Origin of the sequence: Streptomyces sp. NPDC127106, assembly GCF_042677605.1 — a bacterium.
Lineage (GTDB): Bacteria > Actinomycetota > Actinomycetes > Streptomycetales > Streptomycetaceae > Streptomyces.
On record NZ_JBHXTC010000007.1, the window covers coordinates 131,389 to 218,775 of the forward strand.

The 87,387-nt window shown below is 72.8% G+C and carries 80 protein-coding genes; 29 read left to right on the forward strand and 51 right to left on the reverse strand.

The features are described from left to right. Positions 1-124: 124 nt before the first annotated feature. Positions 125-1,705 (reverse strand): DUF3152 domain-containing protein, encoded by a 1,581-nt coding sequence (locus tag ACFVGY_RS09970; RefSeq protein ID WP_385673720.1) that lies wholly within the window; start codon positions 1,703-1,705, stop codon positions 125-127. Between the two features lie 5 nt (positions 1,706-1,710). Then, entirely contained in the window at positions 1,711-2,691 is a 981-nt protein-coding gene (locus ACFVGY_RS09975) for an alpha/beta fold hydrolase (protein ID WP_385673722.1), read from the reverse strand. A gap of 156 nt (positions 2,692-2,847) precedes the next feature. Between ACFVGY_RS09975 and ACFVGY_RS09980 the strand changes: the two genes are divergently transcribed. The 4 genes from ACFVGY_RS09980 to ACFVGY_RS09995 all read left to right on the forward strand — a co-directional run bounded on the left by ACFVGY_RS09980 (position 2,848) and on the right by ACFVGY_RS09995 (position 4,722). Next, on the forward strand, positions 2,848-3,066 hold the full coding sequence (locus tag ACFVGY_RS09980) for a hypothetical protein (RefSeq protein ID WP_385673725.1): 219 nt from the start codon (positions 2,848-2,850) through the stop codon (positions 3,064-3,066). Between the two features lie 202 nt (positions 3,067-3,268). Next, positions 3,269-3,916 (forward strand): TetR/AcrR family transcriptional regulator, encoded by a 648-nt coding sequence (locus tag ACFVGY_RS09985; protein ID WP_385673728.1) that lies wholly within the window; start codon positions 3,269-3,271, stop codon positions 3,914-3,916. Between the two features lie 117 nt (positions 3,917-4,033). Next, a complete protein-coding gene (locus ACFVGY_RS09990) occupies positions 4,034-4,261 on the forward strand; it encodes a DUF3107 domain-containing protein (protein WP_385673731.1) in 228 nt (75 codons plus the stop codon). Between the two features lie 158 nt (positions 4,262-4,419). Then, positions 4,420-4,722 carry a hypothetical protein gene (locus ACFVGY_RS09995; RefSeq protein WP_385673734.1) on the forward strand — a complete coding sequence of 101 codons (303 nt, stop codon included), beginning with the start codon at positions 4,420-4,422 and terminating at the stop codon, positions 4,720-4,722. Between the two features lie 147 nt (positions 4,723-4,869). On the opposite strand, the gene ACFVGY_RS10000 is transcribed toward ACFVGY_RS09995, so the two are convergent. Next, positions 4,870-5,628, reverse strand: coding sequence for a ferritin-like fold-containing protein (locus tag ACFVGY_RS10000; protein ID WP_385673737.1), 759 nt, complete (start codon positions 5,626-5,628; stop codon positions 4,870-4,872). A 448-nt stretch (positions 5,629-6,076) separates the two neighbouring features. On the opposite strand from ACFVGY_RS10000, the gene ACFVGY_RS10005 reads away from it, so the two are divergent. The 3 genes from ACFVGY_RS10005 (at position 6,077) to ACFVGY_RS10015 (ending at position 9,404) form a co-directional block, all read left to right on the forward strand. Next, positions 6,077-8,176 (forward strand): DEAD/DEAH box helicase, encoded by a 2,100-nt coding sequence (locus ACFVGY_RS10005; protein ID WP_385673740.1) that lies wholly within the window; start codon positions 6,077-6,079, stop codon positions 8,174-8,176. Positions 8,177-8,297: 121 nt separating this feature from the next. Then, positions 8,298-9,155: an alpha/beta fold hydrolase gene (locus ACFVGY_RS10010; protein WP_385673743.1), complete on the forward strand. Its 858-nt coding sequence runs from the start codon at positions 8,298-8,300 to the stop codon at positions 9,153-9,155. Between the two features lie 96 nt (positions 9,156-9,251). Further along, positions 9,252-9,404 carry a hypothetical protein gene (locus ACFVGY_RS10015; protein WP_007266367.1) on the forward strand — a complete coding sequence of 51 codons (153 nt, stop codon included), beginning with the start codon at positions 9,252-9,254 and terminating at the stop codon, positions 9,402-9,404. A gap of 89 nt (positions 9,405-9,493) precedes the next feature. Here the strand turns inward: ACFVGY_RS10015 and ACFVGY_RS10020 are convergent, their stop codons facing one another. From ACFVGY_RS10020 to ACFVGY_RS10035, 4 genes are all read right to left on the reverse strand, one after another. Next, complete coding sequence (locus tag ACFVGY_RS10020; protein ID WP_385673746.1) at positions 9,494-10,099, reverse strand: MarC family protein; 606 nt, start codon at positions 10,097-10,099, stop codon at positions 9,494-9,496. Between the two features lie 92 nt (positions 10,100-10,191). Continuing rightward, positions 10,192-11,058 (reverse strand): PHP domain-containing protein, encoded by an 867-nt coding sequence (locus ACFVGY_RS10025; RefSeq protein ID WP_385673999.1) that lies wholly within the window; start codon positions 11,056-11,058, stop codon positions 10,192-10,194. Positions 11,059-11,243: 185 nt separating this feature from the next. Continuing rightward, positions 11,244-11,885, reverse strand: a complete 642-nt coding sequence (locus ACFVGY_RS10030; RefSeq protein WP_385673749.1) for a DUF6758 family protein — start codon at positions 11,883-11,885, stop codon at positions 11,244-11,246. A 61-nt stretch (positions 11,886-11,946) separates the two neighbouring features. Further along, positions 11,947-12,531 carry a suppressor of fused domain protein gene (locus ACFVGY_RS10035; protein ID WP_385673752.1) on the reverse strand — a complete coding sequence of 195 codons (585 nt, stop codon included), beginning with the start codon at positions 12,529-12,531 and terminating at the stop codon, positions 11,947-11,949. A gap of 421 nt (positions 12,532-12,952) precedes the next feature. Here ACFVGY_RS10035 and ACFVGY_RS10040 point away from each other — a divergent pair, with 421 nt between their 5' ends. Beyond that, positions 12,953-14,068 (forward strand): magnesium and cobalt transport protein CorA, encoded by a 1,116-nt coding sequence (locus ACFVGY_RS10040; protein ID WP_385673755.1) that lies wholly within the window; start codon positions 12,953-12,955, stop codon positions 14,066-14,068. A gap of 51 nt (positions 14,069-14,119) precedes the next feature. Continuing rightward, a complete protein-coding gene (locus tag ACFVGY_RS10045; RefSeq protein ID WP_385673758.1) occupies positions 14,120-14,632 on the forward strand; it encodes a hypothetical protein in 513 nt (170 codons plus the stop codon). Between the two features lie 33 nt (positions 14,633-14,665). On the opposite strand, the gene ACFVGY_RS10050 is transcribed toward ACFVGY_RS10045, so the two are convergent. After that, positions 14,666-15,469 carry a hypothetical protein gene (locus ACFVGY_RS10050; protein ID WP_385673761.1) on the reverse strand — a complete coding sequence of 268 codons (804 nt, stop codon included), beginning with the start codon at positions 15,467-15,469 and terminating at the stop codon, positions 14,666-14,668. 181 nt (positions 15,470-15,650) lie between these two features. On the opposite strand from ACFVGY_RS10050, the gene ACFVGY_RS10055 reads away from it, so the two are divergent. From ACFVGY_RS10055 to ACFVGY_RS10065, 3 genes are all read left to right on the forward strand, one after another. After that, positions 15,651-16,922: a magnesium transporter MgtE N-terminal domain-containing protein gene (locus tag ACFVGY_RS10055; protein ID WP_385673764.1), complete on the forward strand. Its 1,272-nt coding sequence runs from the start codon at positions 15,651-15,653 to the stop codon at positions 16,920-16,922. Positions 16,923-17,016: 94 nt separating this feature from the next. Next, on the forward strand, positions 17,017-17,610 hold the full coding sequence (locus ACFVGY_RS10060) for a DUF1003 domain-containing protein (protein WP_385674002.1): 594 nt from the start codon (positions 17,017-17,019) through the stop codon (positions 17,608-17,610). 43 nt (positions 17,611-17,653) lie between these two features. After that, positions 17,654-18,814, forward strand: coding sequence for an Mrp/NBP35 family ATP-binding protein (locus ACFVGY_RS10065; RefSeq protein WP_385673766.1), 1,161 nt, complete (start codon positions 17,654-17,656; stop codon positions 18,812-18,814). 78 nt (positions 18,815-18,892) lie between these two features. Here ACFVGY_RS10065 and ACFVGY_RS10070 read toward each other — a convergent pair whose 3' ends face one another. The 5 genes from ACFVGY_RS10070 to sigE all read right to left on the reverse strand — a co-directional run bounded on the left by ACFVGY_RS10070 (position 18,893) and on the right by sigE (position 23,312). Then, positions 18,893-19,708 (reverse strand): hypothetical protein, encoded by an 816-nt coding sequence (locus ACFVGY_RS10070; protein ID WP_385673769.1) that lies wholly within the window; start codon positions 19,706-19,708, stop codon positions 18,893-18,895. A 137-nt stretch (positions 19,709-19,845) separates the two neighbouring features. Further along, on the reverse strand, positions 19,846-20,250 hold the full coding sequence (locus tag ACFVGY_RS10075) for a sec-independent translocase (protein WP_385673772.1): 405 nt from the start codon (positions 20,248-20,250) through the stop codon (positions 19,846-19,848). 105 nt (positions 20,251-20,355) lie between these two features. Next, positions 20,356-21,804, reverse strand: a complete 1,449-nt coding sequence (locus tag ACFVGY_RS10080) for a S1C family serine protease (RefSeq protein ID WP_385673775.1) — start codon at positions 21,802-21,804, stop codon at positions 20,356-20,358. 54 nt (positions 21,805-21,858) lie between these two features. Then, entirely contained in the window at positions 21,859-22,536 is a 678-nt protein-coding gene (locus tag ACFVGY_RS10085; protein WP_385673778.1) for a zf-HC2 domain-containing protein, read from the reverse strand. Further along, positions 22,533-23,312 carry an RNA polymerase sigma factor SigE gene (gene sigE, locus ACFVGY_RS10090; RefSeq protein ID WP_385673781.1) on the reverse strand — a complete coding sequence of 260 codons (780 nt, stop codon included), beginning with the start codon at positions 23,310-23,312 and terminating at the stop codon, positions 22,533-22,535. The genes ACFVGY_RS10085 and sigE overlap by 4 nt, the downstream gene beginning before the upstream one ends. A 218-nt stretch (positions 23,313-23,530) precedes the next feature. On the opposite strand from sigE, the gene ACFVGY_RS10095 reads away from it, so the two are divergent. Then, positions 23,531-24,193 carry an O-methyltransferase gene (locus tag ACFVGY_RS10095; RefSeq protein WP_385673784.1) on the forward strand — a complete coding sequence of 221 codons (663 nt, stop codon included), beginning with the start codon at positions 23,531-23,533 and terminating at the stop codon, positions 24,191-24,193. 45 nt (positions 24,194-24,238) lie between these two features. Here ACFVGY_RS10095 and ACFVGY_RS10100 read toward each other — a convergent pair whose 3' ends face one another. Together ACFVGY_RS10100 and ACFVGY_RS10105 are read right to left on the reverse strand one after the other, a co-directional pair. Continuing rightward, entirely contained in the window at positions 24,239-24,856 is a 618-nt protein-coding gene (locus ACFVGY_RS10100) for a hypothetical protein (protein WP_385673787.1), read from the reverse strand. 287 nt (positions 24,857-25,143) lie between these two features. Then, positions 25,144-25,311 (reverse strand): DUF3117 domain-containing protein, encoded by a 168-nt coding sequence (locus tag ACFVGY_RS10105; RefSeq protein ID WP_003966491.1) that lies wholly within the window; start codon positions 25,309-25,311, stop codon positions 25,144-25,146. A 345-nt stretch (positions 25,312-25,656) separates the two neighbouring features. Between ACFVGY_RS10105 and ACFVGY_RS10110 the strand changes: the two genes are divergently transcribed. Next, positions 25,657-26,457: an enoyl-CoA hydratase/isomerase family protein gene (locus tag ACFVGY_RS10110; protein WP_385673790.1), complete on the forward strand. Its 801-nt coding sequence runs from the start codon at positions 25,657-25,659 to the stop codon at positions 26,455-26,457. Between the two features lie 75 nt (positions 26,458-26,532). Here ACFVGY_RS10110 and ACFVGY_RS10115 read toward each other — a convergent pair whose 3' ends face one another. Both ACFVGY_RS10115 and ACFVGY_RS10120 read right to left on the reverse strand, forming a co-directional pair. Further along, positions 26,533-27,111 carry a DNA-3-methyladenine glycosylase I gene (locus ACFVGY_RS10115; protein ID WP_385673792.1) on the reverse strand — a complete coding sequence of 193 codons (579 nt, stop codon included), beginning with the start codon at positions 27,109-27,111 and terminating at the stop codon, positions 26,533-26,535. Then, on the reverse strand, positions 27,108-27,551 hold the full coding sequence (locus ACFVGY_RS10120) for a DivIVA domain-containing protein (protein ID WP_385673795.1): 444 nt from the start codon (positions 27,549-27,551) through the stop codon (positions 27,108-27,110). The genes ACFVGY_RS10115 and ACFVGY_RS10120 overlap by 4 nt, the downstream gene beginning before the upstream one ends. Positions 27,552-27,667: 116 nt before the next feature. Here ACFVGY_RS10120 and folP point away from each other — a divergent pair, with 116 nt between their 5' ends. Beyond that, positions 27,668-28,528 (forward strand): dihydropteroate synthase, encoded by an 861-nt coding sequence (folP, locus tag ACFVGY_RS10125; protein WP_385673798.1) that lies wholly within the window; start codon positions 27,668-27,670, stop codon positions 28,526-28,528. Positions 28,529-28,630: 102 nt separating this feature from the next. On the opposite strand, the gene ACFVGY_RS10130 is transcribed toward folP, so the two are convergent. Both ACFVGY_RS10130 and dapE read right to left on the reverse strand, forming a co-directional pair. After that, entirely contained in the window at positions 28,631-29,398 is a 768-nt protein-coding gene (locus tag ACFVGY_RS10130) for a TIGR00730 family Rossman fold protein (protein ID WP_385673801.1), read from the reverse strand. A gap of 64 nt (positions 29,399-29,462) precedes the next feature. Continuing rightward, positions 29,463-30,542 (reverse strand): succinyl-diaminopimelate desuccinylase, encoded by a 1,080-nt coding sequence (gene dapE / locus ACFVGY_RS10135; RefSeq protein ID WP_385673804.1) that lies wholly within the window; start codon positions 30,540-30,542, stop codon positions 29,463-29,465. A gap of 85 nt (positions 30,543-30,627) precedes the next feature. Here dapE and ACFVGY_RS10140 point away from each other — a divergent pair, with 85 nt between their 5' ends. Beyond that, complete coding sequence (locus ACFVGY_RS10140; RefSeq protein WP_385673806.1) at positions 30,628-31,593, forward strand: hypothetical protein; 966 nt, start codon at positions 30,628-30,630, stop codon at positions 31,591-31,593. Between the two features lie 239 nt (positions 31,594-31,832). Then, entirely contained in the window at positions 31,833-32,231 is a 399-nt protein-coding gene (locus ACFVGY_RS10145; protein WP_385673809.1) for an ATP-binding protein, read from the forward strand. A gap of 112 nt (positions 32,232-32,343) precedes the next feature. Here the strand turns inward: ACFVGY_RS10145 and dapC are convergent, their stop codons facing one another. Together dapC and fdxA are read right to left on the reverse strand one after the other, a co-directional pair. Further along, on the reverse strand, positions 32,344-33,438 hold the full coding sequence (gene dapC, locus ACFVGY_RS10150; protein ID WP_385673812.1) for a succinyldiaminopimelate transaminase: 1,095 nt from the start codon (positions 33,436-33,438) through the stop codon (positions 32,344-32,346). A gap of 144 nt (positions 33,439-33,582) precedes the next feature. Further along, a complete protein-coding gene (gene fdxA, locus ACFVGY_RS10155; protein WP_114054017.1) occupies positions 33,583-33,909 on the reverse strand; it encodes a ferredoxin in 327 nt (108 codons plus the stop codon). A 117-nt stretch (positions 33,910-34,026) separates the two neighbouring features. Between fdxA and ACFVGY_RS10160 the strand changes: the two genes are divergently transcribed. Further along, positions 34,027-35,007, forward strand: coding sequence for a GNAT family N-acetyltransferase (locus tag ACFVGY_RS10160; RefSeq protein ID WP_385673815.1), 981 nt, complete (start codon positions 34,027-34,029; stop codon positions 35,005-35,007). Beyond that, on the forward strand, positions 35,004-35,795 hold the full coding sequence (locus ACFVGY_RS10165) for a transglutaminase-like domain-containing protein (protein ID WP_385673818.1): 792 nt from the start codon (positions 35,004-35,006) through the stop codon (positions 35,793-35,795). Before ACFVGY_RS10160 ends, ACFVGY_RS10165 begins: the two co-directional genes overlap by 4 nt. Before the next feature lie 138 nt (positions 35,796-35,933). Here the strand turns inward: ACFVGY_RS10165 and ACFVGY_RS10170 are convergent, their stop codons facing one another. The 17 genes from ACFVGY_RS10170 to ACFVGY_RS10250 all read right to left on the reverse strand — a co-directional run bounded on the left by ACFVGY_RS10170 (position 35,934) and on the right by ACFVGY_RS10250 (position 57,730). Next, positions 35,934-37,832, reverse strand: a complete 1,899-nt coding sequence (locus ACFVGY_RS10170; protein ID WP_385673821.1) for a hypothetical protein — start codon at positions 37,830-37,832, stop codon at positions 35,934-35,936. A gap of 345 nt (positions 37,833-38,177) precedes the next feature. After that, positions 38,178-38,561, reverse strand: a complete 384-nt coding sequence (locus ACFVGY_RS10175) for a DUF6113 family protein (protein WP_385673824.1) — start codon at positions 38,559-38,561, stop codon at positions 38,178-38,180. Beyond that, the gene (gene mshB, locus ACFVGY_RS10180) at positions 38,558-39,454 is read right to left on the reverse strand and encodes an N-acetyl-1-D-myo-inositol-2-amino-2-deoxy-alpha-D-glucopyranoside deacetylase (protein ID WP_385673827.1); all 897 of its coding nucleotides are present in this window, start codon (positions 39,452-39,454) and stop codon (positions 38,558-38,560) included. The genes ACFVGY_RS10175 and mshB overlap by 4 nt, the downstream gene beginning before the upstream one ends. Positions 39,455-39,478: 24 nt before the next feature. Next, complete coding sequence (locus tag ACFVGY_RS10185; protein WP_114054011.1) at positions 39,479-39,673, reverse strand: hypothetical protein; 195 nt, start codon at positions 39,671-39,673, stop codon at positions 39,479-39,481. A 569-nt stretch (positions 39,674-40,242) separates the two neighbouring features. After that, the gene (locus ACFVGY_RS10190; protein ID WP_385673830.1) at positions 40,243-41,328 is read right to left on the reverse strand and encodes an ABC transporter ATP-binding protein; all 1,086 of its coding nucleotides are present in this window, start codon (positions 41,326-41,328) and stop codon (positions 40,243-40,245) included. Then, a complete protein-coding gene (locus tag ACFVGY_RS10195; RefSeq protein WP_385673833.1) occupies positions 41,321-42,304 on the reverse strand; it encodes an ABC transporter ATP-binding protein in 984 nt (327 codons plus the stop codon). The genes ACFVGY_RS10190 and ACFVGY_RS10195 overlap by 8 nt, the downstream gene beginning before the upstream one ends. 11 nt (positions 42,305-42,315) lie before the next feature. Beyond that, on the reverse strand, positions 42,316-43,314 hold the full coding sequence (locus tag ACFVGY_RS10200; RefSeq protein WP_385673836.1) for an ABC transporter permease: 999 nt from the start codon (positions 43,312-43,314) through the stop codon (positions 42,316-42,318). After that, complete coding sequence (locus ACFVGY_RS10205) at positions 43,307-44,230, reverse strand: ABC transporter permease (protein WP_385673839.1); 924 nt, start codon at positions 44,228-44,230, stop codon at positions 43,307-43,309. Before ACFVGY_RS10205 ends, ACFVGY_RS10200 begins: the two co-directional genes overlap by 8 nt. 40 nt (positions 44,231-44,270) lie before the next feature. Continuing rightward, entirely contained in the window at positions 44,271-45,899 is a 1,629-nt protein-coding gene (locus ACFVGY_RS10210) for an ABC transporter substrate-binding protein (RefSeq protein WP_385673842.1), read from the reverse strand. A 161-nt stretch (positions 45,900-46,060) separates the two neighbouring features. After that, entirely contained in the window at positions 46,061-46,744 is a 684-nt protein-coding gene (locus ACFVGY_RS10215; RefSeq protein WP_385673845.1) for a hypothetical protein, read from the reverse strand. Between the two features lie 194 nt (positions 46,745-46,938). Next, complete coding sequence (locus tag ACFVGY_RS10220) at positions 46,939-47,985, reverse strand: ABC transporter ATP-binding protein (RefSeq protein WP_385673848.1); 1,047 nt, start codon at positions 47,983-47,985, stop codon at positions 46,939-46,941. Next, positions 47,978-49,033, reverse strand: a complete 1,056-nt coding sequence (locus ACFVGY_RS10225; protein ID WP_385673851.1) for an ABC transporter ATP-binding protein — start codon at positions 49,031-49,033, stop codon at positions 47,978-47,980. Before ACFVGY_RS10225 ends, ACFVGY_RS10220 begins: the two co-directional genes overlap by 8 nt. 13 nt (positions 49,034-49,046) lie before the next feature. After that, positions 49,047-50,009, reverse strand: a complete 963-nt coding sequence (locus ACFVGY_RS10230) for an ABC transporter permease (protein ID WP_385673854.1) — start codon at positions 50,007-50,009, stop codon at positions 49,047-49,049. After that, complete coding sequence (locus ACFVGY_RS10235) at positions 50,002-50,949, reverse strand: ABC transporter permease (protein ID WP_385673857.1); 948 nt, start codon at positions 50,947-50,949, stop codon at positions 50,002-50,004. Before ACFVGY_RS10235 ends, ACFVGY_RS10230 begins: the two co-directional genes overlap by 8 nt. A 94-nt stretch (positions 50,950-51,043) precedes the next feature. Then, complete coding sequence (locus ACFVGY_RS10240; protein WP_385673860.1) at positions 51,044-52,666, reverse strand: ABC transporter substrate-binding protein; 1,623 nt, start codon at positions 52,664-52,666, stop codon at positions 51,044-51,046. Between the two features lie 435 nt (positions 52,667-53,101). Further along, on the reverse strand, positions 53,102-55,006 hold the full coding sequence (gene typA, locus ACFVGY_RS10245) for a translational GTPase TypA (RefSeq protein ID WP_385673862.1): 1,905 nt from the start codon (positions 55,004-55,006) through the stop codon (positions 53,102-53,104). Positions 55,007-55,384: 378 nt separating this feature from the next. Next, positions 55,385-57,730 (reverse strand): ABC transporter family substrate-binding protein, encoded by a 2,346-nt coding sequence (locus tag ACFVGY_RS10250; RefSeq protein WP_385673865.1) that lies wholly within the window; start codon positions 57,728-57,730, stop codon positions 55,385-55,387. Between the two features lie 381 nt (positions 57,731-58,111). Here ACFVGY_RS10250 and ACFVGY_RS10255 point away from each other — a divergent pair, with 381 nt between their 5' ends. From ACFVGY_RS10255 to ACFVGY_RS10275, 5 genes are all read left to right on the forward strand, one after another. Continuing rightward, positions 58,112-58,339: a hypothetical protein gene (locus ACFVGY_RS10255; RefSeq protein WP_385673867.1), complete on the forward strand. Its 228-nt coding sequence runs from the start codon at positions 58,112-58,114 to the stop codon at positions 58,337-58,339. Positions 58,340-58,444: 105 nt separating this feature from the next. Then, positions 58,445-59,266: a hypothetical protein gene (locus tag ACFVGY_RS10260; RefSeq protein ID WP_385673870.1), complete on the forward strand. Its 822-nt coding sequence runs from the start codon at positions 58,445-58,447 to the stop codon at positions 59,264-59,266. A 1-nt stretch (position 59,267) separates the two neighbouring features. Next, entirely contained in the window at positions 59,268-61,169 is a 1,902-nt protein-coding gene (locus tag ACFVGY_RS10265) for a fumarate reductase/succinate dehydrogenase flavoprotein subunit (protein ID WP_385673873.1), read from the forward strand. Further along, on the forward strand, positions 61,166-61,942 hold the full coding sequence (locus ACFVGY_RS10270; RefSeq protein WP_385673876.1) for a succinate dehydrogenase/fumarate reductase iron-sulfur subunit: 777 nt from the start codon (positions 61,166-61,168) through the stop codon (positions 61,940-61,942). The genes ACFVGY_RS10265 and ACFVGY_RS10270 overlap by 4 nt, the downstream gene beginning before the upstream one ends. A 555-nt stretch (positions 61,943-62,497) precedes the next feature. After that, positions 62,498-66,124, forward strand: a complete 3,627-nt coding sequence (locus ACFVGY_RS10275; RefSeq protein WP_385673879.1) for a protein kinase — start codon at positions 62,498-62,500, stop codon at positions 66,122-66,124. 132 nt (positions 66,125-66,256) lie between these two features. Here the strand turns inward: ACFVGY_RS10275 and ACFVGY_RS10280 are convergent, their stop codons facing one another. Beyond that, positions 66,257-67,255, reverse strand: a complete 999-nt coding sequence (locus ACFVGY_RS10280) for an endonuclease/exonuclease/phosphatase family protein (RefSeq protein WP_385673882.1) — start codon at positions 67,253-67,255, stop codon at positions 66,257-66,259. 282 nt (positions 67,256-67,537) lie between these two features. Here ACFVGY_RS10280 and ACFVGY_RS10285 point away from each other — a divergent pair, with 282 nt between their 5' ends. Next, positions 67,538-69,763, forward strand: a complete 2,226-nt coding sequence (locus tag ACFVGY_RS10285; protein ID WP_385674005.1) for a TPM domain-containing protein — start codon at positions 67,538-67,540, stop codon at positions 69,761-69,763. Between the two features lie 43 nt (positions 69,764-69,806). Further along, on the forward strand, positions 69,807-70,580 hold the full coding sequence (locus tag ACFVGY_RS10290) for a PspA/IM30 family protein (protein WP_385673884.1): 774 nt from the start codon (positions 69,807-69,809) through the stop codon (positions 70,578-70,580). Between the two features lie 18 nt (positions 70,581-70,598). On the opposite strand, the gene ACFVGY_RS10295 is transcribed toward ACFVGY_RS10290, so the two are convergent. The 8 genes from ACFVGY_RS10295 to ACFVGY_RS10330 form a co-directional block, all read right to left on the reverse strand. Next, complete coding sequence (locus ACFVGY_RS10295) at positions 70,599-71,957, reverse strand: hypothetical protein (protein WP_385673887.1); 1,359 nt, start codon at positions 71,955-71,957, stop codon at positions 70,599-70,601. Positions 71,958-72,020: 63 nt separating this feature from the next. Further along, positions 72,021-74,642 (reverse strand): SpoIIE family protein phosphatase, encoded by a 2,622-nt coding sequence (locus ACFVGY_RS10300; RefSeq protein ID WP_385673890.1) that lies wholly within the window; start codon positions 74,640-74,642, stop codon positions 72,021-72,023. A 149-nt stretch (positions 74,643-74,791) separates the two neighbouring features. After that, positions 74,792-75,232, reverse strand: coding sequence for an ATP-binding protein (locus ACFVGY_RS10305; RefSeq protein ID WP_385673893.1), 441 nt, complete (start codon positions 75,230-75,232; stop codon positions 74,792-74,794). A 163-nt stretch (positions 75,233-75,395) separates the two neighbouring features. Then, on the reverse strand, positions 75,396-75,815 hold the full coding sequence (locus ACFVGY_RS10310; protein WP_385673896.1) for a (deoxy)nucleoside triphosphate pyrophosphohydrolase: 420 nt from the start codon (positions 75,813-75,815) through the stop codon (positions 75,396-75,398). A 30-nt stretch (positions 75,816-75,845) separates the two neighbouring features. Beyond that, positions 75,846-76,031 carry an SPOR domain-containing protein gene (locus ACFVGY_RS10315; RefSeq protein ID WP_361099462.1) on the reverse strand — a complete coding sequence of 62 codons (186 nt, stop codon included), beginning with the start codon at positions 76,029-76,031 and terminating at the stop codon, positions 75,846-75,848. A 434-nt stretch (positions 76,032-76,465) separates the two neighbouring features. Further along, positions 76,466-77,218, reverse strand: a complete 753-nt coding sequence (locus tag ACFVGY_RS10320; protein ID WP_385673899.1) for a GntR family transcriptional regulator — start codon at positions 77,216-77,218, stop codon at positions 76,466-76,468. Between the two features lie 139 nt (positions 77,219-77,357). After that, complete coding sequence (locus tag ACFVGY_RS10325; protein ID WP_385673902.1) at positions 77,358-78,506, reverse strand: DUF4190 domain-containing protein; 1,149 nt, start codon at positions 78,504-78,506, stop codon at positions 77,358-77,360. 169 nt (positions 78,507-78,675) lie between these two features. Beyond that, positions 78,676-80,253 carry a S8 family peptidase gene (locus ACFVGY_RS10330; protein WP_385674008.1) on the reverse strand — a complete coding sequence of 526 codons (1,578 nt, stop codon included), beginning with the start codon at positions 80,251-80,253 and terminating at the stop codon, positions 78,676-78,678. A gap of 253 nt (positions 80,254-80,506) precedes the next feature. Between ACFVGY_RS10330 and ACFVGY_RS10335 the strand changes: the two genes are divergently transcribed. Both ACFVGY_RS10335 and ACFVGY_RS10340 read left to right on the forward strand, forming a co-directional pair. Continuing rightward, positions 80,507-81,619: a pyridoxal-phosphate dependent enzyme gene (locus tag ACFVGY_RS10335; protein WP_385673905.1), complete on the forward strand. Its 1,113-nt coding sequence runs from the start codon at positions 80,507-80,509 to the stop codon at positions 81,617-81,619. Positions 81,620-81,725: 106 nt separating this feature from the next. Continuing rightward, positions 81,726-82,535, forward strand: a complete 810-nt coding sequence (locus ACFVGY_RS10340; protein ID WP_385673908.1) for an isocitrate lyase/phosphoenolpyruvate mutase family protein — start codon at positions 81,726-81,728, stop codon at positions 82,533-82,535. 129 nt (positions 82,536-82,664) lie between these two features. Here ACFVGY_RS10340 and ACFVGY_RS10345 read toward each other — a convergent pair whose 3' ends face one another. The 4 genes from ACFVGY_RS10345 to ACFVGY_RS10360 form a co-directional block, all read right to left on the reverse strand. Continuing rightward, positions 82,665-83,447 carry a trypsin-like serine peptidase gene (locus tag ACFVGY_RS10345; RefSeq protein ID WP_385673911.1) on the reverse strand — a complete coding sequence of 261 codons (783 nt, stop codon included), beginning with the start codon at positions 83,445-83,447 and terminating at the stop codon, positions 82,665-82,667. Positions 83,448-83,455: 8 nt separating this feature from the next. Next, on the reverse strand, positions 83,456-84,559 hold the full coding sequence (locus ACFVGY_RS10350) for an alpha/beta hydrolase (protein ID WP_385673915.1): 1,104 nt from the start codon (positions 84,557-84,559) through the stop codon (positions 83,456-83,458). A 174-nt stretch (positions 84,560-84,733) separates the two neighbouring features. Beyond that, positions 84,734-86,092, reverse strand: coding sequence for an alpha/beta hydrolase (locus tag ACFVGY_RS10355; RefSeq protein ID WP_385673918.1), 1,359 nt, complete (start codon positions 86,090-86,092; stop codon positions 84,734-84,736). 165 nt (positions 86,093-86,257) lie between these two features. Then, positions 86,258-86,545: a hypothetical protein gene (locus tag ACFVGY_RS10360; protein ID WP_385673921.1), complete on the reverse strand. Its 288-nt coding sequence runs from the start codon at positions 86,543-86,545 to the stop codon at positions 86,258-86,260. A 108-nt stretch (positions 86,546-86,653) separates the two neighbouring features. Between ACFVGY_RS10360 and ACFVGY_RS10365 the strand changes: the two genes are divergently transcribed. Next, on the forward strand, positions 86,654-87,235 hold the full coding sequence (locus ACFVGY_RS10365; RefSeq protein WP_385673923.1) for a Uma2 family endonuclease: 582 nt from the start codon (positions 86,654-86,656) through the stop codon (positions 87,233-87,235). Positions 87,236-87,387 lie beyond the last annotated feature (152 nt).

Sequence of the window (87,387 nt, forward strand, 5' to 3'; positions counted from 1 at the left end):
GCGCCGCCGCCCGCCCCCCCCCCCCCCCCCCACCGGAAGGGGTGAAGAGTCGTAACTTTCCCGTACGGTTCGCGTTCGAGGCCGCTACCGAAGGGCCTCGCCGCGGGGCGCCGCCCGCCGCGCGTCAGTTGCCGGGGAACACCCAGGGGTTGGGCTTGCAGGCGATCCCGCCGATGTCGAGGGACTTCGTCTGCTGCTGCATGATCGGCGCGAGGGCGCCCGGGGTCTGGCAGTTCACGTGCCCGTGGCCGAGCCGGTGGCCCACCTCGTGGTTGATGAGCATCTGCCGGTAGGCGAGCATCTGGTCCGGGCCGTACGTCTGCGAGCCCTGGGCCCAGCGGAACGCGTTGATCATCACGCGCTCGGTGTTGGCGGAGTCGCAGCTGACGTTCTCGATCGTCGTGTCCAGGTCGGACTTCGCGCACCACACGCCGGTGGTTCCGGGGCTGGCCAGGGTGATCACGAACTCGGCCCCGCCGCCCGGGACGCGCTCGAAGGTCTTGGTGCCGCCGTGGCCCCAGCTGCGGTCGTCGTTGAGGGTGCGGTGGACGGCCTCGGCGAACAGCTGCGCGTCCAGGCCGAGCCCCTGTTCGACGTCGACGCGGTAGCGGACCACCTTGCCCTTGCCGGGGGCGGCCGCGACGCCGGGGACGGTGTCGAAGGCGCCCGAGCCCTTCAGCTTCGCGTCGAGCGGCAGCTGCTGGGCCATCTTCTGCTCGTACGACAGCTCGGGCGCGGCCGGCGCCGGTGCCGCGGCCGGGGCCTCGGGGGCGCCGCGACCGTCGGAGCGGGAGGCCGCGGACTGGCCGGGCTGGGCGCGGTCGGAGGCGCTGCCGGCGGCCTGCGGGGTGGAGGTCTTGGTGTCGCCGCCGGTGAGCATCTGGGTGGCCACGACGACGGCGATCGCGGTGGTGACGGCCACGCCCGCCACGGCGCCGTAGGTGCGGGCCTTGGAGCTGCGGCCGGAGGACCGTTCCTCCTCGCTCTCGGCGGGCGCGGCCTCCTCGCGGGGCGAGGGCACCACGCGGCGCTGCGCGCCGGTGGCGGTGAAGGGGTCGGCGGGGCCGGCCGCGGGGGTGCTGAAGGCCGGGGTGCCGGTGTCCAGCACGGCCGCGGACGCGCCGGAGGCGCGCGCCGTGCCGCGCCGGTCGCCGTGGACGGAGCCGGCGTCGGTGCCCCAGGCGCCGCCGGGCTCGCGCTGCTCGGGGCGGCCGCCGGGCCGCGCGCCGGGCTCGGGGGCGCCGACGGGGGCGTAGCCCTGGTGGGCGACGGTGGGTTCGGTGCGGCGGCGGCGCCCGCGCGGCTCCTCGTACGTCGGGACCTGGCCGTGCGGGGAGTGCTGGTCGAACGGAGCGTGCTGGTCGAACGGGGGGTGCTGGTCGAACGGGGCGTGCTGATCAAATGGAGCGTGCTGGTCGTACGGGTCGTACCGGTCGTACGGCAGGTACTGGTCGGGCAGCGGGTACCGGTCGTAACCGGGCTGCTGCGCCTGGCCGGGGGGCTGCTCGTACCCGGGCTGCCCACCGTACCCGGGCTGCTGCCCGTACCCGGCCTGCTCCCCGTACGGCGGGTGGTCCCCGTACGAGAGGTGCGGCTCGTAGGGGTACGGGTCACGGCTCTCGTACGGGGGGTGCGCGGCGGGCGCGGGCGCCGGGCGCGCCGGAGCGGGAGCGGGGGCCGGGCCCTTGCGACTATGTCGTCCCACGGTGGTCAGCCCCTGCCGTCTTCGGTATCTCGGTCGGTGTCGTGCAGCAGCTCCCGGAAGGCGTTCGCCACCGCCTCGGGGTATTCCATCATCGCCACGTGCCCGGCCGCGGGGAGGCTCAGCAGTCTTGAGCCCCGGAAGGACGCAGCCGCTCTCCGGGCCGTACGGTAGGCGACCAGCTGGTCGCGTCCGCCGTAGACCAGCAGGGTCGGGGCGAGCACCCGCTGCGCCTGCCGCCAGAGCCCGTGCTCCCCGCCGAGGGTGTAGGCGTCGACGATGCCGCGGGTGGAGCGGGTCATCGCCTCCCAGAAGTACGGCAGGGCCATCCGCCGCTCCATCTCGTCGACGGCGGTGCGGAAGTCCTCGGGGCGCACCCGGGCGGGGTCGCCGTAACAGAGCCGCATCACGCCGCGGGTGCGCTGCTCGGCGGTGAGACCGCCGGTCAGGCGGTTCAGCACACCGGTCATCCCGGGCACGGCGAGGAGTACGGTCGGCAGGACCGACTTCTGCATGCGCAGGTCGGGCAGTGCGGGCGAGACCAGCGTCAGCGTGCGCACGAGGTCGGGGCGGACGGCCGCGACGCGGGTGCTGACGGCGCCGCCGAGGGAGTTGCCGAACAGGTGGACGGGGCCGCGGCCGGCGGCGTCGAGGTGGCGGATGACCGCGCGGGCCATCGCCGTGACCGAGTAGTCCTTGTCGACCGGTGGTGGGGACCAGCCGAAACCCGGCAGGTCGACGGCCTCGCAGTCGACGCTGTCCTCCAGCAGGGCCATGAGGGCGGACCAGTTGGTGGAGGAGCCGCCGAGGCCGTGCACGAACAGGGCGGGCGGCAGTCCGGTACGGGTCGCGGGCCGGGACCGCACGGTCAGTTCGAGGCCGGGCAGCAGGGCCGTGCGCAGCTGCTCCCCCTCGGCCACCCGGGCGGCTCCCGCCCGGAAGGACGGCTCGGTGGCCGATCGCACACCCGGCAGCTCGGTCGAAGACATGGGGGCAATGTTACGAGACGATCACGTCCGGACTCTTGTGTTCGGCATCACAGACCCGCGCAGGATGCCCGGGGTCCACGTAGCGGCGCACCCGCGATCCTCCTAGGCTCATAGGTGAGGCAGGACCACGAGGGGTGAGGGAAGAAGGGGAGCCAGATGAGTGTCGACCCGGCGGAGCCGGAGACCTTCCGGGGAAGGATCCGGGATGCGCTCGACGCGGAGGCGCCCGAGGCCGACGCCGCGGAGCAGCAGGCCGAGCTGCGGCCCGAGGACGATGACGAGCGGGTCACGGGGGTGGAACGGGGCGAGGCCGCCGACGGGGACGCCGTCGATCAGTCCCGGGTGGTGCCCTTGGACGAGGATGACTACCGCTGAGGGGCCCGGGCCCCTTCGGCCGACCGCGCCCGGCCGCCCCGGACTACCGTTCGGTAACCGCTCCCGGCGCCGCTGACCAGCGCGTCCGGGCGGTCCGTACAGCGAGAAAACTCGGCTTCGACCCTACAGATTCGGTTACCGAAAAGTACGATGGCGGGCGCGGCGCAGAGGCACTGCGGCAACAGAGAAAGTGGGAGGCGGCGTGACAGCCATCGAGCAGACGGATGCAGCGCGTCCCCGGGGCACGCGCCTGCCGCGCCGAGCCCGACGCAACCAGCTCCTGGGCGCGGCCCAGGAGGTCTTCGTCGCGCAGGGGTACCACGCGGCGGCGATGGACGACATCGCCGAGCGGGCCGGGGTGAGCAAGCCGGTGCTGTACCAGCACTTCCCGGGCAAGCTCGACCTCTACCTGGCGCTGCTGGACCAGCACTGCGAGAACCTGCTCCAGGCGGTGCGCGGGGCGCTGGAGTCGACGACGGACAACAAGCAGCGCGTGGCCGCGACGATGGACGCCTACTTCGCGTACGTGGAGGACGAGGGCGGCGCGTTCCGCCTGGTCTTCGAGTCCGACCTGACCAACGAGCCGGCGGTGCGCGAGCGCGTCGACCGCGTGTCGCTGGAGTGCGCCGAGGCGATCTCGGACGTGATCGCCGAGGACACCGGCCTGTCGAAGGACGAGTCGATGCTCCTGGCCGTGGGCCTGGGCGGCGTCTCGCAGGTCGTGGCCCGGTACTGGCTCTCCAGCGAGAGCCCGGTCGCCCGCGACAAGGCGGTGGGGCTGCTGACCTCGCTGGCCTGGCGCGGCATCGCGGGCTTCCCGCTGCACGGTGCGGACGGCGCCCCGGCGTGATCCGCTGTTCGCTGCCAGCGTGTCCGCCGAGCCGCTTGCGTGTCGCCTCTGCGGGCTAATGTGGACCGGGTACGGCGCGGCTGATCGCGCACAACCGAGCGTCGGAGGGACAAAGCCGTGGAGGTCAAGATCGGTGTGCAGCACGCACCCCGGGAGATCGTGCTGGAGAGCGACCTGAGCGCCGAGGAGCTCGAGCGCATCGTCTCCGAGGCGCTGACCGGTTCGGCACCGCTGCTGAGCCTCACCGACACCAAGGGCCGCCGGGTCCTGGTGCCCTCCGAGCGCCTGTCGTACGTCGACCTGGGCGAGCCGAGCGCGCGCAAGGTCGGTTTCGGCACGGCCTGATGCCTTTCGGCACGGCCTGACGCGTTCCGGCACGGTCCGGCACGGTCCGAGAACTGGACTGAACGGCCCGGTGGTTGAATCCACCGGGCCGTTTCCGTGTCTTCCGCTTCGGGTAGGACCGGTGTGACCGGTTAGCCCCTGACCTGCGGGAGGCCCCCATGCTGCTGATCGAGGCGCTCGGCTCCGTCCTGCTGGGCCTGGCACTGGCGGCAGCGGCCCTGCGGCTGCTCGCCCCGCGACTGCCGTCGCCGCGCGTCGTGTTCGTCAGCGGGGCGCTGGGCGCCCTGTTCGGGGCGTACCTGACGCAGTACGCGCTCGGCCCGGGGCACGGCACGGTGACCGCGACCCTGGTCGGCTCGGTGCTGGTCGCCGCCGTGGTGCTGTCGCTGCTGCTGCGCCCGGTCCGGCAGTCCGGCTCCCGCCCCGCCCACCGGCCCTTTTCGCTTCCGTCGCGGGGCTGACCGCCGCAGGCGCCGGCGCGGCTAGGCCCTCCGGTCCAAGGCCGTCCGACTCCCCAGGAGCGCGGTACGCCACGGCCCCGGCGCGCACACGGCGCGCCGGGGCCGGCGCATGCGGGGGCGGCGGCGGATTCCGTGCCGCCGCGGGCGCTAGGCGGCGAGGCCCAGGGCCGCCATCCGCTTGGTGTGGGCCTTGGTGATCCGGGCGAACATCTCGCCGACGGCCGCCAGGTCGAAGCCGGCCGCCATCCCGTCGACGCCGCCGACCAGCATGGTGGACAGGGCGTCGCGCTCGGCGACCACCCGCTGGGCCTGCGAGAGCGCCTCGCCCATCAGGCGGCGCGCCCACAGGGCGAGCCGGCCGCCGCAGCGCGGGTCGGCCTCGATGGCGGCGCGCACCTTCTCGACGGCGAAGCCGCCGTGGCCCGTGTCGTCGAGGACGGCGAGCACGAGGGCGCGGGTGTCGGCGTCCAGGTGGCTGGCGACCTCGCGGTAGAAGTCACTGGCGATCGAGTCGCCGACGTACGCCTTGACCAGGCCCTCCAGCCAGTCCGACGGCGCGGTCTGGCGGTGGAAGTCGTCGACGCCCTTGGCGAAGGGCTCCATGGCGGCGGTGGGCTCGACGTCGATCGCCGCGAGCCGGTCACGCAGCCGCTCGAAGTGGTGGAACTCCGCGGAGGCCATCTTCGCGAGCTCGGCCTTGTCGTCGAGGGTGGGCGCGAGCTTCGCGTCCTCCGCGAGTCGTTCGAAGGCCGCGAGCTCGCCGTACGCGAGTGCGCCCAGCAGGTCCACGACGGCGGCCCGGTACTGCGGCGAGGCGGAGGCGGTCGCCCAGTCCTGGGCGGCGATACCGGTCGCCTCGGCGGGGGCGCCGTCGTCGGCGGGCGATGCGTTTTCTACGGTCGACATGCTCCGCACAATAGCCCGCCCTCGCACCTCCGACGCCATCACGTCGCACTGCCTTCCGTCCACCCGAACGCGACGACCAGGTGAATTCACCCGACACGCCTGCGCGATTCCGGGGTACAGTGGTAAAGCGCCTGCCGAATACTCGGCGGGCCATCGCATGAGGATGCCCGGTCGGTGGCCCGATCGGCTCCAACCCGACCGCCCTCGGATGATGCGTACGTCCATGCGTACCGCGTCCACGAGGGGCCCCCTCAGCGGCACTGGCGGCTTGAGCGAAGGCAGTGGTCCCGCGCAGCTTCGTACGTACATGCAGTACTGCAAGCCCGGCACGGTACGACCCCCCTCGCCGCCTCGCGCCGCGTCTCACAGAAGAGGCAGCACCCTGACTACGTTCCGAGAACTCGGGATCCTTCCCGAAATCGCCGAGGCCCTCGAAGCCGTCGGCATCGTGACCCCCTTCCCCATCCAGGAGATGACCCTCCCCGTCGCCCTCTCCGGCACGGACGTCATCGGCCAGGCGAAGACCGGAACCGGCAAGACGCTCGGTTTCGGCCTTCCACTGCTGGAGCGGGTCGTCGTCCCCGCGGACGTCGAGGCCGGCCGGGCCACGCCCGACCAGCTGACCGACTCCCCCCAGGCCCTCGTCGTCGTCCCGACGCGCGAGCTGTGCACGCAGGTCACCAACGACCTGCTGACCGCGGGCAAGGTCCGCAACGTCCGCGTCCTGGCCATATACGGCGGCCGCGCGTACGAACCCCAGGTCGAGGCGCTCCAGAAGGGCGTCGACGTGATCGTCGGCACCCCGGGCCGCCTGCTCGACCTGGCCGGTCAGCGCAAGCTCGACCTGTCGCGCGTCAAGGCGCTGGTCCTCGACGAGGCCGACGAGATGCTCGACCTGGGCTTCCTGCCCGACGTCGAGAAGATCATCAACCACCTGCCGGCCAAGCGGCAGACCATGCTGTTCTCGGCGACCATGCCGGGCGCGGTCATCGGTCTGGCCCGCCGCTACATGACGCAGCCGACGCACATCCGCGCCACCTCGCCCGACGACGAGGGCGCGACCGTCGCCAACATCACCCAGCACGTCTACCGCGCGCACAACATGGACAAGCCGGAGCTCGTGGCCCGCGTCCTGCAGGCCGAGGGCCGCGGACTGGCCATGATCTTCTGCCGTACCAAGCGCACCGCGGCCGACATCGCCGAGCAGCTGGAGCGCCGCGGCTTCGCGTCCGGCGCCGTCCACGGCGACCTGGGCCAGGGCGCGCGCGAGCAGGCGCTGCGCGCGTTCCGCAACGGCAAGGTCGACGTGCTGGTGTGCACCGACGTCGCCGCCCGCGGCATCGACGTCGAGGGTGTGACCCACGTCATCAACTACCAGACGCCCGAGGACGAGAAGACGTTCCTGCACCGGGTGGGCCGCACCGGCCGCGCCGGCGCCAAGGGCACGGCGATCACCCTGGTCGACTGGGACGACATCCCGCGCTGGCAGCTGATCAACAAGGCGCTGGAGCTGGACTTCCACGACCCCGTGGAGACGTACTCCACCTCCGCGCACCTGTTCGAGGACCTGGGGATCCCGGCCGGCACCAAGGGCATCCTGCCGCGCTCCGAGCGCGTGCGGGCCGGCCTGAAGGCCGAGGAGATCGAGGACCTGGGCGAGACCGGCGGCCGCGGCGGCCGGGGCGGCCGCGGTGCGGCCTCCGCCCCCGCCGCGGAGCGTCCGGCCCGGACGCGGACCCCGCGCGAGCGCCGTCGTACCCGCGGCGGTGCCGAGATCGCCGCCGACTCCGTCGACGCCGCTCCGGTGGCCGAGGCTCCGGCGACCGTCACGGCTCCGGCTGCTCCGGCGGTCGAGGAGGCCCCGGACGCGGACCAGCCGCGCCGGCCGCGCCGCCGCCGTACCCGGGTCTCGGCCTCGGCCTCGGCCGCTGCGGCCGCTGCCCCGGCCGCTGCGGTCGTCGCCGAGGCTGCCGCGGCCGCGGCGCCCGTCGTCGAGGCCCCGGTCTTCGAGGCACCCGTCGTCGAGGCACCCGCGGCCCGGGCGGCCGCGCCGGCGAAGGCTCCGGCCGCGCCGCGGCAGGCCCGTACCCGCAAGCCCACCCAGACCTCGATCCTGGCGGCGGCCGCGGCCGCGCCCGTCCAGGCGCCGGTCCTGGTGCCGGCCGGCCCCGAGCCGGACTTCCAGATCGCCCCGCCGTCCGAGCCGGTCCAGGCCCGCCGTGCGCGGGCCCCGCGCAAGGCCGCCCCGGCCGCCGCGGTGACCCCGGTCGCGCAGGCTCCCGTCGCCGAGGCGCCGGTGGCCGAGGAGGTCGCGGCGAAGCCGAAGCGCACCCGGACCCGCAAGGCCGTGGCACCCGCGGCGGAGGTCCCGGCGGTCGAGGCGCCGGTGGCCGAGGAGGCTCCGGCGAAGCCGAAGCGCACCCGGACCCGCAAGACCGCCGTGGCCGAGGAGGCGCCGGTGGCCGAGGCCGCCGTGGCCGAGGAGGCTCCGGCCAAGCCGAAGCGCACCCGGACCCGCAAGGCCGTGGCGCCGACCGCGGAGGCCTGAGCCCCCGCAACATCGTGATCCGGGCCCCGGTTCCCCCTTCCCAGGGGGGGCCGGGGCCCGCGGCGTACGGGGGCGGCCTCCCGGGCTGGGACGGGATGCTACGGACCGGTAACCTCGGGCCATGAGCAAGCCGCCGCGCCTTACCCTGCCGTCCGACGCCCGTGCGTACCGCCTCCCGACCGCCCGCGGCGAGTTCGCCGTCCACGAGGCGGGCGAGCCGGTCCGCGGGACGGCCCTGCTGGTCCCCGGTTTCACGGGCAGCAAGGAGGACTTCATCGGTCTCCTGGAGCCGCTGGCCGCGCACGGCTACCGGGCCGTGGCCGTCGACGGGCGCGGCCAGCACGAGTCCCCCGGGCCGCGCGAGGAGTCGGCGTACGCCCTGGACGAGCTGGCGCAGGACGTGCTGGCGCAGGCGGCCGCCGTCGACGGGGGCCCGGTGCACCTGGTCGGGCACTCGCTCGGCGGGCTGATCGCGCGCGCCGCCGTGCTGCGCGACGCGGCGCCGTTCGCCTCCCTGACCCTGATGAGCAGCGGGCCGGCCGCAATCGCCGAGGAACAGCGGGAGCGGACGAAGCTGCTGGTCGCGGCGCTGGAGGCGATGCGGGAGGACATGGCGGGCGTCTGGACGGCCATGCGCGCGTACGACCCGCAGGACGCGGTGGCCGACGCTCCGGAGCTGGCGGAGTTCCTGCGGGACCGGTGGCTGGCGACCGTACCGGAGCAGCTGATCGCCACCGGGCGGGTGTTGGTCTCCGAGCCGGACCGGGTGGGGGAGCTGAGCGGGGTCGACCTGCCGAAGCTGGTCCTGTCGGGCGAAGTGGACTACGCCTGGCCGGTCCCGCTGATGGACGACATGACACAACGTCTGGGAGCTCGGCGCGTGGTGGTGCCGGGTGCGGAACACTCGCCGAATGCGGAGAACCCGCAGGTCACGGCGGATGCGCTGGCCGCGTTCTGGGGTGCAGTCGACGCCCGGTAGTTAGCCTGGGAAAAAATTTCCTTAGCGTAGGGAATGTTTGAGCTTTACACTTCGTTGGGAACCGATGCAAGGAGAACACTGACGAAGGGAGAAGCCGTGCGCTTCGAGATTCTGCGCCTGGACGACGTCGACGGAACCGCCGTGGACAGCACCGTCGTGGACGCGGCCTCCGTCAACCGGATCGTGCAGCAGGCGGCCGCCATCGGCCAGCGCATCCTGATCCGACCGGCCGAGAGTGCGTCCTCCTGACACTTCTGGGCGCGCAGTCCAGCACGCGAACGCCCCCGCGCCGATTCGGTGCGGGGGCGTTCGCGTGCGCGCTGGCGCTTCGGGGCCGGTCAGGCGCCCCGGACGACCTGGAGCACGCCGTTGATGATCTGCTGGACGGCGATGGCGGAGAGCATCATGCCCGCGAGGCGCGTCACGAGGACGACGCCGCCGTCCTTGATGACCCGGATGATCACCAGCGAGTAGCGCATGGTGAGCCACAGGACCGCGTGCATCGCGATGATCGCGCACCAGACCGAGACCTGGGCGCTGACGTCGTCGGCCTTCTGGACGGCCAGGATGACGGACACGATCGCACCGGGACCGGCGAGCAGCGGCATGCCCAGCGGCACGAGGGCGACGTTCACGTCCTTGGTCTGCTTGGGCTCGTCGGTCTTGCCGGTGAGCAGGTCGAGCGCGATGAGCAGGAGCAGCAGACCGCCGGCGATCATCAGGGCCGGGACGGACACGTGCAGGTAGTCGAGGATCTGCTGGCCGCAGATGCCGAAGACCGCGATGACGCCGAAGGCCACGCAGACGGCCTGCCAGGCCATCCGGCGCTGCACCTTGACGGGCCGGCCGGAGGTCAGGGCGAGGAAGATCGGCGTGATGCCCGGCGGGTCCATAATCACAAAAAGCGTGAGAAATAGGGATCCGAAGACGGCGAAGTCGAACACAGTGATGCCTTGCAGAGAGTGGGGTGTTTCGAAGGAAGAGGAGGGGCGGGGCAGCGCGGGAGCACCTTCCGGTAGCGGACCGGAAAGGGGCGTCACGCGCCGGCGGCTCCGCCGGTGCCCGGCACGGGGAAGGCCCCGGTCGCGCGGCGCGTGATCTCGCCGTAGACCTCGGGGTCGGTGGTGTAGTCGCCGAGGCGGCAGGTCTTGCGGCTGCCGTGGTAGTCGCTGGAGCCCGTCACGAGGAGGTCCAGCTCGCCGGCGAGGGCCCGGAGCCGGCTGCGGGTGTCGGCGTCGTGGTCCATGTGGTCGACCTCGATGCCGTCCAGGCCGGCGGCCGCGAGGTCGGCTATCGCGGCCTCGGGGACGCAGCGGCCGCGCTTGACGGCGGCCGGGTGCGCGAGGACGGTGACGCCGCCGGCGGCCTTGACCAGGCGGATGGCGTCGAAGGGGTCGAGCTCGTGCTTCTCCGCGTAGGCGCGGCCGCCGTCGGCGAGCCAGTCCGGGGTGAACGCGTCCGACACGGTCGGGACGACGCCCAGCTCGACGAGGGCGGTCGCGATGTGCGGGCGGCCGACGGAGCCGCCGGCGGCGATCCGGGAGACCTGCTCCCACGTGACGTCCACGCCGAGCGCCCGGAGCTTGTCGATCATGGCCTGGGCGCGGGGGGTGCGGTCGTCGCGGACGAGCTCCCGCTCACGGGCGAGCGCGGGCTCCTCGGGGTCGAAGAGGTACGCGAGCAGGTGCATCCCGATGCCGTCGAGGCGGCAGGAGAGTTCCATCCCCGGGACGACGGTGAGCCCGCGCGGGGCCGCGGCGATGGCCTCGGCGTATCCCCCCACGGTGTCGTGGTCGGTCAGCGCGACCACGTCGAGCCCGGCGGCGGCCGCTCCCAGGACCAGCTCGGCGGGGGTTTCGGTCCCGTCGGAGGCCGTGGAGTGGGCGTGCAGGTCGATGCGCACGGCCATGGCTCCAGGGGTCGCGGGTACGGGGGACACCTCAGGATAACGTCCGGCCGCGCGCCCGCTCCCCCCGCCCCCTCCGGCGGCCGCGGCCGCCGGTGCCGGCCGCGCCACGGGTGTCGCCGCCACGGGTGCCGCCGCCACGGGTGCCGCCGCCACGGGTGCCGCCGCCACGGGTGTCGCCGCTACGGGTCGAGGATCCGCGGGCTCACGGCGCCGCACGGCAGGAGTTCGAGCTCGGCGCCCGCGTCCCGCAGGTCCGTCAGCACCAGCTCGTCGTACAACAGCACGCCCGACTGCTCCGGCCAGGCGATCGCCCACAGCCACAGCCCGCGCGCCTCGCCCGCGAAGACGGCCCGGTTGTCGGGAGCGTCCTTCACGTGCCACAGCGGGGTGGGGCGGCCCGCCGCGACGACCTTGGTGTGCGGAGGGGCGGACACGTCGAGGCAGGTGCCCGGGTCGGGGCCGTCGATCCCGGCGAACCGCGCGCCCAGCCCGACGCCCAGTTCCTCGGCGATCAGCAACAACTCCCCCATCCCGCCCAGCGGTCCGGGTCCCGAGCAGGCCACGGCGGTCGCCCTGCCCCCGCTGCGGTCGTCACCGGCCGAGGCCACCCCCGTGAACAGCCACCCGACCGGCAGCGGCCACGGCATCCACACTGGCACCCGGGCCCGGTGCACCACCACGCCGAGGCCCTCGACGCTGGGCGGGATGACGGGCTGCAACGGGTGCACCGCGCCGTGCACCGCGCACTGCCAGGAGTCGGAGAAGAGTCCGGGCGCCCTGACCCGGCCACCGCACTTCGGGCAACTCGGTTCGCCCCTCATAAGATGCAACGCTCCTCCCCGCCCGGCGCGCCGTCAAGACGCGATCACCCGTCCGGATGCCTCAGTCCAGCGGCACGGCGGAGCGCAGCGGGTCGCGCAGGTCCGCGCCCCGTGCGAGCCACCGCTCCTGGAGGGCGGCCGCGCCGTGCACCCGCTTCCACGCCGCTTCGTTGGGCGTCATCGGCAGGAGGGGCAGGAACTGCACCGGGTCCATCGGCTCGTCCAGTGCGAGGTCCTCCACCAGCCCGCCCGGCTCCGCGACGAGCACGGAGGTGAACGGCGCCCCCTCCCACAGCGGCTCCCCCACGTCGAGGGAGGCGCCGGGCGCCACGACCAGTCCCTCGACCTGCGGGGAGGCGGCCAGCACGGCGAGGGGCCGCAGCACCTTGTCGGTGGCCGCGCGGCCCTCCCGCACGGTCAGCACCAGCTCGGCGCGGGGGCCGCGCAGCGGGTCGGCGACCATCGCGGTCGGGTCGGTCATCGGGGTCGCGGACATGCCGAGGGTCGCGTACCGGACGAGGCCGCCGCCGGTGAAGCGGAGGACTTCGATGCGGTCGGTGCCGAGGAAGGTGACGGCGGCGCGGGCGTCGGGTTCACCGAGTGCACTGCGCAGCCGGGCCTCGACGAGAGCCAGAATTTCTGCCATGGGGCGAGCATAGAACTCGTATGAGGTGGGTAAAGGGCGGGTCTTGACCATCCGTCGGCTGATAGTGTTGTCCGCTGGCCGATGCCGCATGCATGGGGGTACCCCCAGCGGTAGCTGGGGGAATGTCTCCGGGCATCAGGCGACAGGAAGTCCTCCACGGAGGACCGGCCGGAGGAGGTGGGGACTGCGATGAAGCGAAGTCGATCGTGCAGTACCAACCGCTCTTCCGCGTCCCGTACGGGCGCCTTTCGCCCGTTTTGATCATCTGATCAGCAGAAGAGCGACGGCAGAACGTTGTCCTCCCGTCCTGTTTGTTCCTTCCGGTCGCTTCGGCATGCCCGCCCGCCGACGGTTGCCGTGCCGCCCGGAAGGGGCCTCCACACCCCGTGCGGTTGCCGCCGCACGCGCGAAGGAGCCTGCCATGTCGATGCTGCCCTACCTGCGTGCCGCCGTACGCCCGGCCCTGCGCCGGTCCACCCCCATCCAGCCCGGCTACGACACCACGCGCGACCCCTCGGCGAGCAGCGCCGTGGTCGACTGCGCCGTGTACCGCGACGGACGGCGCGTCACCGGACCTGCCTGCCTGACGCCGCGTGAGGCGATCCGGCGGGTCCGCGAGGACGGCGGGTTCGCCTGGATCGGCCTGCACGAGCCGACCGAGGAGGAGTTCGCGGGGATCGCCGCCGTCTTCGGCCTGCACCCGCTCGCCGTGGAGGACGCCGTCCACGCGCACCAGCGGCCGAAGCTGGAGCGCTACGACGACACCCTCTTCACCGTCTTCAAGACCATCCACTACGTCGAGCACGCCGAACTCACCGCGACCAGCGAAGTCGTGGAGACCGGCGAGGTGATGTGCTTCACCGGGACCGACTTCGTCATCACGGTCCGGCACGGCGGCCAGGGCTCCCTGCGGGGGCTGCGCCACCGCCTCCAGGACGACCCCGAGCTGCTCGCCAAGGGCCCCTCGGCCGTGCTGCACTCCATCGCCGACCACGTCGTCGACGGGTACATCGCGGTCGCGGCGGCCGTGCAGGACGACATCGACGAGGTGGAGAGCGCGGTGTTCGCCGCGCCTGCCAAGGGCAGTGCGCGCGGCGGCGACGCGGGCCGCATCTACCAGCTCAAGCGCGAGGTCCTGGAGTTCAAGCGGGCCGTCGCCCCGCTGCTGCGGCCGATGGAGCTGCTCAGCGAGCGACCGATGCGGCTGGTCGACCCGGACATCCAGAAATACTTCCGCGACGTCGCCGACCACCTGGCGCGGGTGCACGAGCAGGTCGTCGGCTTCGACGAGCTCCTGAACTCGATCCTCCAGGCGAACCTGGCGCAGGCGACGGTCGCCCAGAACGAGGACATGCGCAAGATCACCTCCTGGGCGGCGATCATCGCCGTGCCGACGATGATCTGCGGCGTCTACGGGATGAACTTCGACTACATGCCCGAACTCCGGTGGGAGTACGGCTACCCGATGGTGATGACGGCCATCATCGCCAGCTGCTTCACCATCCACCGCGCACTGCGCCGCAACGGCTGGCTGTAGGCCCTCGGGGCGGCCCCGGGGCCGCCCCGCCCGACCCCCTACGCTGTGCGCATGACTCTCAGCACGCTCGACCTGGCCCTCGTCGAGGAGGCCACCAAGAAGTCCGGCCTCATCTGGGTCCGCGGCTCCGGGGCCGACCGGCCCCTGTGGCACGCCTGGGTGGACGGCGCGGCCCACGTGCTGGGCGACGGGCCCGGGGAGCAGCCGCTGCCGGGCCTCGCGGACGGGGCGGCCGCCGAGGTGACCGTACGCAGCAAGGACAAGGGCGGCCGGCTGGTGGCGTGGACCGCGGCCGTACGGGAACTCGCGCCCGGCAGCGAGCCGTGGGAGGCCGCCGTCACCGAGCTCAAGGGCAAGCGGCTGAACGCCTCCGACTCGGAGGAGATGACCGCGCGGTGGGCCCGCGAGTGCCGGCTGCTGCGCCTGGAGCCGGTCGCGGCGACCACCGACCTGCCGGACGGTTCCCTGGCCGCGGTCCCGCAGGGCGCGCCGGCGGTCACGCGCCGGCCGATCCCGGCCGGGCTGCCGAAACTGCTGCTGAAGCGCCGCAGGTCCGCCCGGTAGCCGGAGCCGGCCCGCGGGCGGGTGGGCCCGTGCCTACTGGCCCGGGTTCGAGCCCTGGCCCGTTCCCTTGCCGCCGCCGGGGGCCGGGGAGGGCGTCCCGCCCGGCTCCGTCCCCTTCGTCGTGGGCAGCTGGGAGCCGTAGTCGAGGGTCTGGTCCGCCGGGGGCGCCTCCAGCGGGACCGGCTTGCCCCAGTCGCTGAGGTCGACCGCCCCGGCACCGCCGGCCCGCTCCATGCGCAGCGGGTACGGGGTGCCCTCCAGGGAGACCGACAGCTTGCCGCCCTTGCCCTGGTTGGCGGTCACCTGGACCGCGCGGGTAGGCCCGACCTTGGTGTACTCCTCGACCTTGGCGAGCTTTCCGTCGAGCCCGAGCAGGCCGTCGAGCAGCACGTGCATGTCGGTGAAGCCGCGGAACTGCTTGTAGGTGGAGTCGCTCTCGGGCACCTTCACGTACTTGTCGCCGAGCTTCCCGGCCGCCTCGGACGTCCCCCAGAAGGCCGCGCTCGCCTTCAGGTAGAGCTGCTCGCCGACGCGCAGCAGCTGGAAGGTGTCCTCCTTGGACTTCACCTCGCCGGAGCCGCCGTCCTTGCCCAGGCGCACGTCGAGCGTGAAGGTTTTTCCGCCGCTGACCAGCGTGCCCGACAGGTGCACCGAGGTGGCCGCGCCGGCCGCGGCCTTCGCCTTGCCCTCGATCTGGCTCGCGGAGAGCTTACCGACCCCGTTCGTGCCCTTGTCGGGATCCGCCCCGCAGCCCGTGCCGGTGACGGCCAGGCCCGCGCACAGGACACCGGCGAAGGCGACCCGGCGCAGGCGCACGGCGGGGAAGTAGGCGGTCACGGGCAGGTGCCTCTCGTCGTACGTCTTCGGGCAGCAGGCAGCGTACCCGCCCGTACGGCGGGGGCCGTGCCCGCGGGGTCTCCCCGGGCGGACGGCCCCACCAGGACGTCTGTGCGCGGCACGGGCTAGCCTGAGGGGCGGCAGGACCGTCGGTGGACACGAGGCAACAGGAGGCGCCGGTATGGCTGGAGGCGCCCCACGGATCTTCGTGTCGCATCTGTCGGGTGTGCCCGTCTTCGACCCCAACGGCGACCAGGTCGGTCGCGTCCGCGACCTCGTCGCGATGCTGCGCGTCGGCGGGCGCCCGCCGCGGCTGCTGGGCCTGGTGGTCGAGGTGGTCAGCCGGCGGCGGATCTTCCTGCCGATGACCCGGGTGACGGGCGTGGAGTCCGGGCAGGTGATCACCACCGGGGTGGTGAACATGCGGCGCTTCGAGCAGCGGCCCACCGAGCGGCTGGTCCTCGGCGAGCTCCTCGACCGGCGGGTGCGACTGACCGCGACCGGCGAGGAGGCCACCGTCCTCGACGTGGCCATCCAGCAGCTGCCGGCCCGCCGCGACTGGGAGATCGACAAGATCTTCGTCCGCAAGGGCAAGGGCGGGGCGCTGCGCCGCCGCGGCGAGACCCTGACCGTGGAGTGGTCGGCGGTGACCGGCTTCTCCCTGGAGGAGGAGGGCCAGGGCGCCGAGAACCTGGTCGCCACCTTCGAGCAGATGCGCCCGGCCGACGTGGCGAACGTCCTGCACCACCTGACCCCGAAGCGGCGCGCCGAGGTGGCGAGCGCCCTCGACGACGACCGGCTCGCGGACGTCCTGGAGGAGCTGCCCGAGGACGAGCAGGTGGAGATCATCGGCAAGCTGAAGGAGGAGCGCGCCGCCGACGTCCTGGAGGCGATGGACCCGGACGACGCGGCCGACCTGCTGTCGGAGCTGCCCGAGGACGACAAGGAGCGGCTGCTGACGCTGATGCAGCCGGACGACGCCGCCGACATGCGCCGCCTGCTGTCGTACGAGGAGAACACCGCGGGCGGTCTGATGACCACCGAGCCGATCGTGCTGCGGCCGGACGCGACCGTCGCGGACGCGCTGGCCCGGGTGCGGCAGGCGGACCTGTCGCCGGCGCTGGCCGCGCAGGTGTACGTGTGCCGGCCGCCCGACGAGACGCCGACCGGCAAGTACCTGGGCACGGTGCACTTCCAGCGGCTGCTGCGGGACCCGCCGTTCACCCTGGTCAGCTCGATCGTGGACACGGACCTGCCGCCGCTGCGGCCGGACGCCTCGCTGGCCGCGGTGACCAGCTTCCTCGCCGCGTACAACATGGTCGCCGTGCCGGTCGTCGACGAGAGCGGCGCGCTGCTGGGCGCGGTGACCGTGGACGACGTGCTGGACCACCTGCTGCCGGACGACTGGCGGGAGACGGACTTCCACGCAGAGGAGGTCGTACGTGGCTACTGACCGGGGGCGGGACCGCGAGCAGGCCCGCGAGCGGCGCCGGGAGCAGATCCGCGAGCGGCGCGAGCAGGCCCGGGCCCACGCGCGCGAGAGCGGGCTGCTCGACGGGTCCGAGCGGACCGAGCAGCGGGCGGCCGAACGGGCCGAGCGCGCCCGGTCCGGGCAGTCGACCGGGTCGAGCGCGCTGACGCGCTCGCGGGTGCGGCTGGACCAGCCGCGGGCGTCGCGCCGCTCGCTGCTGCCGGAGTACGACCCGGAGGCGTTCGGGCGGCTGTCGGAGCGGGTGGCCCGGTTCCTCGGCACGGGCCGGTTCATCGTCTGGATGACCCTGGTCATCGTCATGTGGGTGCTGTGGAACGTGTTCGCGCCGTCGCACCTGCGCTGGGACGAGTACCCGTTCATCTTCCTGACGCTGATGCTGTCGCTGCAGGCCTCGTACGCGGCCCCGCTGATCCTGCTCGCGCAGAACCGGCAGGACGACCGCGACCGCGTCAACCTGGAACAGGACCGCAAGCAGAACGAGCGGTCCATCGCCGACACGGAATACCTGACCCGGGAGATCGCGGCACTGCGGATGGGCCTGGGCGAGGTGGCCACGCGCGACTGGATCCGGTCGGAGTTCCAGGACCTGATCAAGGAGATGGACGAGCGTCGTCTATTCCCGGCGGAGAGTGACGAAGGCGACCGCTAGCGGCCTTACCGGTGGCAGGCTACCGAGCCGTACCATCGGGGGCATGGCTACCGACACAAGCTCCGCCGCCGTGCCCGAGCAGGACGCGATCCTCGACGCGCTGGCGACGGTGAACGACCCCGAGATCCACCGGCCGATCACCGAGCTCGGCATGGTCAAATCGGTGGAGGTCGGCGACGGCGGCGCGGTGGCCGTCACGGTCTACCTGACGGTGTCGGGCTGCCCCATGCGCGAGACGATCACGAAGAACGTCTCCGAGGCGGTCGCGAAGGTCCCCGGGGTCACCTCGGTCGCCGTGTCGCTGGACGTGATGAGCGACGCGCAGCGCAAGGAGCTGGCGGCCAGCCTGCGCGGCGGCACCGCCGAGCGCGAGGTCCCGTTCGCCAAGCCGGGCTCGCTGACCCGCGTCTACGCGGTCGCCTCCGGCAAGGGCGGCGTCGGCAAGTCCTCGGTGACGGTGAACCTGGCCGCGGCGATGGCTGCCGACGGCCTGAAGGTCGGCGTCGTGGACGCGGACATCTACGGCCACAGCGTGCCGCGCATGCTGGGCGTGGACGGCCGGCCCACCCAGGTCGAGAACATGATCATGCCGCCGTCGGCCAACGGCGTGAAGGTCATCTCCATCGGCATGTTCACCCCGGGCAACGCGCCCGTCGTGTGGCGCGGGCCGATGCTGCACCGGGCCCTCCAGCAGTTCCTGGCCGACGTGTTCTGGGGCGACCTGGACGTGCTGCTGCTCGACCTGCCGCCGGGCACCGGCGACATCGCGATCTCGGTGGCCCAGCTCGTGCCGAACGCGGAGATCCTCGTCGTCACCACCCCGCAGCAGGCCGCGGCCGAGGTCGCCGAGCGGGCCGGCGCGATCGCCGTCCAGACCCACCAGAAGATCGTCGGCGTGGTCGAGAACATGTCCGGCCTGCCCTGCCCGCACTGCGACGAGATGGTCGACGTGTTCGGCACGGGCGGCGGCCAGAAGGTCGCCGACGGCCTCACCAAGACGGTCGGCGCGACCGTCCCGGTGCTCGGCTCCATCCCGATCGACGTCCGCCTGCGCGAGGGCGGCGACGCGGGCGAGCCGGTCGTCCTGGCCGCCCCGGACTCCCCCGCCGGCGCGGCGCTGCGCGCCATCGCGGGCAAGCTGGGCGGACGCTCCCGGGGCCTGGCCGGCATGTCGCTGGGCATCACCCCGCGCAACAAGTTCTGAACCGCGCGGCCCGGGCCCCGGGCCGCGCCAGTGGAGGGCACCGCCGCCGGCGGTGCCCTTTCGCGTACGCGCTGCGGGCTACTGCTGGTACGCGGTGAGGTCGCCGATGACGGAGAAGCCGAGCCCGTAGGCGCTCATGCCCCGTCCGTACGCGCCCAGGTGCACGCCGGCCGCGGTGGACCCGGCCAGCACCCAGCCGAACTCGGACTCGCGGTAGCGGAAGGGCGTCGGCTCGCCGTCCACGGGCAGCGACAGCACCGACCAGTCGGGCCCGTCGAGGTCGTCGGCGAGCTCCCAGGCGGCCTCGGTCTGCTGCTCCAGCCAGTCGTCGCGCAGGCTGTGGTCCATCTGCCCGGGCCAGCTGTAGGCCAGCAGCCCGGAGCCGGCCAGCCAGGCCGCCGAGGAGACCGACGTGGCCTCCAGGACGCCGGTGCCGTCACCGCTGCGGCGCAGCGGGTTGCTGGCGACCGTGATGACCACCGCGAAGCGCTCCTTCTCCCCGGTGGCGATCTCCCCGCGGACGGAGGGCTCGTCGCCGTGGCCGGTGGAGCCGTGCTCGACGGTGCCGTCGGCGCCGGTACCGACCTGCATCAGCCAGCGCGGGCCGCTGTAGGCCTCGTCCAGCCCGTACCAGGGGAAGTCGGCCCGCAGGAAGCCCTCGGCCCTGCGCCGGGCCGCGGGGACGGGCCGGGCGGCCTCCTGGGGCGGCGCGGGCGCCGTCGCGGGGGCACCGGCGGGTACCGCCGGTGCCGCGGGCACGGTCGGCGCTGCCGGTGCTGCCGGTGCTGCGGCAGGTTCGGCCGGTGCTGCGGCGGCGGCTAGGTCGGGTAGCTCGGGCAGCTCGGGTGCTTCTGCGGGCTGTGTGCCGACCCGGCTGCTGCTCGTCGTCTCCATCGATGCGGCCTCTCGTTCCGTTGGGTCCGGAACGGCCCTCCCCCACAGGTCGTTGGGGGGACCCCCCACCTCGGGCGCCCTGGTCCGGACTCATGGAGGATAGCCACCGGACCCCGGATCGCCGGGCAGGACGAGGCTCAGGTGGCGTCGGCGTCGGACCAGCTCCGCCGTTCCGCGGCCGGGGCGGCGGGCTTCTTCAGCAGGTCGGGGGCGGCCTCGGTCTCCTGGCTGTTGACGGCGTCGGTTACCTCGTTCAGCTCCTTGCGCAGGTCGAAGCTGCTGCGGATGTCCTGGAGGTCCTCGTTCTCGGCGAGCTGCTTGCGGATGAACGTCTTCGGGTTCAGGTCCTCGAACTCGAAGTCCTTGAACTCCGGGCCGAGTTCGGAGCGGATGTCCTGCTTGGCGCTGTCGGAGAAGGCGCGGATCTTCCGGATGACGCCCGAGACGTCCTGGACCACCTTCGGGAGCTTGTCCGGGCCGAAGATGAGGATGCCGAGAACCACGATGGTGACCAGCTCGAGTGCGCCTATGTCGTTGAACACCTTGCCGCTCCTCGGCTCTCTTCACGTCGGGCCACGACAACGGTACCCGGCCGGGCCGGTCAGCCCCTACTTCGGTACTACATCAGCCGTGCTTTCCCCTGGTCGTCATGATCCGTTCGCCGAGCCGAGGACGAGGGCCAGGGTGAGCTCGCGGCCGTCGCGGAGCACGGTGAGGCGGAGCGGGTCGCCCGGCCGGTGGGCGCGGATCTTGATGATGAGCTCGTCGCCGCCGTGCACCCGCCGGTCGTCCACCTTCGTGATCACGTCGCCCGCCTTGACCCCGGCGCGGGCCGCGGGGCCGTCGGGGGTGACGGCCGGCTTGCCGCCCTCGCCCCGGCTGCCGACGCGGGCGCCGTCGCCGGTGTACTCCATGTCGAGGGTGACGCCGATGACGGGGTGGGTGGCCCGGCCGGTGCGGATGAGCTCCTCGGCGACGCGCTTGCCCTGGTTGACGGGGATGGCGAAGCCGAGGCCGATGCTGCCGCCCTGCTTCTCGGAGCCGGCCTTGTCGGCTCCGCGGATGGCGCTGTTGATGCCGATCACGCGGGCCCGGGCGTCGAGGAGCGGGCCGCCGGAGTTGCCGGGGTTGATGGGGGCGTCGGTCTGGAGGGCGTCGACATAGCTGATGTCGCTGCCGTCGCCCTTGTCGCCGCCCGCGGTGATGGGCCGGCCGGTGGCGCTGATGATGCCGGCGGTGACGGTGTTGGAGAGGTCGAAGGGAGCGCCGATGGCCACGACCGGATCGCCCACCTGCACGTCCTCGGAGTTGCCGAGGGCCAGCGGCTGCAGGCCGCGCACCCCGTCGACCCGGACCACCGCCAGGTCGTACCCGCTGTCCTGGCCGACCAGCTCGGCGCCGACGCTCTCGCCGGTGCTGAAGGTGACCGTGATGTTCTTGGCGCCCGCGACGACGTGGTGGTTGGTGAGGATGTGGCCCTGCGGATCGAGGACGAAGCCGGTGCCGGTGCCACCGCCCGTGGCGCCGCGGACGTGCAGGGTGACGACGCCGGGCAGCGCGGTGGCGGCGATCCCCGCCACGCTCTGGGGGGCGCGGCCCTTGCCGTCGACGGCGGCCTGCGGGAGTTCGAGGCGGGTGCTGCTGCGGCGCTCGGCGAGCACCCCGAGCCAGCCGCCGGTGCCGCCGGCGAGGAGGGCGATGCCGAGGCCGAGGGCCAGGACGTGGCGCAGCCGCACCACGCGGCCGCCGGCCTCCCGTCCCCGGTCGGTGACCTGGAGCGGGGCGACGTTCCACGGGTCGTACGCCGGCCCGGTCGCGGGGCCGGGGGCGTCCGGCGCGTCCGGGGGGTTCGGGGTGTTCGGGCTGGCCGGGGCCTTCGCGGCGGTCCCGGCCGTGGGCGGCGCTCCCGCGCCGTGGGCCGCGCCCTGCCCCGACCCGACCGCAGGGTCGGGGACGGGCTCCGGAGCCGGACCGGGGGACGGCCCGGCGGGGCGGCTCCACCACGACGGAGCCGGGTCCGGCTGCTGCTGCTCGGTCATGGGCGCTCCCCGGATTCCTGCGGCACCGCCGGGCGGCGCGCCTGCCCGCAGATTCAACCAGGTGGGTGTGCGGCCCGGGGCGGCTACCGCCCACCCCGCCCCCGCAGGGGCTCAGCGGAGCAGCGAGACCGGGCGGGGGGAAGCGGACGCCGAGGGGTGGACCGGCGGCAGCGGATCCGTGGGGCGCGGGCCGGCGGTGATCCCGGAGCGCGGCTCCCGGTCGCGGACCACCGCGTCGGCCACGGACACGGCCGGTCCCGAGCCGAGGCCCGGCCCCGGACCCGTCCCGGACGCCGGGGCCGCCGGCACGGCGGAGCCGGGCCTGGAGGCCGGGGCCTCGCCCCGCGCGTTCGGCTCGACCATGTCCAGCGGCAGCGTCCCGCCCAGCGCGATCGCCGCCAGCGATACCGCCCCGGCCGCCACGAACGCGAAGCGGCGCCGCGGCCGCCCCACCTCGTGGATCCGGAAGCCCTGTTGCGCCGGCGCGGGGGGCGTGTACCCGAAGGCGTCGGGGCCGGGCGGTCCGGACGGGCCGGACGGGCCGTCAGGGCCTTCGCCGGGCAGCCCCTGAAGCCGTGCCAGCAGACCGGCGGACAGTGGTGGTGGCGCACTCTCGACGAACAGGGTCTTCAGGCGGCGCTGGGCGTCGGCCTCGGCCTTGCACTTGGCGCAGGTGGCCAGGTGCGCCAGGACCCGCTCGCGCGCGTCGTGGTTCAGCTCCCCGTCGACCAGGGCGGCAAGTCGGTCGCCCAGGTGCTGTTCGGCGGGGGACGGACTGACTCCGCTCACTCGGCCCCGCCCTCTCCCCCGGTACCCGGGACACCCACCGCGGCCCCCGTCAGCGCGCGCTGCTCCGCACGCGCCTCGGGAGAGCGGTGCCGGAGCGCCTTGCGCAGGTGCGAACGGCCCCGGTGGATACGGCTGCGCACGGTACCGAGCTTCACGCCCAGCGTGGCGGCGATCTCCTCGTACGACAGGCCCTCGATGTCGCAGAGCACCACGGCCGCACGGAACTCGGGCGCGAGGGTGTCCAGCGCCTGCTGCACGTCGGCGTCGAAGTGGGTGTCGTGGAGCACCTGCTGCGGGGAGGGCTCGCGGCTCGGCAACCGCTCGGCCGCGTCCTCGGCGAGCGCGTCGAAACGGATCCGCTGCTTGCGGCGGACCATGTCGAGGAAGAGGTTGGTGGTGATCCGGTGCAGCCAGCCCTCGAACGTGCCGGGCGTGTACGTGGACAGCGAGCGGAAAACGCGGACGAAGACCTCCTGCGTCAGGTCCTCGGCGTCGTGCTGATTGCCCGTCAGGCGGTAGGCGAGACGGTAGACCCGCGCACTGTGCGTGCTGACGATCTCCTCCCACGTGGGAGGGGTCCACGCCTGCGAGCCCGCATCGGCGGCGAAGATCGCGGTGGGTGCGGTGTCGGCGGTGTGGATGCGGTCAGCAATGTCGGTCACGGATTTCGGCTCACCCGCTGACCAGAAGAGACGCCTCAGTACGCCTCGACGATCCACGGGCGCAGCCGCACCTCCCCTATCGGCTCTGGTGGTGTCCAGTGGAGCCCCTACCATAACCACCCCTCCCGTCAGCTCCGGATAAGCCTTTTTGCCTTATCTTTGCCCGCGGTGCGGACGGGCCGGGGCGCCGATCTGACCGGTGCCGTCCCCATCCGTCCCGTCCCCGTCCCGCCCGTACGCCCCTTTTGCCTCGCTCGTCGGCACCTCACCGCCGACAGGTCCAACGCACGGTCCCATCTGCGGGTTCCCGACGTCAGCGGATACAGTCACCGTTGCGCCAACTATGGGGACAGGAGAGGGTCATTACCGGCAACCGGCAGACGAGCTGGGCGTTCGCCGACGCGTTTGTCGCCGAGGACGACGCTCTGCGGTGGGCCCGCGACCGGGCCAGGGAAGTGGGCCTGCGCTCCGTCTCCCCCGGCACCGGGGCCGCGCTGCGCCTGCTCGCCGCCAGCGCGGACGCCAAGGCGGTCGCCGAGATCGGCACCGGCACCGGCGTCTCCGGCATCCACCTCCTGCACGGCATGCGCCCCGACGGGGTGCTGACCACCGTCGACCCCGAGGCGGACCGGCAGGCCTTCGCCCGCCAGGCCTTCCGTGCCGCCGGCTTCGCGGGCAACCGCGCCCGTTTCATCCCCGGCCGCGCCCTGGACGTACTGCCCCGGCTCGCCGACGGCGGGTACGACCTCGTGTTCTGCGACGGGGACCCCACCGAGTCCCTCGACTACCTCGCCGAATCGTTGCGCCTGCTCCGCCCCGGTGGGCTGGTGTGCTTCGAGGGGGTCTTCTGCGACGGGCGCACGGTCGACTCCTCCGCCCAGGAGACCGAGGTGCTCCGGGTCCGGGAACTGCTGCGCAGCGTCCGGGAGAGCCCCGCCCTGGAGGGCGCCCTGCTGCCGGTGGGCGACGGCCTGCTCTGCGCGGTCCGGCGCTGATCCCCGCCCCACGGGGGCGGCGGGCGGCCCGGACGGCGCCGGCGGTCAGCGCAGCAGCGCGAACGTGAGCGCGGTCGTGGCGCCCAGCGCGGTGCCGGCCAGGACCTGGGCGGGCGTGTGCGCCTTGAGGACCAACCGGGACCAGCCCACGGCCGCGGCCACGGGCGCCGCGACGATCAGCGGGGCCCCGAAGGCCAGCACCAGGACCATGACGGTCCCGCCTGCCACCGACATGTGCAGGGATATCTGCCAGCCGAGGGTGACCAACAGGGACGAGACCAGTCCGACGAGCATGGCGACGACGAGCGCGAACACCTCGCGCGGTGCGCCGAGGGCATGACCGAGGCCCATCGCAGCGGCGACGGAGAACAGGCTCAGCACCATCGGCGCGACCCGCTGGCGGCGCACCCGGATGTGCTGGTCGGTCAGCGCGCCCCGCTTCACGCCGAGCCGGATGATCCCGATCGGCACCACTCCGCAGAACAGGGCGGCGAGCAGCCCCCAGCCGAGCCCGGACCAGGAGCCGGTGCTGTGCCAGCCGACGGCCAGCAGCAGGGCGACGACGAGATGGGCCGGGGCCAGGACGTCGGTGAGGACGCGGGCCGCCTTCTGGCGGGGAGTGCAGTCGGCGAAGGCGGGCGGGGCGGGGGCGGTGAAGGTCACGGCGCGGCTCTCGGCAGGCGGCAGCCCCCGCACCGCGCTGCGGACGGCGGGAGCGCGGACGGAAGAGAAGGAAAAGGAAGCGCAGGAAGACGGCGCAAGAAGAAGGCGCAGGAGGAAGCCGCAGGAAGCGCGGACAGCGCCGGGTCGACGGGAACGGCGGGGCAGCGGGGCAGCGGGGCAGCGGGGCGGCGGCGGGGCCGCTCACGCAGGTCGCCCGGCACAGCGCTGCCCCGGCCGCGGATCGCGGCGGCCGGGGCAGCGCAGAGTGTGCAGGTGGTGCCGACGGGTCAGCCGACGACCTTCTTCAGGGCGTCACCCAGGGCGTCCGCCTCGTCCGGCGTCAGCTCGACGACCAGCCGACCGCCGCCCTCGAGCGGTACGCGCATGACGATGCCCCGCCCCTCCTTGGTGACCTCGAGCGGGCCGTCGCCCGTTCGCGGCTTCATGGCCGCCATGCTCGTTCCCCTTCCTGAAACCAGCTCATCGTCAGCCGACGGCCCCATTCAGGCGCCTGGAAGCCGGCATCGAACACATTGCTTCCCGGCCATTATCCCGCATGTCAGGACCCGATGACCAACATCAGCAGGGAACGCTTGCGCAACGCGCTCCGCCAAAACCACTCATTTCGGGGATCCAACTGCGATACTTCGCCGCCGCTCCTGTACGCGGCTCCGGCGGACGCCACGCGATTCTTTGACGCACATCACATGCCCCGATTCGGCGATCTCCGCCATGCTGACCCTGTACCGGCCAGTACCGATCCACTGGCCGGGCCCGCGACGGAGGGGACACCACCTGCCATGGCCGACACCGTGCTGTACGACGTGACCGACGGGCTCGCGACGATCACGCTGAACCGCCCGGACGCGATGAACTCGCTGAACACGGAGCTGAAGGTCGCCCTGCGGGACGCCCTGCAAGCGGCGGGCGCCGACCCGGGCGTGCGGGCGGTCCTGCTGACGGCCACCGGGCGGGCCTTCTGCGTGGGACAGGACCTGAAGGAGCACGTCGGGAACCTGGAGGCCGCCCGGCAGTCCGGCTCGGGCAACGCGCTGAGCACGGTGAGCGAGCACTACAACCCCATCGTTCGGGCGATCACGGAGATGCCGAAGCCGGTGGTCGCCGGGGTCAACGGCGTCGCCGCCGGGGCGGGCTTCGGCTTCGCGCTGGCCGCGGACTACCGGGTGGTGGCCGACACCGCGAGCTTCACCACCGCCTTCGCCGGGGTCGGACTGTCCGCCGACTCCGGGCTCTCGTGGACCCTGCCGCGGCTGGTCGGCCCCGGCCGGGCCGCGGACCTGCTGCTGTTCCCGCGGTCGATCACCGCGCAGGAGGCGGCGGAGCTCGGCCTCGTGAACCGGCTCGTGCCGGCGGCGGAGCTCGCGGACACCGCCGCCGAGGTCGCGCGGCGGCTGGCGGGCGGCCCGACCGTCGCCTACGCCGGGCTGAAGGAGGCGCTGGCGTTCGGGGCGGGGCGGTCGCTCGCCGAAGCCCTGGAGAAGGAGGACGAGCTGCAGACGCGGGCGGGGGCCTCCGAGGACCACGCGATCGCGGTCGCGGCCTTCCTGGCCAAGGAGAAGCCGAAGTACACCGGGCGCTAGCGGGTACGGGTACGGGTACGGGTACGGCCCGACCGCCCGCGCAGCCGCGGCCGGGCGGGCCGTACCCGTCGGGCGTCAGGCCGCGGGCCTGCGGGCCGTGCAGGCGGCCAGGTGGTCGTTGACCAGGCCGCAGGCCTGCATCAGCGCGTAGGCGGTGGTGGGTCCGACGAAGCGGATGCCGGCCTTCTTCAGCGCCTTGGCCAGGGCGGTGGACTCGGGCGTCACGGCCGGGATCTCGGAGATGTCCTGCGGGGCCGGGCGGCCCGGCTCCGGGGCGTGGGACCAGATCAGCTCGTCGAGTTCGCCGGGCTCCCACTGTGCGAGGACCTTGGCGTTGGCGAGGGTCGCCTCGATCTTGGCCCGGTTGCGGATGATCCGCTCGTCGGCGAGCAGGCGGGCGGCGTCCTGTTCGCCGTACCGGGCGACGGCCGCGATCTCGAAGTGGGCGAAGGCCTTCCGGAAGCCCTCGCGCCGCCGCAGGATGGTCAGCCAGGACAGCCCCGACTGGAATGCCTCCAGGCACAGCCGCTCGAACAGGGCGTCGTCCCCGTGCACCGGGCGGCCCCACTCGGTGTCGTGGTAGGCGATGTAGTCCTCGGTGGACAGCGCCCATGGGCAACGCAGGCCGCCGTCGGGCCCGGCGAGGGCGGTCACCGGGCGTCCTTGGACAGGTCGACGGCCTTCGGCGCCGCCGCCTCGTCGTCCTCGTCGTCCTCGTCGGGGCGCGCGGGGGCCGTGGCGGCCGGGGCGGTCACGGTGGCGGTGGCCGTCGCGGTGGCGGTGGTCGCGGCGGCCGGGGTGGCGTGGTGCACGGCCGCCGCCGTCAGTTCGGCGATCCGCGCGTCGCGCTCGGCGAGCTCGGCCGCGAGCCGCTCCAGCACGTCGTCCACCTCGGCCATCCGGTAGCCGCGGGGCGCCACCGGCAGCCGCAGCGCGTCGATGTCGGCGGGCACCACCGGGCGGCTGTCGGGCAGCGCGTCGGCGACGCGGTCCGGCTCTGCCTCGGGCAGTACGGGCTCCGAGCCGCCGCCCACCACCGCCAGGGTGACCGCGGCGACGACCACGACCAGCGCGATCAGCAAGAACCAGAACACGATCGACTCCCTGAGAGACTCTGGGGGCACCTCCCAGCGGTAGCTGGGGACCACTCCGATCACCAGGTTAAGGTCACAGGCGCGGCGCACGGGCCGCCTGAGGAGGAAAGAACGGGATGCTGCGACTGGGCAGGCGCGAGTTCGACACCCACGAGCCGGTGATCATGGCGATCGTGAACCGCACGCCGGACTCCTTCTACGACCAGGGCGCGACGTTCCGCGACGAGCCCGCCCTGGAGCGGGTGGAACGGGCGGTGGCCGAAGGCGCGGCGATCATCGACATCGGCGGGGTCAAGGCCGGTCCGGGCGAGCACGTGGGCGCCGCCGAGGAGGCCCGGCGCACGGTCGGCTTCGTAGCCGAGGTCCGGCGCCGCCACCCGGACGTGGTGATCAGCGTGGACACCTGGCGGCACGAGGTCGGCGAGGCCGTCTGCGAGGCGGGCGCGGACCTGCTCAACGACGCCTGGGGCGGGGTGGATCCGCAGCTCGCGGAGGTCGCCGCCCGGTACGGCGCGGGCCTGGTCTGTACGCACGCCGGCGGCGTCGAGCCGCGCACCCGGCCGCACCGGACCGGGTACGAGGACGTGATGGCGGACATCCTGCGGGTCACGGTGGGCCTGGCCGAGCGGGCCGCGGCCCTCGGCGTCCGACGGGACGCGATCATGATCGACCCGGGCCACGACTTCGGGAAGAACACCCGGCACTCGCTGGAGGCCACCCGGCGCCTGGCGGAGATGACGGAGACGGGCTGGCCGGTGCTGGTCTCGCTGTCGAACAAGGACTTCGTCGGCGAGACCCTCGACCGGCCGGTCAAGGAGCGCCTGCTCGGCACGCTGGCCACGACGGCGGTCTCGGCCTGGCTGGGCGCCCAGGTCTACCGCGTCCACGAGGTCGCCGAGACCCGGCAGGTCCTGGAGATGGTCCGCTCGATCCAGGGCCTGCGGGAACCGGCGGTGGCCCGCCGGGGACTGGCCTGAGGCGGGGACCGGCCTGAGCCGGCCCCCGGCCGCGGCGCCCGACCACGCGCCCGACCACGCGGCCGACCGCGCGGCCGACCGCGCCTGCGTCAACGGGTCCGGCTACTTGCCGACTTCCTTCGTCACGAGGGTGATCGCCTCGTCCACGTCGTCCGTGACGTGGAAGAGGTAGAGGTCCCGCTCTGAGGCCTTGCCCTGCGCGACCACGGTGTTGCGCAGCCAGTCGACCAGGCCGCTCCAGTACTCCGTGCCGAACAGCACGATCGGGAACCGGGTGATCTTCTGGGTCTGGACCAGGGTCAGGGCCTCGAACAGCTCGTCCAGGGTGCCGAGTCCGCCCGGCAGGACCACGAACCCCTGGCTGTACTTCACGAACATCGTCTTGCGGACGAAGAAGTACCGGAAGTTCAGCCCGAGATCGACGTGCGGGTTGAGCCCCTGCTCGAAGGGCAGCTCGATGCCCAGGCCCACCGAGATGCCGTTGGCCTCCCGCGCGCCCTTGTTCGCCGCCTCCATCGCGCCCGGGCCACCGCCCGTGATCACCGCGAAGCCGGCGTCGACGAGCGCACTGCCGATGCGGGCCGCGGCCTCGTACTCCGGCGAGCCGGCCGGCGTGCGCGCCGAGCCGAACACGCTGATCGCGGGCGGCAGCTCCGCCAGCGTGCCGAAGCCCTCGATGAACTCCGACTGGATGCGCAGGACCCGCCAGGGGTCGGTGTGCACCCACTCGGTGGGGCCGGCCGAGTCCAGCAGCCGCTGGTCCGTCGTGCTGCCCGCCTGCACCTGGCCCCGCCTGCGCAGTACCGGCCCGAGCTGCTGCTCCTCGGGACGCCGGCGGGCGAGCCCGTCGGAATTGCGGTGGTTGCCCATGATGTGCTCCCTCCTGCTGATCGTTGGCCCAGCCTAGGCGCACGAAGGTGAAGGGAAGCGGAATTCAGGAGGTCAGCCAGGCGCGGAGTCGCTCCTCGCAGTGCAGGATCGCCTTGGTCTCGACCCGCTCGTCCACCTTGTGCGCGAGCAGGGCGTCGCCCGGGCCGTAGTTGACCGCCGGGACGCCGAGCGCGCTGAAGCGGGAGACGTCCGTCCAGCCGAACTTGGGCATCGCCCGGCCGCCGACCGCCTCCATGAAGGCGACCGCCGCCGGGTGGGACAGCCCGGGCAGGGCGCCGCCGGAGGAGTCGTCGACGACGAGTTCGGCGATGTCGCAGTCCGCGAAGACCTCCTTGACGTGGGCGAGGGCCTCGGCCTCGCTGCGGTCGGGGGCGTAGCGAAAGTTGACGGTCACCGTGCACGCGTCGGGGATGACGTTGTTGGCGACGCCGCCCTCGATGCGGACCGCGTTGAGGCCCTCGTGGTACTGCAGGCCGTCGATGACGGGCCTGCGGGGCTCGTACGCGGCGAGCCGGGCCAGGATCGGGGCGGCCGTGTGGATGGCGTTGGAGCCCATCCAGCTGCGGGCGGAGTGGGCGCGTTCGCCGGTGGTGCGCAGCAGCACCCGCAGGGTGCCCTGGCAGCCGCCCTCGACCTCGGCGTTCGACGGCTCCAGCAGGACGGCGAAGTCGCCGGCGAGCCATTCGGGGTGGGCGGCGGCGACCTTGCCCAGGCCGTTGAGGTCGGAGGCGACCTCCTCCTGGTCGTAGAAGACGAAGGTGAGGTCGCGGTTGGGCTCGGGCACGGTGGCCGCGATGCGCAGCTGCACGGCGACGCCGGACTTCATGTCCGTGGTGCCGCAGCCCCACAGGACGCCGTTCCCGTCGAGGCGGGAGGGGACGTTGCCGGCGATCGGCACGGTGTCGAGGTGGCCGGCGAGCACGACGCGTTCGGCCCGGCCGAGGTGCGTACGGGCCACGACGTTGTTGCCGTACCGGTCGACCGTGAGGTGGGGGAGGCCGCGCAGGGCGTGCTCCACCAGGTCGGCGAGGACCTTCTCGTCGCCGCTGACGGACGGGATGTCGACGAGCCGGGCGGTCAGCTCGGCTGCGTCCAGGGTGAGGTCCAGCTCGGATTCGGACATGTCCCGACCCTAACCCCCGCGGCTGCGGCGAACGTCTCACGTCCGCTCACTGGACGCGGCACGTGGCTCAAGTACGGTGGGCCGCGTGTCCCAGAGCGATCTTCCCCGCCCCCGCCGCCGCCGTCGGCTCCGTACGGCCGCCGGCCTGTGCGTCCTGCTTGCGCTCGTCGGCTACCTCGTCGTGCGGTTCGAGTCGATGGGGGGCGGCGGAGCGCCGCACTGCACGGCCTCGGATCTGGCCGGGGACGCTTCCGGCGGAGACTCCCGCCGTACGTACGACATGACCCCGGAACAGGCGGCGAACGCGGCCACGATAGCCGCCGTCGGCGTCGCCAGGGGGCTGCCGGACCGGGCCGTGACCATCGCCCTGGCGACCGCCATGCAGGAGTCGGCCCTGCGCAACCTCAACCACGGCGACCGGGACTCCCTGGGGCTGTTCCAGCAGCGCCCCTCGCAGGGTTGGGGCACGCCCGAGCAGATCAGGGACCCGGTCTACTCGGCGGGGATCTTCTACGACCGGCTGGTCCAGGTGAAGGGGTACTCGCGGCTGCCGCTGACGGAGGCCGCGCAGAAGGTGCAGCTGAGCGGGTACCCGCAGGCGTACGCGAAGCACGAGCCGGACGCGACCGTCCTGACGGCCGCCTTCGCCGGCGCCGGGGAGCTGACCTGCGGCGGGCCGGCACCGACCGATCCGGGCGACCCGCAGAAGGTCCAGACGGAGCTGACCCGGATCTTCGCCAAGGCCGGCCTGCACAGCAGCCCGGCGGAGCCCTCCCGGACCGACGGGCGGGGCGGGGCCAAGGAGCCCGAGGTCACCATGGTGGAGAAGCGGGACGGCGGCGAGCCGGCGGTGCGCGGCAGTCGGGCGATAGCGGGCTGGGCCGTCGCCAACGCCCGCGGGATGAACATCGTGCGGGTCTCCTACGGCCAACGGGGCTGGATCGCCGGTCAGAAGAAGGGCCGCTGGCAGGAGACGGGCGACGGGAAGTCGGGCGGCGGCGATCCGCACAACGCGGCGAACGGCGAGATCCGGATCTTCGTCAAGGGCTAGACACGCCGGGCGGGCGCCTCGTCCGTGCGTACGGGGCGTCACTCACGCGGGGGTGATCCATAGGGCCCCGCCGGAGGCCCCGGCGGGTGCGGAAGCCCTGGTCGGCGCACATCCAATGCGCTTGTCCCGGAAGCGGATTAAACGATGCGTTGCCGATCCTTTACCGATCGGGTCCGCAACCCGCCCCGCCCCGGGAGCGGTTGTAGGGGCGTACTCAGCCGCTACCGCTTAGGAGCAACATGTCCCTCCCCCTGACCCGCCGGATCGCCCGTTCCGCGCTGCTGCTGGCAGCCGGGGCCGCTCCCGTGGTCGGTGCGGCCGGTGCGGCCAGCGCCGCGGGCCTGGACTCGGCCGTGCCGCAGCTGGGCGCGCTCACCGCCCCGGAGACCGCGGACGCCACCGCCGCCACCCAGGCCCTGCCCGCTGCTCCCGCCGAGGTGGCGAACACCGCGGGCGGCCTGCTCGGCGGGCTCCCGGCCAAGGGCCTGCCGACCGACGCGGTGCCGGCCGGCCAGCTCACCGACGCGGTGCCGGCCGGCCAGCTCACCGGTGCGGTACCGGCCGGCCAGCTCACCGGTGCGGTGCCGACCGACGCGGTGGGCTCCCTGCCGCTGAACGGGCTGCCGCTGGGCGGCTGACCACCGCCCGGGAAGGCCCGAGGGGCCGGGAGTTCACGCTCCCGGCCCCTCGGGCTGTCTGCGACCCCTCGGACGCCGGCAGCAGCCCGCGCCGCCCCCACGCCGCGCCGCGTCAGGCGAGGCGCTTGACGGCGGCCTCGACGCGCTCGTCCGTCGCCGTGAACGCGACCCGGACGTGCCGGGCGCCCGCCTCGCCGTAGAAGTCGCCGGGCGCGACCAGGATGCCGAGCGCGGCGAGGTGGGCGACGGTGTCCCAGCAGGGCTCGTCGCGGGTCACCCACAGGTAGAGGCTGGCCTCGCTGTGGTCGACCCGGAAGCCGTGCGCCACGAGCGCCGCGCGCAGCGCCTCGCGCCGCGCGGCGTAGCGGGCCCGCTGCTCCTCGACGTGCGCGTCGTCGCCGAGCGCCGCCACCGTCGCCGCCTGCACCGGGGCGGGGGTCATCATGCCCCCGTGCTTGCGGATCTCCAGCAGCTCGCCGAGCACGTCCGCGTCGCCCGCGATGAACGCGGCCCGGTAGCCGGCCAGGTTGGAGCGCTTGGACAGCGAATGGACGGCGACGAGGCCCTCGTACGAGCCGCCGCACACGTCGTCGTGGAGGACCGAGACGGGCTCGGCCTCCCAGCCCAGCTCCAGGTAGCACTCGTCACTGAAGACCAGGATCCCGTGCTCGCGCGCCCAGGCGACGATCCGGACCAGCTCGTCCTTCGGGATGACCTTCCCGGTGGGGTTGGACGGGGAGTTCAGCCACAGCAGCTTGATGCCGGCCGGGTCGAGCTCGGTCGGGTCGTCGTAGACGACGGCCTCGGCCCCGCACAGCCGCGCCCCGACCTCGTAGGTCGGGTAGGCGAGCCGCGGGTAGGCGACCTTGTCCCCGGCGCCCAGGCCCAGCTGGGTCGGCAGCCAGGCCACCAGCTCCTTGGAGCCGACGACCGGCAGGACGTTGCGGTGTCCGGCGGCGCTCGCGCCGAGCCGGCCGCGCAGCCAGCCGGTGATCGCGTCGCGCAGCGCGGGCGTCCCCCACACGGTGGGGTAGCCCGGGGAGTCGGCGGCCGCGACCAGGGCGCTCCGGATCAGCTGCGGCACCGGGTCCACGGGGGTGCCGACCGACAGGTCGACGATGCCGTCCGGGTGCGCCGCGGCCGTCGCCTTGTACGGCTCCAGCTTGTCCCAGGGAAAGACGGGAAGACGTGCGGATACTGCGGCCACGGTGCTCTCTGCTCTCTCGTGTCTCTCGTGCGTGCCGGACTGACCTGCCGGAACTGCGTGCCGGGACGGGGACAAACGGCTCGGTCCCGCCCGGCACGGGGCCGTACGGGACCGAGACTCGCGTTCTGCCGTGAGCGGCGGCCGTCAGTGGCCTTCGCCCATGGGCGGCAGCGCGGCGATGAAGGGGTGATCCCGCTCGATCAGGCCCAGCTTCGAGGCACCACCGGGCGAACCGAGCTCGTCGAAGAACTCGACGTTCGCCTTGTAGTACTCCTTCCACTCCTCCGGAGTGTCGTCCTCGTAGAAGATGGCCTCCACCGGGCAGACCGGCTCACAGGCACCACAGTCGACGCACTCGTCCGGGTGGATGTACAAGGACCGCTGGCCCTCGTAGATGCAGTCGACGGGGCACTCTTCGATGCATGCCTTGTCCTTGACGTCGACACAAGGCTCCGCGATGACGTAGGTCACGCTCTCGTTCCTCCTCGGTAGGGCTGTCCATATCGCGCGGGAGCGCGGCGTCGTCGATGCCCACGCCTAGTATCTCCGTTCCCGGGCACGATCCGAACAGGAGGGGCGGACAGAGCTGTGGAAATCGCGGCAGGCGGGCTGTTGGAGATTCGTATTACCCCGGCTGACGTGGGTAAACGAGTCTCCGTACGACGGGTGGAAAGCGACTCGAAGACGGCGCCCGCGTTCACCGATACGGTAGGGGTTCTCACATCGTGGGAACGGGGTGTGCTGACGATCACACGAAAGAGCGGCGAGTCCGTCCGCATCGCGGAATCGTCGCTGGTGGCGGGCAAGGTGGTGCCCGCCGCGCCGGCCCGGCGGCGGGGCCCCGCGGCCTCGTTCGAGGAGCTGGCGCGGATGGGGGCGCGGGCCTGGCAGCCGCTGGAGAGCGAGCCGCTGGGCGGTTGGACGCTGCGCGCGGCCGCGGGGTTCACCCGGCGGGCGAATTCGGTGCTGCCGCTCGGCGACCCGGGGATGCCGCTGGGCGAAGCACTCGCGCGGGTGACGTCCTGGTACACGGAACGAGGACTTCCGGCCTACGTGCAGGCCGCCACGGGGGCCGCCGGCACCCAGGAGATGCTCTGCGCCGACCTGGAGCGGCGGGGCTGGGTCCGCGAGGTGTCGGCAGAGGTCCGCACCGCCGCGCTGGCGCCGCTCGCGGACACGGCCGCGGACACCGCGCGGGTCCTGCTGTCCCGCACTCCCGGCGAGGAGTGGCTGGGGCGGTACGGGCGGGTGGCCGAGCCTGCGGTGGCCCGCAGGGTGCTGGTCGCCGGGCCGTCGGTCTGGTTCGCGACGGTGCCCGGGCGGGCGATCGGCCGGCTCGTGGTCGACGGCCGGTGGGCCGGTTTCGCGGCCGTCGAGGTCGACCCGGCGCACCGGCGCGAGGGCCTGGCCACGGCCGTGATGGCGGCGCTGGCCGCGCGGGCCCTCGAAGAGGGCGCCTCGGCGGCCTGGCTCCAGGTGGAGACGGACAACGCGGCGGCCCGGGCGTTGTACGAGGGGATGGGCTTCGCGCCGCACCACGCCTACCACCACTACCGGGCCGTGCGATGACCGCGCGGAACCGGGAGCTGTTCGCCGAGGAGGCCCGCTCGGAGCGGCCCGACCTGGCGGTGCTGTGCCTGCTGCTGGCGGCCGAGGCGGACCCGGAGCTCGACGAACGGGCCATGGACTGGGCGCAGATCGAGCTGGACCGGCTCGCGGGCATGCTGCCGTACGGGCTGCACGGCGCGCGGGCCTGGGCCTCGGCCGTGACGGAGCTGCTGGGCGGGCAGCTGGGTTTCCACGGCACGCCGGCGGACTACGGGAAGCTGTCGTCCTCGCTGCTGCACGAGGTGCTGCGGCGCCGCCGGGGCCTGCCGATCCTGCTGTCCGTGGTCTGGATGGAGGTCGCGCGGCGAGCGGGCGCGCACGTGTACGGGCTCGGGCTGCCCGGTCACTTCGTGGTGGGCTTCGGCGATCCGGAGGAGGGCGTCGTGGTGGACCCCTTCGCCGGCGGCGCCTCGCCGGGCACGGGCCCGGCGGAGCTCGCGTCCGGGCCGCGCACCCCGGCCGGGACGCTGGAGATCGTCCTGCGGATCCTGAACAACATCCGGGCCTGGGCGTCGGCGCGGCCCGAGCAGTCGGCGGTCGCCCTGTGGTCGCTGGACCTGTCGCTGCTGCTGCCCTCGCACCCGGCGTCGCTGCGCTACGAGCGGGCCCGGCTGCTCGTGGAGCGCGGGGAGTTCCGTACGGGTGCCGCGGAGCTGGAGGCGTACGCGGAGGTGGTCGCGGCGGTGGATTCCGGGGCCGCGGAGCGGATCAGGTCCGAGGCCCTCTCGGCCCGCGCCTTGTTGAACTGAGGGCGGACGGGGCGGACCGGGCGGACGGCTTCCAGGCGCTCCGTCAGCCGCTGAGACCGTCGCCGGGGACCGGGTGGCCGCACGGCCCCCGTCCCGGGCCGGGACGGGGGGCCGTGCGATGCCGGGCGGCGGGGCCGGTCAGCTGGGGTTGGTGTCGATCGTCGCGGTGCGCTCGGCGGCGGTCTTGCCGCGCAGGGCCTTGCCGAGGGCCCCGGCCACGTCCTGCGGGGTGACCGGGGTCTTGTCGCCGGTGCCGCGGGTGATCAGGACGCCGTCGAAGGTGTTGCCGTACGTCGTCTTGAGCGCTTCGAGGTCGTACTTCTCGACCAGGCGCCCCTCGACCACCTGCATGCTGAGGATCTTGGGCAGCGACTTGGGGCCGAAGGCGAGGGACTTGGGGCCCGCCTTGACGGTGGCGATGCCGGACATGGCGGGCTCGGCGAACTCCTTCATGGCCCGGTCCAGTTCGGCCTGGCCGACGGCCGGCTCCTTGTTGGTGACGGGGAGTTCGACGGGGGCCGTCTTGCCCGTGGCGACCAACTCCCGGAAGGCCTTGGTGACCAGGTCGGCGGAGGCACCCGCGTCGAGGGTGGTGCCGGCCTTGCCGGGTACGGCGACGGCCTTGCCCGTGTCGAACTTGATGGTGCCCTCGGTGACGGTGCCCGCGGTGCCGGCCAGCTCCTGGAGCGCGACCTGGAGCTTCTCCTCGTCGACGGGCAGCACCGGGTCGGCGACGCGCTGGTTGCCGAGGAGCGAGCCGATGACCGTGATGGGGTTGTAGTCGCTGCCGGCGGCGTTGCGGACGGTGGTCTGGGCGTCGAGGGACAGGCCGGCCTTCTCCGGCTTGAGCTCGGCCGGCTTGCCGCTGACGGTCAGCTGCAGCGGGGTGGCGGCGCGGTTGCCGAACGCCGTCTGGAGCTTGGCGACGGCCTCGTCGCGGCTGCCGCTGATGTCGACGCCGAGGACGGTGGTGCCCTTGGGGACGTCCGAGTGGTTCAGGAGCAGCCCGGCGCCGTACGCGACGCCGAACAGGGCGAAGACGCCGCCGCCGAGCAGGACCAGCTTGGAGCGGGCCTTGGCCACCTTGGTCGGCTTGGGCGCGGGCTTCGGCGCGGCCGGGCGCGCCGGAGCCGGCCGCGGGGTGCGCGGGGCGGCGGCCCCCGGCGCGCCCGGGCCCGGCGGGGGCACCGGCGGGGCCATCGGGTCGTCCATGCCCGGACCGGGCCAGCGCGGGGCCTCGTCGGCGCCCGGCCCGCCCAGGGGCGTGCTGCCCAGGGCGGGGCCGCCGGTGGGGCCGGCCGGGCCCGCGGGACCACCGCGGCCCGCGGGGGCGCCGTAGGCGGGGAACGGCTCGGTGGCGGGTCCGCCGTCGCCTGGGAAGGCCGGGAAGCCCTGGGTGGCGTCGGCGCCGCCGGGCGCGCCGGGGCGGTCGAAGCCCGGACCGTCGAAGCCGGAGCCGGCCGGGGCGGCTGCCTGCGGGGCGGCGAAGTCCTGCGCCGGGCCGCCTGCGAAGTCCTGCGCCGGGCCGCCGGTGCGCGGGCCGGGGACTGCGGGCGCGCCCGGAGCGAAGCCGGCGGCAGGAGCGCCGCCGGGCGCCGCCGCCCCGGGCCGGGCCGGCGGGGCGGGCGTGCGGATCGGGAGCGGCGCCGTGGTGGGCCCGGGCGCGGCCGGGGTACGGGTCGGCAGGGGCGCGGCCGCGGCGGGGGCGGGGGCCTTCGACCTGCGGGGGGCGAACCAGTTGTTCCCCGCGTCGTCCGGCTCGGCGCGCCCCGCGGGCCCGTCCGACACGGCGGGGGCGGCGGACGCGGCCGGGCCGGCGGTCAGTGCGCGGGGCGACGCGGGCGCCGGCGTGCGCGCGGGAGCGGCCTCCGGCTCGGGCTGCGTCTCCCGGTCCTTCTCCGCCTCGGCGGAGACCGGCTTGCGTACGACCACCGGCGGGATCGGCCGCGAACCCGGGATGTTGATCCGGATGCGGGTCGTCAGGGTGGTCTCGGTCTTCGGCCCGTCGGTGTCGGGCGTGGACGGGTTCGAGGTCACAGAGTTCTCCTCCGAGGCAGTCGCCGCTGTGTCCGCGGACGGGTGCTGGCCGGTTCCGTACGGCTGGGTACCCGAGGGGTATGCGGCTCCTCCGCGCCCCTGGGGCCCGGAGGTCGGACTGTCGGTTTCACGACTCAAGGCAGGTTCTCCCGGTTGGCTCCGCCGCCCGTCATACCGTGCGCGGGCAGCTCGGCGGCCCGACCACCATACTGTCCGCGGCCCGGACACGACCGAACTAGGGGAATCCGAGGTTCCCCTTCGCCCCCTCCAAGCCCCCGGCGCACACCGGGCGCGGCGGGCCCCAACCGCCCGCAGCGGGCACCCCCGCCCGAGTTCAACGGCCTGTCACTTCACGGACGGCGCGGCCGAAACGGGCTGGTCGAACGGGTTGCGCAGGGTGGCGCACATCACAGCCGCAACCGTTCCGCCCAAAAGGTATACGTACATGGCGATTCCGGACGAATGCAGCAGGAAGTCACCCTCGGGGCGCGGGGCGCCGAGGGCCACGTACGCCAGGAACCAGCCGGCCGCCGCCGCGCCCACCCCGATGCCCGTCCCGGTCGCGATCCGGCCGCCGAGGAACAACCCGAAGAGCGCGAGCAGCGCCAAGGCCAGCCCGGCGGGGAGCCACAGGTCGACGACCACCCAGCCGGCCAGGCCGGTCAGCACGCCGACCGCCAACAGGCCGAGGAGGACGGCGATCCGCCCCGCGGTCCACGCCCGGGTCATGCCCCGACCCCCGCGAACAGGTCGTGCTCGCGCTCGCCGGCGGGGGCGCCGGGACTGCCCTGGGCCAGCTCGTAGTACTCGCGGGCGAACAGGGGCTGCGCCAGGTCGTTGGAGAGCGCGAAGAAGGGCCCGTCCACGGCGATCTGGGTGGCGTGCGCCCGCATCGCGGCCGCCTTGGCCGCGACGACCGGCTCGTCGGCGGTGATCTCCGCGGTGATGAGCTCGTCGGCGACGACGCCGGGTACGTCGTCCGGCGAAGCCAGGCCCGGGAAGGGCGTCTTGGTGTCGGCCGCGCGCAGCCGGGCGAAGCCCTCCTCGACCACCGAGCGCGGCACCCGGTTCCAGTAGACCTTGTCGATCGCGTGCGGGTCGCCGAGGTCACGCCGGTACGCGGGCTCCGCGGCCAGTTCCGCGGCGCGCATGGCGACCCGGTGGGCCTGGATGTGGTCGGGGTGCCCGTACCCGCCGTTCGGGTCGTAGGTCACGAGGACCTGCGGTCGCAGCTCGCGGATGACCTCGACGAGGTACGCGGCGGCCTCGTCGACCTCCGCCGACCAGAAGGAGCCGGGCCGGCGGTTCTGCTCCAGCCCCATCATCCCGGAGTCCCGGAAGCGGCCGGGGCCGCCGAGGAACCGGTGGTCGGTGACCCCGAGTTCGGCCATGGCCGCGGCCAGCTCGCCGATGCGGTGGGCGCCGAGGGCGTCGTCGCGGTCGGCCACCAGGTGGGCGAGCTCGGGCGGGATGACCTCGCCCTCCTCGCCGAGGGTGCAGGTCACCAGCGCGACGTGGGCGCCCTCGGCCGCGTACTTGGCCATGGTGACGCCGTTGTTGATCGACTCGTCGTCCGGGTGTGCGTGCACGAAGAGCAGACGACGGGCGGGAAGACCGTTCATGGGGCAAGACTAACGAGCAACGGCCTACAACTTGAGGCCACTGATCATGCTTGCGACATTCGAGGTCAGCTGGGTGAGCGTCGGCGCAATGGTCGAGCTCGCGAGATAGAAACCGAGGAGCACACAGACAGCGGCGTGTCCCGCCTTCAGGCCCGACCGGCGGACCAGCAGGAAGACGACGATCGCCAGCAGCACCACGGCCGAGATCGAGAGTGCCACGGCGTTTCACCTCCACGACGAGCGGACATCGGTACGCGTACTCGTACTCAGTGCTCGGCGGAGTCATACCCACCGTGCGCTACGGATCATAACTATCCGTACCAGCGCATCGATCGAATTCCGGCAGCACGAGGGGCGCACGCCGCGCATGCGCAGGGTCACGGGGGTGGCCGGCCGGGGAGCACAGAAGACCCCCCGGCCGGTTGTCGGCACCCGCACGGCCGCACGCAACCCAGGCTGCCCGCCCCATATCTCCGGACAGAAACGGTCAAGTTGCCACGGTGTAAAGCCGGTTGGGTGAACGGCGGACGGCCGGCTGCGCCCCCGGGGCACGTGCGGCCGCCACGCGGTGGAATCACGGCCCTGGCCGGAAATAAGCGATGGCCCGGGGGTGCCGCCGGTCGTGTCGCGCCGAATGCGTCAGAACGGGACGGGTTCGTCGGGTCGGATTCCGGCCCTCCTGGCGGGAGCGCAACCCGTTCGCCCGCGCGCTGCGAACTGCGCCCCTGCGCCGTCCGGTGCGCTCCTCCGTTCGGTGCCGCCGGTCGGGAGCGGGCCGAGCCGAGCCGCTACTCCTTCCCCTTCGCCGGACCGGCCGGGGCGCCCGGCGGCGCGGGCGGCGGCGGCAGTTCGCCGGGCGGCGGCACCACCTGTTTCTCGGCCGCGAAGTGACAGGCCGAGGGGTGGGCCGCCGGGCCCGGGGGGAAGGCCGCCGGGACCGCCAACAGGGGGACCTCGTCGGTGCAGCGGCGCTGGGCCTTCCAGCAGCGGGTGCGGAACGGGCAGCCCGACGGCGGGTCGGCGGGCGAGGGGACGTCACCGGTGAGGATGATCCGCTCCCGGTGGGCCCGCGCCGCGGGGTCCGGGACGGGGACGGCCGACAGCAGCGCCTGGGTGTACGGGTGGGTGGGGTGGTCGTAGATCTCGGTGTCGGTGCCGATCTCCACCACCCGACCGAGGTACATCACCCCGACCCGGTCGGAGATGTGCCGGACGATGGACAGGTCGTGCGCGATGAACACGTAGGACAGGTCGAACTCGCTCTGCAGCCGCTCCAGCAGGTTGACCACCTGCGCCTGCACCGACACGTCGAGCGCGGAGACCGGCTCGTCCGCCACGATGACCTCCGGCCGCAGGGCGAGCCCCCGGGCGATCCCGATGCGCTGGCGCTGGCCGCCGGAGAACTGGTGCGGGTAGCGGTTGACGTACTCGGGGTTCAGGCCCACCACGTCCAGGAGCTCCTGGACGCGCCGGCGCCGGTCGCCCTTCGGCGCGGCCTCCGGGTGGATCTCGTACGGCTCGCCGATGATGTCGCCGACCGTCATGCGCGGGTTCAGCGAGGTGTACGGGTCCTGGAACACCATCTGGATGTTGCGGCGCACGGCCTTCAGGGCCCGGCCGGACAGCTTCGTGATGTCCTCGCCCTTGTATGTGATGGAGCCTGCCGTGGGGCGTTCCAGGTTGACCAGCATCCGGGCCACCGTGGACTTGCCGCAGCCCGACTCCCCGACGATGCCCAGGGTCTCGCCGCGGCCGAGCCCGAAGGAGACGCCGTCGACCGCCTTGACCGCGCCGATCTGCTTCCGGAACAGGATCCCCCGGGTCAGCGGGTAGTGCTTGACCAGGCCGCGGACCTGGAGGATGGGCTCAGCCACCGAGGCACTCCTTCCAGAAGTGGCAGGCGCTCGCGCGCGGCGCGGGCACGCCGGTGACCGGGTACAGCGGGGGCTCGTCGCTGCGGCACACCGGCCGGGCCATGGGGCAGCGGGGGTGGAAGGCGCAGCCGGGCGGGATGGCGAGCAGGTTCGGCGGCAGGCCCTTGATCGCATACAGCTCCTGCCCCTTCTGGTCCAGGCGCGGGATGGAGTCGAGCAGGCCGCGGGTGTACGGGTGCGCGGGCGCCGCGTAGATGTCGTGGACCGGGGCCGACTCGACGATCCGGCCCGCGTACATCACGGCGATGCGGTCGGCGACGTCGGCGACCACGCCCAGGTCGTGGGTGATCAGGATGAGCCCCATGTTCAGCTCGCGCTGGAGCTCGGCGAGCAGGTCCATCACCTGCGCCTGCACGGTGACGTCGAGCGCCGTCGTCGGCTCGTCCGCGATGATCAGGGACGGCTCCAGGGCCAGCGCCATCGCGATCATGATGCGCTGGCGCATGCCGCCCGAGAACTGGTGCGGGTAGTCTCCCACCCGCTGCTTCGCCGCGGGGATCCGCACCCGGTCCATCAGCTCGACGGCCCTGGCCCGCGCGTCCTTCCGCGACATCCCGCGGTGGACCTCGTACATCTCGCCGAGCTGCGCGCCCACGCTGAGCACCGGGTTCAGCGCGGACAGCGCGTCCTGGAAGATCATCGCCATCTCGGCGCCGCGGATCCGGCGCCGCTCGTCCTCCTTCGTCCTCAGCAGGTCCTTGCCCTTGAAGAGGATCTCGCCGCCCGTGATCCGGCCCGGCGGCATGTCGAGGATGCCCATGACCGCCTGGGCGGTCACCGATTTGCCGGAGCCGGACTCGCCGAGCACGGCGAGCGTCTCCCCGGCGTCCACCGCGTAGTTCACGCCGTTGACGGCCTTCGCGACCCCGTCGCGGGTGCGGAACTCCACCTGGAGGTCCCGGACTTCGAGCAGCATGGGCCCGCTCCTCAGCGCAGCTTGGGGTCGAGGGCGTCGCGCACCGCGTCGCCGAGCATGATGAACGCGAGCACGGTCAGGCTCAGCGCGCCGGCCGGCCAGAGCAGCATGTGCGGGGCGTTGCGGATCTGGGGGGCCGCGTTGGAGATGTCGATGCCCCAGGAGACCGTGGGCGGGCGCAGGCCGACGCCGAGGAAGGACAAGGTGGCCTCCAGGGCGATGTACGTGCCGAGCGCGATCGTGGCGACGACGATGACGGGGGCGACGGCGTTGGGCCCGACGTGCCGCAGCAGCAGCCGGGTGTGGCCGGCGCCCAGCGCCCGGGCGGCCTGGACGTAGTCGTTCTCCTTGGCGGTGATGACGGATCCGCGGGCGATCCGGGCCACCTGCGGCCAGCCCAGCAGCACGATGAAGCCGACCACCGGCCAGACGGTGTCGCCGGTGACGACGGACAGGAAGACGAGGCCGCCCAGGACGACCGGGATGCCGAAGAAGATGTCGGCGACACGGGAGAGGAGCGCGTCGCTCCAGCCGCCGAAGAACCCGGCGAGCCCGCCGAGCAGCGAGCCGAGCAGTGCGGCCCCGAGGGTGGCGCACACGCCGACGGTGATCGAGGCGCGGGCCCCGTACACCGTGCGGGTGTACACGTCGCAGCCCTGGGTGTCGTAGCCGAAGGGGTGGCCGGGCTCGGAGCCGGCTTGCGATTTGGACAGGTCGCACTGGAGCGGGTCGCCGCTCGCGATGAGCTGCGGCCAGATCGCGATGACGACGAGGAAGAGGATCAGCAGGGCGGAGATGACGAAGACGGGGTTGCGGCAGAGCTGGTGCCAGGCGTCCGACCACAGGGAGCGGGTCTTCTCGGCCGGCCCCTTCCGGCCCGGGTCGGGTTCCAGGGGCTTCTCCAGGCTTTCCGCCTCGTCGAGTGCCAGGTCCATCTGTCCGCCCTGTCCTGTGGGTGCGATGGCCTCGTTGTCGCCCGGCTCCAGCGGGTCGTACGCCGGCTCAGGCATAGCGGATCCTCGGGTCCAGGACCGCGTAGAGCAGGTCGACGAGCAGGTTCGCCAGGAGGAAGACGATGACGAGGATGGTCACGAATCCGACCACGGTCGGGGAGTTGTTGCGCAGGATGCCCTGGTAGAGCTGGTAGCCGACGCCGTGGATGTTGAAGATCCGCTCGGTGACGATGGCGCCGCCCATGAGGGCGCCGATGTCGGTGCCGATGAAGGTGACGACGGGGATCAGCGAGTTGCGCAGCAGGTGCCGGGTGGTGACCCGGCGGCGCGGCAGGCCCTTGGCGACGGCGGTGCGGACGTAGTCGGCCCGGGCGTTCTCGGCGATGGAGGTGCGCGAGAGGCGGGTGACGTACGCGAGGGAGACCAGGGCGAGGACGATGCCGGGCAGGATCAGTTCGTTCAGGGGGGCGCTCGGGGAGACGGTGGGCCGGACCCAGCCCCATTTGACGCCGAACAGGTACTGGAGCACGTAGCCGGTGACGAACGTCGGGATGGAGATCACGATCAGGGTGAGGACCAGCACCCCGGAGTCGATGGACCGGCCGCGGCGCAGGCCGCTGATCACGCCGAGGGTGATGCCGACGACGATCTCGATGACGATCGCCACGCAGGTCAGGCGCAAGGTGACGGGGAAGGCCGAGGCCATCAGCTCGGTGACCGGCTGGCCGTTGAAGGCCGTGCCGAAGTCCCCCTGGAAGATCTGGCCCATGTAGTGCAGGTACTGCTCCCACAGGGGGCGGTCGAGGTAGAGCTCCCTGCGGATCCGCGCGGCGGTGGCGGGGTCGGGGGCCTTGTCGCCGAAGAGGGCGGCGACGGGGTCCCCGAGGGCGTACACCATGAAGAAGATCAGGAACGTGCTGCCGATGAACACCGGGATCATCTGGAGCAGCCGCCGGATCACATAACGTCCCACTGGAGCGCTCCGGGGTGTCGGCGGGCCTTGCGGCTGCGGGTCAGCTGACCTTGATCTGGTCGTAGACGGGCACGCTGAACTGGTTGAGCGCCACGTCGGAGAGGCGTTCGGCGTATCCGGCGCTGCCGTTCTGGTACCAGAGCGGGACGGCCGGCATCTGGGCGGCGAGGATCCGCTCGGCGTCCTGGAACTTGGCGATGGCCCGGGCGGGGTCGCCCTCTTGGTTGGCCTCGTCGACGAGCTTGTCGAACTGCGGGTCGCTGAACTTGCCGTAGTTGGACGAGGCGCCGGTGTAGTACAGCGGCTGGAGGAAGTTCTGGATCAGCGGGTAGTCGGCCTGCCAGCCGGAGCGGAACGGCCCGGTCAGCTTGTAGGAGCTCTGCTGGTTGCGGAAGTCGGCGAAGGTGCCGACCGGGTTGACCGTGCAGACGGGTCCCTGGCCGAGGGCGTTGTTGATGCTGTTGCAGACGGCGTCCATCCAGGCGCGGTGGGATCCGGTGTCCACGTTGGACGTGAGGGTCATCCGGCCGCCGGGCAGTCCGCCGCCCTCCTGGATCAGCTGCTTGGCGGCCGCCGGGTCGTACGTGCAGGCGTCCCCGCACAGCGTGGGGTTGAAGCCGCCCTTCTCGCCGAGGGCCGGGGAGGTCCAGTCCTTGGCGGGGGTGCGGGTGTCGCGGAAGATCTGCTTGGTGATCTCGTCGCGGTTGATCGCCATGGAGATGCCGCGGCGGACCTTCTCCATGCCCTCCTTGCCCCACTGGGGGTCGTAGAAGGGGAAGGTGAGGGTCTGGATGATGAGGGCCGGCTGGTTGATGTACCGGTCGCCGAGGTCGTTCTTGACGTTCTTCAGCTGCGCCGCGGGCACGTCGTCGACCAGGTCGAGGTTGCCGGAGATCAGGTCCGTGTAGGCGGTGTTGTTGTCGGTGTAGACCTTGAGGTCCACGCCGCCGTTGACGGCCTTGTCCGGGCCCGGGTAGCCGTCCCACGTGCGCAGCTTCATCCCGGTGCCCTTGGTGTACGAGTCCACGGCGTACGGACCGTTGCCGATCGGCTTGTCCAGCCAGGCGGTGTGGTCGGTGAAGAAGGCCTTGGGCAGCGGGGAGAAGGCCTGGTAGCCGAGGGTCTCGGGCCAGGTGGAGAACTTCTTGTCGAGGGCGACGGTGAAGGTCCGGGCGTCCTTGACGACCAGCCCGGACATCGTCTTCGCCGTGGGCTCGCCGGAGGCCGGGTGGACCTGGTCGTAGCCGACGATGTCGCCGAAGAACGGCGCGTTGTTCTGTTTGTGGGTGACGTCCGCCGCGTAGTTCCAGGCGTCCACGAAGGACTGGGCGGTGACCGGTTCGCCGTTGCTGAAGGTCCAACCGTCCTTCACGGTGATGGTGAAGTTCTGGTTGTCGGTGGTCTCGATCTTCTCGGCGAGCATGTTCGTGGCCGCGCCGGTCTTGGGGTCGTAGCGCTTGAGCCCGCGGAAGATCATGTCGAGGACCTTGCCGCCCTGCACCTCGTTGGTGTTGGCCGGCTCCAGGGGGTTCTGCGGGTCGCCCCAGGAGGAGCTGACGATCCCGGACTCGCCGCCCCCGCCGCTGTCGCCCCCGCCTCCGCAGGCCGACGCCGCCAGGGCGACGGCCACCGCCCCTGCGGCCCACTTGGCGTGGGTGGCTGCGCGCATCGAGTGTCTCCTTACGGCTACCGGGACTCAACTAGGAGCCAATGTCACCCCTGGCCGGGCCCCGTGCACTGCCGGTTGGACCGATTGCACCCCTGCGCCGTGCGCCTGTCACCCATGTGAGTGCAAGGACAGCTCCCAGGTGTCAACGGCGTAGTGGAGCTTCATCCCGTTCGCCTCGTACGACCCGAGTGCGCCGGTCTCGTTCCGGATGTCCACGCCCAGGCCGACGAGGTCCCTGCCGCGGGCCGCGTAGGCGGCGAAGCCGTGGCGCAGCAGGAACCCGCCGATGCCCCGGCCGCGCACGTCGGACCGTACGCCGAGGTGGCTGACCCAGCCCATGCTGGTGCGGTCGTCGCGAGTGAGCAGTACGCCCACGTCGCCGTGGCCGGGCAGGTTCGCGATCCACACCAGGGACCAGTCGAGGGCGCGGGGCCGTCGAGGTAGTCCAGCCAGGCCTCGTACGGGCGGTCGACGTGCCCGAAGTGCGCGGCGAATTTCTCCTCCACCAGGGCGTGGGCGCGGCGCCGGTCGGCCTCGTCGGCGGCGCAGTGGCGCAGGGTGATCCCTTCGGGAGGGGCGGGCGGCAGGTCGGAGGCCGTGGAGACGGGGCGGTTCATCACCTGGTAGCGGCGCACGGTGCGGTAGCCGCGCCCGGTCAGCAGGGAGAGGTCGAGGGTGGGCTCGATGTTGAGCTGGAGCCGCAGCCGGCCCTCCGGCACCCCGCCGGCCAGGTGGCGGGCCCGGTCCTCCAGCCGCTCCAGCAGGGCGAGGGCGGCCCCGTCGTGGCCGGGCAGCACTGACGCGTCCCCCGGGCCGGCCGGGCGGACGGTCATCACGTCGGTCATCCGGACACTGCCCGACGGGGCCGGGTGCGGCCGCAACCGGCTTTTCCCGTGGGCCGGTTCGGGCCGCTCGGCGCCTGGCCGCCGCCCCTCCTCCCCGCCTCCCCGCCTTCCCGCCCTTCCCCCCGGAACGCGCCGGGGCGCCCGCCGCCGGAAGGATCCGGCACCGGGCGCCCCTGGAGGACGTACGCGGGAGGTCAGACGGCCAGGACGGCCCGCTCCTCCGCGAAGTGGCACGCCGACTCGTGCGCCGCGAGGGTGTTCTGGCCCTGGTAGCGCTCCGGGACCGCCAGCAGCGGCTGCTCGGTGGAGCAGATGTCCTGCGCCTTCCAGCAGCGGGTGCGGAAGCGGCAGCCCGACGGCGGGTTGGCGGGCGAGGGGACGTCACCGGTGAGGATGATCCGCTCGCGGGCCTCGCGCGCCTCCGGGTCCGGGACCGGGACGGCCGACAGCAGCGCCTGGGTGTAGGGGTGCGTCGGGTGGTCGTAGATCTCGGCGTCGGTGCCGATCTCGGCCATCTTGCCGAGGTACATCACGCCCACGCGGTCGGAGATGTGCCGGACGATCGACAGGTCGTGCGCGATGAACACGTACGACAGGTCGAACTCGTCCTGCAGCTTCTCCATCAGGTTGATGACCTGCGCCTGCACCGACACGTCGAGCGCGGAGACCGGCTCGTCGCAGATGATGATCTCCGGGTTGAGCGCGAGGCCGCGGGCGATGCCGATGCGCTGGCGCTGGCCGCCGGAGAACTGGTGCGGGTAGCGGTTGATGTACTCGGGGTTCAGGCCCACCACGTCCAGGAGCTCCTGGACCTTGCGTCGCCGGTCGCCCTTCGGGGCCACCTCGGGGTGGATCTCGAAGGGCTCGCCGATGATGTCGCCGACCGTCATGCGCGGGTTCAGCGAGGTGTACGGGTCCTGGAACACCATCTGGATGTTGCGGCGGACCTCCTTGAGGGCCTTGCCGGACAGCTTGGTGATGTCCTGGCCCTTGTAGAACACCTCGCCGGAGGTGGCCCGCTCCAGGCTCATCAGGAGCTTGGCGACGGTGGACTTGCCACAGCCGGACTCGCCGACGATGCCGAGGGTCTCGCCCCGGTACAGGTCGAACGAGACGCCGTCGACGGCCTTGACGGCGCCGACCTGCTTCTTGAACAGGATGCCCTGGGTCAGCGGGAAGTGCTTGACCAGGTTGCGCACCTGGAGGATCGGCTCGCGCTCGCCCTTGGTGGGGTCAGCCATGGATCTGCTCCTTCCAGAAGTGGCACGCGCTGCCGCGGCCGGGCAGCTCGGTGCCGTCCTGCTCGGTCACCCGGTGCAGGACCGGCACGTCGGTGCGGCAGACGTCCTGCGCCTTGGGGCAGCGCGGGTTGAAGGCGCAGCCCGTGGGGATGTTCAGCAGGTTGGGCGGCAGGCCCTTGATCGCGTAGAGCTCCTGGCCCTTCTGGTCCAGGCGCGGGATCGAGTCGAGCAGGCCGCGGGTGTACGGGTGCGCGGGGCGGCTGTAGATCTCGTGGACCGGGGCGGTCTCGACGATCCGGCCGCCGTACATGACGGCGATCTTGTCGGCGACGTCGGCGACGACGCCGAGGTCGTGGGTGATCAGGATCAGACCCATGTTCATCTCGCGCTGGAGTTCCGCGAGCAGGTCCATGACCTGGGCCTGGACCGTCACGTCGAGAGCCGTGGTGGGCTCGTCGGCGATGATCAGGTCGGGCTCCAGGGCCATCGCCATGGCGATCATGATGCGCTGGCGCATACCGCCGGAGAACTGGTGCGGGTAGTCGCCCACGCGCGCCTTGGCGGCGGGGATCTTCACCCGGTCCATCAGCTCGACGGCCTTGACCAGGGAGTCCTTCTTGGACATCCCGCGGTGGACGCGGAACATCTCGCCGAGCTGGGCGCCGACGGTGTGCACCGGGTTCAGCGAGGAGAGCGCGTCCTGGAAGATCATGGCGATCTTCGAACCGCGGATCTTGCGGTACTCGTCCGCCGGGAGCTTCAGCAGGTCCGTGCCCTGGAAGAGGATCTCACCGGAGGGGATCTTGCCGGGCGGCATGTCGAGGATGCCCATGATGGCCTGCGCCGTCACGGACTTGCCCGAGCCGGACTCGCCGAGGACGGCGAGGGTCTCGCCGGCGTCCACCGAGTACGAGACGCCGTTGACGGCCTTGGCCACGCCGTCGCGGGTGTGGAACTCGACGTGCAGGTCGCGCACTTCGAGCAGCGGGGTGCCCTCCGGCGCCGATCGGGGCGCGGGGACGTTCGAGGTCTTGTCGATGATGGTCAACGTACGCCCTTCCTCAGCGCAGCTTCGGGTCGAGGGCGTCGCGCACCGCGTCGCCGACCATGATGAACGCGAGCACCGTGATGCTCAGCGCGCCGGCCGGGAACAGGAGCACGTGCGGAGCCTGGAGCCAGCGGACGGAGGCGTCGCTGACCATGAGGCCCCAGGAGATCTCCGGGGGCTGGACGCCGATGCCGAGGTAGGACAGGGCCGCCTCGGCGGAGATGTACACGCCCAGGCTGATCGCGCCGACCACGATGACCGGGGCGATGGCGTTCGGCAGGATGTGCCGCAGCGTGATGCGCAGGGTACCGGCGCCGAGGGCGCGGGCGGCGACCACGTAGTCGTTGTTCTTGTTCTGCAGCACCGAGGACCGCATGATGCGGAAGATCTGCGGCCAGCCGAGGATCGCGAGCACCAGCGAGACCGACCAGGCGTTGCCCGGCAGCGCGGACATGATCAGCATGCCGCCGAGCAGCAGCGGGATCGCGAAGAAGATCTCGGTGAAACGCGACAGGAAGCTGTCGAGGATGCCGCCGGTCCAGCCGGCCAGCAGGCCGAGCCCACCGCCGACGATGACCACCAGCGAGGTGGTGACGATGCCGACGATGACCGAGTTGCGGGCGGCCCACACCGTGCGGGTGTAGACGTCGCAGCCCTGGATGTCGAAGCCGAACCAGTGGTCCGCGCTCGGGGTCTTGAGCGAGTCCTGCAGCTTGCACGCGTCGGACGCGAACGGGCTGCCGTCCGTGAACCACTGCGGGAACGCGGAGATGATGAGCATGCAGACGACGAGGAACCCGCCGATCAGGAAGACCGGGTTGCGGCGGAGGTCGGACAGGGCGTCGGACCAGAGGCTCGCCTCGCGGTCCTTCTTCTTCTTTCCGCCGTCCTTCTTGGCCGCGGCGCCGGCGGAGGGGGTGCCGGCGAGCTGGGTGTCGGTCGTCATCGAGTCCTCCACCGTAGTTGTGTCACGCATAGCGGATCCTCGGGTCGAGCACGGCGTACAGCAGGTCCACGAGCAGGTTGCCGATGAGGTAGACGAGGACCAGGATGGTCACGCCGCCCACGACGACCGCGCCCTGCTTGAGGTAGACGGACTGGGCGAGCAGACCGCCGACCCCGTGGATGTTGAAGATGCGCTCCGTGATGACCGCACCGCCCATGAGGGAGCCGAGGTCGGCGCCGAGGAAGGTGACGATCGGGATCATGGCGTTGCGCAGCGCGTGGTTCATGACGACGCGGCGGCGCGGCAGGCCCTTCGCGGTCGCGGTGCGGACGTAGTCGGCACGCATCGTCTCCATGAGGCTGGTGCGCGTCAGGCGCGCGACGTACGCCAGCGAGGTGGAGGCGAGGACGAAAGCCGGCAGCAGGTAGGCGCGGAAGCCGTCCGCCTCGTTGAACGAGACGGGGAAGAAGTCGATGCCCCAGTTGGTCTTCAGCTGCACGCCGAGCGTCAGCTGCAGCACGAAGCCGGTGACGAAGACGGGGATCGAGATGACCATCAGCGTGGAGATGAGCACGAGCTGGTCGAGGAACTTGCCGCGGCGCAGGGCGGCGAGGACACCGGCGAGGACGCCGACGACGGCCTCGATGACGAAGGCGACGAGGGCGAGGTTCACGGTGTACGGGAACGCCTCGGCGAACAGGTCGGCGACCTTGCGGCCGGTGAGGGTCTCACCGAGGTCGCCCTGGAAGACACCGCTGATGTAGTTCCAGTACTGGAGCAGGAACGGGTCGTCGAGGTGGTACTTCTCGCGCAGCATCGCCGTGACGATGGGGTCGGCCTTCTTCTCGCCGGCGAGCAGCTGGATCGGGTCAGCGCCCGGCATGGCGAAGGTCAGCGCGTAGATCAGGAACGTGGCACCGAGCAGAACAGGGATCGCCTGTATGAGTCGGCGGATGAGGTAGCGGCCCATCAGACCTCCAACAAGAACAGGGGGAAAGGGCGGGCAGACGGAAACCTGATTCCGTCTGCCCGCCCCCTGGAATTCCCCTAAGTGAAGAGGGGTGTTAGTTGAGCTCGACGTTCGCCAGGTCCATGCGGCCCTGGGCGTCGACCTGAACGTTCTTCACGGACTTGGAGTAGGCCGAAGAAGACATGTAGGTGAAGACCGGGATGTACGGCAGGTCCTTGATGATGATGTCGTCGGCCTGCTGGTACAGCTTCAGACCCTCGGCCGGGTCCGTCGCCTTGTCGGCCTTGTCCATCAGGGTCTCGAACTCGTCGTTCTTGTAGTGGCCGTAGTTGGAGCCGTTCTCGATCGCGACCTTCGAGAAGATCGGACGGAGGTAGTTCTCGGCGGCCGGGTAGTCCATCGACCAGGCCATGCGGAACGCGCCCTTGTACTTGGCGGCGCCCAGGTCGTCCAGCATGTCGCCGAACTTGGCGTACGGCTTGGCGGTGACCTCGAGGCCGAGGTTCGCCTTCAGCTGGTTGGCGACGGCCTCGATCCACTCCTTGTGGCCGCCGTCGGCGTTGTAGCCGAGCTCCAGCTTGTTGCCGGGGATGCCGCCGGCCTGGGCGTAGAGCTCCTTGGCCTTGGTCGGGTTGTAGGTGCCCGCCTCGCCGAGGGCGCCCTTGCGGTAGCCGGGGATGATCGGGCTGATGAAGTCGTCGGCCGGCTTGCGGGTGCCGTTGAAGATGGTCTTCGTGATGGCGTCCCGGTCGATGGCCATGGAGATGGCCTTGCGGATCTCGACCTTGCCGAAGGCCTCCGGGTTGGTCTCCAGCGGGAGGCCGAGGTAGCCGACGCCCGACTCCGGCTTGTAGATGTAGCGGTCGCCGAACTCCTGGGAGACGGTGGCCATCGCGGAGATCGGGAGCTTGTCGACGATCTGGATGGTGTCGGCGCGCAGGTCGTTGTACGCCGTGTCCAGGTTGTCGTAGATCTTGAAGGTGACGCCTTCGAGCTTCGCGCGGCCCTCGGCCGGGAACTTGTCGTACCTCTTGATCTTGATCTGCTTGTTGTGCTCCCAGGCGCCGTCCATCTGGAACGGACCGTTGCCGATCGGGGCCTCGCCGAACTTCTTCGGGTCGGCCTCGAACGCCTTGGGCAGCGGGTAGAAGGCGTTGTAGCCCAGCATGGTCTTGAACTGCGAGAACGGGGCCTTCAGCGAGACGGTGAAGGTCTTCTCGTCGACGACCTTGAGGCCCTTGAGCTCGGTGGCGGTGGGCTTCTTGTCCTTGCCCGGCGCCAGCTCCTCGGAGCCCTCGATCTTCGCGAAGAACGGCATGCCCTCGGCGGCGTTGTCCTGGTTGGCGCCCCAGTTCCAGGCGCGGACGAACGACTGGGCGTCGACCTTCTCACCGTTGTGGAAGGTGTAGCCGTCCTTGAGCTTGATCGTCCAGGTCTTCGAGTCGGTGGTCTCGATGGACTCGGCGACCGCGAGCTTCGGCTCGTTGGTCTTGTTGTCGTAGTCGACAAGGCCGACGAACAGGGCGTTGAGAACCTCGGCGCCCTCGGATTCGGCGGTGTTCTGACCGATCAGGCCGTGCTGCGGCTCGCCGAGCACCACGGTGATGTTGCCGCCGGACGAGCCGGCGTTCGAGTCCTTGCTGGTGCTGCAAGCCGTAGCGGCCATCGCCACGACGACGACTCCGGCGACCCACTTGGCGCTCGTTGCTCCGCGCATGGGTTATTGCCTCCTCAGGAGTCACGGTGGATACGTGAAGGACCCGGCTCCGCTGACACCCCTGACAGCGAAATCCGGCCCCATCGTGTGCTCGTGAGTCGACGCTCCCCACAGCGTGTGACCCATTGACCCGAGCTCAATGGAGCAATCCTCAGGGACACCCACGGGCGTAAACCACACTTGCGTGGTCTCGTTTTCACAACATCGATCCGCGGCAGAAACCCGAAATCCGGACAAAGGGATCGGAGACAGACACGTGCGAAACGGACTGTTAGCTCACCTTCCGGAGTGTCACGGTCGGTATGCGGACACAAGAACGCAACAATCCGCTTGACAAAGGCGAAAAAGCGAACAGCCCCTCCCGGCACGGAGATCCGTGGCGGGAGGGGCTGGACGGCAGGGATCCGGCAAGGCCGGAACCCCTCAACTAGCCGATTACTTGGCGGCCTTGGCGCGCGAAGCGGTGCGCGAACGCTCCTTCTGGTCCAGGACGACCTTGCGGATGCGGACGGCCTCCGGGGTGACCTCGACGCACTCGTCGTCGCGGCAGAACTCCAGGGACTGCTCCAGGGAGAGCTTCCGCGGCGGAACGATCGCCTCGAACGAGTCGGCCGACGAGGACCGCATGTTCGTGAGCTTCTTCTCCTTGGTGATGTTCACGTCCATGTCGTCGGAGCGCGAGTTCTCGCCGACGATCATGCCCTCGTACACCTCGGTGCCGGGGTCGGTGAACAGGACGCCGCGCTCCTGGAGGTTGGTCATCGCGAACGCGGTGACCGCGCCGGCGCGGTCGGCGACCAGCGAACCGTTGTTGCGGGTCTGCAGCGGGCCGAACCACGGCTCGTGGCCCTCGTGGATGGAGTGGGCGATACCCGTACCGCGCGTCTGGGTCAGGAACTCCGTACGGAAGCCGATGAGGCCGCGGGACGGGACGACGAACTCCATGCGGACCCAGCCGGAGCCGTGGTTGGACATGTTGTCCATGCGGCCCTTGCGGACACCCATGAGCTGGGTGACGGCGCCCATGTGCTCCTCGGGCACGTCGATCGTCATGCGCTCGACGGGCTCGTGGGTCTTGCCGTCGACCTCCTTGGTGACGACCTGCGGCTTGCCGATGGTCAGCTCGAAGCCCTCGCGGCGCATCTGCTCGACCAGGATGGCCAGCGCGAGCTCACCGCGGCCCTGGACCTCCCAGGCGTCCGGGCGGTCGGTGTCCAGGACGCGGAGCGAGACGTTGCCGATCAGCTCGCGGTCCAGGCGGTCCTTGACCTGGCGGGCGGTGACCTTGCGGTCCTTGACCGCCGCCTTGGCGTCGGCGCCCTTGCCGGAGCCGCCGCGGCCGACCAGCGGGGAGGTGTTGGTGCCGATGACCATGGAGATGGCCGGCTCGTCCACCGTGATCAGCGGCAGGGCGACCGGGTTCTCCGGGTCGGCCAGCGTCTCGCCGATCATGATGTCGGGGATGCCGGCGACGGCGCAGATGTCACCGGGGCCGGCGACCTCGGCCGGCTTGCGGGTGAGCGCCTCGGTCATCATCAGCTCGGTGATGCGGACGTTGGAGATCGAACCGTCGCGCTTGATCCACGCGACCGTCTGGCCCTTGCGCAGCTCGCCCTGCTCGACGCGCAGCAGCGCGATGCGGCCGAGGAAGTTGTCGGCGTCGAGGTTGGTGACGTGGGCCTGGAGCGGCGCGTCCTCCTCGTACGTCGGGGCCGGGACGTGCTCCAGGATGGTGGAGAAGAACGGCTCCAGGTTGTCGCTGTCGGCGGGGACGGTCCCGTCCTGCGGCTTGGTCAGCGAGGCGATGCCGTCACGGCCGCAGGCGTAGACGATCGGGAACTCGATCTGGTCCTCGTCCGCGTCCAGGTCCAGGAACAGGTCGTACGTCTCGTTGACGACCTCGTCGATCCGGGAGTCCGGGCGGTCCGTCTTGTTGATGCAGAGGATCACGGGCATCCGGGCCTGCAGGGCCTTGCGGAGCACGAAACGGGTCTGCGGCAGCGGACCCTCGGAGGCGTCCACCAGCAGGACGACGGCGTCGACCATCGACAGACCGCGCTCGACCTCGCCACCGAAGTCGGCGTGGCCGGGGGTGTCGATGATGTTGATCGTGATCGGGGCCCCGCCGTCCTTGGGGTGGTACTTCACCGCCGTGTTCTTGGCGAGGATCGTGATGCCCTTCTCACGCTCCAGGTCGTTCGAGTCCATCATGCGATCGTCAAGCTGCTGGTGGGCTGCGAAGGCACCGGCCTGCTTGAGCATGGCGTCGACGATGGTCGTCTTGCCGTGGTCGACGTGGGCGACGATGGCGACGTTTCGGATGTCATGGCGCGTGGGCACTGCGGCGCTTCTCCCGGGATCGTGGATGGCGTCGCGTACGGTCCGGCACGCGAGCCTGCCGGGCGGAAAACCTGCCACGGCCTTACCCCATGGTACTTCGCGTGGCGGGAAGTGCCCGCCGGGGGGTCTGTCAAGAGGCCGGACGGCTGAGAGCGGCCGGAATGCGGGTGGGGGTCCGGCCGCGGAGCCGAAGGGCTCCTGCGCAGGCGCTGAGCTGCTGCTACGGGTGCTCGGACGCCTGCTGCCGCGGGGCCCGAGCCGGTGGTGCTCCGGGTCAATGGGTAAGCACGACCTTGCCCGCCGGGGGTCCGGCGGGCAAGCGACTTGAGTCACTTCTGAGCTTGTGACCCGCGGGTCAACCTGACTGGCCCCGCTTTGTCACTTGTTCTTCTCCTTTCCGTCCTTGGAGCCCGGTTCCCGGCCCTGCGGGGCCTTCTTCCAGCCGATGTCCTGGAAGCGCGGAGTGCCCAGTCCGAAGGCGCCCGCGTTGGCCACGCCCGGCTTCACCGCCACCAGCTCGGGGCGCTGGTAGAGCGGGATGGAGCCGGCCGCCGCCCAGATGCGCGCGTCGGCCTTGCGCATCAGCTCCCGGGAGGCCTCCTCGTCGAGCTCGGCCACGGCCTGGTCGAAGAGCTGGTCGATGTGGTCGGTGCCGACCCGGGTGTAGTTCTGCTCGACGAGCAGCGAGCCGTCGGCCGCCGGCTCCGGCTTGGCGAAGATGGGGCGGGCGTCGGTGGCCGGGTAGGCGCTGGCCGGCCAGGAGTACAGCGCCAGGTCGTACTGGCCCGAGGCGATGTGGTCCTTGAAGAAGCTCTCGTCCGCCACCTTCGTCAGCTCGGTGGCCACGCCGACCTTCCGGAGCATCTGCGCGATCCGCTCCCCGACCGTGCGCAGGGACTCCGAGCCGGGCCCGGACGGCAGGACGAAGCGCAGGCTGAGCGCCTTGCCGTCCTTCGCCAGCATGTTCCCGGAGGTCCGGGCGGGCTGGGCCGGGGCCGGCGCCGGGCTCGCGCTGGCGCTGGCACCGGGAGAGGCCGCGGGGGCTTCGCCGGGGCCCGGCGGCCCGACGGGCCCCGGGGCCTTGGCGTCGTCGGCGGTGGCGGCCGTGGTCGTGGTCGTGGCGGTGGTCGTGCGGCCCGCGGAGGCCGCCAAAGCCGCGGCCTGGGCGAGCAGGGCCTCCTTCTGCTGCTGCGCGAACGCCGCGGCGGCCTGCGGCAGCGACATGCGGCTGTCCGTGCCGAGGGCGGGCCGGAGCCTGGGCAGCCCCCGCTCCAGGGCCGCGGCGCGCACGTCGCCGTTGCGCTCGTCCTCCTCGCCGACGATGTACAGGCCGTCGTTGCCGGTCCCCGGGCCGGCCGGGGCACTGCCGTCGCCCGGCTGCCCGGCCTGCTGCTCGGTCTGCTGCTCGCCCTGCTGCCCGGCCTGCGGATCCGCCGGCTCCTCCGGCGGCGTCTCCGCCTCCGGGCCGGCGTTCGAGCCCGCCGGCTGCGTGATCACACCGTTGCGGCGCCACCCCGCGTCCGCGAGCAGCGCCTGCGCGGCCTTGGTGTCCTGCCCGCCGAGGGCGTCGCTGTTGTCCGCGTACGCCCGCTGCCCGGCCAGCGCCAGGTGGCTGCCGACCGGCCGCACCGGCAGCCCCAGCGGCTTGAGCACGATCTCGGCCAGTTCCCGGCGGTCGATCGCCCGCGCCACGGCCCGCCGCACCCGCTCGTCGGCCAGCGGGCCGGAGGCCCCGTTCAGGGCGAGCTGGGTGTACGCCGGCTCCAGCGACCTGCGGACGGTGAACGCGCGCAGGGCCTCGCTCTCCGCTGCGCCGGCCCCCTGCGCCGGGGCTCCGGCCTCGCCCGGCGAGCGGGTGGCGTCCCGGCGGGCCTGGGTGATCCGGTCCGCGGACGCCCGGTCGACCTCCGCCAGGTCGACCGTGTCGGCGGCCAGGGCCTTCGCCCGCTCGGCCCGCGGCACGGCGGTCAGGACCAGGGAGTCCAGCTTCGTCGGCCGGCCCCACCAGCGGGCGTTGCGGGTCAGGGCGGCGGTGCCCGTCTTCTTGTCGATGGCCCCGAGGTTGAACGGCCCGGCCGTGACCTTGAGGGCGCCGCGGGACCCCTCGTTGAAGGCGTCGGGGGTGCCGGTGACCTGCTTCGGGTAGAGCGGCGAGAACAGGGAGCGCCAGTCCGTGTACGGCTTGGCGAAGGTGACCCTGACCTCCAGGTCGTTCCGGCCGCGCTCGATCTTCTCGATCCGCTCGTAGCCGGCGTTGCGGGCCGTCCAGTACGCCGAGTCCTTGCCGCTCAGGGCCCGCCACTGGGCGACGAAGTCGGGTGCGCCGATCTCCCGGCCGTCGCTCCACACCGCCTGCTGGTTCAGCTTGTACAGGACGACCTGCTTGGGCTCCCGCTCGACGATGCGCGCCTTCTCCAGGAAGTCCGGGTTGGCCGTCGGCCGCCCCTTGTCGTCCAGCGTGAACAGCTGGGGCAGCACCGCCCCGGCGATCCGGGCGGTGGTGGCGTCGGCATCGGCCTGGAAGACGTTCAGGGTCTCGGGCAGGCCGTCCACGGCCCACCGCAGCACGCCGCCGTCGGCGACCAGGGCGCGGGCGGTCGCCCCGATGTCTGGTCCGGCGGCCGCCGGGCCTCCCTCCTCTCCCGCGCCGCAGCCCGCGAGCAGCGGCAGTGCGAGGACTCCCGAGGTCAGGAGCGCCAAGGATCTGCGCCTTCTCTGGGACATGGGTGCTACCTCCGGGGCGGGGCGTGAAGGGGCGTAAAGGTCGTGCGAGGGGGCGCACGGATGCACTGCTTGATCACGTTCGGCGGTATTTGCGGCTGATCACACCGGGTGCAGAACCACACTGAAATCGACGGCCCGCCGCGCCCCCGGCAGCCGCCCCCCGCCACGCCGCGAAGCCCACCCGTGCGGACCAATCCCGGTTGCGGCCGGGACGCGCGTTCCCTCCGGAGAGGGATGAGAATGGACGCAGGGAGGGGCGCACAGATCGCGCCTGCGCGCCCGGATTCGCTGCACGTCCCTTCACAACCGGGGACGGGAGGCGCGACACTCGCAGGCGCACATGAGCGTTGCCACCGCAACCTGCGGAAGTGAGGGCAAGTCATGTCCCTGCAGGACGATTTGAACGCCGTACGGCGCAACCTGGACGAGCTCACCCGCAAGGTCGAGCAGCTGGAGAAGCAGGCCTCGCGGCAGAAACCGGAGGGCGGCCGGCCGGCGGCCCAGGACGCTTCCCGGATGGTGACCATCCCGGACGCCCCGTACGACAACGCACTGTGGACGGACAGCGACGACGAGGGACTCGGCGCCCGCGACCGCCGGGCACCCTGACCCCCAGCAGTCGTACCCGTCACCCACCCCATCGGACCCGGCCCCGCACGCGCGCGGCGGCCGGGTCTCCTGGGCCACCCCTGACCACTCCTCCCGGAGTCACCTTTGGCCACAGGCACCGAACCACCCCGGCAGCTCACCGGCGTCCACGAAGCCTCCCGGGCCGCGATCACCGCCCGCCACCTGCGCACCGACCGGTGGTGGCTGGCACCCGCCGGCACCGCGGCCGGGCTGCTCGCCTTCGTCGTCTACTCGACCTGGCGGGCCTTCGCGAACGCCGACTACTACGCGGCCCCGTACGTCTCCCCGTTCTACACGCCCTGTCTGGCGGAGAACTGCCAGGAGATGCGCGGCGGCCCCAACCTGGAGCTCTTCGGCAGCTGGTGGGGCCTGTCCCCCGCCCTGCTGATCCTCGTCTTCCCGCTCGGCTTCCGGCTGACCTGCTACTACTACCGCAAGGCGTACTACCGCAGCTTCTGGGCCTCGCCGCCCGCCTGCGCCGTCGCCGAACCGCACGCCGCGTACACCGGCGAGAGCCGCTTCCCGCTGATCCTGCAGAACGCGCACCGGTACTTCTTCTACACGGCCCTGCCGGTAGCGGCCATCCTCACCTACGACACCGTGCTGACCTTCCGCAACGACCGCTACGAGTGGGGCCACATGGGCCTCGGGACCCTGCTGTTCGTCCTCAACATCGTGCTGATCTGGGGCTACACGCTGTCCTGCCACTCCTGCCGGCACGTCATGGGCGGCCGCCTGAAGCACTTCTCCCGGCACCCCGTCCGCTACCGGCTGTGGGGCTGGATCAGCCGCCTCAACGGCCGCCACATGCAGTTGGCGTGGGCCTCCCTGATCAGCGTCGCCGCATGCGACCTGTACGTGTACCTGCTCGCCACCGGCGCGATCACCGACCCGAGGATCTTCTGACATGGCTGAAGTCGACCGGCAGCAGTGGGACGTGGTCGTGGTCGGCGCGGGCGGCGCCGGGCTGCGGGCCGCCATCGAGGCCCGCGAGCACGGCGCTCGGACGGCCGTGATCTGCAAGTCCCTCTTCGGCAAGGCCCACACGGTGATGGCGGAGGGCGGGATCGCCGCCTCCATGGGCAACGTCAACGAGCACGACAACTGGCAGGTGCACTTCCGCGACACCATGCGCGGCGGCAAGTTCCTCAACCAGTGGCGGATGGCGGAACTGCACGCGAAGGAGGCCCCCGACCGCGTCTGGGAGCTGGAGACCTGGGGCGCCCTCTTCGACCGGACCCCGGACGGCAGGATCTCCCAGCGCAACTTCGGCGGCCACGAGTACCCCCGCCTCGCCCACGTCGGCGACCGCACCGGCCTGGAACTGATCCGCACCCTCCAACAGAAGATCGTCCAGCTCCAGCAGCGGGACCACGAGGAGACCGGCGACCACGAGTCCCACCTGAAGGTGTTCCAGGAGTGCACGGTCACCCGCATCCTCAAGGACGGCGATCGAGTCTCCGGCACCTTCTGCTACGAGCGCGAGTCCGGCCGTTTCTTCGTCCTGGAAGCGCCCGCGGTGGTCCTGGCCACCGGCGGCATCGGCAAGTCCTTCAAGACCACATCGAACTCCTGGGAGTACACCGGCGACGGCCACGCCCTGGCCCTGCTCGCCGGGGCACCCCTGCTGAACATGGAGTTCGTCCAGTTCCACCCGACCGGCATGGTCTGGCCGCCCTCGGTCAAGGGCATCCTCGTCACCGAGTCCGTCCGCGGTGACGGCGGCGTACTGCGCAACAGCGAGGGCAAGCGGTTCATGTTCGACTACGTGCCGGACGTCTTCAAGGAGAAGTACGCCGAATCGGAGGACGAGGGCGACCGCTGGTACGAGGACCCGGACCACAACCGGCGCCCGCCCGAGCTGCTCCCCCGCGACGAGGTGGCCCGCGCCATCAACGCCGAGGTCAAGGCGGGCCGGGGCTCCCCGCACGGCGGGGTCTTCCTGGACGTCTCCACCCGGATGCCGGCCGAGAGGATCAAGCGCCGCCTGCCCTCGATGTACCACCAGTTCAAGGAACTGGCGGACGTGGACATCACCGCCGAACCCATGGAGGTCGGCCCCACCTGTCACTACGTGATGGGCGGGATCGCGGTGGACTCCGAGACGGCCGCCGCCCGGGGCGTCCCCGGCCTCTTCGCGGCGGGCGAGGTCGCGGGCGGGATGCACGGCTCGAACCGGCTCGGCGGGAACTCCCTCTCGGACCTGCTCGTCTTCGGCCGCCGCGCCGGCCTGCACGCCGCCCGGTACGCGAAGTCCCCCGGCGGCCGGCCCCCGGTCCCCCAGGACCAGATCGACGCCGCGGCAGCAGAGGCCCTGGCCCCCTTCCACGCCACGGCCGGCGCGGAGAACCCGTACACCCTCCACCAGGAACTCCAGACGACCATGAACGACCTCGTCGGCATCATCCGCCGCGAGGGCGAGATGGCCGGGGCACTGCGCGAACTGGCCTCCCTGCGCACCCGCGCCGCCCGCGCCGGCGTCGAGGGGCACCGGCAGTTCAACCCGGGCTGGCACCTCGCCCTGGACCTGCGGAACATGCTGCTGGTCAGCGAGTGCGTGGCCCGCGCCGCCCTGGAGCGCACCGAGAGCCGCGGCGGGCACACCCGCGAGGACTGCCCCGCCATGGAACGCGCCTGGCGCCCGGTGAACCTCCTGTGCCACCCGGTGGAGCCCGCCCCCGCGGACCCGGCCGCCGACCGGATCGTCCTGGAGCGGGTCCGCACCGAGCCCATCCGCTCCGACCTGCTGGCGCTCTTCGAGAAGGAAGAGCTGGTCAAGTACCTCGCCGAAGAGGAGCTGTACGAGTGAGCACATACGACGCCCGGTTCCGGATCTGGCGGGGCGACGCGGAGGGCGGGGACCTGCGCGACTTCACCGTCGAGGTGCACGACGGCGAGGTCGTCCTGGACATCGTCCACCGCCTCCAGGCGACCCAAACCCCGGACCTCGCGGTGCGCTGGAACTGCAAGGCGGGCAAGTGCGGTTCGTGCAGCGCGGAGATCAACGGCCGCCCCCGACTCATGTGCATGACACGGATGTCGGTCTTCGACCGGTCCGAAACGGTCACGATCACCCCCCTGCGGGCCTTCCCGGTGGTCCGCGACCTGGTCACGGACGTGTCCTTCAACTACGCCAAAGCACGGGAGATCCCGGCCTTCGTACCGCCGGAGGACGTGCCGGCGGGCGCGTACCGGATGCAGCAGATGGACGTGGAACGCTCGCAGGAGTTCCGCAAGTGCATCGAGTGCTTCCTCTGCCAGGACACCTGCCACGTCGTACGAGACCACGAGGAGAACAAACCGGCCTTCGCCGGACCGCGCTTCCTGATGCGCGTGGCGGAACTGGACATGCACCCCCTCGACGCCGCCCAGGAGGCGGGCCTGGACCGCAAGCGCGCCGCCCAGGAGGAGCACGGCCTCGGCTACTGCAACATCACCAAGTGCTGCACGGAGGTCTGCCCGGAGGGCATCCGGATCACCGACAACGCTCTCATCCCGCTGAAGGAGCGGGCAGTGGACCGCAAGTACGACCCGCTGGTGTGGCTCGGCTCGAAGATCACCCGCCGAACCAAGAACCCCTGACCCGACCCCCCGCCGCCCCCGGCCCCGCCCCGGTCTCCTCATGACACGAAGGGCGGGCCCGGGGCGGCCCGAAAGAGCCGGCCCGAGCCGGCAGACCGGGCCGGCCCGGAAAGCCCGATCCGGCAGACCGAGCCGGCAGGCCGATCCATGGAGGCCAACGGCCTGCCGCCGACCCGACGGAACCACGTAGCGATCTGACGCGCAAAGCGCTCGCGGCCCTGCCCTGCGAAGGCAGGCCGGTGTGGCCGTAGGTCCCTCCGTGCCGCCCTTCCCCCGGGGGCCGCCCGACAGTCCTTGTCGTTCCGGGTCGGGCGTCGGGGTCAAGGGTGGCCGCAGGCCATCGCGCAGCGACGCGACCGCAGGGAGCGCCCTTGACGCCGGCGCCCGGCACGGGATGACACTGGGACTGACGGGCAGCCCCCGGACACCTCACCGACCCCGCCCCGGCGAATCCGGATCCGGCGCCTTCTCGACACCTCCCCGTTCCCTTCCCTGGTACACAATGCCCCTGGGACAACGCCGTATGACGTGGCGTCAGGGGGCATCGGGGTGCGGGTGGGGGATCAACTGGCCGGCCGGTACCGGCTGGACCGGCGGCTGGGGCAAGGCGGCATGGGCGAGGTCTGGCGCGGGCACGACCTGGCGCTGGACCGGCCGGTGGCGGTCAAGGTACTGCTGGACGCGGCCGGGGAGGGGGCCACGGGAGCGGAGCTGGTCGCGCGGTTCCGGCGGGAGGCGACGATCGGGGCGCGGCTCCAGCACCCGGGCATCACCGTCGTGCACGACGTGGGACAGGAGGACGGCCGGCTCTTCATCGTCATGGAACTGCTGGCCGGGGAGGACCTGGCCACGGTGCTGGCACGGGAGGGCTCGCTCCCCGTGGACCTCGTGCTGGACCTCGGCGCCCAGACGGCGGAGGCACTGGCCGCCGCCCACGAGCAGGCGGTGGTCCACCGGGACCTGAAGCCGGCGAACCTGTTCCTGCTGCCCGGCGGGCGGCTCAAGATCTGCGACTTCGGGATCGCGCACTCGGCGGACGCCACCGCCGGGTGGACGGTCACGGGGAGGTCGTTCGGGACGCCCGCGTACATGGCGCCGGAGCAGTGGCGGGGCGAGCGGGTCGGCGCACGGTGCGACCTCTACGCACTGGGGTGCGTGCTGTACGCGCTGCTGAGCGGGGAACCGCCGTTCGGTCAGGCCGAGGGGCCGTACGTGCTGATGCTGCGGCACATCGAGGAGGACCCGCTGCCGCTGCGACGGGCCGGGGTGCCGGTGAGCCCGGAGCTGGAGCGGCTGGTGCTGGCCCTGCTGGCCAAGAACCCGGCGGACCGCCCGGAGTCGGCCCAGTGGGTCGGCAAGACCCTCCGCGGCTTCCGCCCCAAACCGGGCTCCGGGGCGGGGGGCTTCGGCCCACCCCCACCGCAGGAGCCCGGGGCGGGTGCCGAGCCGGAGCCCGGATCGAAGACCGCGCGCGGCGCCGCGCCCCTGCCCGGAGACGGGACCGGGCACGACGGTACGCCCGGAATCACGCGGTGGAACGGCCCCCGGACCGAAGCCGCACCTCACACCGGGATCTCCACGAGGCCCGAAACCCGAGCCGAGGCCGGAGTCAACACCCCGACTGCCGCCGGAACGGGGCTCTTGGAGCGCTCCGAGGACGGGACCGACGCAACCAACGGAACCACAAGGGCCGGCGAGGCAGGCGCAGCAACAGGAGCCGCCACAGCCAACGAACCCGCGGCCGCCACCGGCACGGCCCCCGCCCCCGCCAAGGCCACCACCCCCACCAGCCCCACCACCCCCACCCCCTCCACCACCCCTTGGTGGACCCCCAACGGCAGCGGCGTCCCCGCCGAGCTGGGGGCGTTCGTACGGGACCTGCTCCACCAGGCGGAGGCGGTGCTGCCCACGGCCGGCGACGCGCGTCCCGAGGTGCTGGCGGCTGCCGCGGACACCGCCGCCCGCTTCGACGCGGGCCTCGCGCTCCGCCTGCTCGCCGATGCCGAGCACGCGGCCTGGACCGGCGGCGCGGGCGACGGGGCCCGGGTGGCCCGACTGTTGACCGGCCTGGCCCACGGCACGGCCCCGCACGCCCCGGCGCGGGCCCGGCGCCTGCTGGCCGACGCCCAGCAGGCCCTGTTCACCGTGCCCGGCCGCGACCGCCGGGCCCCGCTGCGCGCGGTGGCCGAGGAGCTGGCAGCCGTGGCGCCGGAGCAGGCCGCGCAGATCACCGCGTACCACTTCGCGGACGGCCCTGCGGCCGGCCGGCTCCGGGCCCGGATCGACAGCGCCCTCGCCGCGACCGACCCACGCCGGGCCGAACGTGACCTGGACCGGATCAAAGACCCGGCCCGCCGGGCCGCCGCCACCTACGACCTGGTGGTGGCCCTCGCCCCGCGGGACCTCCCGGCCGCCCTGCGGTTGAGCGAACGGATCGGCTCCGCCGGGGGCCGGCTGCTCGCCCTGTGTCAGCTGACGCAGGACCGCTCCGCCGCCGGGGACGCGGCCGGCGCCGTCCGGGCCCTCGCGCAGGCCGAGGAGTGGCTGCCGCACGTCCTGGAGGAGCGGGCGGCCTGGCTGCGGGAGGAGGCCGCCCGGCTCGCCCGCCTCGGGCAGCCCGTGGAGGCGGAGCGGCTGCGCGGCCGGGCCGACGGCCTGCTCCGCGGCCGGCTCGAGGCGGGCGGCGACGAGAAGGCCGGCCATGCACTGGCCGGTCTGGAGGCGGCCCGGGCGCGCGTCGCGGAGAGCACCCGGACGCCCTTGGACCCGGCGCGGGCGCGGGAGTCCGCGGACCGGGCCCGGAGCCTGCCCGATCCGGTGGAGCAGGCCCGGGAGTTGGTCCGGATCGCGCGGGAGTGCGTGGCCGCGGGCCGGCTGCCCTGGCTGCCGGAGGCGGCGGTCGAGGCCGGCAGCACGCCACCGCCCGCCGTGGCGTCCGTGTCCCGCCCGGAGCCCGCGGCCCGGCCGCGCCCGGCGGCAGTGGCGGGTGAGCCCGTCTGGTCCACCGGGGCCCGGCCGCAGTGGCTGGCCCGATCGGGGGACGGCGTGGTGTGGCGGGACGGCGTCGAGGTGGGCCGGGTCACCGGCCGTACGGGCGCCACGCGCTGGACGGCGTACGCCGACGAGGGCACGCCAGCACTCCCACCCGCACCCGCACCCGCACCCGCACCCGCACCCGCACCACCCTCCCCCGCGCCCTCCCCCGCGCCCTCACCCGCGCCCTCCCCCGCACCCACGCCCAGCCCCGCCGCCCGCGTCTCGGTGACCTGCCTGGCGGACGCGGAGACCGTCTGCGTGCTGGTGCGCCGCGACGGCGTGCCCGGTGTCCGGCTGCTCGCGCGCGAGCCGCGCGACGGACGGGTGCGCTGGTGGCGGGACCTGCCCCCGGCGGACCTGCACCACCTCGCCGGGGACGTGGTCGTCCTGCACACCGCGGACGGCCCGACCGCCCTGTACACGGCGACGGGTGACACCGCGTGGGTGGACCGCACCCCGCGGGACTCCCGGTACGAGCACGAGGCCGCGGACGACCTGCGGGCCGTCGCCGACGACCTGCGGGCCGTCGCCGACGACCTGCTGATCGCGGTCGACGGCGCGCGGCTGCGGGCACTCCACACGGCGGACGGCGCGGTGGCGTGGGACCGCAGGCGCGTCGGCCCCGGCGGCGGGCCCGCGCGTGCGACGGCCCCGCTCCGGCCCGGCGAACGCCTCGTCCACGTCGTGGACGGGGACGTCCTGCGGGCCCTCACCCGGCGCGCCGGGCTGGAGGCCTGGCAGTTCGAACTGGGCGTCCCGGCCCCGCGGGTGTGGGAGGGCCACGGTCTGCTCTACGCGGCGGCGCAGCGTCCGGACCAGGGGCGGGACCTGGTGTTCTGCCTGGACCCGGCGACCGGCCGGCTGCTCTGGCAGCGGCCGCTGGCCCGGCGCAGGGCCTCGTTCTGCGGACTGCACCTGCTGGGTGTCCGGTCGGACGCGCTGTATGTACGGGTCGCGCAGGCGGGGCAGCGCGGGCTGCTGCACCGGGGCAAGGAAGCCGAGCCGTTCGTCGCCGTCCTGGACGCCCGCACGGGCCGGATCCGCGAACAGTGGGCGGAGCCGGCCGTGGGCCGCGTAAGCCCCCTCCTCCTGGACGACCTCCTGGTCCTGCCCCGCCCGGACCTGACGGCACTGCCCTTGCCGTGAGCCGACTCGCCGGAGCGGGGCGCCCGGGTGCTGGGACGTCCGGGAGGCCGACACAACGGGACGTCCGCTTGCAGGGGGCGTTGGAGGCCACCCCAACCCCTCACAACGGTCCCGCTCCTGCGCGGGTGTCACTCATCGCAGCTGGAGCACGCTGCTGACACCGGCGTGGTCGGAGGGCCACAGTCCTGAGGTAGTGCGGTCGGCCAGCGTCTCACCCACCCGGTTGGTTGCCAGGGCTTTGATGTCGCCGCGGAAGAGCACGTAGTCGATGCGTTGGGTGAGGTTGGAGGCGGAGTTGCGCAGGTCGGCGGCCTGGCAGCAGGTGAAGCCGAGCTTGCGGGGGCGGGTGGCGGTCCAGGCGTCGGTGAAGCCGGCGGCCAGGAGGCGGTTGTAGCTCTGGGTGTTGGTTCCCGGTGTCGCGCCGACTCCCCCGGCGGCCGAGTTGAGGTCGCCGAGAAGAACGGTCGGGAGCGTGGTGTTCAGCGGGCCTGCGAGCAGTTCGCCGGTCTGTGCTTCCTGGACGGCGGGGACGAGGGGTTCGAGATGGGTGGTGACCACTCGGGTGGTGCGGCCGTGCACGGTGGCGTCGGCGGCGACCCAGCCGCGTCGGAGCTGGATCGGAGGGTTGGGCGGGCAGCCGAGCGCCGGGCGGCAGATGGGCACGAAGTTCTGGAACACGGCGGCCTGCGCGTTGGCCACGGAGAATTCACGTGCGGGCAGGTCGGTGCGAGCCAGGAGTACGTCACGGTCAGTGAGGCGGATGTCCTGCAGGCCGGTGGGCGTGGAGCGCGGGGCCTCGAAGTCGCTGCCCACGGTGACGGTGGCCACGGCCGCGTAGTGCTTGCCGCGGGCGGTGAGCTCGTCGAGGAGGATCTTCAGGAAGTCGTATTCGACGTGGGTGGCGCTGCCCGGCCCGGCGGGGGTCTGGCTGCGCCAGAGCACGGCTTCCTGGACGCCCACGAGGTGGGGGTCGCCATCGGCGATCTCGTCGGCCAGCGCCTCGGCGCGCTCGGGGAAGTTCGTCGCCTGGACGTTGGCGTACGCCGCGGTCACCGCGGCGACGAGCCCCTGGGGGCTGGTGGCGGCGAGGACGGGCGCCAGGTCGGCGCCCAAGTAGAGGTTGCGGGTCATGACCCGCAAAGGGGTTCGACCACCCTCGGCGGCGGAGGCCGCGCCGAGTGACCCTGGCGCCAGGAGGGCGAGCGCGCACAGAACGGATGTGAACCATCGACGAGTCATGCGGAGCCTTTCGACCGAAAGCGGGCAAATACCTGCATCCTCGCCGAACCTATGACGGCCTCGGGAAGGCGGCGATCCTGGTGTAGGCCGGGCGGCCGAAGCGCGTCGCTGCGCGGCCCTCGACCACGACTCCGGTCGCGACGGCACGGAAGCGCCCATACGCTCCCCCATGTGATGCCGCCCAAGAGGAGACCCCACACCGGGACGGCCTTCCGGAGCATCCGGGGTGCGGTTGCGCCCGCCGCCGCGCCGATCGCCGCTGCGCTGCTCGTCGCCGTCCCCTTCCTGGCCGCCGCCCCGCTCACGGCCGCCGCCCCGCAGGCCTCCGCCGCCCCACCCGCCTCCGCCGCCCCGCCCGCGTTCGCCGTGCCCGCGGAGGATCCCGTCGCGTTGTCCCGCCCGGGGCGGGTCACCGACCGGGTGGGTGCCCTCGGCGATCGGACGGGCGAGGTCACCGCCGCGCTGGACCGGCTGTACCGCGAGCACGGGACGCAACTCTTCGTGGTGTACGTGAACGACTTCTCCGACCGCTCGGCGCAGAGCTGGGCGGACGCCACCGCCCAGAAGAACGGGCTCGGCCGGGACGACCTGCTCCTCGCCGTGGCGACCGGGGCGCGTACGTACGCCCATTCGGCCGACGTCGGGTCCGGTTTCACCGAGGACCAGCTCGCCGCGGTCGCCAGCAGGGCGATCGAGCCCGCCCTGCGGCAGAACGACTGGGCGGGCGCCGCGATCGGGGCGGCGAACGGCTACGGCGCCGTGCTCGCCGGCAAGCCGATCCCGGTACCGGGGATCACCCCCGGCGAGCCCGACCCGGGCGGGGACGGGGGAGGGGACGGAGGCAGGGGCGGGGTGAGCGGCGCCGGGGACTTCGTGCTGCCGGTCGTCGCCGTCGGCGCGGCGGGGGCGCTCGCCGCGTACGCGTACACCCGGCGCAAGCGCAGGGGTTCCGCGCCGGGCGGCGGCCCGCGCACCACGACCGGCTGGGGGGAGCGCCCCGCGACCACGACGGCCCTGCCGCTGCCCGACCTGGACGCCAAGGCCACGGCCCTGCTGGTGGACACCGACGACGCGGTCCGCACCAGCTCCGAGGAGCTCGGCTTCGCCTCGGCGCAGTTCGGCGACGCGGCGGTGGCGTCCTTCACCCAGGCCGTGGCCTACGCGAACGGGGAGCTGACGGCGGCGTTCCGGCTGCGCCAGCAGCTGGACGACGCCTACCCGGAGGACGATGCGACCCGGCGGCGGATGCTGGACGAGATCGTGGCCCGGTGCAGCGAGGCGAACCGGCGGCTCGACGCCGAGGCCGCGGACTTCGACCGGCTGCGGGACCTGGAGCGCAACGCCCCGCAGGCCCTGGCGGAGGTGGAGGCCCGCGTACGCGAGCTGACGGGCCGTACGGTGACGGCGGCGGCGACCCTGACCGCGCTGCGCGGGCGGTACGCGGACTCGGCGTCGGCTCCGGTGGCCGCCCACGCCGAACGGGCCGAGGACCGGGTGCGGTTCGCGGCGGACCATGCCGCCCGGGCGCGGGAGGCGGTCGACGGCGGCGACAACGGGGCGGCGGCCGTGCACGTACGGGCCGCGGAGGGCGCGGTGGACCAGGCGGCGACCCTGGTGGACGCGGTGGAGCGGCGGGCGCAGGAGCTGGCGGAGGCGGCGGGCAAGCTGCCGGGCGCCCTCACCGGGACGGAGGAGGACCTGGCCGACGCCCGCGGGCTGCTGTCCGGGACGGCGGAAGGGGCGCCGACAGCGGACCTGCGCGGCCGGATCGGCCGGGCGGAGGCGGTGGTGGCGGCCGTACGGCAGGAGGTGGCGGCCGGCCGGTACGACCCGATCGAGGCCCTGCGCCGGGCCGAGGAGGCCGATGCGGCGCTGGACGAGGCCCTGTCGGCGGCGCGGGAGCAGGAGTCGGGCCGGCGGCGGGCGGCGGCCCTGCTGGACCAGGCGCTGCTCTCGGCGGGGAGCGCGGCGGCCGCGGCGGCGGACTACGTCACGACGAGCCGGGGAGCGGTCGGCAGCCGCGCCCGTACCCGGCTGGCGGAGGCGCAGCGGCATCTGGAGCGGTCGCAGCAGCTGGCGGATGCGGACGCGGCCGCGGCGCTGGCGGAGGCGCAGCGGGCGGACGTGCTGGCACGGGAGGCGCAGCAGCTGGCGGAGGAGGACGTACGGGACTTCCGGGACCCGTTCGGCGGCGCCGGGCAGCGGCAGGGCGGCGGCGGCACGGGCGGTGCGGTGCTCGGCGGGATCATCCTCGGCGAGATCCTGCGCGGCGCCCGCGGCGGCGACTTCGGCGGCTTCAGCGGGGGCTCGGCGGGCGGCGGCTTCGGCGGGGGCCTCGGGCCGGGCTCGTTCGGCGGCGGGGGGACCCGCGGCCGCATGGGCGGCGGCGGCCGCTTCTGACTCCCCTCCCCCACCGCATCTCCAGCCCCGCAAGGAGCGACCCGTGAGCAAGCAGACCATCCTCGGCCGTGTCGCCCAGCTCGCCAAGGCCAACGTCAACGCCCTGCTGGACCAGGCGGAGGACCCGCAGAAGATGCTGGACCAGCTGATCCGCGACTTCACCAACAACATCTCGGAGGCGGAGCAGGCGGTCGCGACCACCATCGGCAACCTGCGGATGCTGGAGGCGGACCACCAGGAGGACGTGGACGCGGCGGCGGAATGGGGCCGCAAGGCACTCGCGGCGAGCCGGAAAGCAGACGGGCTGCGGGCCGCCGGGTCGGCCAGGTCAGCCGGGTCGGCCGGGTCAGCCGGGTCAGCCGGGTCAGCCGGGTCGGCGGCGGAAGCCGACCGGTTCGACCACCTCGCCAAGGTGGCCCTGGGCCGGCAGCTCCGGTCGGAGCGGGAGGCCGCGACGGCGGAGCCGGTGATCGCCGCCCAGACGGAGGTCGTCGACCGGCTCAAGGCGGGCCTGGAGGCGATGGAGGGGAAGCTGGGCGAGCTGCAGGCGAAGCGGGACGAGCTCGTCGCCCGCGTACGGTCGGCGGAGGCCCAGAACCGGATGCTGGACGCGGTGGAGAGCATCGACGTCATGGACCCGACGAGCGAGCTGAGCCGCTTCGAGGCCAAGGTGCGGCGGGAGGAGGCGCGGGCGCTGGGCCGGCAGGAGCTGGCGGCCTCGTCCCTGGACGCGCAGTTCGAGGCCCTGGACGACCTGGACCGCTCCGCCGAGGTCGAGGCGCGCCTGGCGGCCCTGAAGTCCGGCGGGGCCGCCTGACCCCTGCCCCGCCCGCACTCAGAACGGCGGCGTGTCGCTGTAGCCCACGGGCGGGAGGTCGACCGGCGGCGGGTTGCGGAGTTGCAGGACGGCCACGGCCTCCTGGACACGGCCGAGCCGCAGCAACGGGACCGCGAGGTCCTTCCGGTCGGCGGCCGGGGCCTCGCCGAGGAGTGCGACGGCCCGTTCCGGGTGTCCGGCCTCGGTGAGCAGGTGGGCGAGGTACTCCACCGCGTACCGGGACTGCCCCTCGGGGTGGCTCCGCGTCACCTCGATCGCCTCCTCCACCCGGCCGCGGGCGAGGAGCAGCCTGGGCCGCTGCCGGAAGACCTCCCACACGTCGGCGGCGCGACCGGTCCTGGCCCTGAGTTCGTCGAGGTGGGCGAGGCCCTCTTCAGCCCGCCCCTGGTCGGCGTAGAGCGTGCACAGGTGGTCGACGAGGCAGTCGTCCGCGCTCCACAGCGAGCGCAGCACCTCGATGGCCTCGTCTCCTCTGCCGTGCCGGGCCAGGAGCTCCGCGAGGTACACCTCTGAGTACCCGAAGCCCTCCGCCACGCCGCTCCGGAGGACCGCGACCGCACCGTCCACGTCACCGCGTTCCTCCAGGAGTTCGGCGAGCCGGCGGGCCGCGTCCCCGAGCGGCTCGGCCGCCGCGTACGCGCGGAGCTCGTAGATCCGGTCGTGCCGGGCGAGCAGGTCGGCCAGCTGGTCGCGGTGGTTGACCGAGGTGACGTCGCGGGTGTGGAGCAGGGCGATCGCCTCGTCGGTCCGGCCCTGCCGTTCGCGTACGGAGGCCAGCAGGTCGATCGCGTTGGACGGTTCGAGGTCCCGTCTGCCGCAGGCCGGGTCGTCGCACCACGGGCACCCGCGCTGTCGCGCCGCCCCGATCCGGGCGGCGAGGAGGGCGGCGACCTCCTCGTCCCGGTCCAGTCCGGCGGTCACGTCGACCAGGGCCTCGGCGAGGAACCAGTCCTCGACGTGCGGCCGGAGCAGCTCGTACGCCTCGGTGGCACGGCCGGCGCGGGCGAGCAGCCGGGCGTGGGCCGCCAGGGCCGACCGTTCCCCGGACTCGGCGGCCGGGCGCAGGGCCTCGACCGCCTCGTTCGGGCGGCCGGCGCCCTCGTACAGCTCGGCGGTCCGGGCTGCCGCCTTCCACCAGCCGGTGGCGGTGTACGGGGCCAGCAGCTCCAGGGCCTCGTCGTGGCGACCCTCGGCGGCGAGCGTCCGGGCCAGGCCGACCGCGCAGAACCAGTCACCGGTGCGGGCGAGGTCGGTGACCGTGTCGCGGTGGCCGTGGTCGAGGAGGTGGGTGACCAGGTGCGGGGGGATCCACCCGTCGTGGGTGCGGTCCCGCTGGTCGAGTTCGGCGGCGTCCATGGGTGCACCGTATTTCCCGCCGGGCGGGGCCTTCCCACCCGCCCGGCAGGAAGGCACCCACCCCTACCCGTACATGTTCAGCAGCTGTTCCGCCGAGAGTTCGGGCGGCGCGTCCCCCTCCGTGCCCGGGAGCGGCAGCTCGAACCAGACGGTCTTGCCGCGGTGGGTGCGCCGGGTGCCCCAGCCGGCGGACAGCATGCCGACCAGCTGGAGGCCGCGGCCCCCCTCGTCGGTGTCGCGCGCCCGGCGCCGCCGGGGCTGGACCAGGTTGGCGTCCCACACCTCGCACACCAGGGTCCGGTCCAGCAGCAGCCGGAGCCGGATCTCGCCCTCCCCGTAGCGCAGGGCGTTGGTGACGAGTTCGCTGACGAGCAGTTCGGTGGTGTCGAGGAGCCCTTCCAGGCCCCAGGCGGGCAGTTTGGCGCGGGCCAGTTCGCGGGCGCGGCCCACCGAGCGGGCTTCGCGGGGCAGTTGCCAGTCCCCGACGGCGTCCACGGGGAGCCCTTGGACCCGGGCCATCAGCAGGGCGATGTCGTCCTCGCCGTGGCGGGTGTCGAGGGTGCCGAGGACGTGGTCGCAGACGTCCTCCAGCGGCCGTACGGGGTCGGCGAGGGCCTCGCGCAGGCCGCGCAGCCCCTCCTCCAGCGGGTGGTCGCGGGATTCCACGAGCCCGTCGGTGTAGAGGGCGAGCAGGGCTCCCTCGGGGAGGTCGACCTCGACCTCCTCGAACGGCTCGCCGCCCACGCCGAGGGGCATGCCGGGCGGGACCTCCAGGAGCAGGGCGGGCCGCGGCGGGGCGCCCGGCTCGGGCGGTTCGACGAGGACGGGCGGCATGTGGCCGGCGTTGGCGATGGTGCACCGCCGGGTGACGGGGTCGTAGACGGCGTACACGCAGGTGGCGAGGTACACCTCGGAGCGGTCGGCGTCGCGCGCCTGGAGGGCCGCGCGGGAGGCCTGCTGGGAGCCTCCGGGGGCGCCGAGTCCGCGGGCGATCTCGTCGAGCGCGGCGAGCACCTCGGCCGGCTCCAGGTCGAGGAGTGCCAGGGTGCGTACGGCGGTGCGGAGTTCGCCCATGGCGACGGCGGCCCGCAGGCCGCGGCCCATGACGTCGCCGACGACGAGGGCGGTGCGGTGGCCGGGCAGTTCGATGACGTCGAACCAGTCGCCGCCGACCTCGGTGGCGGCGTTGCCGGGGAGGTAGCGGCAGGCGATGTCGAGGCCGGCCGCTTCGGGGTCGCCGGGCGGGAGGAGGCTGCGCTGCAGGATCAGGGCCCTTTCGTGTTCGCGCCGGTAGAGGCGGGCGTTGTCGATGCAGACGGCGGCGCGGGCGGCGAGTTCGACGGCGACGGCCCGGTCGCGTTCGCCGAAGGGCTCGCTGCCCTTGGTGCGGGAGAACTGGGCGAGTCCGACGACGGTGTCGTGCGCGACCATCGGCACGACGAGCGTGGACTGCACGAGGTCGTCGGGTCCGCCGCCCTCGATGATCCGCGGCCGTGCGGTGCGCAGGGCCAGTGCGCCGGGGGAGGCGGCCGGGTAGCGGTGGGTGTCCCCGACGGCTACGGCCGCGCCGGCCCCGGACAGGGGGGCGTCGGACACGGCGGAGGCGAAGGCGACCCGCCGCAGCGGTGCGGAGGGGACGCGTCCGTTGCGCTGTCCGGGCGGCAGGGAGGGTACGCCGGGGCCTTGGGGGCGGGCGGGCCGGTCGTCGTCGCCGAGCAGCAGCCCCTGGTAGAGGTCGACGGCGGCGAGGTCGCAGAAGCCGGGGACGGTGACGTCGAGGAGTTCGCGGGCGGTGGTCTCCAGGTCGAGGGAGGTCCCGATGCGGTGCCCGGCCTCGTTGAGGAGGGCGAGATTGCGCCGTACGCCGGCGGCCTCGCGGGCGGCGAGGTGGCGGCGGGTGACGTCGGTGCCGATGCCGGCGACGCCGACGGGGCGGCCGCTGGCGCCGTGGACGCGGTAGAGGTTGACGGACCAGTGGCGGTTCTCCCGCCGGCCGGGGGCGGCGCCGGTGATCCGCAGGTCGGTGACGGATTCGCCGGTCTCCAGGACCCTGCGGAGGGCCTCGGTCATCCGGTCGGCCTCCGGGGGCGGGAGGTAGTCGTGGACGGTGCGGCCGCGGTGTTCCTCGACGGCGCCGCCGAAGACGGTGGCGAAGCGGCGGTTGGCCCGTTGGACGGTGAGGTCGGTGCCGAAGAGCAGGAAGCCGAAGGGAGATTGGCCGAATATGGCCTGTGAGGCCGCGAGGTCGGACTCGATGCGGCGCAGCGCGCGGACGTCGACGACGACGCAGAGCGCGGCCCGTTCGGCGGCCTCGGTCTGGGTGGGCATCACGTAGATCTCGGCCACGCCGTGGGCGCCGTTCCCGCCGGGGATACGGAAGGGGACGAGGCCCGTCCATTCCTTGCCGTCGAGGATCTCGGCCACCCGTCGGTGGCCGCCCTCGCGCAGCTCCGGCGGCATGAAGGCGTCGACGGGGTCGCGTCCGACGACCTGGGCGGCGGTCAGTCCGAACAGTTCCTCGGCGCGCAGGCTCCACTGGTCGATGAGGCCGTCCGGTCCGATCGAGAACGATGCGACCTTGATGTAGTCATATATCGAGCCAGGTGGACTGCTGTGCCACAGGGAGTCGTGCCATGCCTCCCCGGGCACACGGGCCTGATGTGCCTGCGCAGGTATCTCGCTCACGCGACCGTCCCCTCCAGCTCACCGCAACCGGACCGGCCATGACCGAAGTATTCAGCACCACGGCCCCGGACGGCACGGCGTTCCCGATCACGAAAAGGTCCCGACTGTTTCGCGCCATACCGGGTGATCGTCGGCCACCCGTCACCTTGTTACTCACCAGGAAGAGCCAACTCGAACCACACCGTCTTGCCCGACTTGCCGCGACGTGTCCCCCAGCGCTGTGCCGCGGTGGCCACCAGGTGCAGCCCGCGGCCGCCTTCGTCGTCGGCTTTCGCGACGCGTTCGCGGGGCGGATCCGGAAGCGGATCGGAGACTTCCACGAGCAGGGCGCCGCTCTCGGTGGGGCTCGCCGGCGGGCCTTCGCGGGCCTGCTCGCGCCGCTCCAGCCGGACCCCGATCGGGCCCGAGGCGTAGCGCAGGGAGTTGGTGACCAGCTCGCTGACCAGCAGGACGGTCACATCGCCGACGGAATCGAGGCCCCAGGAGCGGAGCTGGCCGCGCACGGCGTGGCGTGCGGTGCGGACGGCACCGGGCTCGGCGGGGAAGGCCCACTCGGCACATTCGCCGTCTGTGTCGATCACGCCGATCACTTCCCGGGCCGGCAGCGGCCCCCGTCCGGTTCAGCAGGGAGAGAGCCTCTAGGGGCGGTACATGTTTAGGGACTAATAGCGACATACCCGATATTTGAGGCGTCGTACCACGCATCCCCCGGGTACCGGCGCACTGTGGCACGGACGGACGGGAACGCAAGCCTCATGCGCCCCGGTGCGACCCGGTGTGCGCTGCGCGCAGCCTGCGCCCGATCTCGGCCACCGCCGGCCGGTCCTGGTCGAGCCAGTCCACGGAGTCCAGTTCCCCGGGTTCGAGCCAGCGCAGCTCGTCGTGGTCCTCCAGGGGCGCGGGTACGCCGGAGACCAGGCGGGCGGTCCAGACGTGCAGGACGAGTCCGGGCTTGAGCGGCCACTCCCCCGGGATGCGCTCCAGCGGCTCGGCCTCCACGCCGAGCTCCTCGCGCAGTTCGCGGACCAGCGCCTCGGGGTCGGTTTCGCCGGGTTCGGCCTTGCCTCCGGGCAGCTCCCAGCGGCCGGCCAGCTCCGGGGGCGCGCTGCGCCGGGCGGCCAGCAGGCGGCCCTGATGACAAAGGGCTCCGCCCACGACCACACGTTCCGTCATGGGGCGGAGCCTATGCCAAGGCCGCGACGCTCAGTTCGTGGTGGCCGTCTGGCCGATGCGCTCGACCCAGTAGAGCTGCTCGTGGCCGCGGTCGTCGAGGCTGTCGACCACCTTCTGCGCCTCGGCGCGGGTGGGGTAACGGCCCACCCGGTAGCGGTTGCCGTTGTCGTCCTGACGTATGACCAGCCACGGGAGCAGGGCACCGCTGTCGTTCATCGCGTCTCACCCTCCGCCGATCCACCTGCCCGGGAAACCCCATTGCGCATATGCCCGAGCTTACGCCCGACCTTTACTGAGCGGATACGGTTTTTCACGAAGAGGAACCTCGGCGGCGTACGCATCCGGCCATGCGTACGAGTGAGCCGCGCACGCCGGTCCGGACCGGGCGCACCACGCGGGCGGGCGGGCTCCCGTACGCGCCCCTCCGCCAGGGCCTCGCCGGTGCTCCGGCCCTGGCCGGACGGCCCGCGCGCGCCCCCCGCCCCTTCGGCGGGCAGCCCCGGCGCAGGGGCGCGGCGGGGGCGTGCGCAGCGCGGCGGCGCGGGAGCGGGCGAGGGGGCGCGCGGCGGGGCCCGGCGCAACCGCGCAGGCCCGCAGCGAACCGGAGCCACCGGCGCCGGTCGGGATCGCGCCGAAACCCGCCGGTAGGTTTACCGCACCGGGAGGTGGTAGGCGAGGCGGTAGCGGTCCGCCGGGACCACCACGTCAGCGGTTTCGACGGCCCGGCCGGAGGCGTAGTAGGTCCGGCCGATCACCAGCACGACATGGCCCGGGACGCCGCCGAGCAGGGCGATCTCCTCGGCGAGGCCCGGCCGCGCCCCGACCTCCTCCACCACGTTGTCGACGACGAGGTCGATCGCGGCCATCCGGTCGACGACCCCGGAGCCGCCCAGGGGGCCCTCCTCGGGCAGCATCACCGGGGTCCGGCCGGTGAGCGCCAGCGGCTCCCACGAGGTGGACAGCATCATCACCTCGCCCGCGTCGCGGAAGACGTACCGCGTCCGCATGACCCGCTCGCCCGGCTCGATGCCGAGCCGCTGCGCGACCACGGCGGGGGCGGCCGCCTGCTCGCTGCTGGACTCCCACGTCCCCCGGGCGCCCGCCTCCGCCTGCTCCTGGCGGAACGGTGTCGACGGCCCGCCCGTGCGGTAGCCGGAGCGGGCCACCCGCCGCGGCACCGGCTGCTCCCGTACGTACGTGCCCGAGCCGGAGCGGCCCTCGACCAGGCCTTCGGCCATGAGGACCTTGCGCGCCTCCAGCGCCACGGTGTCGGAGACCCCGTACTCCTCGCGGATCCGGGCCTGCGAGGGGAGCCGGGCGTGCGGGGGCAGGGACCCATCGACGATCTTCTGTCGCAGATCCCCGGCGACGCGCAGATAGGCCGGCTGCTCACCGAAAGCCACTGAGGCCCTCCCATCAGGTTGACAGACAGCCACACCCTCGCAACGGTCGGTTGCGCGCCGCAAGCGAGGGCCAGGGTTTCACTCGAAGTGATGAAGGCTGGTCACCCAAACCCGTTACCGCGCGTTACGCACACCGGTTTCAGGCAGGCGCCGCCGAGGTCCTGCCGCCCGTCGACCCACCGGATCCGCCGCCCGGGCCCCCGTCCGCCCCGCCGCCCGGCTCGTCCTCGGACAGCCAGTCCGGCACCACGGTCGACAGCCCGTACGCCCCGCGCAGCGCCTGCTCCGTGGCCACCGTCAACGCGGCCCCCGCCCGGTCCCAGCCCTCCTGGAAGTCCGCCGGCCGGACCGCCGCGCCCGCCTGCTGCCACGCCCGGCGCGCCGCCGCGACCTCCTTCAGCTGCGCCCGCGCCGGCCCGGCCAGCTCCGGCCGGCGCGCCGCGGCCTCCTCCAGCACCCGGGACTCCCCGGCCAGCGCCCGGTCCACCTCGCGGGCCCACGCGCGGTACGCCGGCAGGGCCTCGTCGAGGTCTTCGTCGGGGGCGCGCCCCAGCGCCAGGTCGACCTCGTTCATCGCGTGCAGGAAGGTCACCTGGTCCGGCTCCAGCATCCCGGCGTCACGGCGCAGGCTGCCGCGGTGCTCCTCCCCGGCCGTGCCGATCACGCACAGCAGCCGCCGCTCGTCGCCCGGCCCCTCCCGCGGGGGCGCGAACCAGAACAGGTCCGCGTACGCCGGCAGCGCCCAGGAGTCCATGGCGTAGGCGTCCTGGGCGCGCCAGCAGGCGTCCGTGGCCGCACTCTTCATCTGCCGGCTGCCGCGGAACTGCACCGGGTCGAAGCGGGTCGAGGAGGTGACCTCCCCGTGGTGCACCTCCGTGCAGGCGACCCGGTAGAACAGCGGGTCCTCGTGGAGCAGGTCCCCGCCGGGGACGTTGAAGCAGTCCCCCGCCCGCAGCTCGTCGATGTCGGCGACCTCCCCCGCGACGTCCTCGTACGGCGAGAGTCCGTCGAAGCGGGAGAAGAGCGGCGCGGCGGCCCGGTCCACGGCCAGCACCAGCAGCACGGTCGTCACGAGCGACACGACCAGGCCGGTGATCGCCAGCGGCTTGCCCCGCTCGCCCTTCCCGGCGATCTGGACGAGGGCCACGATCCCGAAGACGATGCCGAGCGGCGGCAGGCACACCAGCCCGACCAGCAGCGACGCGAGCGCGAAGCCGTTGAGTTCCGGTTCCCCTTGGTCCTGCCGGGGGGACGGAGCCGGCCAGTGGGGCGGCGGCTGGGTGCTCACGGGGTACGGCTCCATCGCAGGGTGACGCGAACGAATGCGCGAAACAGTACACAGCGGGGGCGACCGTGGTGCCGGTCGCCCCCGCCGGTTCCGGTTCACCCCGCCGGTGGTGCGCGGCGGTGATGCCGGATCAGGACCGTGGCTCAGGAGGCTGGTTCAGGGCCGAGGCTCAGAACTGCAGCGCCCACGAGTCGATCTTGCCGGTGTCGATGTTGGCGTTGTCGTTCACCCGCAGCTTCCAGACACCGTTGGCGACCTCGGAGGAGGCGTTGACGGAGTAGGTCTGCAGGATGTTGTCCGCGCTGCCGCCACCGCGGTTGTGCAGGGTGTAGACGGAGCCGTCGGGGGCGACGAGGTCGACCTTCAGGTCACCGATGTACGTGTGCTTGATGTCGACCGAGACGCCCAGCGCGGCGGGGGCGTTGCCGGAGACGCCGCTGACGGTCAGCGGGGACTCGACGGTCGCGTTGTCGTTGATGGCGAAGTCGGCGGTGTTCTCGAAGCGCGGCCCGTCCGGCGGGGTGGTGCCGCCGCCGACGAACAGCAGGCGGTTCGGGGAGCCGGTGCCGGGGCTGGTCACCACGTTCGGGGTGGCCGCGGCCACCAGGGCGGAGGCGACCTGGGCCGGGGTGTTGGACGGGTTCTGCGCGAGGTGCAGGGCGGCCGCGCCGGCGACGTGCGGCGTGGCCATCGAGGTGCCGGAGATGGTGTTGGTGGCGGTGTCGCCGGTGCCCCAGGCGGAGGTGATGGAGGAGCCGGGGGCGAAGAGGTCCAGGACGGTGCCGTAGTTGGAGAAGCTGGACTTGGCGTCGGTGCTGGTGGTGGAGCCGACCGTGATGGCCTCGGTGACGCGGGCCGGGGACTTGGTGCTGGCGTTGGTGGACTCGTTGCCCGCCGCGACCGCGTACGTGACGCCGGAGGCTATGGAGTTGCGGACGGCGGTGTCGAGGGCGGAGTCGGCCCCGCCGCCGAGGGACATGTTGGCCACGGCCGGCTTGACCGCGTTCCGGGTCACCCAGTCGATGCCGGCGACGACCTGGGCCGTCGTACCGGAGCCGTTGTTGTCGAGGACGCGGACGGCGACGATCTTCGCCTTCTTGGCGACGCCGTAGCCGCCGCCGGCGACGGTGCCGGCGACGTGCGTGCCGTGCCCGTGGCCGTCCTGGGCGGTGTTGTCGTTGTCGATGGCGTCGAAGCCGTAGGAGGCGCGGCCGCCGAAGTCGGTGTGGGTGATGCGCACGCCGGTGTCGATGATGTACGCGGTCACGCCCTCGCCGGCCTTGTCGGGGTACGTGTAGCTGCTGTTCAGCGGGAGCGCGCGCTGGTCGATGCGGTCCAGGCCCCAGGAGGGCGGGCTGGGCTGGGTACCCTGGGCTCCCTGGGTGCCGTCGACCGTGAAGACGCGGTTCTGCACGACGGACGCGACCACCGGGTCCGCGGCGAGCTTGCGGGCCTGCGCCTCGGACACCTCGACGGAGTAACCGTTGAGGGCGGCGCTGTAGGTGCGGTCGATCCGGGCGCCGTACTTCTTGGCGACGGCCTTGCCGCCGGGCTCGGTCGAGCGGGTGGTGTCCTTCAGGGTCACGATGTAGCTGCCGGCCACGGAGCCGGGGGCGCCGGCGTTCTCGATGACGCCCTGCGCGCCGGAGTCGGCCGCGGAGGCGGGGAGTGCGGCGGCGGTGCCGAGGGCGAGGGCCAGGGCGGCGGCCGCGCCGATCCCGGCGGCCTTCCGGCGGGTGTGACGCATGGACATGTGGGGGGTCCTCCTCGTCGGTGGTGCTCTTCGGGGATCCGGGGCGGCGTCGCGGGGCGTCGTGCGGGTGGGGACACGACCATGACGGAGCACACGCATATGGACATGGTCATGACAAACCGCGGAGGGGCTGCCACGCTGCCGCCTCCGAAAGGTTGGCCCAGCGGTTCGGCATCCCACAAGGGGAAGGCGAACGCGTAACATCCGTGCCATACAACGGCCATGAACGAGCAAAGGTGCTCCGCACATGACGCACGCAATCCCCGGATACGTCTGCCCCGACGACGGCACGCGCGCGGATGCCCGAACGGCGCCCTGGTGCTGCCCCGTCTGCAGCGGCCCGTGGGACCTCGACTTCACACCGGATCCGGCCACCGAGCTCACTCCCTCCGCCGGACCCAACTCGCTCTGGCGGTACGGCTCCGCACTGCCCCTGCCGGGCGCTTTCTCCGTCACCCTCTCGGAGGGCAACACCCCGCTGGTCCCGCTCGCGGAGCGGATTCACGCCAAGCTCGACTTCCTGATGCCGACGGGTTCGTTCAAGGACCGGGGTGCGGTGATGCTCGTGGAACTGGCCCGGCGGCTGGGTCCGGAGCGGGTGATCGCGGACAGCAGCGGCAACGCGGGAACGGCCGTGGCGGCGTACTGCGCCCGCGCCGGGCTGAGTTGTGAAATTTTCGTGCCCGAGGGCACCTCGGCGAAGAAGACCGATCAGATGCGGGCATACGGCGCCACCGTCCGCGTCGTCCCGGGCGGCCGGGAGGCCACCGCCGAGGCGGCGCGGGCCGAGGCCGACCTCCCCGGGGTCTTCTACGCCAGCCACGTCTTCAACCCGTACTTCCTGCACGGCACCAAGACGTACGCGTACGAGGTCTGGGAGGGGCTCGGCGGCCGGCTCCCCGAGGCCCTCGTCCTCCCCGTCGGCAACGGCACCCTGCTGCTGGGTGCCGCCCTGGCGGTGGAGGAGCTGGCCCGGCGCGGGGTGCGCCCGCCGGCGCTGATCGCGGTCCAGGCGGCGGCGGTGTCCCCGCTGGCCGCGGCGTTCGAGGCGGGCGCGGAGGACGTGGACCCGGTGGAGCAGCGGCCCACGCTGGCCGAGGGGATCGCGATCCCGGCCCCGCCGCGGGCCCGGCAGATCCTGGCGGCGGTCCGCAAGTCCGGCGGCACCTTCCTGACCGTGTCCGAGGAGGCCCTGCGCGCCGCGCAGCGGGACCTGGCGGGGCGGGGGCTCTTCGTGGAGCCGACCGCGGCGGCCTGCTGGGCGGCGGTGGGCCCGTCGGCCCCGCCGCACCACCTGGGCGGCCGCACGGCGGTGGTCCCCCTGTGCGGTACGGGCCTGAAGGCGGGCCTGGCCCCCTGAGCCGGGCTGGGGGCGCCGCGGCGGAGGGTGCGGTGCCGGGGAGCGGCGGACGTAGATGTCGCAAAACTGCCAGTCAGGGGCGGGGGTCGTCTGCTGAACTGACCCCATGACCAACCGTGTTGACCTTGCCCGCCGCTTCACCGCCCTGCACACCCCCGGCGCCCCGCTCGCCCTGGCCAACGCCTGGGACGTGGTGAGCGCCCGGCTCGTCGAGGCGGCCGGCGCCCCGGCCGTCGCCACCACCAGCGCCGGGGTCGCCTGGTCCCTCGGCGCCCCCGACGGGGACTCCCTGGCCCGGGACCGCGCGCTCGACCTGGTCGCCCGGGTGGCCGGCGCCGTCTCCGTCCCCGTCACCGCCGACATCGAGGGCGGCTTCGGCGCCGACCCGGCCGGGGTCGGGGAGACCGTCACCGGGGTCATCGAAGCCGGCGCGGTCGGCATCAACATCGAGGACGGCAGCCGCGAGCCCGCCGAGCACGCGGAGCGCCTGGCCGCGGCCCGCGCCGCAGCGGACACCGCCGGGGTCCCGCTGTACGTCAACGCGCGGATCGACACGTTCCTCTTCGGCCTGGGCGACCCTGCGGGCCGGCTCGACGCGACCCTGTCCCGAGCCGCCGCCTACCTGCGGGCGGGCGCCTCGGGCATCTTCGTGCCCGGGGTCACCGACCCGGCCGTGGTGACCGAGCTCGCCCGGGGGATCGACGCCCCGCTGAACGTCCTGGCCGGGCCCGGCGCCCCGTCCGTGGCCGAGTTCGGCACGCTGGGCGTGGCCCGCGTCAGCCTCGGGTCCTGGGTCGCGGAGGCCGCGTACGGCGTGGTGCGCCGCGCCGCCGAGGAGCTCCTCGCGGACGGCACGTACACCACGGTCACCGACGCCCTCGCGTACGGGGAGCTGAACGGCCTCCTCAAGGGCTGATCCGGTCGGCCGTCCCTTCGGCCGGTCCGGTGGGCCGGACCAGCCGACCGGGCCGGTCGACCGGTCGACCGGGCTGGGGCCTGGCCGGTCGCCCGGCCCCGGCTGTACCGGGCGCGGGCCCGTCACCCGTCAGTCTTCGGCTGCCCGTTCGTACAGGGCCCGGGCCCGCTCGTCGAACAGCGCGGCCGTGGAGTCCACGTCCGTGTCCCCACCGCTGAGTACGCCGATCAGCCGGCCCGGGCTGCCCGGCCCGCCCCGGTCGGCGATGAAGGGGCTGCCGCTGGTGCCCGTCCAGAAGCCGGCGCAGCTGATGTACAGCATGGCCGGGTCGTCCTCGTCGTGGGTGGTCTGCGTGGTGCAGGAGACGGGTTTGTTCTGCGGGTTCCGGCCGGATTCGGGGTAGCCGACCACCGTCACGTCCCGCTCGTAGCCGGAGGTCCACTCGGGCGCCGGGGCCTCCCCGGCGCCTACGGCCTGCTGGACGGTCATCCCGTCCTCGTCCGGCTCGATGCTGAGGAAGGCGTAGTCCGCGGTGTCCTCGCCCCACCTCGTCCACCGCTCGTCCACGTGGACCGCCCGGACCTTCCACACGCCGAGCGGCTGCCTGCCCGCGCCCTCGCCCGAGAAGGCGGGGGCGAAGGACAGCTCGCCGATCTCCCGGCCGTCGTGGGCCACCCCGCCGGGCTCGCCGTTCTCCCCGGCCGGGGCCACGCAGTGCGCGGCGGTCGCGACGACGGTGCCCTTGGGGCTGTCGACGACGCTCGCCGTGCACCAGTGCTCCCCGTTCGCCATGAGCACGCCGACCCCCGGGAAGGGGTGCACGGCGCCCGCGTCCTCGTCCGTCGCCTTGACGAAGCCGACGGCGAGAGCCGCCGCCACACCGGCGGCGGCCGCCGCGGAGGCCCCCCTCACGACGGCGTTCAGCGCACGCCGGGATCGGGGGTCGGTGCCAACATCACCTTGCTGATCCACTCCAGGGAGCCCTCCCTCATACCGCGAACATACGACTTTCCGTTGTGCTCACCATCCTGGATCACCTGCAGCCGGGTGCGCACGGGGCCCCTGCCGTACTCCTTCATGAACTTCTCGGCCTTGTCGCGGCCGCTCTCCGCGGTGCCGATCTGGAAGTTGATGTAGACCTCCGGGCCGCCCGAGGCGATCAGTTTCTGGGCCAGCTTCTCGGGATTGTTCGCGTCCATGGCCTGCTTGTTCCCGTTCCACAGCGGGGAGTCGGGGACGATGTCGACGCCGCTCGCGATGGCCGCCTTGAAGCGGTCGGGGTGCTTCAGGACGTGCTTGAACGCGCCGAAGCCGCCCGAGGAGGAGCCCATGATGGCCCACCCGTCGCGGGAGGTGAAGGTGCGGAAATTGGCCTTCGTGAAAGCCGGGACGTCATCGGCCATCCAGGTGCCCATCTTGGGCTGGCCGGGGATGTCCGAGCCGTCGAAGTGGTGCTTGGTGTCGGCGTTGATCACCGGCATGACGAGGATGAAGGGCAGGCTGGTCCCCGCCTTCGCCCCGTCGGCCACGGCCTGCTGCAGGCCCAGGCCCGGGCCCGTGCCCCAGTAGTTCTTGGGGTAGCCGCGGCCTCCGGGCAGCGAGATCAGGACCGGGAAGGCGCTCTTGGCGTACTTCGGGTCGTCGTATTCCTTGGGCACCCAGACCCACACGTCGCCGGTGAAACCCGACTTCGCGCCGGTCAGCGTCGTCTTGGCGATCTGGGTGCCGTCGGGCAGGCGGCTGGTGCGGACGAAGGCCGCCTTCGGGCCGGTGGGCATGCTGACCCCCGGCCGGACGTCCTGGGTTGCGGCCGATTGCTTGACCTTGTCGAAGGACATGGGATCCCCTATGTCCGAGAAGAGGCCGAACTTGTACGCCGCCCCGCCCCCGGCGGTCAGTGCGAACGCGAGCCCGCCGACGATCAGAAGCCGGCGCAGGCGGCGCTTGGGACGCGGCCGGCCCGTGGTCACGGGGCCCTCCTCGACCGCGAGGCGGCCGTCGCCCTGGAGCTGGTCATGCTGCACGAATTGTCCCGTTCCCTCTCCGGCGCCCGGACGGGCGCGGGTCGGACCGATCGGTCCCCCTTACACCCGTTACAGAGGCTTCAACGACCGGATGGGTTGCCTGGGACGGGCGTGACGTGGTGCGGGCCACCCCGCCCCGGGCGCCGTGCTGCGTGCCTGGTCGGCCGGGGAGGATCAGCCCGCTTCGGGCTTGGGGGCCTTGAGCACCTTGCTGATCCACTCCAGGGAGCCTTCCTTCATGCCCCGGACGTAGTGCCAGCCGTTGTGCTCGCCGTTCTGGATGTCGCGGATGGTGGTCTTGACGGGGCCCTTCCCGTACTCCTGCTGGAACTTGACCATCCGGTCCTTGCCGCCCTCCTTCGTGCCGATCTGGAAGTTGATGTAGACCTCCGGACCCTTGCTGTCGATCAGCTTCTTGGCGAGCTTCTCCGGGTTGTTCGCGTCCATCTCCGCCTGGTGGCCCTTCCACAGCGGGGAGTCGGGGACGATCTCGCCACCGCTGGCGATCACGGCCTTGAACTTGTCCGGGTGCTGGAGGACGGTCTTCATGCCGACGAAGGCACCGGAGGACGAGCCCATGAAGGCCCAGCCGTCACGGGACTTGTACGTCCGGAAGTTGGCCTTGGCGAAGTTCGGGACGTCCTCGGCCATCCAGGTGCCCATCTTGGGCTGGCCGGGGATGTCCGAGCCGTCGTAGTAGTACTTGGTGTCCGGGTTGAGCACCGGCATGATCACGACGTACGGCAGGCTGGTGCCGGCCTGGACGCCGTCGCTGATCGCCTTGTGCAGGCCGAGGCTGCGGTCGGCCCAGTAGTTGGTCGGGTAGCCCTCGCCGCCGGGGAGCGCGATGAGCACCGGGAAGCCGCTCTTGGCGTACTTCGGGTCGTCGTACTGCTTGGGGGCCCAGACCCACACGTCGCCGGTGAAACCCGACTTCGCGCCGACCAGCGTCGTCTTGGCGACGATCGTGCCGTCGTCGAGCTTGGCGGTCTGCTTGAACTCGGCCTTCGGGCCGGTCGGCATCTGCACGTCCGGGTCACCGGACGGCTTGGCCGCCTGCGCCCCGCCCTGGGCGCCGTCGCCGGAGCCCTTGCCGGCCGCCTGGTCCTTGCCGAAGCTCACGGTCTCGCCGTTGCCCGAGAACCACTCCATCTTCCAGGCCGCGAAGCCACCGCCGCCCAGCAGCAGGACCAGCGCCAGTGTGGCGCTGATCCACATCGCCCGGCGGGATCGCCTGCGCGGCGGCTCGGAGTCCGACGCGTACGCGTCGTCGCCGGGCCGCGGGCGTATGTGGGCGCTCGGGTCCGGGCAGGGCGGACCGGCCGGGTACGACTCGTGCGGGTGCTCGAACCCCTCGTGCCCCGGTGGCGGTGGCGGCTGCTGCGCGTGCGGATCCGGGTACGGCTGACGACCGCGCTGCTCCGCGTACGGCTGGTACCCCTGCGGCGCCTGCCGCGGCGGCTGGTCCTCGTACTGCGGGTACGGCGGGCGCGGCTGACCCTCGGGCCGCTGGCGCTGCGGGTACTGGTGCACGGACTTCGCTCCGAACGGTCTTGGCTGCCCCCGAGCGGGACAGAAGCTGTGGGCATCCCCCTTGCTTCTGATGTGCGAATGCAGCATTCCGTTCCAAGAACCGGCAAAAAGACGAACTGAATATCGGCCCGCGGGAACCTGCCGGGCGAAGATCACCTCAGGGCGTCACACACCCGCACACACCGCCCCGACCAACCGGACCAGCAGTTCGCGCTCCCCCTCCGCCACCGCGGCGGCGGAGGCCTGCTCCATGACGGCGCGCCCTCTGATGTCGACGATGACGTACGGCTCCGCCTGCTCACGTTGCGCCTTCTCTGTGAGGGCGTCGGCTCGGGAAGCTGCTCTCGCCTGACGCCGGTTGTAGACGAGAGCCCAAAACGCGGCCGTCGTCGAGAAGACGAGAGCCGTCACGGAGATGATCACCGTGGCGACCTGGACCGATGAGTCACTCATGGTCGGACGCTAGGCGTGTGGCCGGTCATGGCGCGGCACGTTGCCGAAAACCACCAGACCGGGTTCGTTGGCTCTCCGGCCTGAGCTGCGGGCCGCTACCGTGAAGCCATGACCGCACTGCCCGACTGGATGCGCCCGCCGCGCGCGGAAGGCTGGTTCGCGGAGGACCTGGACCATCTCCCCGAGGCGCCCCGCCACACCGAGCTGATCGACGGAGCCCTCGTCTTCATGATGTCGCCCCAGCGGTCCTGGCACGGCCGCCTCGTCACCGCCCTGACCACCACGCTCATGGCGCAGGCACCAGCCGGCTTCGAGGTCGAGCGCGAGATGACGATCCGCCTCGATGCCCGCAACCGCCCCGAACCGGACCTTCTGCTGACGACACTGCCGTACGACCCCGACCGCACCTGGTACGCCCCGGAGGACGTGAAGCTCGTCGTGGAGGCGGTGTCACCCGAGTCCGCCCATCGCGATCGCACCGTGAAGCTCCGCAAGTACGCGGAGGCCGGCATCCCGCACTACTGGTGCATCGAGGACGAGGACGGGGCACCCGTCGTCCACGTCTACGAGCTCGACGAACCCACCGGCGCCTACGCGCCCGCCGGCATCTTTCGGGGCACCCTCCAGCGCCCGGTCCCCTTCGAAGTCAGCTTGGAGCTCGACAAGCTCACGCCGCCCCGAAGCAGTTGAAAAGTCAGCACCAAGTCAGCACGGGAATGCGGGAAGGGGGGGGGGGGGCCGCGGCCCGCGCGCGGCCGCCCCCCCCCCCCGCGGCCCCACCCACGACGAGGGAACACGGGGCGATAACCGGTAGGGGTGAGGTTGGAGCAGGGCGCGCCCCC

What these genes read in the sequence shown, in the direction of transcription:
- ACFVGY_RS10335 (WP_385673905.1), top strand. Translation starts at nt 80,507, where the DNA reads ATGACGCACGCAATCCCCGGATACGTCTGCCCCGACGACGGCACGCGC.
- ACFVGY_RS10330 (WP_385674008.1), bottom strand. Translation starts at nt 80,253, where the DNA reads ATGCGTCACACCCGCCGGAAGGCCGCCGGGATCGGCGCGGCCGCCGCC.
- ACFVGY_RS10035 (WP_385673752.1), bottom strand. Translation starts at nt 12,531, where the DNA reads ATGGCAGAAATTCTGGCTCTCGTCGAGGCCCGGCTGCGCAGTGCACTC.
- ACFVGY_RS10145 (WP_385673809.1), top strand. Translation starts at nt 31,833, where the DNA reads ATGTCCCTCCCCCTGACCCGCCGGATCGCCCGTTCCGCGCTGCTGCTG.
- ACFVGY_RS10065 (WP_385673766.1), top strand. Translation starts at nt 17,654, where the DNA reads ATGGCTACCGACACAAGCTCCGCCGCCGTGCCCGAGCAGGACGCGATC.
- ACFVGY_RS10285 (WP_385674005.1), top strand. Translation starts at nt 67,538, where the DNA reads ATGCCGCCCAAGAGGAGACCCCACACCGGGACGGCCTTCCGGAGCATC.
- ACFVGY_RS10030 (WP_385673749.1), bottom strand. Translation starts at nt 11,885, where the DNA reads ATGAGGGGCGAACCGAGTTGCCCGAAGTGCGGTGGCCGGGTCAGGGCG.
- ACFVGY_RS10360 (WP_385673921.1), bottom strand. Translation starts at nt 86,545, where the DNA reads ATGAGTGACTCATCGGTCCAGGTCGCCACGGTGATCATCTCCGTGACG.
- ACFVGY_RS10235 (WP_385673857.1), bottom strand. Translation starts at nt 50,949, where the DNA reads ATGGGCCGCTACCTCATCCGCCGACTCATACAGGCGATCCCTGTTCTG.
- ACFVGY_RS10210 (WP_385673842.1), bottom strand. Translation starts at nt 45,899, where the DNA reads ATGCGCGCAGCCACCCACGCCAAGTGGGCCGCAGGGGCGGTGGCCGTC.
- dapE (WP_385673804.1), bottom strand. Translation starts at nt 30,542, where the DNA reads ATGTCCGAATCCGAGCTGGACCTCACCCTGGACGCAGCCGAGCTGACC.
- ACFVGY_RS10130 (WP_385673801.1), bottom strand. Translation starts at nt 29,398, where the DNA reads ATGGGCAACCACCGCAATTCCGACGGGCTCGCCCGCCGGCGTCCCGAG.
- ACFVGY_RS10045 (WP_385673758.1), top strand. Translation starts at nt 14,120, where the DNA reads ATGACTCTCAGCACGCTCGACCTGGCCCTCGTCGAGGAGGCCACCAAG.
- ACFVGY_RS10310 (WP_385673896.1), bottom strand. Translation starts at nt 75,815, where the DNA reads ATGACGGAACGTGTGGTCGTGGGCGGAGCCCTTTGTCATCAGGGCCGC.
- ACFVGY_RS10365 (WP_385673923.1), top strand. Translation starts at nt 86,654, where the DNA reads ATGACCGCACTGCCCGACTGGATGCGCCCGCCGCGCGCGGAAGGCTGG.
- ACFVGY_RS10220 (WP_385673848.1), bottom strand. Translation starts at nt 47,985, where the DNA reads ATGGCTGACCCCACCAAGGGCGAGCGCGAGCCGATCCTCCAGGTGCGC.
- ACFVGY_RS09975 (WP_385673722.1), bottom strand. Translation starts at nt 2,691, where the DNA reads ATGTCTTCGACCGAGCTGCCGGGTGTGCGATCGGCCACCGAGCCGTCC.
- ACFVGY_RS10230 (WP_385673854.1), bottom strand. Translation starts at nt 50,009, where the DNA reads ATGCGTGACACAACTACGGTGGAGGACTCGATGACGACCGACACCCAG.
- ACFVGY_RS10165 (WP_385673818.1), top strand. Translation starts at nt 35,004, where the DNA reads ATGACCGCGCGGAACCGGGAGCTGTTCGCCGAGGAGGCCCGCTCGGAG.
- ACFVGY_RS10280 (WP_385673882.1), bottom strand. Translation starts at nt 67,255, where the DNA reads ATGACCCGCAACCTCTACTTGGGCGCCGACCTGGCGCCCGTCCTCGCC.
- ACFVGY_RS10265 (WP_385673873.1), top strand. Translation starts at nt 59,268, where the DNA reads ATGGCTGAAGTCGACCGGCAGCAGTGGGACGTGGTCGTGGTCGGCGCG.
- ACFVGY_RS09980 (WP_385673725.1), top strand. Translation starts at nt 2,848, where the DNA reads ATGAGTGTCGACCCGGCGGAGCCGGAGACCTTCCGGGGAAGGATCCGG.
- ACFVGY_RS10315 (WP_361099462.1), bottom strand. Translation starts at nt 76,031, where the DNA reads ATGAACGACAGCGGTGCCCTGCTCCCGTGGCTGGTCATACGTCAGGAC.
- ACFVGY_RS10240 (WP_385673860.1), bottom strand. Translation starts at nt 52,666, where the DNA reads ATGCGCGGAGCAACGAGCGCCAAGTGGGTCGCCGGAGTCGTCGTCGTG.
- ACFVGY_RS10215 (WP_385673845.1), bottom strand. Translation starts at nt 46,744, where the DNA reads ATGACCGACGTGATGACCGTCCGCCCGGCCGGCCCGGGGGACGCGTCA.
- ACFVGY_RS10250 (WP_385673865.1), bottom strand. Translation starts at nt 57,730, where the DNA reads ATGTCCCAGAGAAGGCGCAGATCCTTGGCGCTCCTGACCTCGGGAGTC.
- ACFVGY_RS10000 (WP_385673737.1), bottom strand. Translation starts at nt 5,628, where the DNA reads ATGTCGACCGTAGAAAACGCATCGCCCGCCGACGACGGCGCCCCCGCC.
- ACFVGY_RS10110 (WP_385673790.1), top strand. Translation starts at nt 25,657, where the DNA reads ATGGCCGACACCGTGCTGTACGACGTGACCGACGGGCTCGCGACGATC.
- ACFVGY_RS10195 (WP_385673833.1), bottom strand. Translation starts at nt 42,304, where the DNA reads ATGCTGCTCGAAGTCCGGGACCTCCAGGTGGAGTTCCGCACCCGCGAC.
- folP (WP_385673798.1), top strand. Translation starts at nt 27,668, where the DNA reads ATGCTGCGACTGGGCAGGCGCGAGTTCGACACCCACGAGCCGGTGATC.
- ACFVGY_RS10295 (WP_385673887.1), bottom strand. Translation starts at nt 71,957, where the DNA reads ATGGACGCCGCCGAACTCGACCAGCGGGACCGCACCCACGACGGGTGG.
- ACFVGY_RS10255 (WP_385673867.1), top strand. Translation starts at nt 58,112, where the DNA reads ATGTCCCTGCAGGACGATTTGAACGCCGTACGGCGCAACCTGGACGAG.
- ACFVGY_RS10070 (WP_385673769.1), bottom strand. Translation starts at nt 19,708, where the DNA reads ATGGAGACGACGAGCAGCAGCCGGGTCGGCACACAGCCCGCAGAAGCA.
- ACFVGY_RS10010 (WP_385673743.1), top strand. Translation starts at nt 8,298, where the DNA reads ATGAGCAAGCCGCCGCGCCTTACCCTGCCGTCCGACGCCCGTGCGTAC.
- ACFVGY_RS10175 (WP_385673824.1), bottom strand. Translation starts at nt 38,561, where the DNA reads ATGACCCGGGCGTGGACCGCGGGGCGGATCGCCGTCCTCCTCGGCCTG.
- ACFVGY_RS10055 (WP_385673764.1), top strand. Translation starts at nt 15,651, where the DNA reads ATGGCTGGAGGCGCCCCACGGATCTTCGTGTCGCATCTGTCGGGTGTG.
- sigE (WP_385673781.1), bottom strand. Translation starts at nt 23,312, where the DNA reads ATGGTAGGGGCTCCACTGGACACCACCAGAGCCGATAGGGGAGGTGCG.
- ACFVGY_RS10105 (WP_003966491.1), bottom strand. Translation starts at nt 25,311, where the DNA reads ATGGCGGCCATGAAGCCGCGAACGGGCGACGGCCCGCTCGAGGTCACC.
- ACFVGY_RS10340 (WP_385673908.1), top strand. Translation starts at nt 81,726, where the DNA reads ATGACCAACCGTGTTGACCTTGCCCGCCGCTTCACCGCCCTGCACACC.
- ACFVGY_RS09995 (WP_385673734.1), top strand. Translation starts at nt 4,420, where the DNA reads ATGCTGCTGATCGAGGCGCTCGGCTCCGTCCTGCTGGGCCTGGCACTG.
- mshB (WP_385673827.1), bottom strand. Translation starts at nt 39,454, where the DNA reads ATGAACGGTCTTCCCGCCCGTCGTCTGCTCTTCGTGCACGCACACCCG.
- ACFVGY_RS10200 (WP_385673836.1), bottom strand. Translation starts at nt 43,314, where the DNA reads ATGCCTGAGCCGGCGTACGACCCGCTGGAGCCGGGCGACAACGAGGCC.
- ACFVGY_RS10040 (WP_385673755.1), top strand. Translation starts at nt 12,953, where the DNA reads ATGTCGATGCTGCCCTACCTGCGTGCCGCCGTACGCCCGGCCCTGCGC.